Annotated in this window: 98 protein-coding genes (1 of these 98 cut by a window edge); 52 read left to right on the plus strand and 46 right to left on the minus strand. The window is 71.4% G+C overall.

What is annotated here, in order from left to right:
- Nucleotides 1-482: 482 nt before the first annotated feature.
- Genes KNO15_RS21355 through KNO15_RS21375 form a run of 5 tightly spaced genes read left to right on the plus strand, consistent with a single transcriptional unit; the run spans nt 483 to nt 4,026 of the window.
- Complete coding sequence (locus tag KNO15_RS21355) at nt 483-1,016, plus strand: alternate-type signal peptide domain-containing protein (protein WP_241705968.1); 534 nt, start codon at nt 483-485, stop codon at nt 1,014-1,016.
- Between the two features lie 39 nt (nt 1,017-1,055).
- Nucleotides 1,056-1,613: a hypothetical protein gene (locus tag KNO15_RS21360; RefSeq protein WP_241705969.1), complete on the plus strand. Its 558-nt coding sequence runs from the start codon at nt 1,056-1,058 to the stop codon at nt 1,611-1,613.
- Nucleotides 1,610-2,677 (plus strand): RICIN domain-containing protein, encoded by a 1,068-nt coding sequence (locus KNO15_RS21365; RefSeq protein WP_241705970.1) that lies wholly within the window; start codon nt 1,610-1,612, stop codon nt 2,675-2,677. The genes KNO15_RS21360 and KNO15_RS21365 overlap by 4 nt, the downstream gene beginning before the upstream one ends.
- Nucleotides 2,674-3,399: a hypothetical protein gene (locus tag KNO15_RS21370; protein WP_241705971.1), complete on the plus strand. Its 726-nt coding sequence runs from the start codon at nt 2,674-2,676 to the stop codon at nt 3,397-3,399. Before KNO15_RS21365 ends, KNO15_RS21370 begins: the two co-directional genes overlap by 4 nt.
- Before the next feature lie 3 nt (nt 3,400-3,402).
- Entirely contained in the window at nt 3,403-4,026 is a 624-nt protein-coding gene (locus KNO15_RS21375; protein WP_241705972.1) for a signal peptidase I, read from the plus strand.
- Here the strand turns inward: KNO15_RS21375 and KNO15_RS21380 are convergent.
- Nucleotides 4,023-4,451, minus strand: a complete 429-nt coding sequence (locus KNO15_RS21380) for a hypothetical protein (protein ID WP_241705973.1) — start codon at nt 4,449-4,451, stop codon at nt 4,023-4,025. The two genes, KNO15_RS21375 and KNO15_RS21380, sit on opposite strands and share 4 nt — an antisense overlap.
- A gap of 480 nt (nt 4,452-4,931) precedes the next feature.
- Between KNO15_RS21380 and KNO15_RS21385 the strand changes: the two genes are divergently transcribed.
- Together KNO15_RS21385 and KNO15_RS21390 are read left to right on the plus strand one after the other, a co-directional pair.
- Nucleotides 4,932-7,568, plus strand: a complete 2,637-nt coding sequence (locus KNO15_RS21385; RefSeq protein WP_241705974.1) for a LuxR C-terminal-related transcriptional regulator — start codon at nt 4,932-4,934, stop codon at nt 7,566-7,568.
- 23 nt (nt 7,569-7,591) lie between these two features.
- Nucleotides 7,592-7,975, plus strand: a complete 384-nt coding sequence (locus KNO15_RS21390; protein WP_241705975.1) for a twin-arginine translocase TatA/TatE family subunit — start codon at nt 7,592-7,594, stop codon at nt 7,973-7,975.
- Here the strand turns inward: KNO15_RS21390 and KNO15_RS21395 are convergent.
- From KNO15_RS21395 to KNO15_RS21405, 3 genes are read right to left on the minus strand one after another with little or no spacing between them, the layout of a single operon-like run.
- Nucleotides 7,963-8,493 carry a MarR family winged helix-turn-helix transcriptional regulator gene (locus KNO15_RS21395; RefSeq protein WP_241705976.1) on the minus strand — a complete coding sequence of 177 codons (531 nt, stop codon included), beginning with the start codon at nt 8,491-8,493 and terminating at the stop codon, nt 7,963-7,965. The two genes, KNO15_RS21390 and KNO15_RS21395, sit on opposite strands and share 13 nt — an antisense overlap.
- Nucleotides 8,494-8,501: 8 nt before the next feature.
- The gene (argG, locus tag KNO15_RS21400) at nt 8,502-9,938 is read right to left on the minus strand and encodes an argininosuccinate synthase (RefSeq protein WP_241705977.1); all 1,437 of its coding nucleotides are present in this window, start codon (nt 9,936-9,938) and stop codon (nt 8,502-8,504) included.
- A 57-nt stretch (nt 9,939-9,995) separates the two neighbouring features.
- Nucleotides 9,996-10,484, minus strand: a complete 489-nt coding sequence (locus KNO15_RS21405) for a MarR family winged helix-turn-helix transcriptional regulator (RefSeq protein WP_241705978.1) — start codon at nt 10,482-10,484, stop codon at nt 9,996-9,998.
- Between the two features lie 59 nt (nt 10,485-10,543).
- Between KNO15_RS21405 and KNO15_RS21410 the strand changes: the two genes are divergently transcribed.
- Nucleotides 10,544-11,161 (plus strand): NAD(P)-dependent oxidoreductase, encoded by a 618-nt coding sequence (locus tag KNO15_RS21410; protein WP_241705979.1) that lies wholly within the window; start codon nt 10,544-10,546, stop codon nt 11,159-11,161.
- 43 nt (nt 11,162-11,204) lie between these two features.
- Here KNO15_RS21410 and KNO15_RS21415 read toward each other — a convergent pair whose 3' ends face one another.
- Nucleotides 11,205-12,296 (minus strand): FAD-dependent oxidoreductase, encoded by a 1,092-nt coding sequence (locus tag KNO15_RS21415; RefSeq protein ID WP_241705980.1) that lies wholly within the window; start codon nt 12,294-12,296, stop codon nt 11,205-11,207.
- A gap of 70 nt (nt 12,297-12,366) precedes the next feature.
- Between KNO15_RS21415 and KNO15_RS21420 the strand changes: the two genes are divergently transcribed.
- Entirely contained in the window at nt 12,367-12,993 is a 627-nt protein-coding gene (locus KNO15_RS21420) for a TetR family transcriptional regulator (RefSeq protein WP_241705981.1), read from the plus strand.
- Here the strand turns inward: KNO15_RS21420 and KNO15_RS21425 are convergent.
- From KNO15_RS21425 to KNO15_RS21435, 3 genes are all read right to left on the minus strand, one after another.
- Complete coding sequence (locus KNO15_RS21425) at nt 12,990-13,580, minus strand: M15 family metallopeptidase (protein WP_241705982.1); 591 nt, start codon at nt 13,578-13,580, stop codon at nt 12,990-12,992. The genes KNO15_RS21420 and KNO15_RS21425 overlap by 4 nt on opposite strands.
- Before the next feature lie 166 nt (nt 13,581-13,746).
- Nucleotides 13,747-15,462, minus strand: a complete 1,716-nt coding sequence (locus KNO15_RS21430) for an amidase (protein ID WP_241705983.1) — start codon at nt 15,460-15,462, stop codon at nt 13,747-13,749.
- A gap of 136 nt (nt 15,463-15,598) precedes the next feature.
- On the minus strand, nt 15,599-16,630 hold the full coding sequence (locus KNO15_RS21435; protein WP_241705984.1) for an agmatine deiminase family protein: 1,032 nt from the start codon (nt 16,628-16,630) through the stop codon (nt 15,599-15,601).
- A 58-nt stretch (nt 16,631-16,688) separates the two neighbouring features.
- On the opposite strand from KNO15_RS21435, the gene KNO15_RS21440 reads away from it, so the two are divergent.
- Complete coding sequence (locus KNO15_RS21440; RefSeq protein ID WP_241705985.1) at nt 16,689-17,300, plus strand: TetR/AcrR family transcriptional regulator; 612 nt, start codon at nt 16,689-16,691, stop codon at nt 17,298-17,300.
- Nucleotides 17,301-17,328: 28 nt separating this feature from the next.
- Here KNO15_RS21440 and KNO15_RS21445 read toward each other — a convergent pair whose 3' ends face one another.
- The 7 genes from KNO15_RS21445 to KNO15_RS21475 form a co-directional block, all read right to left on the minus strand.
- The gene (locus KNO15_RS21445; protein WP_241705986.1) at nt 17,329-18,384 is read right to left on the minus strand and encodes an alpha/beta fold hydrolase; all 1,056 of its coding nucleotides are present in this window, start codon (nt 18,382-18,384) and stop codon (nt 17,329-17,331) included.
- Nucleotides 18,381-19,268: an alpha/beta fold hydrolase gene (locus KNO15_RS21450; RefSeq protein WP_241705987.1), complete on the minus strand. Its 888-nt coding sequence runs from the start codon at nt 19,266-19,268 to the stop codon at nt 18,381-18,383. The genes KNO15_RS21445 and KNO15_RS21450 overlap by 4 nt, the downstream gene beginning before the upstream one ends.
- Nucleotides 19,265-20,011: a 3-hydroxybutyrate dehydrogenase gene (locus KNO15_RS21455; RefSeq protein WP_241705988.1), complete on the minus strand. Its 747-nt coding sequence runs from the start codon at nt 20,009-20,011 to the stop codon at nt 19,265-19,267. Before KNO15_RS21455 ends, KNO15_RS21450 begins: the two co-directional genes overlap by 4 nt.
- 180 nt (nt 20,012-20,191) lie before the next feature.
- Nucleotides 20,192-22,504: a beta-glucosidase gene (locus tag KNO15_RS21460; protein WP_241705989.1), complete on the minus strand. Its 2,313-nt coding sequence runs from the start codon at nt 22,502-22,504 to the stop codon at nt 20,192-20,194.
- A 44-nt stretch (nt 22,505-22,548) separates the two neighbouring features.
- Nucleotides 22,549-23,430 carry a carbohydrate ABC transporter permease gene (locus KNO15_RS21465; RefSeq protein ID WP_241705990.1) on the minus strand — a complete coding sequence of 294 codons (882 nt, stop codon included), beginning with the start codon at nt 23,428-23,430 and terminating at the stop codon, nt 22,549-22,551.
- Entirely contained in the window at nt 23,430-24,497 is a 1,068-nt protein-coding gene (locus KNO15_RS21470) for a carbohydrate ABC transporter permease (protein WP_374113194.1), read from the minus strand. Before KNO15_RS21470 ends, KNO15_RS21465 begins: the two co-directional genes overlap by 1 nt.
- Before the next feature lie 11 nt (nt 24,498-24,508).
- The gene (locus tag KNO15_RS21475) at nt 24,509-25,795 is read right to left on the minus strand and encodes an ABC transporter substrate-binding protein (protein WP_241705991.1); all 1,287 of its coding nucleotides are present in this window, start codon (nt 25,793-25,795) and stop codon (nt 24,509-24,511) included.
- 235 nt (nt 25,796-26,030) lie between these two features.
- On the opposite strand from KNO15_RS21475, the gene KNO15_RS21480 reads away from it, so the two are divergent.
- Together KNO15_RS21480 and KNO15_RS21485 are read left to right on the plus strand one after the other, a co-directional pair.
- Nucleotides 26,031-27,029, plus strand: a complete 999-nt coding sequence (locus KNO15_RS21480) for a LacI family DNA-binding transcriptional regulator (protein ID WP_241705992.1) — start codon at nt 26,031-26,033, stop codon at nt 27,027-27,029.
- Between the two features lie 136 nt (nt 27,030-27,165).
- Nucleotides 27,166-28,074: a hypothetical protein gene (locus KNO15_RS21485; protein WP_241705993.1), complete on the plus strand. Its 909-nt coding sequence runs from the start codon at nt 27,166-27,168 to the stop codon at nt 28,072-28,074.
- Nucleotides 28,075-28,137: 63 nt separating this feature from the next.
- On the opposite strand, the gene KNO15_RS21490 is transcribed toward KNO15_RS21485, so the two are convergent.
- From KNO15_RS21490 to KNO15_RS21520, 7 genes are all read right to left on the minus strand, one after another.
- The gene (locus KNO15_RS21490) at nt 28,138-28,740 is read right to left on the minus strand and encodes a TetR/AcrR family transcriptional regulator (RefSeq protein ID WP_241705994.1); all 603 of its coding nucleotides are present in this window, start codon (nt 28,738-28,740) and stop codon (nt 28,138-28,140) included.
- Nucleotides 28,741-28,770: 30 nt separating this feature from the next.
- The gene (locus KNO15_RS21495; RefSeq protein WP_241705995.1) at nt 28,771-29,241 is read right to left on the minus strand and encodes a hypothetical protein; all 471 of its coding nucleotides are present in this window, start codon (nt 29,239-29,241) and stop codon (nt 28,771-28,773) included.
- Complete coding sequence (locus KNO15_RS21500) at nt 29,238-30,419, minus strand: hypothetical protein (protein ID WP_241705996.1); 1,182 nt, start codon at nt 30,417-30,419, stop codon at nt 29,238-29,240. The genes KNO15_RS21495 and KNO15_RS21500 overlap by 4 nt, the downstream gene beginning before the upstream one ends.
- Nucleotides 30,416-31,054 (minus strand): hypothetical protein, encoded by a 639-nt coding sequence (locus KNO15_RS21505; protein WP_241705997.1) that lies wholly within the window; start codon nt 31,052-31,054, stop codon nt 30,416-30,418. The genes KNO15_RS21500 and KNO15_RS21505 overlap by 4 nt, the downstream gene beginning before the upstream one ends.
- Nucleotides 31,055-31,059: 5 nt before the next feature.
- Nucleotides 31,060-31,668 (minus strand): SipW-dependent-type signal peptide-containing protein, encoded by a 609-nt coding sequence (locus KNO15_RS21510; protein WP_241705998.1) that lies wholly within the window; start codon nt 31,666-31,668, stop codon nt 31,060-31,062.
- 44 nt (nt 31,669-31,712) lie between these two features.
- On the minus strand, nt 31,713-35,615 hold the full coding sequence (locus KNO15_RS21515) for an IPT/TIG domain-containing protein (RefSeq protein ID WP_241705999.1): 3,903 nt from the start codon (nt 35,613-35,615) through the stop codon (nt 31,713-31,715).
- Nucleotides 35,616-35,759: 144 nt separating this feature from the next.
- Nucleotides 35,760-38,279, minus strand: coding sequence for a LuxR C-terminal-related transcriptional regulator (locus KNO15_RS21520; RefSeq protein WP_241706000.1), 2,520 nt, complete (start codon nt 38,277-38,279; stop codon nt 35,760-35,762).
- A gap of 192 nt (nt 38,280-38,471) precedes the next feature.
- Between KNO15_RS21520 and KNO15_RS21525 the strand changes: the two genes are divergently transcribed.
- Together KNO15_RS21525 and KNO15_RS21530 are read left to right on the plus strand one after the other, a co-directional pair.
- Nucleotides 38,472-40,160, plus strand: coding sequence for an amidohydrolase (locus KNO15_RS21525; protein WP_241706001.1), 1,689 nt, complete (start codon nt 38,472-38,474; stop codon nt 40,158-40,160).
- A gap of 97 nt (nt 40,161-40,257) precedes the next feature.
- Nucleotides 40,258-41,649 (plus strand): APC family permease, encoded by a 1,392-nt coding sequence (locus KNO15_RS21530; protein ID WP_241706002.1) that lies wholly within the window; start codon nt 40,258-40,260, stop codon nt 41,647-41,649.
- Between the two features lie 64 nt (nt 41,650-41,713).
- On the opposite strand, the gene KNO15_RS21535 is transcribed toward KNO15_RS21530, so the two are convergent.
- Complete coding sequence (locus KNO15_RS21535) at nt 41,714-43,195, minus strand: MFS transporter (protein WP_241706003.1); 1,482 nt, start codon at nt 43,193-43,195, stop codon at nt 41,714-41,716.
- 88 nt (nt 43,196-43,283) lie between these two features.
- On the opposite strand from KNO15_RS21535, the gene KNO15_RS21540 reads away from it, so the two are divergent.
- From KNO15_RS21540 to KNO15_RS21570, 7 genes are all read left to right on the plus strand, one after another.
- Complete coding sequence (locus KNO15_RS21540; protein ID WP_241706004.1) at nt 43,284-43,673, plus strand: MarR family winged helix-turn-helix transcriptional regulator; 390 nt, start codon at nt 43,284-43,286, stop codon at nt 43,671-43,673.
- A 10-nt stretch (nt 43,674-43,683) separates the two neighbouring features.
- Nucleotides 43,684-44,661: a zinc-binding dehydrogenase gene (locus KNO15_RS21545; protein WP_241706005.1), complete on the plus strand. Its 978-nt coding sequence runs from the start codon at nt 43,684-43,686 to the stop codon at nt 44,659-44,661.
- A gap of 385 nt (nt 44,662-45,046) precedes the next feature.
- Entirely contained in the window at nt 45,047-45,520 is a 474-nt protein-coding gene (locus tag KNO15_RS21550; protein ID WP_241706006.1) for a hypothetical protein, read from the plus strand.
- Between the two features lie 103 nt (nt 45,521-45,623).
- Nucleotides 45,624-46,100 (plus strand): hypothetical protein, encoded by a 477-nt coding sequence (locus KNO15_RS21555; protein ID WP_241706007.1) that lies wholly within the window; start codon nt 45,624-45,626, stop codon nt 46,098-46,100.
- A 79-nt stretch (nt 46,101-46,179) separates the two neighbouring features.
- Nucleotides 46,180-46,533: a PadR family transcriptional regulator gene (locus KNO15_RS21560; RefSeq protein ID WP_241706008.1), complete on the plus strand. Its 354-nt coding sequence runs from the start codon at nt 46,180-46,182 to the stop codon at nt 46,531-46,533.
- Nucleotides 46,530-47,510 (plus strand): hypothetical protein, encoded by a 981-nt coding sequence (locus KNO15_RS21565; RefSeq protein WP_241706009.1) that lies wholly within the window; start codon nt 46,530-46,532, stop codon nt 47,508-47,510. The genes KNO15_RS21560 and KNO15_RS21565 overlap by 4 nt, the downstream gene beginning before the upstream one ends.
- A gap of 109 nt (nt 47,511-47,619) precedes the next feature.
- On the plus strand, nt 47,620-48,288 hold the full coding sequence (locus tag KNO15_RS21570) for a phosphatase PAP2 family protein (RefSeq protein ID WP_241706010.1): 669 nt from the start codon (nt 47,620-47,622) through the stop codon (nt 48,286-48,288).
- Nucleotides 48,289-48,396: 108 nt separating this feature from the next.
- Here KNO15_RS21570 and KNO15_RS21575 read toward each other — a convergent pair whose 3' ends face one another.
- Nucleotides 48,397-49,278: a PhzF family phenazine biosynthesis protein gene (locus tag KNO15_RS21575; RefSeq protein ID WP_241706011.1), complete on the minus strand. Its 882-nt coding sequence runs from the start codon at nt 49,276-49,278 to the stop codon at nt 48,397-48,399.
- A 134-nt stretch (nt 49,279-49,412) separates the two neighbouring features.
- On the opposite strand from KNO15_RS21575, the gene KNO15_RS21580 reads away from it, so the two are divergent.
- The 4 genes from KNO15_RS21580 to KNO15_RS21595 all read left to right on the plus strand — a co-directional run bounded on the left by KNO15_RS21580 (nt 49,413) and on the right by KNO15_RS21595 (nt 54,459).
- Nucleotides 49,413-50,636 (plus strand): SfnB family sulfur acquisition oxidoreductase, encoded by a 1,224-nt coding sequence (locus tag KNO15_RS21580; protein WP_241706012.1) that lies wholly within the window; start codon nt 49,413-49,415, stop codon nt 50,634-50,636.
- 14 nt (nt 50,637-50,650) lie between these two features.
- A complete protein-coding gene (locus KNO15_RS21585; RefSeq protein WP_241706013.1) occupies nt 50,651-52,039 on the plus strand; it encodes an LLM class flavin-dependent oxidoreductase in 1,389 nt (462 codons plus the stop codon).
- 133 nt (nt 52,040-52,172) lie between these two features.
- Nucleotides 52,173-53,657 carry an APC family permease gene (locus tag KNO15_RS21590; protein ID WP_241706014.1) on the plus strand — a complete coding sequence of 495 codons (1,485 nt, stop codon included), beginning with the start codon at nt 52,173-52,175 and terminating at the stop codon, nt 53,655-53,657.
- A gap of 79 nt (nt 53,658-53,736) precedes the next feature.
- Entirely contained in the window at nt 53,737-54,459 is a 723-nt protein-coding gene (locus KNO15_RS21595) for a glycosyltransferase (protein ID WP_241706015.1), read from the plus strand.
- Between the two features lie 68 nt (nt 54,460-54,527).
- On the opposite strand, the gene KNO15_RS21600 is transcribed toward KNO15_RS21595, so the two are convergent.
- The 4 genes from KNO15_RS21600 to KNO15_RS21615 all read right to left on the minus strand — a co-directional run bounded on the left by KNO15_RS21600 (nt 54,528) and on the right by KNO15_RS21615 (nt 58,005).
- Nucleotides 54,528-54,989 (minus strand): DUF3237 domain-containing protein, encoded by a 462-nt coding sequence (locus tag KNO15_RS21600; protein WP_241706016.1) that lies wholly within the window; start codon nt 54,987-54,989, stop codon nt 54,528-54,530.
- Nucleotides 54,986-55,459, minus strand: a complete 474-nt coding sequence (locus KNO15_RS21605) for a MarR family transcriptional regulator (protein ID WP_241706017.1) — start codon at nt 55,457-55,459, stop codon at nt 54,986-54,988. Before KNO15_RS21605 ends, KNO15_RS21600 begins: the two co-directional genes overlap by 4 nt.
- Complete coding sequence (locus KNO15_RS21610) at nt 55,456-56,715, minus strand: flavin-dependent oxidoreductase (protein WP_241706018.1); 1,260 nt, start codon at nt 56,713-56,715, stop codon at nt 55,456-55,458. Before KNO15_RS21610 ends, KNO15_RS21605 begins: the two co-directional genes overlap by 4 nt.
- 93 nt (nt 56,716-56,808) lie before the next feature.
- Nucleotides 56,809-58,005, minus strand: coding sequence for a Na/Pi symporter (locus tag KNO15_RS21615; protein ID WP_241706019.1), 1,197 nt, complete (start codon nt 58,003-58,005; stop codon nt 56,809-56,811).
- A 104-nt stretch (nt 58,006-58,109) separates the two neighbouring features.
- Between KNO15_RS21615 and KNO15_RS21620 the strand changes: the two genes are divergently transcribed.
- The 3 genes from KNO15_RS21620 to KNO15_RS23225 all read left to right on the plus strand — a co-directional run bounded on the left by KNO15_RS21620 (nt 58,110) and on the right by KNO15_RS23225 (nt 60,099).
- Entirely contained in the window at nt 58,110-59,390 is a 1,281-nt protein-coding gene (locus KNO15_RS21620; RefSeq protein ID WP_241706020.1) for a hypothetical protein, read from the plus strand.
- Nucleotides 59,387-59,857, plus strand: a complete 471-nt coding sequence (locus KNO15_RS21625; protein ID WP_241706021.1) for a hypothetical protein — start codon at nt 59,387-59,389, stop codon at nt 59,855-59,857. Before KNO15_RS21620 ends, KNO15_RS21625 begins: the two co-directional genes overlap by 4 nt.
- A gap of 113 nt (nt 59,858-59,970) precedes the next feature.
- A complete protein-coding gene (locus KNO15_RS23225; RefSeq protein WP_278046630.1) occupies nt 59,971-60,099 on the plus strand; it encodes a hypothetical protein in 129 nt (42 codons plus the stop codon).
- 221 nt (nt 60,100-60,320) lie between these two features.
- On the opposite strand, the gene KNO15_RS21630 is transcribed toward KNO15_RS23225, so the two are convergent.
- Both KNO15_RS21630 and KNO15_RS21635 read right to left on the minus strand, forming a co-directional pair.
- Nucleotides 60,321-60,533 carry a hypothetical protein gene (locus KNO15_RS21630; RefSeq protein WP_241706022.1) on the minus strand — a complete coding sequence of 71 codons (213 nt, stop codon included), beginning with the start codon at nt 60,531-60,533 and terminating at the stop codon, nt 60,321-60,323.
- Nucleotides 60,530-61,243, minus strand: coding sequence for a sigma-70 family RNA polymerase sigma factor (locus tag KNO15_RS21635; RefSeq protein ID WP_241706023.1), 714 nt, complete (start codon nt 61,241-61,243; stop codon nt 60,530-60,532). Before KNO15_RS21635 ends, KNO15_RS21630 begins: the two co-directional genes overlap by 4 nt.
- A 173-nt stretch (nt 61,244-61,416) precedes the next feature.
- On the opposite strand from KNO15_RS21635, the gene KNO15_RS21640 reads away from it, so the two are divergent.
- Complete coding sequence (locus tag KNO15_RS21640; protein ID WP_241706024.1) at nt 61,417-62,562, plus strand: lactonase family protein; 1,146 nt, start codon at nt 61,417-61,419, stop codon at nt 62,560-62,562.
- A gap of 102 nt (nt 62,563-62,664) precedes the next feature.
- On the opposite strand, the gene KNO15_RS21645 is transcribed toward KNO15_RS21640, so the two are convergent.
- On the minus strand, nt 62,665-63,252 hold the full coding sequence (locus KNO15_RS21645) for a hypothetical protein (RefSeq protein WP_241706025.1): 588 nt from the start codon (nt 63,250-63,252) through the stop codon (nt 62,665-62,667).
- A gap of 193 nt (nt 63,253-63,445) precedes the next feature.
- On the opposite strand from KNO15_RS21645, the gene KNO15_RS21650 reads away from it, so the two are divergent.
- Nucleotides 63,446-64,255, plus strand: coding sequence for a COG4705 family protein (locus KNO15_RS21650; protein WP_241706026.1), 810 nt, complete (start codon nt 63,446-63,448; stop codon nt 64,253-64,255).
- Nucleotides 64,256-64,405: 150 nt separating this feature from the next.
- Here the strand turns inward: KNO15_RS21650 and KNO15_RS21655 are convergent, their stop codons facing one another.
- The gene (locus KNO15_RS21655; RefSeq protein WP_241706027.1) at nt 64,406-65,518 is read right to left on the minus strand and encodes a hypothetical protein; all 1,113 of its coding nucleotides are present in this window, start codon (nt 65,516-65,518) and stop codon (nt 64,406-64,408) included.
- Nucleotides 65,519-65,791: 273 nt separating this feature from the next.
- Between KNO15_RS21655 and KNO15_RS21660 the strand changes: the two genes are divergently transcribed.
- Both KNO15_RS21660 and KNO15_RS21665 read left to right on the plus strand, forming a co-directional pair.
- The gene (locus KNO15_RS21660; RefSeq protein WP_241706028.1) at nt 65,792-67,534 is read left to right on the plus strand and encodes an MFS transporter; all 1,743 of its coding nucleotides are present in this window, start codon (nt 65,792-65,794) and stop codon (nt 67,532-67,534) included.
- The gene (locus tag KNO15_RS21665; protein WP_241706029.1) at nt 67,518-67,982 is read left to right on the plus strand and encodes a MarR family winged helix-turn-helix transcriptional regulator; all 465 of its coding nucleotides are present in this window, start codon (nt 67,518-67,520) and stop codon (nt 67,980-67,982) included. Before KNO15_RS21660 ends, KNO15_RS21665 begins: the two co-directional genes overlap by 17 nt.
- Nucleotides 67,983-68,084: 102 nt before the next feature.
- Here KNO15_RS21665 and KNO15_RS21670 read toward each other — a convergent pair whose 3' ends face one another.
- The 3 genes from KNO15_RS21670 to KNO15_RS21680 form a co-directional block, all read right to left on the minus strand.
- Nucleotides 68,085-69,659 (minus strand): amino acid permease, encoded by a 1,575-nt coding sequence (locus tag KNO15_RS21670; protein ID WP_241706030.1) that lies wholly within the window; start codon nt 69,657-69,659, stop codon nt 68,085-68,087.
- A gap of 138 nt (nt 69,660-69,797) precedes the next feature.
- Nucleotides 69,798-70,643 (minus strand): EamA family transporter, encoded by an 846-nt coding sequence (locus tag KNO15_RS21675; protein ID WP_241706031.1) that lies wholly within the window; start codon nt 70,641-70,643, stop codon nt 69,798-69,800.
- Nucleotides 70,643-71,212, minus strand: coding sequence for a dihydrofolate reductase family protein (locus tag KNO15_RS21680; protein WP_241706032.1), 570 nt, complete (start codon nt 71,210-71,212; stop codon nt 70,643-70,645). The genes KNO15_RS21675 and KNO15_RS21680 overlap by 1 nt, the downstream gene beginning before the upstream one ends.
- A 129-nt stretch (nt 71,213-71,341) precedes the next feature.
- On the opposite strand from KNO15_RS21680, the gene recQ reads away from it, so the two are divergent.
- Nucleotides 71,342-73,366 (plus strand): DNA helicase RecQ, encoded by a 2,025-nt coding sequence (recQ, locus tag KNO15_RS21685; RefSeq protein ID WP_241706033.1) that lies wholly within the window; start codon nt 71,342-71,344, stop codon nt 73,364-73,366.
- 101 nt (nt 73,367-73,467) lie between these two features.
- Here the strand turns inward: recQ and KNO15_RS21690 are convergent, their stop codons facing one another.
- Nucleotides 73,468-74,037, minus strand: coding sequence for a dihydrofolate reductase family protein (locus tag KNO15_RS21690; RefSeq protein WP_241706034.1), 570 nt, complete (start codon nt 74,035-74,037; stop codon nt 73,468-73,470).
- A 192-nt stretch (nt 74,038-74,229) separates the two neighbouring features.
- Entirely contained in the window at nt 74,230-75,042 is an 813-nt protein-coding gene (locus KNO15_RS21695) for a DeoR/GlpR family DNA-binding transcription regulator (protein ID WP_241706035.1), read from the minus strand.
- A gap of 122 nt (nt 75,043-75,164) precedes the next feature.
- Between KNO15_RS21695 and melA the strand changes: the two genes are divergently transcribed.
- The 9 genes from melA (at nt 75,165) to KNO15_RS21740 (ending at nt 86,582) form a co-directional block, all read left to right on the plus strand.
- The gene (gene melA, locus KNO15_RS21700) at nt 75,165-76,475 is read left to right on the plus strand and encodes an alpha-galactosidase (RefSeq protein ID WP_241706036.1); all 1,311 of its coding nucleotides are present in this window, start codon (nt 75,165-75,167) and stop codon (nt 76,473-76,475) included.
- Nucleotides 76,476-76,627: 152 nt separating this feature from the next.
- A complete protein-coding gene (locus tag KNO15_RS21705; protein ID WP_241706037.1) occupies nt 76,628-77,509 on the plus strand; it encodes an SIS domain-containing protein in 882 nt (293 codons plus the stop codon).
- A gap of 61 nt (nt 77,510-77,570) precedes the next feature.
- The gene (locus KNO15_RS21710) at nt 77,571-78,905 is read left to right on the plus strand and encodes an ABC transporter substrate-binding protein (protein ID WP_241706038.1); all 1,335 of its coding nucleotides are present in this window, start codon (nt 77,571-77,573) and stop codon (nt 78,903-78,905) included.
- A gap of 19 nt (nt 78,906-78,924) precedes the next feature.
- Nucleotides 78,925-79,905: a carbohydrate ABC transporter permease gene (locus KNO15_RS21715; RefSeq protein ID WP_241706039.1), complete on the plus strand. Its 981-nt coding sequence runs from the start codon at nt 78,925-78,927 to the stop codon at nt 79,903-79,905.
- Complete coding sequence (locus KNO15_RS21720) at nt 79,905-80,795, plus strand: carbohydrate ABC transporter permease (RefSeq protein WP_241706040.1); 891 nt, start codon at nt 79,905-79,907, stop codon at nt 80,793-80,795. Before KNO15_RS21715 ends, KNO15_RS21720 begins: the two co-directional genes overlap by 1 nt.
- Nucleotides 80,792-81,745, plus strand: a complete 954-nt coding sequence (locus KNO15_RS21725; protein WP_241706041.1) for a carbohydrate kinase family protein — start codon at nt 80,792-80,794, stop codon at nt 81,743-81,745. The genes KNO15_RS21720 and KNO15_RS21725 overlap by 4 nt, the downstream gene beginning before the upstream one ends.
- Nucleotides 81,746-81,870: 125 nt before the next feature.
- Nucleotides 81,871-83,664 carry a glycoside hydrolase family 3 protein gene (locus tag KNO15_RS21730; RefSeq protein ID WP_241706042.1) on the plus strand — a complete coding sequence of 598 codons (1,794 nt, stop codon included), beginning with the start codon at nt 81,871-81,873 and terminating at the stop codon, nt 83,662-83,664.
- Nucleotides 83,665-83,844: 180 nt separating this feature from the next.
- Nucleotides 83,845-84,297 (plus strand): DapH/DapD/GlmU-related protein, encoded by a 453-nt coding sequence (locus tag KNO15_RS21735; protein ID WP_241706043.1) that lies wholly within the window; start codon nt 83,845-83,847, stop codon nt 84,295-84,297.
- A 164-nt stretch (nt 84,298-84,461) separates the two neighbouring features.
- Nucleotides 84,462-86,582: an acyl-CoA dehydrogenase family protein gene (locus KNO15_RS21740; protein WP_241706044.1), complete on the plus strand. Its 2,121-nt coding sequence runs from the start codon at nt 84,462-84,464 to the stop codon at nt 86,580-86,582.
- Nucleotides 86,583-87,050: 468 nt separating this feature from the next.
- Here the strand turns inward: KNO15_RS21740 and KNO15_RS21745 are convergent, their stop codons facing one another.
- Entirely contained in the window at nt 87,051-88,028 is a 978-nt protein-coding gene (locus tag KNO15_RS21745; protein WP_241706045.1) for a malate dehydrogenase, read from the minus strand.
- Nucleotides 88,029-88,256: 228 nt separating this feature from the next.
- On the opposite strand from KNO15_RS21745, the gene pip reads away from it, so the two are divergent.
- Nucleotides 88,257-89,216, plus strand: coding sequence for a prolyl aminopeptidase (pip, locus tag KNO15_RS21750; protein ID WP_241706046.1), 960 nt, complete (start codon nt 88,257-88,259; stop codon nt 89,214-89,216).
- Complete coding sequence (locus tag KNO15_RS21755; RefSeq protein WP_241706047.1) at nt 89,213-90,379, plus strand: amidohydrolase; 1,167 nt, start codon at nt 89,213-89,215, stop codon at nt 90,377-90,379. Before pip ends, KNO15_RS21755 begins: the two co-directional genes overlap by 4 nt.
- Nucleotides 90,380-90,476: 97 nt before the next feature.
- On the opposite strand, the gene KNO15_RS21760 is transcribed toward KNO15_RS21755, so the two are convergent.
- Nucleotides 90,477-90,899 (minus strand): adenylyltransferase/cytidyltransferase family protein, encoded by a 423-nt coding sequence (locus tag KNO15_RS21760; RefSeq protein ID WP_241706048.1) that lies wholly within the window; start codon nt 90,897-90,899, stop codon nt 90,477-90,479.
- 89 nt (nt 90,900-90,988) lie between these two features.
- Nucleotides 90,989-91,588, minus strand: a complete 600-nt coding sequence (locus tag KNO15_RS21765; protein ID WP_241706049.1) for an arsenate reductase/protein-tyrosine-phosphatase family protein — start codon at nt 91,586-91,588, stop codon at nt 90,989-90,991.
- A 203-nt stretch (nt 91,589-91,791) separates the two neighbouring features.
- Between KNO15_RS21765 and KNO15_RS21770 the strand changes: the two genes are divergently transcribed.
- Both KNO15_RS21770 and KNO15_RS21775 read left to right on the plus strand, forming a co-directional pair.
- Complete coding sequence (locus KNO15_RS21770; RefSeq protein WP_241706050.1) at nt 91,792-94,491, plus strand: right-handed parallel beta-helix repeat-containing protein; 2,700 nt, start codon at nt 91,792-91,794, stop codon at nt 94,489-94,491.
- A gap of 394 nt (nt 94,492-94,885) precedes the next feature.
- Entirely contained in the window at nt 94,886-97,513 is a 2,628-nt protein-coding gene (locus KNO15_RS21775; protein WP_241706051.1) for a right-handed parallel beta-helix repeat-containing protein, read from the plus strand.
- Nucleotides 97,514-97,523: 10 nt separating this feature from the next.
- Here KNO15_RS21775 and KNO15_RS21780 read toward each other — a convergent pair whose 3' ends face one another.
- Entirely contained in the window at nt 97,524-98,978 is a 1,455-nt protein-coding gene (locus tag KNO15_RS21780) for a lipopolysaccharide biosynthesis protein (protein ID WP_241706052.1), read from the minus strand.
- Nucleotides 98,975-100,126 (minus strand): glycosyltransferase family 4 protein, encoded by a 1,152-nt coding sequence (locus tag KNO15_RS21785; protein ID WP_241706053.1) that lies wholly within the window; start codon nt 100,124-100,126, stop codon nt 98,975-98,977. The genes KNO15_RS21780 and KNO15_RS21785 overlap by 4 nt, the downstream gene beginning before the upstream one ends.
- 139 nt (nt 100,127-100,265) lie before the next feature.
- On the opposite strand from KNO15_RS21785, the gene KNO15_RS21790 reads away from it, so the two are divergent.
- Nucleotides 100,266-101,288 (plus strand): glycosyltransferase, encoded by a 1,023-nt coding sequence (locus KNO15_RS21790; protein WP_241706054.1) that lies wholly within the window; start codon nt 100,266-100,268, stop codon nt 101,286-101,288.
- On the opposite strand, the gene KNO15_RS21795 is transcribed toward KNO15_RS21790, so the two are convergent.
- Nucleotides 101,285-102,292, minus strand: coding sequence for a glycosyltransferase family 2 protein (locus KNO15_RS21795; RefSeq protein ID WP_241706055.1), 1,008 nt, complete (start codon nt 102,290-102,292; stop codon nt 101,285-101,287). The two genes, KNO15_RS21790 and KNO15_RS21795, sit on opposite strands and share 4 nt — an antisense overlap.
- A gap of 84 nt (nt 102,293-102,376) precedes the next feature.
- Between KNO15_RS21795 and KNO15_RS21800 the strand changes: the two genes are divergently transcribed.
- From KNO15_RS21800 to KNO15_RS21820, 5 genes are all read left to right on the plus strand, one after another.
- Nucleotides 102,377-103,336 carry a glycosyltransferase family 2 protein gene (locus KNO15_RS21800; RefSeq protein ID WP_241706056.1) on the plus strand — a complete coding sequence of 320 codons (960 nt, stop codon included), beginning with the start codon at nt 102,377-102,379 and terminating at the stop codon, nt 103,334-103,336.
- A 181-nt stretch (nt 103,337-103,517) separates the two neighbouring features.
- On the plus strand, nt 103,518-104,762 hold the full coding sequence (locus tag KNO15_RS21805) for a DUF1972 domain-containing protein (protein ID WP_241706057.1): 1,245 nt from the start codon (nt 103,518-103,520) through the stop codon (nt 104,760-104,762).
- Nucleotides 104,759-105,529 (plus strand): CDP-alcohol phosphatidyltransferase family protein, encoded by a 771-nt coding sequence (locus KNO15_RS21810; protein WP_241706058.1) that lies wholly within the window; start codon nt 104,759-104,761, stop codon nt 105,527-105,529. The genes KNO15_RS21805 and KNO15_RS21810 overlap by 4 nt, the downstream gene beginning before the upstream one ends.
- A complete protein-coding gene (locus KNO15_RS21815; RefSeq protein ID WP_241706059.1) occupies nt 105,526-106,245 on the plus strand; it encodes a hypothetical protein in 720 nt (239 codons plus the stop codon). The genes KNO15_RS21810 and KNO15_RS21815 overlap by 4 nt, the downstream gene beginning before the upstream one ends.
- A gap of 115 nt (nt 106,246-106,360) precedes the next feature.
- A complete protein-coding gene (locus KNO15_RS21820) occupies nt 106,361-107,893 on the plus strand; it encodes a polysaccharide biosynthesis tyrosine autokinase (protein WP_241706060.1) in 1,533 nt (510 codons plus the stop codon).
- A 288-nt stretch (nt 107,894-108,181) separates the two neighbouring features.
- On the opposite strand, the gene KNO15_RS21825 is transcribed toward KNO15_RS21820, so the two are convergent.
- The 3 genes in view from KNO15_RS21825 to KNO15_RS21835 are tightly spaced (at most 14 nt apart) and all read right to left on the minus strand, a layout consistent with a single transcriptional unit that may run on beyond the window.
- The gene (locus tag KNO15_RS21825; protein ID WP_241706061.1) at nt 108,182-109,516 is read right to left on the minus strand and encodes a hypothetical protein; all 1,335 of its coding nucleotides are present in this window, start codon (nt 109,514-109,516) and stop codon (nt 108,182-108,184) included.
- A gap of 14 nt (nt 109,517-109,530) precedes the next feature.
- Nucleotides 109,531-110,739, minus strand: coding sequence for a glycosyltransferase (locus KNO15_RS21830; RefSeq protein WP_241706062.1), 1,209 nt, complete (start codon nt 110,737-110,739; stop codon nt 109,531-109,533).
- Nucleotides 110,736-113,545, minus strand: the 3' portion of a protein-coding gene (locus KNO15_RS21835; protein WP_241706063.1) for a PKD domain-containing protein. Its footprint extends 1,894 nt past the window's final position; 2,810 of the gene's 4,704 nt are visible here — the last part of the coding sequence; the start codon falls outside the window, past its right edge; the stop codon is at nt 110,736-110,738. Before KNO15_RS21835 ends, KNO15_RS21830 begins: the two co-directional genes overlap by 4 nt.

Consider the following 113,545-nt stretch of genomic DNA (forward strand, 5'->3'; position numbering starts at 1 on the left):
CGACGGAAATTCTCACTGAATCGTTCTCCTCAAATGCCGGTTGTGGTCGTGGGGCCCGTTGTGGTCATGGGGCCCCTTCGTGGTCGTGGGATGGCCCGACGGAACACACGTCGAACGTGGCCGGTGCGGGTGCCGCTCGATGTCAGGGGAGGCACCCGCACCACTCGCCGCCGGAGGGGATGATGGTGGCGGCGGGCCGACCGCGGCGATTCCCGAAATTCGTCGCGATGTGTGAAATTGTGTGCTCCAGTCCGCCTCCATCGCAATGGCCGGAGCGGGAATTCACCCACCTTCCGAGCGAAGATCACCCGATTCCACGCAATGCACGTTTTGCATGCATTTCACCTCGTTCTCGCCCGGGTGCTCACCCGATGCGCAGCTACCGTGAACCGCACGTTCGGGGAACGACGCTCGACCGGGTCCTGCAGATCCGACCTCTCCGATCGACAGAGGAACTCATCAGAGAACGGTTGGAGAGATCGATGAACAGACTCACGAAAGGGTTGATCGCCGGTGGCGCGGGCTTGGCGCTGCTGATCGGATCGGCCGGCACCTTGGCGCTCTGGAACGATGCGGCGACGCTCAACGCGGGCGCCGTCGACTCCGGTGTGCTGACGGTGAGCGCGACGGGAGGCGCGTGGGACAACACGATCACCGCGTGGTCGCCGGGCGACACCGCGACGTACACCGCCGACGTGTCGATCGTCGCGCAGGGCGACAACCTGCACTCCCAGCTCTCCATCGACCCGTCATCCATCACGGGAGACCCGGAGCTGCTCGCCGCTCTGCAGATCACGATGACGGTCGGCACGAGCTCCGGCGGCACACTCACCCCGGTCGCAGGACAGCCGAACACGTTCGACGTCGTCTCGGCGACACCGACGACCACGGCGCCGATCACGGCACCGGTGACGGTCACCGTCACCTTCCCCGCCGACTCGGTCACCGGAACGGTGGCGCAGGCCCAGTCCGTTCAGCTCGGCGGGCTTCAGTTCCTGTTGCAGCAGACACCCTGACGACGGCACGATCGAGCGGATTCGACGGGAGGGGTGGTGATGAGAGAACGACGGGCACGACGATCGCTGTTGTCTCCCGCCCTCCTGACCGCGTCGATCGCGCTCGTCGCAGGCGTCAGCGTCGGGGGGAGCTACGCCCTGTGGAACGGGGGAGCTCCCATATCCGAGACGGAGGTCCGTTCCGGAACCCTGACGGCGACGGTCGCGGTCGGCGATACAGGCTCGCCGACCGCGACCTCGGCCGCGTTCGACCCGGCCGCGTTCGACGGGATGCTCCCGGGCGAGACGCGAACGCAGACGCTCACGGTGGGGAACACCGGGACGACGGCTTTCCTGGTCGCCGCCTCCCTGGACGCGGCGTCGTCGGCGAGTGCCGACGTGTCCTGGACGCTCGCCCCCGGCAGCTGCGCCGCACCGGGTGGGGTGGGAGTCCCGCTCGGCGCGACCGCGGCGAACGTCGGCGGCCCGCTGGCCGGGAGCACGTTCTCGTCCTACTGCCTGAGCGTCACGCTCGGGCCCGACGTCCCAGCGGACGTCGCGGGGACGACCGTGGCCGACTTCACCCTCCTCCTCGACGCGAATCAGGACCGGCCATGACCCGGGAACCTCGCCCGCGCCGACGCTTCCGGGCCGCCCTCATCGCTTCGGCGGTCGGTGGCCTGCTGGCCGGCATCCTCGCCGGCCCCGCCGCAGTGGCGCTGTGGAGCGCGCAGGTGACCGTCTCCGGGCACGTCACGGCCGGGCAGGTCGCCGCCTCCGCCGACGTCGCACCGCAGGCCGTGACCTTCGCCAATGGGGCGCGCACGCGCGCGGCACTGGTGACGATCAGCAACACGACGTCCGGTCCGACGACGGTGCCGGCCGGGGTGCGGGCGGAGCTCTCGGTCCCCTCCGCACTCGATGCGGGGATCCTCGCCACGGCGTGGCCGGTTCCCGCACCCGCCGACTGCACCGACGACGCCGTGGCTCCTCCGGACGCGGTGACAGGCGCCTGGACGGATGGGCTCACCGTCGCGGGCGATCCCGTCGCACCAGGAGCCCAGACCTACCTCTGCGTGCAGACCACCGGCTCGGCCCGGGCTTTCGGAGTCACCGGTGGAACTCAGACGTTCGATCCCGCCGTCGCCGTGACCCTGTCGGTGCACGGTCTCTCCGCGACGGCGACGGCGACGGCGACCTTCACGACGCAGCTGATCTTTCCCGTCAGCCTCTGGAACGACGGGCGCGTCCAGCAGATCCGGCCCGACCGCGACAGGACCCTGTGCCTGGACGTCGGGGCCACGATGGGCGGGCCGGTCTCGCTGGCGGCCTGCCAGGGCTCCCCCTCCGCCCCGGGCCCGAACCAGTTCTTCGTCTGGAACACGGTGGCCCCCGACTTCTCGACGCTGACGGCGGGCAGAGCGGCGGGCGGACGTGTGACGATCGACCCCGATGGCACGCTGAGCACGCGCGATGCCGGAGCTGCGGGCGTCCAGACCTGGCAACTGCAGGTCCAGGGCACCAGCATCGTCCAGCTCGTGTCGGAGAGTGGTCTGTGCTGGACGGCTCCGGCTGCAGCGGGCCCGGTGACGGCGGCGGTCTGCGACGGGTCGGCGGCGCAGCAGTGGGCCTTCTATCTCGTCTCGACGGGAACGACCGACACGCCGGGCGGTACCGGATGAACGCTCTCGCCGCCGCTCTCGCGCTCGCCCTCGCCGGTGTGACCGGTGCCTCTGGGCTGGGTGCACAGGCCACCTCGCCGTCCGTCGCTTCGCCGGTCTACGTCCTCACGGCCCAGGCGAACAGCATCGTGCGGACCCCGCAGGCGCTCTTCGACGGCTCGATCCTGGTGCCGCGCACGAGCGCGCACGATCGCTTCGCCGTGCAGAACGGCTCGGGCGGCGTCGCCTACCTCCGCGTCGCGCTGACGTCGGTCGACGTTCCTCACGACGATCTGCGTCGGTCGCTCTCGCTCGACGTCTCGACGGCGACGGGCTCCGGTCCGGCGGTGTCCCTCGACTCGCCCGGCTCGTGCGTCACCCTGCTCGCGCCGCTGCCCGTGGCGCCCGGCGCGACCGTGAACGTCTTCGCCGCTCTTGCGCTGGGCGACCTGGCAGGGACCGTCGCCCAGTCCGAGCCGATCGACTTCTCGCTCCTGGTGGTGCTGGACGCCGACCCGGCCGGTTCGGGCTGTGACACCGGAGGCTCGGGTGGGGGCGGCGTGGCCCCTCCCGGTTCCGCTGACCGTCCTGGCAGGGATCCGCTCGCGGCGACCGGGTCCGACATCCTGGCCGCAAGCTGGCTCGTCGCGGCTCTCGGAGCGGCCGGCGCGGCTGCCCTGGCCGCTCGTGCGCACGGGGCCGCGCGCCGGACGACAGGTCGCGGCCCGCGAGGAAGGGGATGAGGCATGGACATCGCCGAAACGAAGCACGGACGCCGGTCCTCCCGGTCGCACCGCCGGATCGCGGTGCCGCGGATCGCACGCGCGGCCGGAAAGGCCGTCGCCGCCGGATTGCTGATCCTGGTCTGCGGACTGCTCGTGGCGGCGGTCGGCGTCCCCATCGCGACGGGATCCGACACCTACACGGTGCTCACACGGTCGATGGAACCCGGCCTGCCGCCCGGCACGCTCCTCGTCGTGCGTCCCGCGGCCCGGAACAGCCTCCACGTCGGCGACGTGGTGACCTATCAGCTCCATTCCGGCAAACCCGATGTCGTCACCCACCGCATCGTCCGCGTGGAGGCGAGCTCCGACGGGACCAAGCGATACATCACCCGGGGCGATGCCAACGCCGTCGCCGACGCGGCGCCGGTGCGCGCCGAGCAAGTGCGGGGTCGGGTCTGGTACGCGATTCCGGCCATCGGTTGGCTGGCGGTCGTGAAGAACAGCGCATCACTGCAACCGTGGCTGATCGGGGTCGGCGCGCTCCTGGTCCTCTACTCCCTCGTCTCGATCGCCGCGTGGCTGCGGAACAAGAGGCGCAGGGACTCCTCGCCCGTCGTCCATCGGGAGACGTACATCCCGCTCTAGGGGTGCAGGCGCGCCAGCGGCTCGAGTGCCGCGACCACGTCGGCGAGCACGTTGGGCGCGAGGTCGAGCAGATGCCGATCCGCGACCTCCCGCACACGGCGGGCACGCAGTGTGAGGATCGCCCCGGCCATCGACGCCAGTGCCGGCGGGAGCGCGCCTCCCTCGAGCAGGAACGACGTGGGAACACCGAAGACGCGCGCGAGTCCGGCGATCACATCGTCCGGGGGGAGGACGCCGCAGCCGCCGCCGACCAGCCGCGACCACTCGGACGGGCGCAATGACAGGTTCTGGGGACGGAGCGAGCCCACCAGTTCCGCGTAGGAGAACGGGGAGCCTCTGACCACCTCGGCGAAGTCCTGCAGCAGCTGGATCCGTCGGGCCAGGCCGGCTCTGGAGGGGTCGCCGGGAACGGTGTGCTCTGTCATCGAGCCTCCTCGCTGCCGGTGCGCCGGACGCGTCCACGGTTGCACGGGAAGCGTGCGGCAACGGGTTCCCCCGGGCGTTCGGCGTCGACTTTCACCCGGCGATTCGTCCCGGTGTGGAGGATCCACCCAGTGGGCCAGCGGGTGAACGTACAGGTGATGCTAAGGAACACGGCGTATGATCTTTGCAATGTTACCCACACACCTTGGGTGATTCGTCGGATGAAGACCCCCAGATGTGGGGGCGCAGACCACCGTGATGGTCTTCCGCTGAGCGGTATCGCTTGTAATCGGCCTGCGATCATCGCACATGCGCTCTTGGCGGCGCCCGACCGAATGGGGGCCGGGAGTTGAAGACCGGGGCGGATCACGAGGGGGGCGACAAGGGATGAGTAAGAGAAGGGTCGCGTCGCGACATGTGCGCGTTACGTTCCGCGCGGTAGCCGGATCGTACGCAGTGACACCCAGCCGAAGGAGTCCAGCATGACCACCACGCACCCGCACGAGACACGAGTGCAGGAAACCGCCGCAGAGTCGTCGCGGCTTCCGCGCCTGTCGCGCTACACGATCGAGCGGCCGGCGCTCTTCGATCGCCTCGACCGCGCGCTCCGCGAACAGGCGACCATCGTCCGGGCCCCCGCGGGCTACGGCAAGACATCGCTCGTCCGCAAATGGCTCGACCGGGCGCACGACGCGAATCGCCCGTCGGCGACCTGGGTCGACCTCGACCTCGTCAGCGGAGGCATGGACGGGTTCTGGGGCGCCATGCGCACGGCGTTCGACCCGCGAGACGAATCGGCACTCTGGGACGCCGACCCGCTCGCAGCGACGCACGACGGCATCGGCCGGCACATCGGGACGGTCGTCCTGGTCCTCGACGGCTACACACGCAGGTGGGACGGCCTGCTCTCGGGCGAGCTCGTCCAGCTGCTCCGCCGCACGCCCAACCTCCACGTCATGGTCCTCACCCGGGCCCTGACCTCCTTCGAGGCCCCTGCTCTCGCGGCGGTGCTCGACCTGGTCGTCGTGCAGAACGACGATCTGGCGTTCGAGCGTCGGGAGCTCGACGAGGTCGTTCAGCTCCTGGGCACCGAGGTCGAGGCGCGCCTGCTCGACCACGTGTGGAAACGCAGCCACGGCTGGCCGCTGGCGGCGCGGGCGATGATCCGCGTCTTCGACGACCCGCGGGCCGTCCTGCCCGAGCCCGTCGTGGCACGGGCCCTGGAAGAGATCTCCGAGACGGTGGTCTCCGAACTGCTCGCACAGGCTCCGCTCGGCGCCACAGCGCGGACCAGCCTCCAGCGCGCTGCCGTCGCGCCGTACCTCGCGCCGCACATCGTCGCTCGGATCGGGCCCGACGGCGCCGACGACGGTGCGCTCTCCCTGGCGGAGTCGGCAGGACTCGGCATCTGGACGTACGCGCGAGGGCAAGGGCGTCTGGTCTACGAGTTCCTCGACCCGGTGCGCGCCGTCCTCCGTTCGCAGCTCGAGGCCGAGTCGCCCGGCGAAGGCGATCGGCTGGCGGGTGAACTCCTCGACGTGCTCGAAGCGAACGGCGATCCGATCACGGCGCTGCGCCAGGCGCTGCGGAGCAACGAGATCGTGGCGGCGGAGACCATCCTGGCTCGCAACTGGACGTCGGCCTTCACCGAGGAGGCGGACGACTACCTGCAGGAGCTCAGCGCCCTCGAGCTCGGTGCACTGCGCTCGTCGGTCATCCTGCTGACGGTGACGGGCCTGCTCCGCGAGAACGCCGGCGGCGACCCGCTGGGCGCCCTCGACTACTACCACGCCGCCGCGGAACCGCAGGCACTGCGTGGTCGGCGGCTGGAGCCGGTGCGGCAGTACTGGACCGACCTGACCAGCATGATCGCGCTGCGCAAGGTGGGCAGGCTCTCACAGGCCGACGACTTCCTCGCCGCGCTGTCCGCCCCCGACATCTCCGTGGCCGAACCGCCGCTGGCCTGGCTCGAGATCGGGCTCACCCAGCTGCGCCTGGGTCGCGACCAGGAGGCCGCCACCGCGTTCGAGCGCGCGGCCATCGGAGCCGCGGACGATCCGAACCTCTACACCTACTCGACCGGAGCCGCGTCCCTCGCGTACGCCCTGCACGGCGAGATCGACAGGGCACAGGCCGTGGCGACCCGCATCGAGGCCTTCGTCGTCGGCGACCACACCCTGCGACCGAGCGCCTTCATCCCCGTGGCTGTCGCGTCGCGCCTGATCGGCACGGAGGCGCACCCGGACGGCGCGGTGGAGCCGCTCTCCCCGTGGGCGAACTTCGAGGCCGACCTCGGCGAGCTGCACAGCTACTCCGCCTACGCCGCAGCGCTCGGCGCGCTGGCGTCGGGCGAACTGGAGCAGGCGCAGCAGGTCATCGACGCCGAGCTGCTCAGCAAGTCCGCCCACTCTCCGAGCAACAGCGAACGGGCGCGCTTCGTGGCGTTGGAGGCAGACCTCCTGATGTCGCAGGGCAACCTCGTGGCCGCGCAGAAGCTCATCAAGTCGTTTCCGGACGGCACGAACGCCCTGCGTCCCGTGTCGGCCCGCCTCTTGCTCATGTTCCGCGAGTACCGGAGCGCCCAGCTGCTGGCAGAGGCGGTGCTCGGGGAGGGCGCCGGGCCGCGGACGCGGGTCGAGATGCTCCTCGTGCAGGCCGAGGCGCTGCAGCGGCTGAAGAGCGCCCGGGCGACGACGATCCGCCTCAACGCCCGTCAGGTCGCCGAGGCCAACAACCTCCTCACCCCGTTCGTGCTGACGATCGCGGGCCACCCCGCACCCCCACTCGCGATGTCGGTCGATGGCGACGGCGACGCGTCGTCCGAGACCGCGCTGGCCAAGGTCAAGCCGCTCTTCTCGGAGGCCGCGATGGCGGCGCAACTGACCCAGCGCGAACGCATCGTGCTCGACCGCCTGCAGTCGACGGCGAGCCTGGAGTACATCGCACGGTCGCTGGTGGTCTCCATCAACACGGTGAAGACCCAGACGCGGAGCATCTACCGCAAGCTCGGGGCGAACTCCCGCGACGAGGCCGTCCGCATCGCCTACGACCTCGGGCTGCTGAGGCCGCGGCTTCCTCTCGGACGCAACCGCTACGAGGGTGACGACCGGATCGCCTGATCCGGTCGGGGAGGAGTGGTCGAATGTTCGGGAACCTCTTCAGCGGATGGCACCTCGTCATCCTCGTCGCACTGGTGCTGCTGCTGTTCGGTGCCACCAAGCTCCCCGCCCTGGCGAAAGGTCTAGGCGAGTCGATCCGCATTCTGCGCAAGGAGACGAAGCCATCGGGGTCCGAGCCCGGTGACGGCGGCGCCGGGGCGGCCACGGAGGCGGGCCCGAGCACGGTGGCGGCCGGCGCGGCGGAGGCCGGCGCGACCGAACCGGGCGCGACCGAACCGGGCGCGAGCACAGCCGTGCCGAGCCCGACGGATGAGGCGACGCCCGAGAGTTCAGCGCCGGTACGGCCCTCAGCCGCGGGCGACCGCGTGGCGGACGATCCGGCGGAGCGTCCGCCTCAGCGCGACTGACGCGGCGGGGACGCGCTGACGATCTGGATCAACGCGGCGCGCAGCGCTTCGGGGTCGTCGACTCGCGGGAACACCTCGTCCTCCAGCCCGCGTACCGCCTCGAATGCCGACCGGCCCTGCGGTGTCATCGTCACGATGTGGCGTCGGCGGTCGGCCGGATCGGGCTCGCGGGTGACGAGCCCTTCGCGTTCCAGCCGGTCGACGGTGCGCGACATGGTCTGCGCCTCCACCTGGGCGACCCGGGCGAGGTCGCTCTGGGAGCGGATCCCGAGCTCGACGAAGTGCAGCACGATGAGGCCGGCGTGGGTGAGCCCGCGCGCCTCGAGGGCCTCGTACCAAGCGCGCTCCACGGCGCGGGAGGCGGCGCCGAGCAGGCGTCCCAGAGGCCAGTCGCCCGGGCCGTGCGCCTCGGGCTTCAGCTCCTCGAGCTTCAGCTCCTCGGCCTCCAGCGCCTCGGGGTTCGGCGCCGTCGGCTCCTGCACCTCCGGTTCGCCGTCCGCCCTCGGCGCGCGCGCCACTGTCGTTCCTAGTCGGTCCCGGCGTCGAAGGCGGCGCCCTCGGAGGACGCGTCGATCTCGCGGGAGAGCGCGTCGTCGGTGTCGCTGACGTCGAGCTCGAGGATGGAGCGGGCGCTGCCCTCCTGCAGCTCGCCGACAAGCTCGCCGGTCGGGCCGCCGATCAACCCGGCGGCCGCGTACTGCTCGAGGCGCGAGCGCGAGTCCGCGATGTCGAGGTTGCGCATCGTCAGCTGGCCGATCCGGTCGGAGGGGCCGAAGGCTGCGTTGCCGACGCGCTCCATCGAGAGCTTGTCGGGGTGGTAGCTGAGCGCCGGCCCCGTCGTGTCGAGGATCGTGTAGTCGTCGCCACGGCGCAGGCGCAGCGTGACCTCGCCGGTGATCGCGGAACCGACCCAGCGCTGCAGCGATTCGCGCAGCATGAGCGACTGCGGGTCGAGCCAGCGGCCCTCGTACATGAGACGGCCGAGGCGGCGGCCCTCGTTGTGGTAGTTGGCGACGGTGTCCTCGTTGTGGATCGCGTTCAGGAGCCGCTCGTAGGCGATGTGCAGGAGCGCCATGCCCGGGGCCTCGTAGATGCCGCGGCTCTTGGCCTCGATGATGCGGTTCTCGATCTGGTCGGACGCGCCGAGGCCGTGCCGGCCGCCGATCGCGTTCGCCTCGAGCACGAGTGCGACGGGGTCGGCGAACTCCACGCCGTTGAGGGCGACCGGGCGCCCCGCCTCGAACCGCACGGACACGGTCTCGGGGACGACCTCCACGTCTTCGCGCCAGGCGGCGATGCCCATGATCGGGTCGACGATGTCGAGGCCGGCGTCGAGCTCCTCGAGGCGTTTGGCCTCGTGGGTGGCGCCCCAGATGTTCGCGTCGGTGGAGTAGGCCTTCTCGGTGGCGTCGCGGTAGGGGAAGCCGCGCGCGACGAGCCACTCGCTCATCTCTTTGCGGCCGCCCAGCTCTTCGACGAACGCCGCGTCGAGCCACGGCTTGTAGATGCGCAGTCGCGGGTTGGCGACGAGGCCGTAACGGTAGAACCGCTCGATGTCGTTGCCCTTGTAGGTGGAGCCGTCGCCCCAGATCTCGACGTCGTCGTCCATCATGGCGCGCACCAGCAGGACGCCGGTCACCGCGCGGCCGAGCGGGGTGGTGTTGAAGTAGGTCTTGCCGCCGGAGCGGATGTGGAAGGCGCCGCACTGCAGGGCGATGAGGCCCTCCTCGACCAGCGCGCGCTTGGCGTCGACCAGACGCGCGATCTCGGCGCCGTACTCGGTGGCGCGGCCGGGGACCTCGTCGATGTTGGGCTCGTCGTACTGGCCGATGTCGGCGGTGTACGTGCAGGGCACTGCGCCCTTCTCGCGCATCCAGGCGACCGCGCAGGAGGTGTCGAGACCCCCCGAGAACGCGATGCCGACTCGCTCACCGACCGGAAGACTGCTCAAGACTTTGGACACGGCTTCCAGCTTAGTGCGGGCGTGCGGCGGGTGCCTTCGCGCGGCGTGCCCGGTCGCTCAGTGCGCGGACCCGAGCCCCGGATGAACCCCGGCCCGATATCCGGCGGACGCGACCAGCCGGGTCAGGGTCGCGATCAGCGCCGCGCGTTCTTCGGCGCTGAGCTCGCCGAGCATGGCCTCCTCCTGCTCGTCGGCGAGCCGGTCGCCGGCGGCGAGGACCTCCCGTGCCGAGGGGGTGAGGTGGATGGCGTACGCGCGGCGGTCGTCCGGGTGGCGGCGGCGCTCGACGAGGCCCCTCGCCTCGAGGTCGTCGATCAGGCCGACCATGGAGTTGCGGTGCAGGCCGAGTGCGGTGGCCAGCTCCTGCTGCGTCCGGCCTTCCTGCCTCGCGAGGTGGGCGAGCACCCCGAACCGGTTGGGTGTGATTCCGAGTGGGGCGAGCGCGGCGGTGAAGCGCTGCGCGCTCTGGAGCCCGAGCTGGGAGAGAAGGAAGCTGGCGCGCGTCTCGAGGGCGGGCACGTCGTGCTGGTCATCCGGGGCGGGCATCCCGATATCGTACCAATCCGTGATTGCACAGCACTGTGATTATCACTTACCATGGCGATATGAAGCTCACCATCTTCGGCGCCAGCGGCCGCACCGGCGCACAGCTCGTCCGTCAGGCGCTCGAACGCGGCGACGAGGTCACCGCGGTGATCCGGAGGCCCGGCGACCTCGACCCGCGGGTCGAGGTGCGGGTCGTCCCCGACTTCTCCGACACGGCCGCACTGAGCGCGGCGATCGCCGACGCCGACGCCGTGCTCTCGGCCATCGGCCCGCGCTCGCGCAAGGACGCTCCGGTCGCGGCGCCCGCCACCCGCAGGATCCTGGCCGCGGCGCCGCGCCGGTTCGTCGTCATCAGCGCGGCGCCGGTCGGGCCGCCCGCCGCCGACGACAGCCTCATCAGCCGCAGGGTCGCCCTCCCGATCGTGAGCAGGGTGCTGCGCCCGGTCTACGACGACCTGCGCGAGATGGAGGCGGCGCTCGCCGCGTCCGACGCCGTCTGGACGGCCTTCCGGCCGCCCATGCTCACCAACGGCACGGCGACGGGCCGCTATCAGACGCGGGTGGGTGGCAGCGTGCCGCGCAGCTTCACCGTGTCGCGGGCGGACCTCGCCGCCGCGATGCTCGCCAGCCTGGGGCGTCCGGAGACGGAGCGGCAGGCGGTCGGCGTCGCGGGGTGAGGTGACCGGGGTCGCCGGTGGAGGGGGTGGCTTGGCCCGGCTCTCAGCTCGGCGCGAGCCGCGCCGCGCCGTTCCGCACCGCGAGCCCGGGCCGGGTCGCCGGCACCAGCAGCGCGGCGCCGAGCCGTGCGCCGCGCTGATGGCGCTCCACCACCGGCCGGTGCGCGCGCTCGTAGGTGGCAAGAGCCGTGGGGAGGTCGGTGCCGGCCTCCAGCGCAGCGCTCAGGGTGCGGGCGCCGGCGACCGCCATGCTCGACCCTTCGCCGAGGATCGTGATGCTCGAGGCGGCGTCGCCGAGGAGGGTGACCGTCGCGCGTGACCAGCGCGTCGTGCGGACACGCGACACGGTGTCGTAATAGACGTCGTCGGAGTCGCGGACGCGGGCGAGCAGCTCCGGCGCGCGCCAGCCCATGTCGGCGTAACGCCGGGTCAGCAGCTCCGCGCGGAGTTCGGCGGTCGCCGGGGCGGGCTGCCGCCCGGTGCGCAGGATGAACGCCGCCACGGCGGAGCCGCCCGCGGGATGCACCGACAGAGACACGCCAGGGCGGTTGTGCATCAGCAGCGTCGCGGGGTCGTCGACCGCTCCGGCCCGGACGGTGGCGATGGTCAGCCCGACCGGCCGCTCCGTGGCCTCCTCTGGCCGCCAGAGCAGACGCCGCACGGTCGAGTGCTGCCCGTCCGCGCCGATCAGCAGGTCTGCGGCGAGCATCCGGCCGTCGGCGAGCCCGACCTCCACGCCCGTGCGGTCGGCGGTGATGGAGGTCGGGCCCGACCCGAGCCGCAGTTCGGCCAGCTCCGCGGCGCGGTCGGCGAGGATGCGTCCGAGCGCCGTCCGGGAGAGCTCGATGTCGGGGCTGTCGGGCCGCCGGAGCCGCACGTCGGCGATGCCCCGGCCTCCCGCGTCGACCAGTCGCATCCGGCGCACGCCGGTGTCGGCCTCCCGGAGCTCGGGCTCGAGCCCCAGCGAACGCACCGCGTCGAGGGCGTCGCCGCGGAGATCGACGGGGCTGCCGCTCGTGCGCAGGACGGAGGCGCGCTCGAGCAGGGTCACGCGGTGCCCGGCCCTGGCGAGGAAGAGCGCGGCCGTGCTGCCGGCGATCCCGGCGCCGACGACGATGACAGAATATTTTCGCATACATTGCAAAATAGCAGTGACTGCTGAAAAGCAGCAAGTGCGAAAATGCATCGGTTGCTATCCTGCTGTCATGACGACCCTGCGAGAGCGCAAACGCGACCGCACCAGGGAGGCCCTGGTCGCCTCCGCCAATCGGCTGTTCGCCGAGCGCGGGTTCGACGGCGTGACGGTGGCGGAGATCGCCGAGGAAGCGGATGTCGGCGCCCGGACCTTCTTCGCGTACTTCCCGACGAAGGAGGACCTGCTGTTCCCGGACGCGGGCGGGCGGGTGGACGCCGCCGTCGCGGCGCTGCGCGAGCATGCACCCGACGACGATCCGCTCCCCGCACTCATGCGTGCGCTCGACAGCGTGGGCGTCACCGGTGGCGACCTCACCTCCGAGCGCGCGCGCCTCCGGCTGCGTCTGATCGCGGAGCATCCCGCGGTGCAGAGCCGTGCCCTCCGCTTCCAGGCGGACGCGGAGACGGCCATCGCCGCCGCACTGCGGGAGAGCTATCCCGACCGGTACGACGCGGTCGAGGCGGCGGCGCTGGTCGGTGCGTTCATGGGCGCGGTCACCGCTGCGCTGCGTGCGGCCTTCGCCGAGGTCGCCGGCGAGGTGGACGAGGAGCGGATCCGGGCCCGCGTGCGTGCGGCCGCCGAGCTCGCGCTCGCGCCCTGGCTGGGCGCGGCCGGGCCCACCCCCGAGGCGCGCTAGCCGCGGCCGTCGGCCCGCATCGCCGGGCACTCGCCGCCGGGCGTCGTCGCCAGCTCGAAGTGCCAGGCCTCGTTCGCGTAGATCTGGCAGATCCCCCACTCGGAGCCGAAGCGGCTCAGGAAGTCCATCGCGTCCGCGGTGCCGATGTCCACGGCGTGGCCGGAGACATGGGCGGAGTCCGCGCCGCGCTTGACCCAGCGCTCGGCCTCGTGCTCGCTTCCGTACTTCTGCACGGCCTGTTCGAAGAGGAACTCCTGGTAGCGCAGCGAGCGCCAGCCGTCCACGATCGTGATCGTCGTCCCCCGCTCGTCGACGGCGGCCCGGTCGGCTTCGCGCAACGCCTCCAGCAGGTTCGGGTCGAGCCGCTGGATCGCGGGCAGCCGACTGTCGAGCGTGAGCGACGTGCCGTCGGCGATGTACCCGTCGTCATCGGTCAACTGCGAGACATCGGTCGGGACCGGAGCGACGCCGACGGCGGACGTCGCCGCGGTGCAGCCGGTGAGGGCGAAGAGGGCGGACAGCGTGAGAGCGACGGGGAGGAGGCCGCGACGCGCGGAGGCGACGGAGGCACGACGGGGGAGACGCATGCTCCCACCGTCTCAAGGCCGCCGCACGGGCGTCGTCGCCCCTGCGAGGTACTCGCATCCACCGTCAGGGGTATCACGTCCCCGCAGGCACGAAGATTCGTCACGAATCCCGACCTTCGTGCCACGAGACTCGGGATTCGTGACGAATGTGCGCTCGCGGAGGGCGCTACGTGAGCCGCGGGGTGCGCGGCGGTTCGGTGCGGCGCCGTCCCGTCGCCTCGAACGCCGCCGCCAGAGCGAGGAGCGCCGTGTCGTCGTACGCCCTGCCCGCGAAGGTGAGCCCGACCGGCATCCCGATGTCGGCCATGGTGCCCATCGGCACGGTGACGGTCGGGATGCCCAGGTGCCGGGGCACCAGGTTGCCGTTGGCCACCCACACGCCGTTGCGCCAGCCCAGGTCGGCGGAGGCCGGGTTCACATCCATGTCGGCAGGTCCCACGTCGGCGGAGGCGGGGAAGACGACGGCATCGAGGCCGAGTGCATCCATCCACTCCTCCAGGTCGACGCGCCGGGTCTCCTCGAGTCCGCGCAGGCCGTCGGCGAGACCGGGGATGGAGGTCGGCGTCGTGCCGGGGTGCGCGCGCACCCAGCCCGGGTATTCGGCGATGTCGTCGTCGAACCCGTCGTAGCGGTCGGGAAGCGCGCCCTCCGGTGCCGGGAAGATGCGGGCGCCGTCGACGTCGGCCAGCGTGTCGAGTGCGGGATCGCCGTTCGCGGCGAGGAAGTCGTCCCAGGCCCACGCCGAGAGGTCGATGATCTCCCGCCGCAGGTACTCCGGCGAGACGAGCCCGCGGGTGGCGATCGTCGGGGCGCCCGGCCGGTCGCCCTCGTAGTTCGAGACCACGGGGAAGTCGGTCTCCACGACCTCGGCACCGGCCGCCTCGAGGTCGCGGCGCGCGGCCTCCCACAGGGCGATGATGCTCGCCCGCGTCTCGATGCGGCGACCGGTCGGGCCGCCGATGCCGCCGTGCTCGGCCGTGCCCGCCTCGTCGTCGCGGTTGATGTACATGCGCGGGATGGCGATGCGCTTGCCGGCCAGGGCAGTGCCGGCCACGGCCGCGGTGCCCAGCGCGGGGTACGACGCCGGGCGCAGCCGCGACGCGGGCGGGATCGGGACCCACGGCTGGGCGCGCCAGAAGTCGCCGCGCGTCTCGGTGTCGTCGGCCACGATGACATCGAGGACCTCCAGGAGGTCGGCCATGGTGCGGGTGTGCGGAACGACGACGTCCATCGTCGGCACGAGCGGCCAGTTGCCGCGCACCGAGATCACGCCGCGCGACGGTGTGTAGGCGCAGAGGGCGTTGTTGGAGGCCGGGGCCCGCCCCGACGACCAGGTCTCCTCGCCGAGCCCGAACGCGGCGAAGCTCGCCGCGGTCGCGGTGCCGGAGCCGTTGGACGACCCCGAGCCGAACGCAGCCGTCAGGTAGTCGCCGTTGTACGGGCTCTCGGCACGGCCGTAGACACCGCGCTGCATTCCGCCGTTCGCCATTGGCGGCATGTTCGTGAGCCCGAGCAGGATCGCGCCGCCCGCGCGGAGCCGCTCGATCGTGAAGGCGTCGCGCTGCGCGACGAGATGCTCGAAAGCGGGGGAACCGGCGGCGGCGGTGAGGCCGCGTGCCAGGTAACTGTCTTTGGCGGTGTAGGGGATGCCGTCGAGCGGGCCCCGAGTCTCGCCGCGTGCACGGCGCTCGTCGGAGGCCGCGGCCTCGGCGCGCGCGTCCGGGTTGCGGACGATCACGGCATTGAGGGTGGGCCCGGCGATGTCATAGGCGTCGATGCGGGCGAGGTAGGCGTCGACCAGCTCGACGCTGGTGGTCTCACCGGCCTCCAGTGCCCTCCGCAGGTCGGCGATGCCGGCCTCGACGACGTCGAATCGTGTCATGCGTCGACCTCCGTCGCCCTGTGCGAGCTCCGGGCGCCCGCTGCGACACACCGGCGAGCCGACCGTCCGTACGGCGTTGCGGGCCGGGTGGCGCCGCGAACCCCGGAACCGGTGACGCGTTCGGCGGGCGCGCACATCAGGCGACCGCCGGCTGCTGCTGCGTGATGCAGTGGATGCCGCCGCCACGGGCGAAGATCGGCCGCGAGTCCACCATGCTCACCCGGCGGCCGGGGTAGGCGGCCTCCAGGATCTCGGTCGCCTCGGCGTCGGCGCGCTCCTCGCCGAAGCCGCACGCGATCACGCCGTCGTTGACGACGAGGTGGTTCACGTAGCTCCAGTCGACGAAGCCCTCCTCGTCACGGACGGTCGCGGGAGCGGGAAGGTCGACGATGTCCCACGGGCGGCCCGCGGCATCGGTCGTGCCGGAGAGGAACGCCCGCAGCTCGCGCGAGACCTCGTAGTCGGGGTGCTCGGGGTTGCGCTGCGTGTGCAGCAGCAGCCGCCCGGGCGAGGGGATCGTGGCCACGATGTCGACGTGCCCGTTGGTGCCGAAGTCGTCGTAGTCGCGTGTCAGCCCGCGGGGGAGCCAGACCGCGTGGGTGGCTCCGATGGTGCGGGCGAGCTCGGCCTCCACCCGCGCCCGGTCGGCGTACGGGTTGCGGCGCGGGTCGAGCTGGACCGTCTCGGTGAGCAGCACGGTGCCGTCGCCGTCGACGTGGATGCCGCCGCCCTCGTTCACGAGCACGGAGCTGATCAGCTCCGCGCCGGTGCGCTCGGCGACGAAGCGGGCGATCTCCGCCGACTTGCGCCATTCCGACCAGGCGGGGTCGCCCCAGCCGTTGAACGTCCAGTCGACCGCGCCGAGCACGCCCGGGCGCTCGTCGTCGACCACGAACGTGGGACCGAAGTCGCGCATCCAGAACTCGTCGAGCGGTGCCTCCACCTGCTCGACGTGCGAGCCCAGCATGCGTGCGGCGCGCTCGCGTTCCGACGGGTCGACCACCATCGTCACGGGCTCGAACTCCGCGACCGCGTGCGCGACGGCGGTCCAGGCGGCGTAGGCCTCCTCGGCCGAGGCCGCGTCGTCGCCGAGGGTGATCCCGGCGCGCGGGAAGGCCATCCAGGTGCGCTCGTGCTGTGCGGTCTCGGCAGGCATTCGCCAGGTCATCGTGAACCTCCGGGCTCTATTGATCGGATGATCAATAAATACCTATACTGGACCCACGATGTCAAGAGCAGCCCGCAAACCGCCCGCCGAACGCCGCGCCGAACTGGCTGCGGCCGCGCGCGCTGTCGCCCTCGACGAGGGGCTCGCGGCGGTGACGCTGCGCGCGGTCGCGGCGCGCGCCGGGGTGACGCCGGCCCTCGTCGCGCACTACCACGAGTCGATGGACGGGCTGGTGGCCGAGACGTTCGTCAGCGTGGTGGCTGCGGAGCTCGACGAGTTGCGAGCGCTCCTCGCCGCGGAGCCGGACCCCGTCTCCCGGCTCGCGGGTCTGGTGGGCACCCTCCTCGACGGGTCGCGCGACGACGTGACGGTGATCTGGGTGGAGGCCTACGCGCTGGGCCGCCGCAACCCTGAGCTGGGCTCGGCCGTGCGTGACCAGATGGACGCCTGGAGCGACGTCATCGAAGGCGTCATCGAGAGCGGGGTCGCGTCGGGCGACTTCCGCACGGACGACCCGCGTGCGGCGGCCTGGCAGCTGCTCGGCATGATCGACGGCCTCAACGCCCAGGCCCTGGTGCGCTGGGGAGGCGCCGCCGAGCGCGGATCGCTGCTCGCCCACGCCCTCGAAGGGATGCTGGGGCTCGGCCGCGGGGTGCTCCTGGCGGGGTGATCGACTTGCGCGTGCCCCTCGGCGAGCCTCACCCCACCCACGCCGTGAGCTCGGCCAGGAACTCCTCGGGGCGCTCGATGTGCGGGGAGTGGCCGCAGTCCTCGAAGACGACCTCCCTGGTGGCGCCGCCGGCCGCGGCGTAGCGCTCGAGCACCGAGCGGATCTGCGCGAGCATCGGCTGCGGGGGCGCGACCTCCTCGCCGGGCCAGCCGGGGATGATGCCGGCCGCGCCGAGCTGGTTGAGGTCGAAGAAGGACGCGTCGTTGACGATGGCGTCGACCGCCCCGTGGATCCACAGGATGGGTGGCTTGGCGGCCGCGTCCACGATCCCGGTGGTGTCGAAATAGGTCGGCGCCATCGTGTTGAGCACACCGCGCGTCCCCGGCGCGAAGCCCGGCCATTCGGCCGTCGCGGTCGCGTCGCCGGGGTAGTTGTCCTCGCCCGTCGCGGTGGACAGCATCGACTCCACCCAGATGTCTTCGTACTCGGTCGTGAAACCGGGTGCGACGTACGCCGAACGGTAGACGGCGCGGGGGGAGGTCGGGGAGTCCTCACCGGTGTCGCCGGCCGCGAGACGCGCCACGAAGTCCGGGTTCGCGCCGCCGCCACCGGTGCCGGACGCGTCGGCGTTGAGCAGGCCGCCGTCGGACGCCGTGCCGCCGAAACCGTACGGCGAGACCGTGGACACCAGGGTGAGGCTGCGCACCAGGTCGGGGCGGTCGAGCAGCAGCTGCATGACCACGCCGCCGCCCATGCTCCAGCCGACCAGGTGCACCGCACCGGTCCCGAGCTCGTCGAGAACGGCGGCCACGTCGTCGGAGAAGTCGGCGACCCCGCGCGTCGCGTCGACCGGCAGGGTCTCGCTGTCGCCGAAACCGCGGAGGTCGACGGCGAGCGCCCTGATGCCTTCCGGGAGCGACAGCATCAGCGGCTGCCAGAACAGCGACGACGACACGTTGCCGTGCACGAACACGATGGTCGTTCCCGCGTCGTCGGGGTCGGCGGCGCGCTTCAGCACGTTCGCGGTGTAGCGGGAGGTCGGGATGCGGCGGGCGACGATGCCCGGCAGCAGGGTTCCGGTCACTGCGGTCTCCTTCGGGTGGTGGTGGAGCGGGGAGGGTGCGGCGGGTACGCGCCGGGGAGGTGCGGCGAGAGCTGGCGGACCCCGGCCTGCGTCATCACGATCGTGTAGTGGTTCACGTCGTCGGCCTCGTACGCCTCGAACCACGGCAGGCGCGCCCGCCACTCGGCGACCTCGTCCGGCAGGTACAGCGGGTCGGTGTCGAGAAGCCCGCGGGGCACCCGCACGAACGCGATCGGGAGGGTCAGCCCGGCGAGCGCTTCCGCGTAGCCGCCGCCGCCGTCCATCTCGAGCGCATTGACCGACATCGCCTCCTCGGACACGCTCGACCGCAGCTCGGGTGCGGAGCCGACCAGGTCGTAGAGCGCGTACCGCTCGACGTCGTCGTTCCACCAGGGCCCGAGGGCGGGATGCCGGCGCCAGAACGCGAGGTAGTCCTGCGCGCTCGCGAAGGTCATCCGCAGCCGGTCGCGCGCCGGGCCGAGGTCGGCGGTGCGCGAAATCGGGAGGCCGCCATCGATGAGCACGAGACGCTCCACCCTGTCGGGGTGCCGTGCGGCGAGCCAGACGGCGACGAACCCGCCCATCGAGTGGCCTGCGACCACGGCGCGCTCGATCCCGAGAGCGTCCATCATGCGCGCGACGTCGTCGGCGTGACCGGCCATCCCGTACGGCCCCGGCAGGTCACCGCTGCGGCCGCGGCCGCGCAGGTCGGGGGCGACGAGCCGCACGCCGGGCAGCGCCTCGGCGACGACGGCCCAGGAGAGGTGGTTGGCGGTGATGCCGTGGATGCCGACCAGCGGCATCCCTGCCGCTTCGGCATGCCACTGGCCGCCGGCGAGCTCGCCGCCGTCGACCGCGACACGGAACGGAGTGGGGGCGGTCACCGTGCGCTCCAGCCGCCGTCGATCGTGTAGCTCGCACCGGTGACCATGCGCGCGCCCTCCCCGGCCAGCCAGAGGGCGAGTCCGGCGACCTCCTCCGGTTCGACCAGGCTCTTGATCGCCGGCTCGGTGAGCATGATCTTCTCGACCACCTCGTCTTCGGGAATGCCGTGCAGCCGCGCCTGGTCGGCGATCTGCTTCTCGACCAGCGGTGTGCGCACATAGCTCGGCTCGATGCAGTTGGAGGTGACGCCGTGCACGGCGCCCTCCAGCGCCGTCACCTTCGACAGGCCCTCGAGCCCGTGCTTGGCGGCGACGTACGCCGACTTGAACTCGGACGCACGCAGACCGTGCACGCTCGACACGTTGATGATGCGCCCGAAGCCGCGATCGTACATCCCGGGCAGGGCCGCGCGGATGAGGAGGAACGGCGCCTCCAGCATGATCCGCAGGAGGAGCGCGAAGCTCTCCGGCTCGAACTCGGGGATCGGGCGCACGTGCTGGAGGCCGGCGTTGTTGACGAGGATGTCGGTGTCGAGCCGCAGGTCGCCGAGCGTCGCGGTCTGCGAGAGGTCGACCTCCCACGCCTCGCCGCCCAGCCGGTCGGCGACCGCGCGCGCCGCCTCGCCGTTCAGGTCGGCGATCGTGACGCGCGCACCCGCGGCGGCGAACGCCTCTGCGCAGGCGAGACCGATCCCGCTGGCTCCGCCGGTGATGAGCGCTCTGCGCCCCGAGAGGTCCGCCATCGCGTGCTTCCTTCCCGAGCGGTCCCGCCCACACCCGCACCCTACCCGCGGCCTCCCGCGCAGCGGAAGGAGCAGCCGCCGAGGGGCACGCAAACGCCCCCAAAAGCGCGTTTTGGGGGCGTCTACGTGCCCTTCGGCGAAAGGGCGGAAGGGCGGAAGGGCGGCGGAAGGGGCGGGAGGTCAGGCCAGGGGTGCGGGGGCGGGGGCGGAGACCTGCACGGCGACGAGGCGGCCGTCGGCCGGCGTGACGGCGTGCACGGGGCCGGTGATCTCGATCGACGTCGCCGTCTCGCGCACGTCGCACGACGGGCCGACCCACAACTCCACGTCGCCGGGCTCGACGATGCGGTCGCCGTCGCGGCCGGTGAACGCCAGCCGCGCGGTCGGCACCCGGAGGGCGACGACCGCCTCCTCGCCGGGCTCCAGGCTCACGCGCGCGTAGCCGAGCAGCTGGGCGACCGGACGCGTGACGCTCGCGAACACGTCGCGTGCGTACAGCTGCACCAGGTCGGTTCCTGCCCGCTCGCCGGTGTTGCGCACGGTCACGCGCGCCTCGAACACGCCGCCGGCGCTGACGGTCGTGTCGGCCTCCAGCGCGCTGCGCTCGAACGTCGTGTAGCTCAGTCCGTGCCCGAACGGGAGCACCGGAGTGCTGTCGGCGCTCGTGACGTCAGACGGGCCGCCGAGCAGCGGGTGCAGGTACGAGAACGGCTGCGCCCCGGCCGAACGCGGCAGCGACACCGGGAGGTGACCTGAGGGTGCGACGCGTCCGGAGAGCACGGCGGCGATCGCGCGGCCGCCCTCCTCGCCGGGGAAGAACGCCTGGAGCACGGCGGCGGGGGCGTCCGGCCCCTCCACGGCCCAGTCGATCGCGTACGGGCGACCCGACAGCACGATCACGACCGTCGGTGTGCCGGTGCGGACGACGGCCTCCACCAGCTCGCGCTGCACGCCGGGCAGCTCCAGGCTCTCGACGTCGTTGCCCTCGCCGACCGTGCCGCGGCCGAAGAGGCCGGCGCGGTCGCCCACCACGACGAGGGCGACGTCGGCGTCGGCCGCCGCGCTCACCGCGGTGACGATGCCGGAGCGGTCGTCGCCCTCCACATCGCAGCCGCGGGCGTGCACCAGCTCGGCGGCGGGGAACTCCTCGTGCAACGCCTCCAGCACCGAGGGCAGCTCGAACCCGAGCGGCACCTCCGGGTGGTGCGCGAGCACATGGTTGGCGAACGAGTAGCAGCCCATCAGCGCCTCGGCGGCGTCGGCGTTGGGCCCGACGACGGCGATCCGCGCGGCGGCGCGGTCGCCCTCGAGCGGCAGCGTGCCGTCGTTCGTCAGCAGCACGAGGGATTCCTCGGCCAGCCGCAGCGCCAGCTCCCGATGTGCGGGGGAGTCCAGTTCGACCAACGTGGGGGGCGTGTCGAAGGTCTCGTCGAGCAGGCCGAGCTCCTCCTTCTGGGCGAGCAGCCGCAGAACGGCCCGGTCGACCAGTGCCTCGTCGGTGAGACCCTCGCGGATCCGCGCCGCCAGCGGGGCCAGGTAGGCGTCGCCGGTGGGGAGCTCGACGTCGATCCCGGCCGACAGGGCCAGCTCGGCCGCCTCGCCGCGATCGGCCGCGATGCGATGCATCGTGTGCAGGAACGCGACGGAGAAGTAGTCGGCCACGACCGTCCCGTCGAAGCCCCACTCGTCGCGCAGCACACCGGTCAGGTATTCGGCGTTGGCGCCGACCGGCACGCCGTCGATCTCGGCGTAGGAGTTCATCACCGAGCGCACGCCGCCGTCGCGGATCGCCATCTCGAACGGAGGCAGCAGCACGTCGCGCACCTCCCGGGTGCCGGCGTGCACCGGGGCGTGGTTGCGGCCCGCCTGCGACGCCGAGTAGCCGACGAAGTGCTTGAGCGTCGCGTGCACCCCGGACGACTGCAGGCCGCGGACGTACGCGGTGCCGATCGTCCCGACGACGTACGGATCCTCGGCGATGCACTCGTCAACGCGGCCCCAGCGCGGGTCGCGGATCACGTCGAGCACCGGCGCGAGACCCTGGTGGATGCCGAGCTCGCGCATCGAAGCGCCGATCGCGGCGCCCACCTCCTGCACCAGCTCCGGGTCGAACGCGGCGCCCCACGCGAGCGGCGTCGGGAACGTCGCCGCCTTCCACGCCGCCAGCCCGGTCAGGCACTCCTCGTGCACGAGCGCCGGGATGCCGAGCCTGGTCTGCTCGCGCAGCCTCCGCTGCTCCGACCACAGCCAGCCGGCACGCTCCACGGGGTCGACGGGACGGGTGCCGTAGACGCGGGTGAGGTGCCCGATCCCCTGAGCGGTCGCGTCCTCGTAGCTCTGGCCGGTGGTCATCTCGCCGTCGAGCGGCGCGACGTTGTCGTCGCCCTTGTCGACCCAGTAGCCGACGATCTGCGCGAGCTTCTCGTCGAGCGTCATCCTGGCGTGCAGTGCGCGCACGCGCTCGGAGACGGTGGGGAGGTTGTCAGTAGTCATGCTTCTTTCCTGCGTACGGGGTTGTGCGTGGAGCCGGAGCCGGCTCAGCCCTTGACCGCGCCGGTCAGACCGCCGACGATGCGGCGCTCGAACAGGCTGAAGAAGATCAGGGCGGGAATCATCGAGAGCGACGTGAAGGCGAGCACCTTCGAGGTGTCCGTCGCGTACTGCGACGAGAACGCCTGCACGCCCAGCGGGAGGGTGAAGCTGGCCTGGTCGTTCAGGATGAAGAGCGGGAGCAGGTAGCTGTTCCAGCTCGCGATGAACGCCAGGATGCCGACCGTGATCACGCCGGGGAGCGACAGCCGCAGCACCATGCGGAAGAAGAAGCCCAGGCGGCTGCAGCCGTCGATGAAGGCGGCCTCCTGGATCTCATCGGGGATCGCGCGCAGGAACGGCACCAGGATGATGATGGTCGTCGGCAGCGCGAACGCGATCTGCGGGATGATCACGCCCGCGAGCGAGTTCATCAGGCCGAGGTTGCGCACCACGATGTAGAGCGGCGTGATGGCGACCGTGATCGGGAACATCAGGCCGGCGGCGAACAGCGCGTAGAGGAAGCCGCTGCCCCGGAAGGTGTACCGGGCGAGCACATAGCTGGCCATCAGCCCGAGCGCGACGGCGCCGACCGTGGTCACGAGCGCGGTGATCGTCGAGTTGAGCACCTGGCCCCAGAACACACCGCCCGTGAGCACGTCGAGGTAGTTCGCCGGGTTCCACGGGTTCGGGAAGCCGGCGGGGTCGACGGTGATCTGCGAGTTGGTGCGGAAGCCGCCGATGATGATGTACGCGATCGGCACGATCATCAGGGCGATGACGATCAGCGCGATGAAGTAGACCAGCGGTGAGCCCCAGGGCAGGCTCTTCCGCTCGGCACGGCGCGCTGCGCGCGAGGAACGGGTGGAGGGAGCGGTGAGGGTGGTCATCACGCCGTCCTTTCTTTCGCGGCAGCGTTGCGGCGGCGCTTGCGGTCGGCGTTCTTCGCGGTGGTCACAGCGCCTGCGGTGTCGCGGCGGAGGACGAAACGCTGGTAGATGAGCGCGACGACCAGGGAGATGAGGAAGATCACGACCGCGACGGCGTTGCCGTAGCCGTAGTTGCCGGCGTTGCGGCCGTTGGCGACCATGTAGGTCGCCATCGTCGAAGTGCCGGCGGTGGAGGCCACGTACTGACCCCAGATGATGTAGACCAGGTCGAACAGCTGGAGCGCGCCGATGATCGAGAGGAACGCCCAGATCCGCAGCGTCGGTGCGAGCAGCGGGAGGGTGATCCTGCGCTGGATCTGCCAGTACGACGCGCCGTCGAGGGCGGCGGCCTCGTAGAGTTCCTCGGGGATGCCCTGCAGGCCGGCGAGGAAGAGGATGACGGCGAAGCCGACGTACTTCCAGGTCAGGATGGCCATCAGGGTCCAGATGGCGATGTTCGGGTCGGACAGCCAGTCGTGCGCCAGCCCGCCGAGGCCGACGTTGTGCAGGAAGCCGTTGAGCGCGCCGTTGGTGGCGAGCATCAGGCTCCAGCCCGTGCCGACGACGACCTCCGAGATGACGTAGGGCACGAAGATCAGCACGCGGATGATCGACTGGCCCTTCATCCTCCTGTTGAGGAGGAGCGCCAGGAGGATGGCGATCGGCCCCTGGATGACGATGGACATCACGACGATGAACGCGTTGTGTCCGAGCGCCGCCTGGAAGGCCGGGTCGGTGAGGATGACGAAGTAGTTCTGGAGTCCGACGAAGTCGGTGGGCGTTCCGTATCCGGCCCAGCGGAAGAAGCCGTAGTACGCGGCCATCACGACGGGGAAGATGACGAACGCCAGGAAGACGATGACGGCGGGGCCGGCCAGGAGGAGGATCTCGGCGCGGAGGCCCCAGCCCGCGCCGCGGCGGCGGCGCTGCGGCGACGGGAGCGACGCGGCTGCGCCGCTCCCGTCGTGCTGCGCGAGATCCGCCGTCGACAGGTGCTCGGTCGAGGTTGACTCGCGGGTGTTGCTCACAGTGCGGCCTCTCAGCCCTTCTTCGCGGCGTCGTTCGCGGCCTGGATCATGCCCTTGGCGTCGGTCTTGCCGGCGAGCATGTCGACCACGGCGACGTTCAGCGCGTTGCCGATGTTCTGGCCGAGCACCGTGTCGAGCCACTGCGAGACGTACGGAGCCTTGTTGTAGGCGGCGAGGACGTCCTTCAGGTAGGGCTCGGTGACCTCCTTCTGCGCGTCGGTGTTGACCGGCGGCGAGTTGAAGGCCTTGTAGTAGTTGATCTGCTGCGGCGTGGTGGCGATGAAGTTGAGGAAGTCGGCGCACTCCTTCGGAGCCTTCACCGAGCACGAGTAGCCGTCGACGCCACCCATGATCGAGCCGGGCTCGCCCTTGCCGCCGGACAGCTCAGGGAACGGGTAGAAGCCGAGGTCGGGCAGGGGCTTCTGGTCGGGGGTCAGGGAGGCGATCACGCCCGGGTCCCACGCTCCCATGAGCTCCATCGCGGCCTTGTGGTTGGCCACCAGGCCGGCGGAGGAGCCGGCGCCCTGCTGGGCGGAGGTGGTCAGGAAGCCGTCGTTGAACGGCTTCTGAGCGGCGAAGTCCTGGAGGTCCTGAGCGGCCTTCGTCCAGCAGGGGTCGCTGAAGCTCTTCGAGTCGGCGGTCTTCTGCATCGTGGCGCCGGAGCACTCGCGGAGGGCGAACCAGTAGAACCAGTGCGCGGCCGGCCAGGCGTCCTTCGCGCCGAGGGCGATCGGGGCGACGCCCGTGCCCTTCAGCTTCTGGACGTCGGCGCTGAGGTCGTCGATGGTCTTGGGAGCCTCGGTGATCCCGGCCGCGTTGAAGAGGTCCTTGCTGTAGAAGAGGCCGCCGGGAAGGACCGCGAGCGGCATGGCCCAGACCTTGTCCTGATAGGTCTCCGCCTTGAACGAGCCGGACGAGATGACCTTCTTGGTGTCGGAGGATACCTTGTCGGTGAGGTCCATCAGCTGGCCCGCCTGCACCATCGCTGCCATCTTGCCGCCGCCGCGCTGCAGGAAGATGTCGGGGGCGTCACCCGAGTTGAGCGCCGTCTGGAGCTTGCCGTCGAGGTCCTCGTTCTGGATCGACTGCATCTTGATGGTGACGTTCGGGTTGGCCTTCTCGAAGGCCGCGATCGCGTCCTTCCAGTACTGCTGACCGGGGCCGGTCGTCGAGTTCTGCCAGAGCGTCATGCTGACTTTGCCGTTGCTGGAGCTGTCGGAGGTGCCGCTGCAGGCGGTGAGCGCGAGCGAGCCGGCGGCCAGGACAGCTGCTCCGATGAGGAGCTTCTTGGCTTTCATGTGATTCCAACCTGTTCTCTTCGTTGAGCGGCATCCACGTGATCGTCGATGCCCGGTGACGTGTCCGTGCGGGGGGTTTCGGTCGGGCGAAGCCTCTCGCCTGGGCCGATCCACGGTCTCGTCGGGGTCCGGGAGGCTGACCGGACCGTGTCAGTGTCGCAAGGCCACCTGGGAGTGTCAAACGTTTTCGAAATCCTTTTCGAAATCCTTTTCCATCTTGCTATGCTGCACGGTCATGGGACGACGACCAACCATCAACGACGTAGCGGAAGCGGCGGGCGTTTCCGCCGCGACCGTGTCGAAAGCGGTCAACGGCCGCTACGGCGTCGCCTCCCACACGGCCGAGCGCGTGCTGCAGGTCGTGGAGGAGCTCGGCTACGAGTCCAGCCTGGTCGCGAGCAGCATGCGGTCACGCCAGACCGGCGTGATCGGAGTGCTGGTCGCCGACTTCGAACCGTTCAGCGCAGAGGTCTTGAAGGGCGTCGGGGCGGCGCTCGCCGACTCCCGCTACGACCTCCTCGCCTACAGCGGCTCGCGCCAGCTCTCCCCCGAGGGGTGGGAGCGGCGCTCGCTCAGCCGGCTGAGCGGCACACTGATCGACGGCGTCATCATGGTGACCCCCACGGTCGTCAACGCGAACGCCGACGTCCCGATCGTCGCCGTCGACCCGCACACCGGCCGCGCCGACCTGCCCACCGTGGAGTCGGACAGCTTCGGAGGGGCGCGCAGCGCTGCCGACTTCCTGATCGGGCTGGGGCACCGCCGCATCGGCTTCGTCGCCGGCCGCCCCGACCTGCGGTCGTCGGCGGCGCGCGACGCCGGCTACCGGCGCGCGCTCAGCGAGGCCGGGATCGCGTACGACCCCGCGATCGTCGGCGTCGGCAACTACGAGCAGGAGAGCGCCAGGGAGGCCGCCCGCCGGCTCCTCGCCGCCCCGGAACGTCCCAGCGCGATCTTCGCCGCCAACGACCTGTCGGCCATCGTCGTCATCGAGGTGGCGCACGAGCTGGGCCTGGAGGTGCCGCGCGACCTCTCCGTGGTCGGCTTCGACGACATCCCCGAGGCCTCGCGATACTCGACGCCGCTGACCACCATCCGGCAGCCGATGGGACGCCTCGGCGCGGCCGCGGCCGAGATGGTCGTCGCGCTGATGTCGGGCGAGACCCCCGACCCGACCCACGTGCGTCTCCCGACGCGCCTCATCCGCCGGGCGAGCACCGCCCCGCCCGCCTAGCCGCCCCCTTCCTGCGACATCGAAGGGCACCCAAACGCCCCAAAAACCGTGTTTTAGGGGCGTTTGGGTGCCCCTCGGCGGGTGGGGTTGTGGATAACTCGGGAGGGCGGGCGGCTCTTGTGCGAGGGTGGCGGGCATGCCACGACAGCGCAGCGCCCTTCCTGCCGGACTCCGGGACTCCTCGTTCACGACTGCCGAGGCGACCGCGCTCGGCGTCGGCAGCAAGCGTCTGCGCGGCGGCGACCTCGTGACGCCGATCCGGGGCACCCGGCTCACCCGGGAGGCCGACGGGCTGATCGCACGGTGCCGCGCCTACGCGCTGCACCGTCGCGTCGACTTCGCCTTCAGCCACGCGACCGCCGCGAGCCTGTACGGCGTCCCGTTGCCGCGCACGGACGACCGCATCCACGTGAGCGTGCGTGCGCCGGGCCGGGCGCCGGACATCCGGGGTCACGTCGGGCACAAGCTCTCGCGCTGGGAGACGCGCACCGTCCACGGTCTGCCGGTCACGACGCCGGAACAGACCTGGCTCGACCTGGCCCAGCTGTTCCCGCGCGATGCGCTCGTGGTCGCGGGCGACTTCTTCGTCGGCGGCGATGCACCGCTCACCGATCGGATTGCGTTGGCCCGCGCGATCGCTGCGTCGCCGGGGCGTCGAGGCATCGGCCGGGCGCGGGAGGCGATCCACTCGATCCGCCACGGAGCGGAGTCGCCGGGAGAGTCACGGCTGCGTCTGCTCCTGGCTGATGCCGGCCTGCCGGTTCCGCTGCTCAACCATGAGCTGCGGGATGCGTCGGGAGGATTCGTCGCACGTATCGACCTCGCCTATGAGCACGCACGGGTCGCGCTCGAGTACGAGGGCGACATCCACCGCGTCGACCGCCGGGTCTGGCAGAAGGACATCCGCCGCCGCGAGCGCGTCGAGGATCTCGGTTGGCGCATGGTCCGCGTCACCGCGGACGACCTCCACACTCCGGCAGTGCTCGTCCACCGCGTCCGAAAGCTCATCGAGGGGCACGCAAACGCCCCTACACGCGGGTTTTAGGGGCGCTTGCGTGCCCCTCGGTGGACGGAGGGGAGGGGAGGGGAGGGGAGGGCGCGGCGCCCGTCAGAGCGTGGTGGGGGCGCCGAGGCCGTCGGCGGCGGCCCGCATCGCGGCCTCGGCGCTCGCGACCGTGATCAGCGAGTTGCCCGCGACGATGTGCAGCCCGTAGGCGTCTTCGAGCGCGACCAGGTTCATCGCCAGGGTCTCCAGGGGCAGCGCGGGAGCGAACACCCCCGCCGCGATGCCGCGCTCCAGGATGCCCGCGTAGGTCGCGAGCTGGCGCCGGTACATCCGTTCGACCAGTTCGTCGTGGAGGGTGGAGGTGCCCGCCAGCACGTCGAACTCGTAGAGCAGGCGCATCAGCGCGTCGTCCGGCCCGCTCGGGAGGCCCTCCCGGATGGCGGCGGCGAGCTGCAGCTGCGGCTCGGCGATGCCGGCGACGACTGCGTCGCGGTGGTCGCAGAAGCGTTCCAGACCGGCGCGGTGGGCCTCCACCAGCAGTTGGTCGAGGTCCTCGTAGTAGTACAGGATCGCGCCGCGGGTCAGCCCGGCCTTCGCCGCCACATCGGCGAGCGAGAGCGAGCGGAGGCCGCGCTCGCCGACGGCGCTCAGCGCCGCCTCGATGAGGTCGGCGCGCCGCTCGTCCTGCTTGCGGGGTCGGGCCATGCCTCGACACTACCGGCGCCCGCGCCGCGGTCAGGCGCACGTCCACAGCAGCACGACGCCGCCCACGCCGAGCACTGTGGTGATCGTGCGGGTCTGCAGGGAGGGCGGCGATGTCCAGCCCGCGGCGTTCGCCGTCACGGTGACCGTCGAGGTGCCGAGCAGCGACAGTGTCGCGCCGGTGACGCTCCCGCTCGTCCCCGACACGGTCGCGGAGCCGCTCCCCGCCGTCCCCGTCCAGGTGAGCGTGTAGCTCTGCGGTGTCAGCGCGCTCCCACCGGAGGCCGGGGCCGTCCACGTGAACGGGACGCCGCCGGAGAGGAGGCCGCTCGCCGACCCGCAGCTGAGCGTCGGCACCGGGTTGATGGTCGCCGATGAGACTAACGCCGTCGTGAAGCTGCTGCGCGACCATCCGGCGTCCGCGCGCGGAAGAGACGCCGTCGCCGACGGCAGGAGTAGCCCGGCGGCGAGGCCGACGACGAGGAGGACGACGCGGCGCTTCACGACGGCCGCCTCCTGGACCGGGCGAACGCGGCCGCGGTGGTGCCCGCCGCTATGGCGCCGCCGGCGAGCAGGAGCGGAAGCTCGGGGACGCCCGCCCCGGTGTCCGCCAGCTCGTTCGGCCGGGTGGAGGCGCTGACGGAGTCGCCGGCTCCCCACGCCCAGACCGCCAGTTCTGCGGAACCGCGCGACGTGGAGCCGGGGGCGACGACCACGTCCACCGCCAGCCAGCGCTGAGCGGTGGAGGGCATGGAGCCGATGGGGCGCGGAGCGGAGCCGGGGAGCGCCGCGGCCGGCGTGGCTTGGAGCAGTGTCTCCGGCGCGCCGGGGCAGGTGGTGCCCGCCCACGGCGCGGGGCAGGCGATGACAGAGACGATGAGTGACGGGGTGAGTGCGCCGGTCGCGGTCAACCCGAGCCGGATCGTCGCGGGGGTCGGCGGGTGCGCGGAGATTCCGACCGTCCATCGGACCGGGGCGCCGGGACGGAGCGCAGCGAAGCGCTCGGGATCGGCGACGGAGGTGAGCGTGAGGTAGCGGCTCGACGTGGTGGTGACGACGGTCGCGGCGTGCGCTCCCGGGGCCGGCCCGGCGACCAGGGCGCAGACCGCGATGCCGGTCCCGGCCAGGATGACGGCGACGGCCGCCGCGCCGGAACCGGGCGTGCGGTGCCGGCCGCGGGCCGCCCGCCGCGCGCGGTCCTCCCTCGGCCAGAACGCCCATCCCACCAGGGCGGCCGCTCCCAGCGTCGCGGCCCCGAGGAAGACCGGGCTCGACGCGAACGCCACCGCCTGCGCGCCTCCTGGCACGCTCGCCACGACGATCCGCACCTGGGTCACCCGGTAGGGGGCCGGATCGTCTGCCGCGTTCGCATCTCCGCGCAGCACGAGTTCGGTGATGCCGTTGCCCGCCGGGATCGCGCTGACGACGCGATGGGTGATCGGGAGCTCGCCAGGCCGGTCGACGGTCACGACGTCGCCCGGCCGCACCTCCGACGCGGGGATCGCCCGGACGAGGGCGACGGCGCCGGCAGGGATGGTCGGGCTCATCGAGCCGGTGCTGAACAGGATCAGACCGACGTGGAAGACGACGGCGAGGATCGCGCCCACGATGCACAGCGCGCCCGCGGCCGCCGCGAGCGTCAGCAGCGCGTCGGCAGTTCTGGGGACCAGTCGTGTCGTCATCCCGACACCGCCGTGAACTGCCAGGTCGCGGAGGCCGACCTGCCCTGGAGGCTGTTCGCCGCGCCGGTCGGGAGGGTGACCTCGAAGCAGAATCCGGTGGGGCTGCCGGGCGCGCCGGCGGTGGCGGCGGCCAAGGGGTTGACCACTCCCGCCTCCTGACCGGCGGTGAGCGGTCGCGTCGTACCTGCTGACCCGACGACGAAGGCCGGCGTGCCGGAGAACGCCGACGCGGCGCACGTCCCCGTCGTGCGCACGACCCGGTACACGAGCGCCCCGCCCAGCGTGGCCGCGTCCGTGCCGCCGAGCGTCGCCCCGTTCAGTGTCACCGTGCCGGCGACCGACGCGGCCGTCGTGCGGATGAGCACGGGCAGATACGCGGAGACTCCGGGGGCGAACGCACCGGAGATGGTCGCGCTCGCGCCGGGGGCCGTGGCGTTGGCGGCGTAGGGGGAGCCGCCGACGCTCGACTCGGTGGCGAACACCGAGCCGGTGAACGACGCGGTGCCGTACTCGACATCCGTCCAGCTGGCGAGCGTCATCCCGGCTCCCGATCCGAGTACGACGCCCGCAGCCAGCACCGCCCGCAGCCGGAGCGCCCGAACACTCCGGCTGCGCGGCGGCGGCTCGAGGGGCATCGGCGCTACTGGCTCGCCGCCTGGAACTGCCAGGTCGCGCTGCCGCTCTGGCCCTGGGCGAGCCCCGGGCCCGCCGTCACCTTGAAGCACAAGTAGACCGGCGCCCCTGCCGAGCCGCCCGTGCCCGCCGCCAGAGAGAACGTCGTCGAGGCCGGGACCGTGCTCAGCGCCGTTCCCGCGGGGACGAGCGTGGTGCCGGTCGTCGCCGCGGTGCAGCCGAAGGTGGTCGTCTGCAGCAGCTGGTAGGTCAGGTTGGTCACGGTGCCGGCGGTGCCGGCACTGGTGACGGTCACCGTGGCGTTGTTCGTCGTGTTCGCCGCGAGCTCCACCGCGAACGGCGCGGCTGCGACGTCGGTCGGTGACAGGGATGCGGCGTTCACGGTGAAGGGCAGAGTCGCCGCCGTGCCGGCGGTGGCGTGATCGGTGAAGGTGGTCCCGTCGGTGCTGCCGACCAGGTTGAACGTCCCGGCGGTGAACGTGCCGGTCGCGAACTCCGAGTCGTTCCAGGCGGCGAGTGTCACGGCGGCGCCGGCGCCGAGCACGAGCCCGGCGGCCAGCACGGCCCTCACTTTGCGGCGGCGTCCGGAGGCGCGCACCGCTGGGGTGTCGGTCATGGTCTCTCTTCCTTCTGCTTGGTGCGTTTCTGGCAGGCGCGTTTCTACTGAGCGCGCCGGGTTCGACGCAGGACGATCACGGCGCCGCCCAGAGTGAGCAGCAGGCCGAGGCCGGCGAGCAGCATGGCGCCGCCGGTGTCGGACCCGGTGTCGGCGAGGCCGCTCGGGTCGGAGCCTGTCGCTGCGGAGCCGGTCGATCCGCCTCCCGCCGGGGGATCGACGTAGCGGAACCCGCCGGAGAGCGTCCCGGTGCCGCAGGCCGCCGTGCCCACCACGGTGACATCCACCGTGCCGGCGCCGGCCGGGCTGACCGCCGTGAGCGTGGCGTCGTCGATCACGGCGAACGAGGTCGCCGGTGTCGTCCCGAACAGCACGGCGGTCGCGCCGGTGAAGCAGCCGCCCGTCACCGTGACGGTGGTGCCTCCGCCGTTCGGTCCGGAGCCCGGCGTCACCCCGTCGACGGTCGTCCCGGGGTCGTAGGTGAAGGTCGCGGGGGGCGTCGAACCGACCGGTGTCGTCGCCACGATCGGGACGGCGCCGGCGGCGTGCGCCGGTGTCGTGATCGTGATGGTACCGTCACCGACGACCGTGAACGGGACGGACTGACCGTCGACGGTGACGCCCGTGGTTCCCGTGAACCCGCTTCCCGAGATTGTCACGGTCGTGCCGCCGCGCGCCGGTCCGTGATCGGGTGCGAGTCCGGAGATCGCGGGTGCGCCCGGGACGACGTCGAAGGTGAACGTCCCGGGGGAGGACGCTCCGTTCGGGTGCTGCACGATCACTCCCACCGCTCCCGGCGCATGGGCCGGTGTCGTGACGGTGATCGTGGTGTCGTTCACGACGGTGAAGGCGGTGCCGGGAGCGCCTCCGAAGGTCACGCCGGTGGCTCCCGTGAACCCGGTACCCGTGAGGGTGACGGTCGTGCCTCCGGTCTGCGGCCCGTGCGTCGGGGTGAGGCTCGTGATCGCCGGCACGGCGAGGTAGGTGAAGGTGCCGGGAGCGGAGTCTGCGACGGGGGAGAGTACGACCACGTCCACCGGGCCCGGGGTCCCCGCAGGCGTGGTGGCCGTGATCGTGGTGTCGTTCACCACGGTGACCCCGGTCGCCGGCGCGCCGCCGACCGTCACGCCGGTGGCCCCGGTGAACCCGGCACCCGTGATGGTGATCGCCGTGCCTCCGGTCTGCGGTCCGCTGTTCGGCGTGATGCCGGTGATGGCCGGGACGGCGAGGTAGGTGAAGGTGCCGGGCGCGGAGTTCGCGACCGGGTGCTGCACCACGACGTTCACCGCCCCAGGAGCGTGAGCCGGTGTCGCGACGGTGATCGTGGTGTCGTTCACCACCGTGAACCCCACCCCGGGGATGCCGTCGAACGTGACCCCGGTGGCACCCGTGAATCCGCTGCCGGTGATGGTCACGGCGGTGCCGCCGGTCTGCGGGCCCTGGGCGGGGGCGATGCCGGTGATGGCCGGGACCGGGAGATAGGTGAAGGTGCCAGGCGCGGAGTCGGCCGCCGGGTTCTGCACCACGACGTCCACGGCGCCCGGCGCTCCGGGCGGCGTCGTGGCCGTGATGGTGGTGTCGTTCACGACGGTGACCCCCGTGGCCGGGACGCCGTCGAACGTGACGCCCGTCGAGCCGGTGAAGCCGGATCCCGTGATCGTGACGGTGGTGCCTCCGGTCTGCGGTCCGCTGTTCGGCGTGATCGAGGTGATGGCCGGGACGGCGAGGTAGGTGAAGGCGCCAGGGGCCGAGTCCGCGACCGGGGACTGCACGACCACGTCGACCGCCCCGGGCGCGCCGGGCGGTGTCGTCGCGGTGATGGTGGTGTCGTTCACGACAGTGAACGCGGTACCGGGGTTCCCGCCGAAGGTGACGCCGGTCGCGCCCGTGAAACCGGAACCGGTGATGGTGACGGCCGTCCCTCCCGTGGCCGGTCCGCTGGCGGGGGCGATCGAGGTGATCGCGGGGACGGGCAGGAACGTGAAGTCCCCGGGGACGGACTGGCCGCCGGGAGCAGTCACCACCACGCCGACCGGGCCGACGGCGTGCGCCGGCGTGGTCGCGGTGATCGTGCCGTCATTCACCACGGTGACGCCCGCGGCCGGGGTGCCGCCGAAAGTGACGGTCGTCGCGCCGGTGAAACCGGAGCCCGTGATGGTGACCGGCGTCCCTCCCGTCTGCGGGCCGCTGGCTGGGGCCACCGCGGTGATGGCCGGAGCGGCGAGGAAGGTGTAGGTCAGCGGAGCCGTCGCGCCCAGCGGATGCTGCACCACGACGTTCACCGCCCCGGGTGCGTGCGCCGGGGTGGTCACCGTGATCGTGGTGTCGTTCACGACGGTGAACGTGCCGCCGGCGATCCCGTCGAAGGTGACGCCGGTCGCGCCGGTGAAGCCCGTGCCGGTGATCGTCACGGTCGTGCCTCCCGCCTGCGGCCCCTGCGCCGGTGTGATGCCGGTCGCGGTCGGCGGAGCGGCGAGCGTGTCGGGGCCGACGCTCGCGTTCGCGACGTCGAGCACCAGAGCTGATGCCGCTGGCAGGACGGTCGCGCGCAGGGCGGTCTCGGTGAACACCCCACCCGTGGTCGACTGGTTGTTGGCGGTCAGCGTCACCACCTGGCTCAACACGGGGTCGAGCGCGGGGACGAGCGTGTTCGCGACCGGCGCGATCACCGCGGGGCCGAGCGCCGTGACGAGGGAACCCACCGCGCTCAGCGGACCGGTCAGCGCGCTCAGGACCGTTCCCAGCGGGAGTCCGAGCCCGATGCCGGCGAGAGCGATCCCGGAGGTGTCGCCGCCGAGGAGCGCCCCGACGGTGGAGTTCACGGTGACGACCGGCACGCCGAGCACACTCACGCCGGCGGTCACGCCGAGCCCGTCGATGGCGGTGGTGAGGGTGTTCTGCACGCGCGTCAGGAGCGACCCGACGACGCCGGTGATGCGGTTGCCGATCTCGGCGATGACCGGGCCGCTGAGGAGGTTCGTGTCGGGGGCGAGACCTTCGAGGGCCGTGATCGCGCCGAGATCGACGGTGACCGTCCCTGTCCCGAGGTCGATGGCGATACCGGGATAAGCGGGGTCGGTGATCGTGCCGGTGAGGAGCGGCGCGACGGACGCCTGCAGGTTCGCGGCGCCGACGGTGGCCGAGGTGGTGAGCACACCGGCGAGCGGGAGACCGGCGAGGGAGGTCGCGAGCGTGCCGCCCGGCCCAGAGAGACCGTCGACGGCCGTCTGCACGGTCGCCACCTGGCTGGTGATGGCGCTGGTCAGTGCGGCGAGGGTGGGGCTCTGGAAGCTGACCCCGGCGTCGGCGATCGAGTACGAGCCTGTCGCTGCACCCGGCGCGGTCTGGGCCGCCCGCGCGGCTGTGATGCCGACACTGAGGTCGAGCTGTGCCACTTCGTTCAGGGTGGCGGTCGGGAGACCGAGCGAGGAGACCGCTTGCGCGAGGTTCAGGTGCAGTGGACCCGGCGCGACACCCGGGGCGGGGGTGATCCCCGTTCCGATGTCGCCGGTGGCGGAGGTGAGACCGGACGCGCCGACCGACGACCCGTTCTGCAGCGCGGAGGCGTACTGCCCGACCACTCCTGCGCTGCCGAGGTCGAGCGGCAGCTGGATGCCGCCGGGAGCGGTGAGTGTCACCGCGCCGAGCACGCCGACGTTGAGATTGTTCGCGTTCGTCTGATCGGCTGTGCCGTCGCTGACGGCCGTCTCTCCGCCGAGCGAGGCGACGAGGGCGGCATCGAGCCCGAGCAGCGAGCCGCTCAGGTAGTGCCCGGTCGCCGCGGAACTGTCGCCGGCCGCCGCCTGTGCCGGAAGTGCCCAGATGCCCGCGCCCGTGAGCAGCAGGGCGAGCGAGGTGCCGATCGCGGCCGGCCGCAACCCTCGGTGCCCTCCCTTGCCCTCGGTGATCGGTGCGTGTGCGCGGAGACTGCTGAGACCGGAACTCACGATGTTTCCCCCAACGGTTGAGACGTTGAGTGGATCCTGTACACCGGCGGGTCGGTCTCGGCTCACCTGAATCGGGTGATTTCTCCGGTCGGGCGCTGATCACCGCATCGATCGGCCCGTCACGTGCGGTCGGGTGCCCGCGGATCAGAGCAGGCCGAGCTCGCGAGCGCGGCGCACGGCATCCGTCCGGCCGCTCGCCCCGACCTTCGCGTAGATCGACCGCAGGTGCGTCTTGACGGTGTTGATGCTCACGCTGTGCTTGGCCGCGATCTCCAGGACGGTCTGGTGCAGCGGGAGCTCCCGCAGGAGGTCGCGCTCGCGCGTCGTCAGGCTCTTGTGCGGGACGCTGCCGGTGTCGGAGGAGATTCCGGCGTCGGACGCCGCCGTCAGGATGGAGGCCGCGAATGCCTCCGACGCGCCGAACGTCCCGTGTCGTTCCGCCACCAGCCGCACGAACGCCGGGCGCGCGAGGAACGGCCGCCTGGCGCGCATCCGCTCGGCGATGGTCACAGCCTTCGACAGCCGGAGACGCGCGCGGGCGTCGTCCCCGCTCTCGGCCGACCAGTGGGCGAGCAGGAGCCAGCCGGCAACCACGTTCGTGCCTTCGAGCACGCGCGCACCGCTGGAGAGGGCGTGTTCGAGGGCGGCGGCCCCGGCGTCCTGGGCGACGGTGCCCTCGCGGAGGAGCGCCGCGCCGAGGATGGAGCCGAGGGTGTCCGGCCCGAGTGCTGTCGTCAGCTGCTCCACGTAGTCTCGGGCGACGCTCCTCCCGCGATACAGAAGCGCGAGGTCGAGGAACCGGAAGGCGCCGAGGGCGATGGTCTCCGGCCGGCGGCGCAGGCTCACCGTGAACAGCTGCTCCATCTCCTCGAAGACGGCGCGCGGGTCGGCGCCCTCGTCGAGCCGGAAGAGCAGGCGCAGAGCGCGCGGAGCGAGGACCCCCACCGCGTCGAGCGCCCGCCACTGCACGCTGATGATGTCGTCGAGCTGCGAGAGGCGGAACGGCTCGCACGATCGGTAGGCGGACGCGGCGGTGCGCAGGAGGGCGCTCGCGTCGACGAGGCTCTCCGGTTCGGCGGATCGGCTGCCCAGCAGGGCGATGCGCCGCTCCAGGATACCGACGAGAGGCCAGTTGCCGCGGGCGTTCGCGGCGCTCGCCGCGGTGTCGAGCGCGAGCAGCTCCAGCCAGGGGAGGTGAGATTCGTCGGCGGCGTCGCTCGCGGCGATCGCGCGCGTCAGTGCGCGCTCGAAGTGACCGGTCGAGAGCTCGACCCGGGCTCTGGCGCCCTCGGCGAACACGCGCGCGGCGAGGACGGCGAGCGGGCCGCCCTCGCCCACCGGATGCGCTGCCGTCACCGCTTCTGCGTCGTCCAGCCGTGCCAGCGCACGGGCGGTCTCGGGTCCGGTGCGCGCGTGGAGCGCGTGAAGTGCGGCCACGACGAGGTCGCGCTCCGGAGCGCGGGGAGCGCCCTCGTCCTCCGCGAGCGCCAGGAAGTGGTCGACCCGGACGGACTCCGCCAGCTGCGGCGAGGAGACGAGGGCGCCGAGGAGCCCGGTCGTCGGGGTGAGGACGCCGCGGTCCTCCTGGTCCGCGAGGGCGGTCCGGACGCTCAGCGTGGATCCCCCGAAGACCAGGGCGAGGCCGAACCGTCGCAGCAGATCCTCGACCAGCTCCGACGAGTCCGATTGGCGCGCCTGATCGAGCGCCGCCTCGATGTCGCCGTGGGCGACGTGCCACTCGGCGGCGATGCCGTGGAGCCGGAGGAGCCCGATCGCGTCCCTGCTGAAGAACTCGGTCAGGATCCCGTCGCGGAACGTCGGCTCGAGCCGGTATCGCGGGCGCCGTTCGGACGGGGCGGCGCCGTCCGCCCGGCAGACGAGGCCCGGCCCGAGGCCGATCCGCTCGAGGGCGGCGATGGCGTCAGGGTGCCCGCTGAGCACCGCGGCGAGTTCGGCGTCGAACTCCGGAACAGTCGACAACGCCAGGAGCAACCGGGACTGCGCCGGCGTGAGCTCGTCGAGCAGGAGCCGGGCCAGCACTGCGGTGAAACTCCCCGGAGACCCGTTGACGGCGGAGAGCGTCGCGGTGCGGTCGCGGGAGCGGGCGATCGTGTCGGCGGCGAGGGTCAGCGTCGCGGCGCGGCCCGCTGCGCGGTCGACGAGGGTGAGGAGGGTGGGATGGGGAAGCACGATGCCGCGGGAGCGCATCAGCTCGTCGGCTTCGCCCGCACCGAACGCCAGCTCGCCAGGGCCGACCGCGACGAACGGACGACTCCCGGTCGTGGCGAGGTGCGCGAAGGGGACGTCGCGTCCGCTGAGGACGACGGCGCCGGATCCGGCCACGAACTCCTGGAGGCGCTCCCTGCTCGCCCTCGCGCGAACGGCCTCGACCGAGTCGATCACCACGGTGCGGCCATCCCCGGTGGCGGAGTGCCCACCGAGACGATCGAGCCAGTCCGTCTCGGCGGCGGAGTCGACGTACATCCGTCGACCGGGTTGCTCGTCGCACCAGGAGCGCAGAAGTGTCGACTTGCCCGTGCCGGCCGAGGCGGTGACGCCGATCAGGGCGGAGGCGCGCTCGCCACTGTCGAGGAGGTCGAACAGGCTCCTCCGCACGACCATCCGTCCACGCGCTTCCCACGCGTCTCCTGCGACACGGACCATGCGACCTCCAGCGAAGGGCTTCCCGTTGCACGGTGCCCGCCGGGATCGCGGGCCGTACGTAGACCGGATGGTTCACTATCACCCCTTCCGGGTGAAATCGCTCCTCTTGACATTGGGAGCGAAGGCGTGGAACACTGCTGGAATTCTTTGACACATGTGTCAAAGAATTCCTTCACCGTCGATGGGACCACCGTGACCGCACTGCAGAACACCGATCTCCTCCTCACCGGAGCCCGCGTCCGCACGTTCGACGACGCCCGGCCCTGGGCCGAGGCGGTGGGCGTCACCGACGGGCGGATCAGCTACGTCGGCCCGGCGGCCGATGCCCCCGCGGCCCGCGAGACACGTGACCTCGGCGGCGCACTGGTGACCCCCGGCGTCATCGACAGCCACAACCACCTCCTGCTCGGCTTCGACCCCGACGCGGTCAGCCTGGAGGGCGCGGAGACGCTCGAGGAGGTGCGGCGACGCATCCGCGACCTCGCCGACCGCCGCCCCGACCTCGACTGGGTCTGCGCCGAGAACGCGGTCTACTCGGTGGTGACCGGGCGCCGGCCGAACGCGGCCGACCTCGCCGGCCTCACCGACCGCCCGGTGTTCGTCACCACCTACGACCAGCACTCGGTCTGGCTCAACGACGCCGCGCTCCGCGCGCTCGGCATCGCGTCTGGAGGCGACATCCCGTGGGGTCGGCCCGAGCGCGACGAGCACGGGGAGCCGACCGGCTGGGTCACCGATTTCTACACCAGCGCGATGACGACCGCGGGACTCGCGGGGCTCCAGCGCGACATCCCGATGTACTCGCCGGAGCGCCGCTACCGCAAGCTGCTCGGCAGCCTCGCGCTCGCCACCGCGAGCGGTATCACCACCGTCGTCGAGCCGCAGGTGCCGCTCGCCGAGCTGGGCCTCTTCGACCGGGCACGCGACGCCGGGCTGCTCTCGTCGCGTGTCATCGCCGCGCTGTTCCACCCGATCGACGCCGAGGCCTCCTTCCGGAGCGAGCTGCGGGAGGCCGTCGACGGCGCGACCGCGAGCGACCTGCTGCGGTTCGGGCCCGTGAAGCTCTACGCCGACGATGTGATCGAGCCGCACACCGCCTGGATGCTCGACGACTACGCCGACCGGCCGGGCCACAGAGGCCACCCCTCCGCACCCATCGGCGAGCTGACCCGCATCGTCACGGAGCTCGACAGGCTCGGCTTCCAGACCCACACGCATGCCACGGGCGACGGCGGCATACGCCTCGCCCTCGACGCGATCGAGGCGGCAGCGCGCACGAACGGGACGCGCGACCGCCGGCACGGGATCGTGCACGTCGAGTGCCTCCACCCCGACGACCTCCCGCGCTTCGCCGCCCTGGGCGTCACCGCTGCGATGCAGCCGCGGCACTGCTCGCCCGACCTCGTCGCCGGCACGTGGATGGAGAACGTCGGCGAGCAGCGCTGGGACCGCGCCTGGCGTTTCCGGTCGCTGATGGCCTCCGGCGCCCACGTGGCCCTGTCGAGCGACTGGCAGGTCGGCGAGATGGACCCGCTCGTCGGCCTCTACTCCGCGCTGACCCGCGCGGGCCTCGACGGCCGCGACGCGTGGACGCCCGCCGAGCGCCTCGGACTCGACGACGCCCTCCGCGGCTACACCCGCGAGGGGGCCTGGGCCTGGCACGCCGAGGACGACCTCGGCGTGCTCCGGGTCGGCGCACGTGCCGACATCGTCGCCTGGTCGGCCGACCTGTACGAGCACGAGGCCGACCCGGCCGCGCTGCTCGACCAGCGCGCCGCGCTCACCGTCGTGGGCGGAGCGATCGTGCACGACGCCGACCGCGACGCTCCCCTCCCCGAGCAGCACGGCGCCCTCGCCCACTGCTCGGCCGCCGCTCACTGACCCGGCCCTCGGCCCCCGGCTCCGGCCCGCGGCTCCGCAGCCTCCACCCGGACCAGCCGCCCCGTCCTCTCCCGCCGCCGCGAAAGGATCCACCCGAATGTCCCAGCTCGACCCCTCCATCGCTCCCGCCCGCTCCGCCGAGACGCCGAGCGATCTGGAGGCCGCCGGTCTCCGCCGCAGCCTCACCCTGCGTCACATCGTGTTCCTCGGGCTCGCGTACATGGCCCCGCTCGCGGTCTTCGACACGTTCGGGATCGTCGCCGACATCACGCACGGGCACGTGCCGCTGTCGTACCTGCTCGTGCTCGTCGCCGTGCTGATCACCGCGCTCAGCTACGCGAAGATGGTGCGCTTCTACCCGCGCGCCGGCTCCGCCTACACGTACACGCGCGAGGCGATCAACCCGCACCTCGGGTTCCTCGTGGGCTGGGCGGCCACGCTCGACTACCTGCTGCTCCCGATGATCAACGCGCTCCTGTCGGCGATCTACATGACGGCGGCGTTCCCGGAGGTGCCGTCGTGGGTGTGGATCCTGTCCACGATCGTCGTCTGCACGGTGCTCAACCTCATCGGCGTGCGGATCGCGGCCAAGGTCAACGTCATCCTGGTCGTCATCCAGGTGGTCGTCGCCGTCGCGTTCGTCGCGTTCACGATCAAGAACATCGCGGAGGGCGCGAACGGCTCGTCGTTCTCGCTGACGCCGTTCTTCTCGTCGGGGATCGACGCCGGTGCGATCGCATCCGGCGCGGCCATCCTCGCCCTGTCGTTCCTCGGCTTCGACGCGGTGAGCACCCTGGCCGAGGAGGCCGAGCACCCGCGCAGGGACATCCCGCGCGCGATCCTCATCATCGTCGGCGTCGCCGGGCTGTTCTTCGTGAGCGTCACCTACGTCATGCAGGTGCTGTTCCCCGACGTGTCCGCCGTCGGCAACATCGTGGGCGCGTCCCCGGAGATCGCGAAGTACATCGGCGGGGCCGCCTTCCAGGCCGTGTTCATCGGCGGCTACATGGTGGCGGTGCTGGGCTGCGGGATCACCCAGCAGATGAGCGCGGCGCGCCTCCTCTACGCGATGGGCCGCGACGGCGCGCTGCCCCGGCGGTTCTTCGGACGGCTGAACCGGGCGGGCGTTCCGGCCGGCAACGTGCTGCTGATCGCGGCGCTGGCGTGCTCCGCGGTGTTCCTCGACCTGAGCCGCGCGGCCTCCCTCATCAACTTTGGCGCGTTCGTGGCGTTCATCTTCGTGAACCTGTCGGTGATCTTCACCTACGTGCGCTTCGTGAAGGAACGCGGCTGGAGGGCGGCGATCGGCTTCGTGGTGCTGCCGGCGCTCGGAGTCGCGATCAACATCGCGCTCTGGTTCAGCCTGGAGCCGAGCGCGATGGTCGTCGGCGCGGTGTGGGTCGCGCTCGGTCTCGGCTACCTCCTGTGGCGGACGCGGTTCTTCCGGGTCGCGCCGCCGGCGCTCGCCGGCCCCGTCGAGCAGCGCTGACACCCGCCGAGCGCTCCTATCCAGCCTCTCGGGGGCAGGGCGCGCGGGGCAGGGCGCGCGGGTATTACGGCTCGGTGACGAAGGCGCGGCGACGGCGGGCCCGCCGGGGGAGCGCGGCGATCACGAGGCCGGCGACGGCGAGCCCCGCGCTCAGGTACAGGCCGGGGCGGTAGTGCGCGAGCTGCTCGGCGAGGGCGGCGGAACCTCCCGCGCCCGAGCCGGCCGGCCCTCCCGCAATCAACGCGGTGGTCACCGCCAGCGCGAGCGCGCCGCCGACCTGCGAGCTGGTCTGCACGAGTCCGGCCGCCAGGCCCTGCTCGTCGTCGTGGACGCCGGTCGTCGCCTGCACCTGGATGGCGGGGAAGCCGATCCCGAAACCGACGCCGAGCAGCACGACGGGGGGCAGCACGTCCGACCAGTACACGGGCGCGGTGCCGAGCCGGAGGAACAGCAGGTAGCCGGCCGAGAGCGAGCCCAGCCCGATGACGATCAGCACGGTCGACCCGAAGCGGTCGATCAGCCGGTCGGTGAAGGGCGCGCTCAGCACCACGACCAGTCCCGTCGGCAGCAGCGCGAGCGCCATGGCGAGCGGCGACCAGCCGAGCACGTCCTGCAGGTAGAGGGTGAGCACGAACTGGAACGAGACGTACGAGCCGAACAGCGTGATCGCCGTGAGGTTGGCCCGCAGCACGGACGCGACCCGGAAGATCCCGAACCGGATCAGCGGATGCCGCACCCGCAGCTCCAGCACGACGAACGCGGCGAGGAGCGCGGCCGCGACGACGAAACCGAGGATCGTCTGCAGCGAGCCCCAGCCGGCGCCGGGAGCCGACACGACCGTGTAGACCAGCAGCAGCATCCCGGCGGCCAGGAGGACCGCGCCGGGGATGTCGTGTCCAGCGCCGCGCTCGCGGCGGTCCTTCGGAACGAAGAAGAAGCCGAGCACGAGCGCGAGCACCGCGAGCGGCACGGAGAAGAGGAACGTCCAGCGCCAGCTGAGGGACGTCATCAGGCCGCTCATGATCAGGCCGAGCGAGAACCCGCTCGCGGCGAACGTCGTGAAGATCGAGATGGCCTTGTTGCGCTCCGGCCCCTCCTCGAAGTTGGTGGTGATCAGCGAGAAGGCGGCCGGAGCGGTGAAGGCGGCCGCCACTCCCTTGACGAACCGGCTGGCGATGAGCAGTCCGGCGTCGGCGGACAGGCCTCCGGCGAGGGAGGCGATGGTGAAGACGCTCAGCGCGACCAGGAGGACGGTGCGGCGACCGAGCAGGTCGGCCATCCGGCCGCCGAGCAGCAGGAGGCTGCCGTAGCCCAGCACGTAGCCGGAGACGATCCACTGCAGAGCGCCGGGCTCGAGCCCCAGCTCCTTGCCGATGGAGGGGAGGGCGACGCCGACCATGGAGACGTCGAGGCCGTCGAGGGCGATCACGATGCAGGTGGCGAAGAGGAGGAGCCAGCGGGCGCGGCTCCAGGTGACGCGGGTGGATCCGGCGGGCGTCGCCGGCGGCCGGACGGCGGGGCGGGAGGCGGTATCGGAGTTCAGCACCCGGCAAGTCTATGACACGGAATAGATTGTGTCAGCAAAGTATGCACATTCATCTAATTCGCATGAAAACGCGCGTATCATTGCAGCCGTGAACGAACCGGTCGATGTCTCGGCCCGCTGGCGAGAGCTGCAGGGCCTCTACCTCAGCACGGCCGCTGAGCTCGAGCGCACTCTTCAGCAGGCGCACCAGCTCGGCCTGAGCGAGTACGAAGTGCTCGACCTCGTCGCCGGCTACGCGAACGAGTCGTGCACCATGCGCAACCTCGTCGACCTCACGCCGATGACGCAGAGCGCGCTCTCCCGGATCGTCGAGCGACTGGTGAAGGCGGGCCTCGTCGAGCGGAACACGTGCGACTACGACCGCCGCGCGCTCTTCGTGGGCATCACGGCCGAAGGCGCGCGCGTGCACGACGACGCCAAGCGGGCCTACGAGGGGATGCTCGAGAAGGCCCTCGCCGGTGCGGGCTCGCCCGCCTAGGCTGGGGGCTATGCGCGCGATCGTCCAGGACGAGTTCGGCGACCCGGCCCGGGTCCTGAAGGTGGAGGAGCGGCCGCTCCCCGAACCGGGAGTGAAACAGGTGCGTGTGCGCACCGTGCTCTCGCCCATCCACAACCACGACCTGTGGACCATCCGCGGCACTTACGGGTTCAAGCCGGCACTGCCCGCTGCGACCGGAACCGAGGCCGTCGGCATCGTCGACGCGGTCGGCGAGGGCGTGGAGGGGCTCGCCGTCGGCCAGCGCGTGGTCACCGGCGGCACGTTCGGCGTGTGGGCGGAGGCGTTCATCGCCCCGGCCGGCGCCCTGATCCCCGTGCCGGACGGGCTGAGCGACGAGGTCGCCTCCCAGCTGGTCGCGATGCCGTTCAGCGCCCTCAGCCTGCTCGACTTCCTCGAGGTGAAGCCGGGGGAGGTCGTGCTGCAGAACGCGGCGAACGGCGCGGTCGGCCGGTTGCTCGCCCAGTTCGCGCTCGAACGCGGCGAGAAGGTCATCGGCCTGGTGCGCCGCCGGCGCGACGCGGACGCGCTGGCCGCGCAGGGCATCCCGAACCTGGTGGCGACGAGCGACGACGACTGGCGCGACCGCGTGCGCGCCCTCGCCGACGGAGCGCCCATCGCGGTCGCTGTCGACTCGGTCGGCGGGGAATCGAGCGGCGACCTCCTGTCGCTGCTGGCGGAGAACGGCACCCTCGTCTCCTTCGGCGCGATGGGCAGCGACGGGATGCAGATGTCGTCGGGTGACCTGATCTTCAAGCAGGCGACGGTCAAGGGGTTCTGGGGCAGCAAGGTGAGCGCTGCGATGGCGCCGGCGAAGCGCGGCGAGCTGTTCGGCGAGCTGATCCGCGCCGCGTCGACCGGGGCGATCACCCTCCCGGTGGAGGCCGTGTTCGGCTTCGACCGGGTGCGCGAGGCGGTGGAGGTGGCGGCCCGGTCGGGCCGCACCGGCAAGGTGCTGTTGCGGCCGTAGGTCGGGGCGGGGGCCGGTTGGCAACTCCGGAGGTCGCGGGCGACACGCCGCCGCGTTGTCCGTTCCTCCGGAGATCTCGCGCGCCAGCGGCCGATTCTCCGGAGTTCCGGAACGGCGTGAGTGTCGCGTGTGCGTTCCGTGGGTCCGGAGATGTGGCTGGTCAGGGTCGAAATCTCCGGAGTTGCGGAGCGGCGGGCGGCGTGTCGCCCGCGACCTCCGGAGTTGCGCCCGGCGAGGCCGCGCGTGTCGCCCGATTTGGGGGACAAATTCCTGTCCTCCAAACAACCTACAGACCGTTCTTTCTAGCTATGCTCCTCACTGACGCATCGCAGCGTCACCAGCTACAGCCTTTTGCACCGACCCGACGCAAGCGGAAGGACGTACCATGAACCAGCCCTACGGCGCCGTCGACCCCGAGACGGCAGCGGAGCGCGCACACGTGCTCCTCGAATCCGAGATCACCGCGCGACTCGACGCCGTGCGTGAGCTCGCCAAGCGACTCAACGGCCTGGATGCCGCCATCGCCGACTACCTGTCGGCCTGGCAGAGCGCCACTCGAGCCGGCTGGACGGACGGCACGCTCGCCGACATCGGCCTGCGCTCGCCCGAATCCCTGCCGACCCCGAGCGGACGCCGCGCAGCGGACGTGGGCGTTCCGGCCGCGTCCGTCCCGTCTGCGACGGCCGCACCCGTGCTCGCTCCGGTCGTGGCGCTCACCCCGCCTCCCGCGCCGGCGTCGACCGCGACCGCGCCCGCGTTCGGGCCCGCTCCGACGCTCGCCTCGGTGGCGCCGCTCTCCGCGCCGACGGCGCCGGGTGCGCCGGCCTCCCCCTCGGTGGTCTCGACCCCAGCCCGCTGACGCCGCGCCCGGCCGCGACGGGCGCCCTCCGCAGCACCACGCGCATCCGCGCACCCCGCACCACCCACCCGATGACAGTCACGTCTACCCGAAGGACACGTCTGTGAACACTCTGCCTGCCTACGATCGCGCCCACGACGACGCGCAACGGCTCGCCCGCCGCCACGAGCGTGACCTCCACTGGGCCAAGGAGCGCCGCCGCCAGCAGGAGCGCGAGATCGCCGAGGCCGCGGCGCTGCTCGCGATCCCGGCGCTCACGCTGGCGCGGCGCACCCTCGTCGCCTCCGCCGTGCTGCTGGCATCGACCGGTGTCGCCCTGGATCTCGCCCTCGGCGCAGGGCTCACTCCCGGCTGGCTGCTGATGGCCGGCGCGGCGGCGGGAGCAGCGGTGCTGACCGTCGTCATCTGCGCCGCCGTCTCGTTGTTCGGAATCCGGTCCCGCAGGGCCGCCGCCCGCGCTGTGCTGCACTCGCGCGACGCGCGGCTGTCGCACACGCAGTACCACATCCACGAGAGCGTGCACTCGTTCATCGACTCGCACGTGGAGGTCGTCAACACCCGACCCGCCAACGTGGCCTGAGGGCTCCGCCTGGGCGCTCCAGCTGGGCGCTCCACGTCCGGTGCTGGCGATAGTCATGCAACATGAGTATCATGCCAGCATGACCATCGAACTCCGCGAGCCCTCGTTCCTCGTCCTGGCCGCCCTCGCCGATGGCCCGAAGCACGGCTACGCGCTCCTCTCCGAAGTGGCCGACCTCTCGGACGGGCGTATCTCGCTGAAGGTCGGCTCGCTCTACGCGATCGTCGAGCGGGTCGAGAGCGCGGGGCTGGTCGAGCATGTGCGCGACGAGATCGTCAACGGGCGGCTGCGGCGCTACTTCGCCCTGACGGACTCCGGCCGCGAGCGGGTGGCCGAGGAGGCGACCCGGCTCGAAGAGAACGCCAGACGGGCGCGCGAGCGGTTGCGCCGACGGGCGGGCGCCACGATCGCGGCGGCGGTGGTGGCCGAGTGACGCGGGAGCTCGAGGCTCGGTACCGGACGGCACTGCGGTGGTATCCGGAGTCGTGGCGGCAGCGCAATGCCGACGCGGTGCTGGGGATGCTACTCGACGGGGCGGACCACGACGGCCGCACGGAGCCCGCACCCGGCGAGCGGGCAGACCTGGCGTTCCGCGGCTTGGCGGAGCGCGCCGCCGTCGTCCTCCCGGCCGGCGTGCGCTCCGGGGCGGCGACGCTCGCGTTCGGTTACGGGCTCGCGTTCTCGCTCATCGCGTTCTGGAGCAGCTGGTGGGCGCCGCTCTCCCGCTATCGGTCGTGGCTGCGGGGGACCACGCCCGACGTGAGCACGTTCGGGCCGTTCCTCAGCCCGGGCGTGGTGCTGACCGTGCTCTGGTCGGCTGCGCTGGTGCTGTTCCTCCTCGGCTCGGGTCGTGCGTCGCGGGTGATCCTCGTGGTGAGCGGCGTCGTCGCGATTCTGCTGCCGTCGGTGAACGCGATCGTCCCGGGATGGGACGGTCCGAGCGCGACGAACCTGGTGTTCTTCGCACTCGCCGCCTTCGTCGCCGCCTCGGCCGCGCCGGCCCGCCGCGCTCTCGCGATCGGCGTGCCGCTCTGGATCCTGCTCTTCGTCGGCGTCTACGCGTGGAACGCGATGCTGATGCCGGACGTCCCCTCCGATCGCCAGTTCTGGTACGTCTTCGCTGCGCGCGTGCCGCCGTCGGTCCTGGTCGCGCTGCTGATCCTCGCCGCCATCGTCCTTCTCCTGCTGCGCCGGCCCGGCGCGGTCGGGATGTTCGCCCTGGCGGCCGTACCGTGGACGGCCGGCTGGTATCTGGCGACGATCCGCGACAACCCGGCAGGCGCGGCCGGCTGGGCTCTGGCGGCGGGGCTCGCCTGCGCCGTGGGCGCGGTGCTCCTGGTGGCGCTGCGCCGGTCGGGTGTCCGGATCGTGCTCGAGCGCCCGGACCGCGCGGCGCGCAAGACGCGCTAGCCCGGCCGCGCGGCGACTGCGGAAACGCTCAGGTCCGCCTCCCCCTCTTAGAAGTTACTGAGCCGTACAGTGATTGACTGGCAGTTCCGCTCGAGAGGAGTCTCCGCCCGTGAAGCCAGCCCAGCTCCGCATCCCCCGTCACTGGATCGTCTGGACCGTGGTCCTGTTCGCCCTGACCTTCGCGCTCGGCTTCGCGGCCAAGTGGATCGCCGCGCTTCGGATGGAGTCGCTCGGCGCCTCCATCAACCGGGTGAACTCACCGCTGCTCGACAAGCTCGCTCTGGTGCTCGACAAGCTCGACCAGGTGACCGTCGTGGGCGTCATCCTGGTCATCGTCTTCATCATCCTGCTGTTCGTGAAGGGCTGGAGGCTCGCCCTCGGCACCGTGGTCGTCACCGGTCTCGGCTGGATCACCACGCTGGTCGTGAAGACCGTCGTCGCCGAGCCGCGCCCGAGCACCGCCGGGTTGACCCATCTGCTGCACGTGAATCCCGCGACCCTCAGCTACCCGAGCGGTCACGTGGTCTTCGCGACGGCGCTGGTCACGGCGCTCGCGATGGTCTGTCGGGGAACCCTCGCGCGCACGATCGTCCTGGTGATCGGCGCGGTCTTCGTCCTGCTCGTGATGTGGTCGCGGCTCTACGTCGGCGTGCACTACGGCTCGGACGTCGTCGGCGGTGTGCTCAACGGTGTCGCCGGCGTCCTCCTGTTCGCCGGGCTCTGGAACCTGGTGGCGTCCCGCGTCTTCGCCGGCCGGGGCCGCCGCGTCGCGGCGTAGTGCCCCGCGGCGTCACGAATCTCGAGATTCGTGACGAATGTGCCGATTCGTGCCACGAATCTCGAGATTCGTGACGAATGTCAGTGACCCTCCGAGGTACGGCACCGCTCAGAGGTGCAGCGTGCCGGTTGCGGTGACGATGCCGGAGCCGGTCAGCGTCACGCGCGGGCCGTCGACGGCGACCGTCAGCAGGCTCGGCCTCCCGAGTGCACGCCCCTGCTCGATGCGGACCGGCGACCCGACCGCCGCGACGCCGTCGCGCACCAGCAGGGCGGCGAGCGGCCCCGCAGCCGTGCCGGTCGCCGGGTCCTCCGCGATGCCGACCGTCGGGTTGAAGAAGCGCGCGTACGCGTGGAGGCCGGCGCCCGCGTCGAGGGTGTAGACGTAGCAGCCTTCGCCGCCCGCGTCCGCCAGCAGCGTCGCCAGCGCCGCGCTGTCGGGGCGGGCCGCATCCACCGCGGCGATCCCCGCCACCCGCACGAGGAGGTGCGCGGCGCCGGTCGAGCCGACCTCCGGCGCCGATGACGCGACGACGTCGTCGACCGGAAGACCCAGCGCCGCCGCGAGCAGCGCGACATCGACCGGAGGCGTCGGCGGAAACACCGGAGGCGACTGTCGCATCGACACCACCGGCCGGCCGTCCTCGGCCCGTGAGACCGTGACCTCCAGCAGGTCGTCGCCGATCTGCTGCACGAACCGATCCTCCCCGGGGGCGAGCCGCCCGGACCCGGCCAGCCAGATCCACGCACCCATCGCGTTGTGGCCGGCACCGCCGACCTCCACGCCCGCCGGGGTGAACGAGCGGAGGCGCACCGCTGCACCGGCCGCTGTCGGAGCGCACAGGAACGTCGTCTCCGACTGGTTGAACTCGCGCGCGATGGCGCGCAGCCGCGGCTCGGCCAGCGCGTCCGCATCGGGGACGAGTGCGAGCGGGTTGCCCTCCAGGGGGCGCTCGGCGAACACATCGATCCAGAAGAACGGGACGTCCATGCGCCCATAGTGCCGCACCTCGCCCGTGCGCCTCTCACGTTACGGCGCATTGCGGCCGAACCGCGGGAGGCCGACCCCGGGCGATAGCGTTCTGCGCAACGGAACCCGTCCCGAGACCCTCCCGAGGTAGCAGCATGCCCAGCGACACCGCCGTCAGCCCCGCGATCGCGCGCCAGAGCGCGCCGGCCCACGTCATCTCCTCCGACGCGGAGGCGCGCACCGCCGCCCGCGACTTCGCCGAGACCGTGCGCCCCTACGCGGCGCAGATCGACGCAGAGCGGCGCATCCCGATCGAGGTGGTCGACGCGTTCAGTGCGACGGGGCTCTGGGCCATCACCATCCCGCGCGAGTTCGGCGGCGCCGAGGTCTCGCACGCGACCCTCGCCGACGTCATCGCGACCGTGTCGGCGGTGGAGCCGTCGCTCGGGCAGATCCCGCAGAACCACTTCTGCCTGGTGGAGGACATCCGCCTCTCCGGAACACCGGAGCAGAAGGCGTTCTTCTTCGGGCTGGTGCTGTCGGGCGCCCGCTTCGCGAACGCGTTCTCAGAGGCCGGCGGCAAGAACGTCGCCGAGATCCAGACCCGGCTCGTCCACGAGGGTGACGAGGTCGTGGTCACCGGGCGCAAGTTCTACTCGACCGGCTCCGCGTACGCGCACTGGATCCCGGTGCTGGCCGTCGACGAGGAGGGCCTCGAGCAGCTGGTCTTCACCGAGCGCGACTCCGAGGGCCTCACCGTCGTCGACGACTGGTCGGCGTTCGGGCAGCGGGCGACCTCCAGCGGCTCGGTCGTGCTGGACGGTCTCCGCGTGCCGGCCGAGCGCGTCTTCCCGATGCACACCGAGTACGAGAACCCGACCATCGCCGGTCCGTTCGCGCAGCTCACCACCGCTGCGGTCGACCTCGGGATCGCGCGAGGCGCCATCCGCGAGACGCACGAGGCCGTGCGGGCGGCGCGGCCCTGGATCGACAGCGGCGTCGACTCCGCCGCGAAGGACCCGCTGACCCTGGAGCGCCTGGGCCGACTCGACATCGACCTGGCCGCCGCCGAGGCTCTCACCGAGAAGGCCGGAGAGGCCATCGATGCCGCCAAGCCGGCCGCAGACGAGGCCAACGTCGCCTCGGCCTCCATCGCCGTCGCCCGCGCCAAGGTGCTCACCACCGAACTGTCACTGGAGGCCTCCACGCGACTGCTGGAGCTCGGCGGCACCCGCTCGGCGCTCGGCGCGAAGGCGCTCGACCGCTACTGGCGCAACGCGCGCGTGCACACGCTGCACGACCCCGTCCGCTGGAAGCCGGTCATCATCGGCGACTACGCGCTCAACGGCACGCTGCCCGCGCGGCACTCCTGGATCTGAGCGGCGGCGACGGCATGGCCCAGCAGATCCGGCTCAACGCGTTCACGATGAACACGGTCGGGCACCTCTCGCCCGGCCTCTGGCGGCACCCGCGCGACGAGTCCCGCCGCTATCTCGACCTCGACTACTGGATCGAGCTCGCACAGACCCTGGAACGCGGTCTCATCGACGCCGTGTTCCTCGCGGACGTGCTCGGCGTCTACGACGTCTACGGCGGCAGCCGGGATGCGGCCCTGCGCGGCGGCGTGCAGGTGCCGGTCAACGACCCGCTGCAGCTCATCCCGGCGATGGCCGCGGCGACCGAGCACCTCGGGTTCGGTGTGACCGCCAGTGTCTCCTTCGAGCACCCGTACCCGTTCGCCCGCCGGATGTCGACGCTCGACCACCTGACGAACGGCCGCATCGGCTGGAACATCGTCACCTCCTACCTCAACAGCGGCGCCCTGAACCTCGGCGTGAGCGGCCAGGAGGCACACGACCGGAGGTACGAGATCGCCGAGGAGTACCTCGAGGTGGTCTACAAGCTCTGGCAGGCCAGCTGGGACGACGATGCCGTGATCGCCGACCCCGTCACGGGCGTCTACGCCGACCCGTCCCGGGTGCGGCCGATCGCGCACGAGGGCGAGTTCTTCCGCGTGCCGGGGATCCACCTCAGCGAGCCGAGCCCGCAGCGCACGCCGTTCCTGTTCCAGGCCGGCGCCTCGGCGCGCGGCCTCGCGTTCGCGGCCAAGCACGCCGAGAACGTGTTCGTCGCAGCGCCCAGCCGCGCGGTGCTGACCAGGCAGGTCGCCGGGCTCCGGGAGGCCGTCGCGGCCGCCGGCCGTGACGCCGCCTCCGTGGCCGTCATCAACCAGCAGACGGTGATCGTCGCCGAGACCGACGCCGAAGCGCAGCGGCGGCTCGAGGAGTACCTGGAGGTCGCCTCCTCCGTCGGCGCGCTCACCCTGATGTCGGGCTGGACCGGCATCGACTTCAGCACGCTCGACGCCGACGCGGTGCTGCGCGACCAGGACTCCAACGCCATCCAGTCCGTGGTCACGGCGTTCAGCGCAGCCGACCCCGATCGCGAGTGGACCGTGCGCGAGATCGCCGAGTACGCGCGCATCGGCGGCGACGGCCCGGTGATCGCCGGCTCGGCCTCCACCGTGGCGGATGCCCTCGAGGAGTGGGTGGACGAGACCGGCGTCGACGGCTTCAACCTCGCCGCCGCTGCCGTACCGGAGACCTTCGAGGGCGTGGTCGACCTGCTCGTGCCCGAGCTGCAGAAGCGCGGGCGTTACCAGACCGCGTACCGTCCGGGCACGCTGCGCGAGAAGCTCGGCGGGGCCAGCGCCCGGCCGTCCGAACCGCACCCGGCCGCGCGCGTCACGCTGGGCGATCCCGTGGGGACGCCGGTCGGTTGACGCCGCGTCGCCGGCCTGTCCGCTGACCGCGGACACATTCGGTAATCCATCGCGACACGGGACTCCCGGCGTCGCTAGTCTCTGCTCCACCCGCCCCGCCCCGCTTGCTTCCTCCTCCCCGAAAGAGCCCCTCATGGCCATCGAAGACCAGACCAGCTCCGCCCCGGCATCCTCCACGGCTCCCGGCGCATCCGCCGCCGCGACCCGCACGCGCCTGCGCGGCAACCTCGGCGTCGCCTCGATCGTGTTCATGGTGGTCGCCGCCGCGTCGCCGCTCGGCGTGATCGGCGGACCCGTGCCGCTCGGCATCGCCATCGGCAACGGCACCGGCTTCCCCTTCACCTTCGTGATCGCGACCGTCGTGCTGCTGCTGTTCGCCGTCGGGTTCACGACCATGACCCCGTACGTGAAGTCGGCCGGCGCGTTCTACTCGTACGTCGACCGGAGCCTGGGTCGCGCCGCCGGCCTCGGCACCGGGTTCGCCGCCCTGCTGTCGTACATCACGCTGGAGGCCGCGGTCTTCGGGCTCATCGGTCCCGGCGTGAACTCCCTGCTCGGGTCGTACGGCGTCCCCAGCCTCCCGTGGTGGATCTACGCGGCCGTCGCGTTCGGCGTCGTCGTGTTCCTCGGCTACCGCAACATCGAGCTCTCCGGCCGCGTGCTCGCGGTGCTGCTCGTCGCCGAGGTGCTCATCGTGCTCGTGCTCGACGCCGTCATCGTGTTCGGCGGCAACACGCCCGAGGGCCTGTCGACCGGCATCGTCACGCCGTCGGCGATCCTGTCGGGTGCGCCGGGCATCGGCATCCTGTTCGCCATCCTGAGCTTCATCGGCTTCGAGGCGACCGCGGTGTTCCGCGACGAGGCGCGCGACCCCGACCGCACCATCCCGCGCGCCACCTACCTGTCGCTCGTGCTCATCGGCGTGTTCTACGCGCTCTCCAGCTGGGCGCTGATCAGCGCCGTGGGCGATTCGAAGGCGGTCAAGACGGCGACCGACCACGGCGGCACGCTGCTCGCGGACGTCACGCAGAAGTACCTCGGCACCGTCGGCGAGCACATCATCCAGGTGCTGTTCGTCACCAGTCTGTTCGCGTGCATCCTGTCGTTCCACAACATCGTGTCCCGCTACGTGTTCACTCTGTCGGGCCGCTCCGCACTGCCGCAGCGTCTCGGCCACGCGCACGCCCGCCTCGGCTCGCCGCACCGCGCCTCGGTCGCGACCGGAGTCGTCGTCGGGGTGCTGCTGCTGGTCGGCGTGGTCACCGGTCTCGACCCGATCAACCAGTTCTACACGTGGCTGGCGGGCTTCTCGTCGGTGGGAATCGTGCTGCTGCTCGGCATCACGAGCGTGGCGGTGCTGGTGTTCTTCGCCCGCAACCGCGGCACGGGCGTCTCGCTGTGGCGACGCGCGATCGCGCCGGCGCTCGGCCTCGCCGGGCTGCTCCTCTTCCTCGTGCTCATCCTCCAGAACCTGCCCACCCTGGTCGGCGGCAGCCTCCCCCTCGCGATCGGGATCGTCGTGCTGCTCCTGGCCGCCTTCGCGCTCGGCCCCGTGGTGGCCCGGCTGCGGGCGCACGCGGGCGTGGCGGCGGACGAGGACGCTCCTCCCCACCCCTGACCCGCCGCGGCGCGCGGCGACCGCGTGACGATTCCGGCCTCCCGCGGTCTACCCGGGTATGGATGTTGGCAGCGCGGCCGTGGCCCCACCTCTCACCGGCGTGTCGGTGGTGGTCCCGACCTTCAACGAGGCGGGGTCCATCGCGGAGCTCCTCCACCGGCTCTCGGTGCTGCTCGACCCGGAGTACAGCGAGGTGCTGGTCGTCGACGACTCGACGGACGACACGGTGCGGGAGGCCACGGCCGAGGCCGAGCGTCTGCCGCACGTCATCCGGATCATCCACCGTTCGCATCCCGACGGCGGCCTGTCCGGTGCGGTGATCACCGGGATGCGGTTGGCGGCGCGGCGCTGGGTGGTGGTCATGGACGGTGACCTCCAGCACCCTCCGGAGGCCGTGCCGCGGCTCGTCATCACGGGTCGGGAGCGCGACGCCGGGATCGTCCTGGGCTCCCGCTACTGCGCCGGAGGCCGGGCGTCGGGGCTCGACGGGCGCTTCCGCCACGTCGTGTCGTCGGCGAGCACCGTCGCCGCCCGCGTGCTCTTCCCGCGTCGGCTGCACGGGTGCAGCGACCCGATGTCGGGGTTCTTCGCGGTGCGGCTCGACGCACTCGATCTGGACGCGCTGCAGCCGCGGGGCTTCAAGATCCTGCTGGAGGTGCTGGTGCGGCACCGCCTCGCTCTCGTAGAGGTGCCGTACGACTTCGGCGCGCGCCACGGCGGCGTCTCCAAGGCGTCGCTGGCGAACGGCGGCGCCTACCTCCGCCAGCTCGTGTCGCTGCGCTTCCACCTCGCCCGCCGCTAGCCCCGCGACATTCGTCACGAATCGCGACATTCGTGCCACGAATCGCGACATTCGTCACGAATCTGCCCCTACGAGACGCGATAGGCGGTGTAGACGACCTCGGCGCGGTGGCGGGCGCACGCCGCCACGAAGAGGCGGTTCGCCAGGTCTGGACGGGAGGACGACTCCAGCCAGACCGTCGTGCGGAAGTAGTAGCTGCGCGGATCGACCTGCTCGCCGCTGCCGAGCGCGGCCAGCACCTCGGCGGGACCGGTGCGCAGCCCGATCGCGCGGATGTAGAGCAGGGAGCCGTCGTCGCCGCGCGCCGAGTAGCGCGAGTCGATCTCGATCGTGCCGTCGTCGCGCACGACCTGCCAGTCCGCTCCGCCCGGGAGGATCACGCCGGTGAAGTCGCCGCTGATGCTGCCCCCGATGATCGGGACCACCCGGCGGTGACCGGCGGCGGTCCGGCCGTGGTCCTCCGGCTCTGCCAATTCGACGCGAACCTGCAGCGACGGGACGAGCCCGGGGACCGGAAGTGTCTCGGTCATCGGTCGTCCCCGTCGATCGTGCGCCGGCGCCGGTCGGCGAGGGCGTCGCCCAGGCGCTCGAGTGCGGGCACCGCAGCGGCCAGGGCGGAGAGGTCGTCCGCGCGGAGGGTCGCAGCGGCCTGCGCGAGTAGCTGCGCGCTGGTCGCGTCGAAGCGGTCGAAGATGCTGAGCGCGTGGGGGCTGGCCAGCACCTCCACGCGCCGCCGGTCGTCCGGGCTCGGGCGTCGCACCACCAGCCCTGCAGCCTCCATCGCCGTCAGCAGGTTGCTCATCGTCGACTTGCGGAGGCCGAGCCGGCGGGCGAGCGCGCCCGGCGTGCTCACGGTGCCGCGGGGGAGGGCGCGCAGCACCTCCACCTGCGAGTCGGGAACGTCCGGAAGCCCCGCCGTCTCGCGGCTGAGGGCGAGGAGGTTGCGGCGCAGCGGCGAGATCAGGGCGGCGAGCCGGCGGGTGTCGACGGAGTCGCTCATGAGCCCTGCCCCAGCCGCGCGTCGAGTGACGCCCGGGTGTTGAGCGCCTCGGGATGGAATCCCGCGGCACGCTTGTACCCGTCGGCGATCTCCTGCAGTTCGGCGGCGGGGATGACGTCGGTGATGTCGGCGAAGCCCTCCGGTGCCCGCTCGTGCGCCAGCACCATGACGCGCTCCGGACCCTGCTGCCGGGTGAGCGCGAGGAGGTCGGCCGTCGCCGGTCGCCTGGCCTCCTCGTAGCGGTGGAGTCCCTCGGCGAAATCGCCCGCCGTGGCGAGCGCGTGCGCGAGCGTCCGGGCGTCCAGGATCGCCTGCGAGGCGCCGTTCGACCCGTTCGGGTACATGGCGTGCGCCGCGTCGCCGAGCAGGGTCGAGCATCCGAACGTCCATCGCGGCAGTGGGTCGCGGTCGACCATCGGGTACTCGAGCAGCTCGCGCGCGCTCGCGATGACGGCGGGCACGTCGAGCCAGTCGAACCGCCACGCGCCGAACAGTTCGGCGATCGGGGCGATCTGCACCTGGCGGTTCCAGTCGACGGTCTCGGCGCGCGACCCGTCGGAGCGCTGCTCTGCGATGAAGTTCACGGTCAGCGACCCGTCGGCCTCCCGCCGCAGCGGGTACGCGACGAACTTGAGCTGGTCGTCGCCGGCCATGATCATCGTCGTTCCGTCGAGGAAGGCCGGGACGACCGCCGTGCCGCGCCAGAGCGTGAGGCCGTTCCAGCGCGGCGCGCCCTCGTCGGGGTAGCGCAGCGCCCGCACCGCCGAGTGGATGCCGTCGGCGCCGATCACGAGATCGGCGTCGGCCGACACCGAGCCGTCGGAGGTCTCGAAGACCGCGCGAGCGCGCTCGTCCGTCGTGTCGAGCCCGGTCAGCCGGTGGCCGAGGCGGATCGTCTCGGCTCCGAGCCGCTCGCGCACGGCCTCCACCAGCGCCAGCTGGAGCTCGCCGCGGTGCACCGAGAGCTGCGGCCAGCGGTAACCGGCCGCGGTGCCGCGGGGTTCGCTCCAGATCGGCTGGCCGTGGCGGTTGTAGTAGCTCAGTCGGTGCGGAGCGGCGGCGATGGCCTCGACGTCGTCGCGCAGCCCGAGCTCGGTCAGCTCGCGCACGGCGTGCGGCAGGAGGTTGATGCCGACGCCCAGCGGTCGCAGCTCCCGCACCCGCTCGTAGACCCGGACGTCGTCGAAGCCCGCTCTGTGCAGGCTGAGCGCCGTCACGAGCCCGCCGATGCCGGCCCCGATGATCGCAATGGTCATGGACGACTCCTCTGTCGTGGATCCCGCTGCCGGGGAAGACTATCCACATGGTACGGGGACAAAACCATTAACGCCAGAGGTGCGGCCGATCGGTCAGAGCACGCCGACGAACACGATCACCGCCAGCGGCACGGCGACGAACACCGTGCCCAGGTAGACGGCGACGACCCACTTGTGTCGGGAGGCGATCCGGGCAAAGGTCTGCGCGAGGAACAGCGGCACCGGCCGCAGGATCGGGATGACGTAGATCGCGACGATCGCGAACACGTTGTAGAGGAGGTGCACGAACGCCGCCTGGAGGCCGATCCGCGCGTCCTGACCGACGACGGCGAAGGCGGCGAACACCACCGTGAACGTCGTCCCGAGGTTGGCGCCGACCGTGACCGGATAGATCTGGGCCGGGGTGAGGATGCCCGCCCCGGCGAACGGCACCAGCACCGACGTGGTGATCGTCGACGACTGCGTCACGACGGTCACGGCCATCCCGGAGCCCATCGCCAGGTAGGGGTTGCGGCCGACCGCCCTGATGAGGATGTCGCGCGCACGGCCGACCATCAGCAGCTTCAGGAGCTTGCCGAGGTACCGCACCGCCACGAAGATCAGGGCGGCGCCGATCACGATGGTGAAGACCGGCCCGACCGCGCCGGGAAGGTGAGAGGTGGCGCCGGTCACGACGTCGACGACCGGCGTGGTCATCGCGCGGATGAGATTGAACCGGGACGGGTCGGGCAGCCACCCGGTTCCGTACAGCTCATACGTGATCGCGCCGCTGAGCCGCTCCAGTGGATGCCAGATCAGCTCGATCGGGAAGAAGATGAGCAGCGCGAGCCAGTTGTAGAAGTCGTGGATGGACGACGCCGCCAGTGCACGGCGGAACTCCTCCCGGTTGCCGATGAAGGTGAGCGCGACGAGGGTCGTCGTGACCGTGGTCCCCACGTTCGCGCCGAGGATGATCGGCACGGTGCCCTGGATGGCCAGCGCACCGGAGCCGACAGCGGTGACCGCGATCGCGGTCGTGGTGGTCGACGACTGGATCAGCACGGTGCCGAGCACCCCGACGAACAGCCCGACCCACGGGTTCGCGGCGAACGCGAACATGCTGTGCGCGGCGTCCCCGCCGAGACCGGCGAAGCCGCGGCTGATGATGCTGACCGCGCAGATCAGCAGGTAGATCAGCCCGGCGACACCGCACCAGCCGAGCACCCGGGTCCAGCTGCCGAGCCCGGCGCCCTCCCGGCCCGACGGGGCGCGGACGTCCCCGGCGTCGTGCTCGGTCGCTGCGTCCTCCATGCCTGCACCACCGGGACGGAGCTCCGCCGCCCGGCCTTCCCCGGCATCCATGGAAGCACCGGGGGGTCTTGCCCGGCGCGGTGCTCCTGGAGGATGCTGTGCGCATGGTGCCCAGCCTGCTCGGTGGTGCCGGCTCCCGTCTTCCCGTCGAACAGCAGCTCGCCCCGAGGGAGTTCAGTTCCGACGCGGCCGCTCGCGAGCTCGCCGGCTGGTCGACGGATCAGCTGGTGCGAACCGTCGCGTGGGGTGTCCGGTTCCTGTTGTGGTCGGCGTTCGAGGTCGAGGAGCTGGTGCGATTCCAGGCGGACTACCGCGCGGGGATCAGCCGTCTGTTCCCGGGAGAGCAGCTCGTCTGGTCCGCTGACGGCCACTACCTGTGGGAGGACGACAGGGGCCGAGGGGTGACGCGAACCAGCCCGCCGGAGGGCATCCCCGCCGAGCGTGTCTTCGCGCTGCCCGACCTCGGCGACCCGGCGTTCGAACCGCGCATCTGGAACCGCGTATCGGACGCCCTCGCCGAGCTGGTGCGTCGATGGGGGACGGACCCCTCCGATGAAGCGGAACGACAGCTGCTGCTGACCGCCGACTACGGATTGAACGCGGGACGAACGCCGCAGCGGCGGGTGATCATGCGCCGGCTGATGCAGAGTCTCGCTCGGCTGCCCGATCGCGAGGCGACCGCGGACCGCGTCGTGGAGGAGGTGGATGCCTGGGCGGACTGGCTGACGAGCGAGCACGCGCTGCTACGGGTCGACGGTGAGACCACGGCCGCCGGGCTCCTCGCGCAGATCGTGGCGCGGTTCGCGTTCGACGAGCCCGCCGTCCTCCACGAGTTCCGTACCAGGGTGCGTGCCGCGCACAGACGCGCGGATGGCTCGCTGCCCCTCCTCGAGCCCTTCGTCGGTGCCTTCACACGGTGGGTCATCGCGGAGGGGCACGGCACCGGGCTGGTCTACGCCGGGGTCGCGATGTGCGACGCCGTCGACGGCCTGGTGTCGGATGCGCGCCGCAGGGAGGCGGTGGATCCGTACCTCCGGAGGCTCTACGCCATCTGGCCGTGCGCCTACGCCACGGAGTCCCTCGGGATCCTCCTCGATTCGGAAGGCGCGAGCCTCACCGAGACCGAGCGGCGCCGCTTTCACCACGTCGAGGAGGTGAGGGTCCGGCTCCAGGATGTCCAGCGCTTCCACCTCGACCCCCTGCTCACGTCGGCGGCCCAGCAACGGACGGTGTCCCGCCTCGTCGAAGCCGGTCGGGCGACAGGGGAGCGCGGACTGAAGCGCGCGCTGACGGAGCTGCTCGACGTGCGACTCCTGTGGCCAGCGCCGATGCGTGGCGAGCTGCTTCGGCTCGCCGTCACCGCCCAGGAAGGGAGCAGCCCGTGAGCGACCAGGATGACGGGGTCATCGACGCCGTCGACGAGATCGCAGCAGCGATCGGTCCGGACATCACCTACGTGGCGCCCTTGGACGAGAAGCACTTCGACCCGCTGAGCGCGCTGTTCGTCTTCGGGGGCATACTGCTGTACCGGTTCCTGACCGGTGCAGGCAAAGAGATCGAGGAGCGGAGCGAGAAACTCGGGCAGCGTGCAGCTGCACGCCTCCTCGACAGCGTCACGACACTCTTCCGGCGCCACGAGGACGACTCGGAAGAGCGGGTCGCGGGGCTCATCACGGGCACCCTCGAACGCGAAGACCTGTCGGTGGCATCGGTGCTGGAGGTCGCGGACGTCGTCTCCGCCGAGCTCGTGGCGGCGCTCGCCGAGACCGGCATGCCGATGCTCCGAGCGGAGGGGTTGACCTCCCGGGTCCGGGCAGCCGCCCTGGAGGTGCTCGCCGAACGCGAGGGCTGATCCTCCCTCGGGGTCTGTGATGGAGGTGGGCGCAGGCTTCGCAGCACAGGATCATTCATGCGGGTGTTTCTCAATCCCCTGTCCAGGTTTTCTCGCGAGGGGATCGTGGGGGCATGCGCAAGAACCTCCTCATCCTCGTCATCGTCGCGATCGAGGCCTACACCGTCGGAGTCGAATCCGCGAAGGCACGGGGACGGCACTACGAAGACCTCCGCCGGTCCATCGACAAGAAGCTCTCGTGACCTCGGCGGCAAGCGCGCGAAGGGGCACCGCCGACGAGGTCTGCCCGGTGTGCGGCTCGCCCCGGAAGGCGGAGCGGAGGCTGATGCCGTCGCTGGGCGGCGCCTGGGTGGTCGCGACCCTGCCGGTCCGCTGTGCCGACCCGCGGTGCGTACGCGGACCCGGTCCGGACTCGGTGCCGCTCGACCGCGCCCGATGCGCGCCTGACTCAGTGGCGGCCTGACTACGCTCGGAGCGCCGCCAGCAATCCGGCGTAGTCGTCGCCGCAGGCGGCGCAGCGCGACAGGTGGAGGGCGACACCGGGATAGCGGGCGGCCGCGTCCGCTCCGGCCAAGACGAGCTCGGCGAAGATGTGCATGACCGACATCGTCTCGGCGCAGCCGGCGTCGGGCTCGCCGGATCCCAGGAAGTCCCGTATCCGCGTTCGCGCGCTCATCTCGCCTCCTCGGTGTGCTGGTCGGGTCCGTCGTGGTCCGGACTCTCGTCGTCCAGACCCTTCTCGTCCAGATAATGATGAGTGACAAGGTAGTCCCGCAACTTCCGTCGCGCGTCGAAGACCACTTTGTAGAGCGCTCCGCGGGTGGTCCTGCGCGTGACGGCCAGTGCCTCCAGCGGGACCCCCTCGACGATCACCGCGAGGAGGACCTCCCGCTGCCGCCGTGACAGAACCGAGTCGATGGCGTGCCGCAGGGCGCCCAGCAGCTCGCTCGCCGCGCCGGCCTCCTCCGGTGAGATGCCGAGCCGGTCGGGCAGGCGGTCCCAGCCGGCGGCGTCGAGCGAGAGGGTGCGGTGCTGCCAGAAGTGACGGCCGGTCTTCGTCGACACCTCGAAGATCGCGAAGGTGTACGCCCACGTCGTGAAGCGGCTCTCGCCGCGGAACTCGTGCAGGCGCCGCAGCACACCCAGCGTCGCGTCGGCGGCCGCCTGGTGGGCGACGTCGTCGAGTTCGGGCCCGGCGAAGGGCAGGGAGGCCGCCCGGCGGTGCACCTCGCCCCGCGCGACGCGCAGAAGCAGCTCGTACAGCTGGCCCTCCGCGTCGCGCTGCACCGGACCTCCGGCGGTCAGCCTCCGCCTCCAGTCGTCGGTCTCCGCCTGCTCGGCGTCGGAGGGGCGCCATCGCTCCGGCAGCGCGTCACCGACCTCCATGGGTCGATCGTAGGGCCTCGCGTCCGATCGACACCGCTGCCCCGACGCAGAAAGTCCCGGGCTCGGGGTAAGCATCCGGCGCGGACCGACACTCACCCCTCGAACGCGTCGTCTGCGTCGCGCTCGGTGGCCGGGACCTCCGGCATCTGGAACGGATCGATCGAAGGAGAATCATGAGAACACCAGTTCGGCTCGCTCTCGCGTCGGCGGCCGCCGTCGCCGCGACGGCGCTCTTCGCCGCCCCCGTGCTCGCCGCACCCGCCGGATCCGGCGGCATCACCGACGACGGAGGCGCCACCTCCGCGGTCTTCGTCCAGACCGACGGCGTGGGCGGAAACGCCGTCGTCGCCTACGACCGGGCACGTGACGGCTCCCTCCACCAGGCCGGAACCTATCCGACGGGCGGCCTCGGGGGAGCGCTCACCGGCTCGGTCGTGGATCACCTCGCGTCCCAGGGGTCGCTCGTGCTCGATCGCGGGCTCCTCTACGCGGTCAATGCCGGAAGCGACACGGTGACCGTCTTCGCCGTGCACGGCGACCACCTCGTCCGCCGCGAGGTGGTCGGGTCGGGCGGATCGTTCCCGGTCAGCATCGCGACGCACGGCGCGCTCGTCTACGTCCTCGACGCGCGGTCGGGAGGCGCCGTGCAGGGGTTCGTGCGCATCGCCGACTATCTGGTCCGCATCCCGGTCTGGAACCGGCCGCTCGGGCTCGACCCGACGCTGACGCCCGAGTTCACGCACACCCCCGGCCAGGTCGCCTTCACCCCGGACGGCTCGAAGCTCGTCGTCACCACGAAGGGCAACGGCAGCGCGGTCGACATCTTCGGCGTCGACCGGTTCGGCGGGCTCTCCGCACACCCGGTGACGACCGTGGAGCCGGGGGCCGTGCCGTTCGCGGTCAGCTTCGACGCGGGCGGCCACCTGGTGGTCGCCGAGGCGGGGACCAACTCCGTCGCGACCTTCTCGATCGCTCCGAGCGGCGCGCTCGTGCCGATCGCGACCTCCGCGACAGGCCAGGCGGCGACCTGCTGGATCGTCCGCGACGGTTCAGGGTTCTACGTGTCCAACGCGGGCAGCGGCAGCCTCTCGGGCTACGCCGACGCGGGGGCAGGCGGGCTGAGCGCGCTCGGCACGACGCCGGCGGGGGCCGGAACCGTGGATGCCGCCGTCACCGCCGACGGTCGGTATCTGTACGTGCAGACCGGTGCGGCCGGAGGGGTCGCCGCGTTCCGTGTGAACGTCGACGGCAGCCTGACGGGTCTCGGATCGGTGGTCGTGCCCGGTGCTGCGGGTGGCGAGGGGATCGCGGCGCAGTAGCACGGTCAGAATCGGCGGCCGGCGATCCGGCCGGCACGCGCATCATCGCGCGGGCCGGCCGGATGGCCGCGCCCGGGGAATCGCCGTGCCTCACGCTGAGCGCTACCCGCCGAGCGCACCGACGATGGTCTGCGCCGCATCCCAGTACTGCCTGTAGTAGTCGGGGTCGGCGTTGACCTGCACCGCGTGTGCGAGGGCGGAGGGTGCCATCGTCTGCCAGCCCTGGACGGTGATGAGCTTGTCGAAGAAGTGGGTGGCCGCGGTGTACGGGTCCATCCGGTCGGCCAGGGTTCCCCACGCTCCGTTGTCGCGCTGCTGGAAGAGCCCGCGGCTGTCCGGGCCGGCCGCGTCACCATAGTCGAGGTTGCGGAGCCCGGTCTCCCCGATCGCGGTCATGACGCCGACGGCTTGGGTGTGCGCGCCGATGCCCTGGTCGCGCGCGGCGTTCATGATGTGGGCGGCCATGACGAGTTCGGGCTGGCAGAATCCGGCGACCGGCCCCGCGGGCACGACGATCGTGCCGATCGTGACCGGTGCTGCCGCCGGGCAGGTCTGGGTGGAGGCCGTGCGCGCACTCGAACCCGATTCCGACGCGCCGGCGATCAGCGCGGGGGCGACGTACGCAGCGGCGAACCAACCGCCCACGAGGACGAGCGCGGTCGCGATCATCCCGACGAGCAGCTTTCGCATCGCCCCCTCCTTCCTCCCGGCGTGGGCCGGTGCCGCGACCGTAGGCGCGCAAGCTGCATGCGGATTGTGCGCCGGCTGAGTGCGCGCCGACTCGTGCGGTGACGTCTTTCTTAGCGGCCCCTTGGGGTGCGGACCCTAGCGTTCGAAGGGTTCCGACCCGATCAGTCGATCCGATCCTTCGAAGGGGAGCCCCATGACCGAGCCGAACCGTCCCGCTCTGCGCGAGAACAAGGTGCCGGAGCCCACCGTATCGTTCTGGGCGATCAAGATCCTCGCCACCACGGTCGGCGAGACCGCCGCCGACCTGCTGTCCTCCAGCCTCCACCTCGGCACCCAGCTGACCAGCCTGATGATGGCGGTCGTGTTCCTGATCGTGTTTGTGGTGCAGTTCCGGAGCGCGCGGTACATCCCCGGCGTCTACTGGCTGACGGTCGTGCTGATCAGCGTCGTCGGCACGCTCATCACGGACAACCTGACCGACGGGCTGGGCGTCCCGCTCGTCGTGTCCACGGCGGTGTTCGCGATCGCGCTGATCGCGACGTTCGCGATCTGGTACGGGTTCGAGCGCACGCTCTCGATCCACGACATCGTGACCCGCCGCCGGGAGGCGTTCTACTGGCTGGCCGTGCTGTTCACCTTCGCCCTGGGCACCGCAGCCGGCGATCTCGTCGCCGAGCAGCTGAACCTGGGCTACCTGGTCTCGGTGGTCGTCTTCGCGGTCGCCATCGGCGCGGTGGCGCTGGCCCACTTCGGATTCAAGCTGAACGCGATCGTGGCGTTCTGGATCGCGTACGTGCTCACCCGCCCGCTGGGCGCGTCGCTCGGCGACTACCTCTCGCAGCCGACCGCCGACGGCGGCCTGGGCCTCGGCACGATCGTCACGAGTCTGATCTTCCTGGTGGCGATCCTCGTGCTGGTCGTCTACCTGAGCGTGACCGGTCGTGGGCGCACGCCGCGCGCGGTCGTCGCGGCCGAGGGGGCGGAGGAGCGGGTCGACGCCTGAGCGGGTGCGTCAGACATCGGGTCTCCTCCGTCACCGGCTGACGATGATCTCGACGCCGGGCTTGGCAGCCTGCGATGCTGCTACGGCGGCGTCCGCCGTGTCGTACTGTCGGCCCTGTCTGACGTTCCTGCAGTTGCGGCTCTGAACGCGTCAGCTGTTGTCGAGCACCCAGCCGAGGATGTGCGGGAAGGCGAGCATCGCCGCGACGACGACGGCGAGGATCACGGCGACCCAGACTCCTGAGCGTCGGCGGAGCCGGAGCCCCGCTGCGGCGATCTGGGTACGCGGGTCGCGCGCCCGCTGATCGGTGTACGTGGTCGCCTGGTAGCCGAGCTCGGCACCGAGCAGTTCGGCGAACCGCAGCAGCGCCGGGATCTCGGCGCGGTCGGAGCGTCGGCGTGAGGCGGCGGATGCGACGACGACGCGGTCGTCCACCACCTCGATGTCCCACCGGCGGCCGTGGTCGATGAGGCAGACGAGGACATCCGGAGTGAGCAGCTGCAGCGCGTCGCGCTCGTACCCTTTCGGCACGTAGACGGCGAAGTACCGGTCGACGTCGCCCTCCAGTGAGAGCCGCTGCGACCCGGGGAGTACGGTGCGGAGCCGGCCGTTGCTCAGCGAGTCGATCATCAGGTGCGGCAGCCGCCGCGGCATGCGGGTCGAGAGGTACCGGAAGGTGCCGCGGGGCGCCGACGGATCGTTCCTCCGGCCGGTGTACGTGGCCATGGCGATCTGCAGCGCTGGATCGTCGAGAGCGCCGCGGGAGAGTGCGAACTCCGCGCGGAACCGCGACGCGGGCGCAGGATGCTGGGTGCGCGGCGGCCTCGGCGCGGCGTCCGCTCCCTCGGCGAAGAGGATGCCGAGCGGCGGCGGCGCGCTCGCCAGGCGCTGGAAGACCAGGCCGTACGGTTCGCCGAAGCGCTGGATCGCGATCGCCCTGCGGACGTCGGACGGCACGGAGAGCAGCCCCCACGGTAAGACCCAGAGCAGGATCGCGGCGAAGAGGAGCGCGACGACGAGCAGCCCGCGCACCGCCTCCAGCCAGCCGGGTAGCGCCACGGCGACCGGGACCTCGAAGGTCAGGCAGCTCCAGGCGACGGTCGCGATCAGCGCAGGGGGGAGGAGGAGCGCGCCGCGGACGGCGGTGCGGGACGCCCGCGGGTCGGACGCGCGCACCTCGCCCCGGCTCACGTGTGCCGGGAAGTGGGAGCGGTACTCCTCGAGTCGGGCGTCGGGGCGGTCCGGCTTCGTCCAGGGCTCCATGAGGTCACGATAGCGGGGCCGCGGAGCGCTCTCGGCGCGCCGGAGCCGACCCCGCTCGCGTGGGACGACCTCGTCGCCGAATCGTTCCTGGCGCACCGTCTCAACGAGTTCGCGAACTGTCAGCGGGGCGCGCCCCCTTCCCCTCCCCTCCACGCGGATATATAGTTAACGCACATAAATCATCTGCGCGCCGAAGCGCTCTCGGCTCCGGCGCGCACCTCCGCCTGGGGCCGGCGACTCACGACACCGATACGAAACGCACGAAGGACTCCCTTGCCCCGCACCGGCATCTTCACCAAAGACCACCCCCACTACCGCTGGGTGGCACTCTCCAACACCACCCTCGGCATGCTTATGGCGACGATCAACTCGTCGATCGTCATCATCTCGCTGCCCGCCATCTTCACCGGCGTCAAGCTGAACCCTCTCGAGCCGGGCAACGTCTCCTACCTGCTCTGGATGCTGATGGGCTACATGCTCGTCACCGCCGTGCTCGTCGTCATGTTCGGCCGCATGGGCGACCAGTTCGGGCGGGTGCGCATCTACAATCTCGGCTTCGTGATCTTCACCGTCGCCGCGATCGCGCTCTGCCTCGACCCCTTCAGCGGCGGCCCCGGCGCCATGTGGCTGATCGCGTGGAGGTTCGTGCAGGGCATCGGTGGCGCGATGCTGTTCGCCAACTCGACCGCGATCCTCACCGATGCGTTCCCGGCGAACAAGCGCGGTTTCGCGCTGGGTCTCAACCAGGTCGCCGCGATCGCCGGATCGTTCATCGGCCTCATCCTCGGTGGCGTGCTCGCCGAGATCGACTGGCGTGCGGTGTTCTTCGTCTCGGTGCCGTTCGGTGTCATCGGCACCATCTGGTCCTTCAAGTCGCTGCACGAGGTCGGCCAGAAGAACCCGGGGCGGATCGACTGGCTCGGCAACGTCACCTTCGCGATCGGCCTGATCGCCCTCCTCACCGGCATCACCTACGGCATCCAGCCGTACGGCGACAGCTCGCAGGGCTGGGGCAACCCGTGGGTGCTCGGCTCGATCATCGGCGGGATCCTGCTGCTGGTCGCGTTCGTGCTCATCGAACTGAAGGTCCCGTCTCCGATGTTCGACATGCGGCTGTTCAAGATCCGCGCGTTCTCGTCGGGCATCTTCTCCGGGTTCCTCGCCGCGATCGGGCGAGGCGGCCTCCAGTTCATGCTGATCATCTGGCTGCAAGGGATCTGGCTGCCGTTGCACGGCTACAGCTACGAGTCCACACCGCTCTGGGCGGGCATCTACATGCTGCCCATCACCATCGGCTTCCTCATCGCCGGACCGGTCTCAGGCGCGCTCTCCGACCGGTTCGGGTCGCGGGCGTTCGCGACCGTCGGCCTCGTGCTGGTGGCCGTCACGTTCATCGGCCTGCTGCTGATCCCCGTGAACTTCGAGTACTGGCAGTTCGCGCTGCTCACCGGCCTGAACGGCATCGGCTCCGGCCTGTTCTCGTCGCCCAACCGCACGGCGATCATGAACAGCGTGCCGCCGAACGAACGCGGTGCGGCCTCCGGGATGGCGGGCGTCGCCCTCAACGCCGGAAGCTCGCTCTCCATCGGCATCTTCTTCTCGCTGATGATCGCCGGGCTCTCCGTGGCGCTGCCGACCGCGCTCAGCACCGGGTTGACCTCGCACGGCGTTCCGCAGAACGTGGCGACGCAGATCGGCGCGACGCCTCCCGTCGGCAGCCTGTTCGCGGCGTTCCTGGGCTACAACCCGATCGCGAGCCTGCTGGGCCCGACCGGCCTCCTGCAGTCGCCGCACGTCGACGCGGCCACGCTCACGGGCAAGGAGTTCTTCCCCCAGCTGATCTCCGGACCGTTCCACGACGGCCTCGTCGTCGTGTTCATCGCCGCAGCCGTCATGAGCATCATCGGCGCGATCGCCTCCTTCCTCGGCGGATCCAAGTATGTTCATGAGGAGGCCGTCGCAGCCGCGCGGCCGGCCACGGTGGAAGGCGAGGAAGTCGGTGCAGGTCGAGCGTGAGCGTCCGGAGCGGCCGGCGACCGGTGACGATGATGTCCCCGGCCGCCTGGCCCTGGCCGTCGGGCGGCTGAACCGCCGCATCCGTTCCGCCACGGGCGGTCTCAGCCACGGTCAGCTGTCGGCGCTGTCGACGATCGTGCGCAACGGCCCGCTGCGCCCGAGCGAGATCGCGGCGATCGAGGTCGTCGCGGCCCCGACGATCACCCGGGTCGTCTCCGACCTGGAGGCGCGCGGGCTCGTCGAGCGCACCCCCGACCCCGACGACGGGCGCTCGTTCTTCGTCTCGGGAACGCAGGCCGGCGTCGACCTGCTGCTGGCGGCGCGCTCCGACCGAGCCCGGGCGGTCGCCGCGATCCTCGCGGAGCTCACTCCCGAGGAGGTCGACGCCCTCCGCCGCGCCCTCCCCGCGCTCGAGCAGGCCGCGCACATCGCCCGCCCGGCCCCCTAGCCACCCTCTCCTCTCTCGCCCATCCGCCGAAGGGCACGTCGTTGTCACTTTCGCGCCCCGAAAGCGACGACAACATGCCCTTCGGCGATCTGACGAGGGAGGTCAGGGACGCGGGCGGCGGGGGCGGCGCGGGGGGCGCGCTGCGACGACGGGGTGGGCGCCGGTGTAGCCCTCGCGGGCTTGGGCGATGGCGAGGATGCGCGAGCGCTGCGCGTACCAGCCCACGATCAGCAGCGGGATGATGACGACGAGCGACGCGACCGTGAAGGTCCCCGTCGGATAGTCGAACGCCATCAGCACGAGCACCGACGCCAGGAACGCCAGCGTCAGGTAGGCCGTGAACGGCGCCCCGAACAGCCGGAACGTCGGCCGCGCGAGCCGGCCCTCCAGCGACCAGCGGCGCAGCTGCATCTGGCAGAGGATGATCATGGCCCAGCTGGTGATGATGCCCAGCGAGGCCACGTTCAGGACGATGTTGAACGCCTCGGCAGGAACGATCAGGTTGAGGAAGACGCCCAGCACGCCGATGCACGCGGTCAACAGGATGCCGCCGTACGGCACGCCGCGCGCGTTCATCCGCGCGGTGAACGCCGGCGCCGCACCGGTCTGCGCCATCGAGTGGAGGATGCGTCCGGTCGAGTACATCCCGGCGTTCAGGCTCGACAGGGCCGCGGTGAGCACGACGAAGTTCATGACCGAGCCCACGATCGCGCTCAGCTCAGGACCCCCGAGGTGGCTGAAGAACGTGACGAACGGGCTCTCGCTGCCGCTGTAGACGCTCGCGGGCAGGAGCAGGGCGAGCAGGAGGATCGAGCCGCAGTAGAAGACCGCGATGCGGAAGACGACGCTGTTGATCGCGCGCGGCATGATCTTCTCGGGGTTCTCGGTCTCGCCGGCCGCGATGCCGACGAGCTCGACGCCCGCGTAGGCGAAGACGACGCCCTGCACGAGCACGATCGCCATCCCGATGGTCGCCACCCCGTGCGGCAGCAGCCAGCCGTTGGCGGCGAGCATGGGCAGTCCGGTCGGCCCTTCGTCGGTGGGCCAGCCGGCCGAGAGCACGATGATTCCGACGACCAGGAACGCGACCAGGGCGCTGACCTTGATGATGGCGAACCAGAACTCCATCTCGCCGAACACCTTGACCGAGATCAGGTTGAGGCTCACGACGACGACCAGGGCGATGAGGGCGAGCAGCCACTGCGGCACGGCGGTGAAGAGCTGCCAGTACTTCACGTAGAGCGCGACCGCCGTGGAGTCGACGATCGCGGTCATGGCCCAGTTGAGGAAGTACATCCACCCGGCGACGTAGGCCATCTTCTCGCCGTAGAACTCGCGTGCGTACGACACGAACGACCCCGACGACGGCCGGTGCAGCACCAGCTCGCCGAGCGCGCGCAGCACGAGGAAGGCGAAGAAGCCGCAGACCGCGTACACCAGCACGAGCAGCGGGCCGCCCTGTTCGAGCCTCCCCCCGGCGCCGAGGAAGAGGCCGGTGCCGATGGCGCCGCCGATCGCGATCATCTGCAGCTGCCGCGACGACAGCGACTTGTGGTACCCCTCCTGCTCGCTCGAGAAGTCCTGCACCGCCTGGGACACGTCGCCGAGGTGCTCGCGGCGGTTCTCCAGGTCGTCGGCCGGGTCGTGCGCCGGTTCCGGCGGTGTGTTCTGCGTCATCGGCGTCTCCCCATCTTCCGGACGCCAACAGTACTCGTTGTCCTCCGCCCCTCCGCAAGTCGTCGAGGGGCACCCAAGCGCCCTCAAGAGCGCGATTGAGGGGCGCCTACGTGCCCCTCGATGACCTGAGCGGGAGGGTCAGGCGACCGCGAGCATGCCGGCTGCAGTGATCGCGAGCACGAGGCCGACCCACTGCACGGGCGCGATGCGCTCGCGCAGCACCACCGCGGCGAGCACGATGGTGCCGGCCGGGTAGAGCGCCACCAGCACCGACATCGTGGCCAGGTCGCCGGCGCGCAGCCCGACCAGGATGAGCACGTTCGCCGAGGCGTCCAGGAGGCCGGAGCCCGCCGCGAGCAGGACGCCTCGCCGGGTGAACCTCCTGGTCGCGCCGCGGATCGCGAGGAGGCCGATGACCGTCCACATGATCACGGCGTTGACCGTGCGGTTGGCCACGAGCGGCACCAGCCCCGAGTCGGCCGGAGTCTGGTCGAGGATGATGAGGAAGACGCCGATGAGCGCGCCGGCCGCGACCGCCATCGCGAGCGCACGGGCGCTGGGGCGCACCGCTCCGCGCTCCGGCACGAAGCCGACCAGCACCACCGCCACCAGCGCGAGCCCGAGCGCAAGGTAGCCGATCGGCGCGAACCGGTCGCCGCCCACCAGCCCCCAGATCAGCGGGACGAGAGCGGACACCAGGGCGGTGAGCGGCGACAGGATGCTCATCGGGCCGATCGCCAGGCAGGCGTAGAGCAGGGCGACGGCGGCGGAGCCGACCGCTCCGGAGACGGCGCCCCAGCCGAGCGCCGCCGCCGACCAGGTGCCTCCGACGAAGGGCAGGGCCACGAGCAGCAGCGCCAGGCCGCCGACCGCGCCGATGGCCGTGGTGCGCAGCGGCCCGATCACGCGCGAGGCGACCCCTCCGACGAAGTCGGCGGAACCGTAGACGAGCGCGCTGATCAGGCCGAGGATCGCGGCCGGCATCAGCTCCGGGCCAGCCGGTAGACGTGCAGCACCGCATCGCTGGAGAAGCGTTGCAGGCCGGCGAGCTCGTACGCCCACTTGGTGCGGTCGTCCGGGAAGATCCGCGCGCCGCCGCCGACCAGGACAGGGTAGACGAGGAGGCGCAGCTCGTCCACGAGGCCCCACACGAGCAGCGACCGGGCGAGGGTGGCGCTGCCGGCGACCAGGATCGGGCCGCCGTCGCCCTCCTTGAGCGCGGCGACGCCTGCGCGGACACCGTTCGTCACGTCGAGGCGGGTGGCGTTCCAGCCGAGGTCGTCCGTGCGAGCCGTCACCACGGTCTTCGGCATCGCGTTCATCTTCTCGGCGAACTCGCCCTCGCGGGGAGGCCAGGCCTCGGCGAACTGCTCGAAGGTGCGCCGTCCGAGCAGCAGCGAGTCGGCGTCGCGGGTCTCCTGCAGCTTGAAGGCGAAGAGGTCGTCGGCCGCGTACGGCACCGTCCAGCCGGCGTGCCGATGGCTCGTCTCGCCGCCGGGCGCCTCGACGACGCCGTCGAGCGTCAGGAACTCGGAAACGATGAGCTGCCGCATGGGCCCGATCGTAGCGGAGCGGCAGGAGCGGCCACAGCCGCAGCTCCTCCACAGTCGAGAGAGGCAGGGAGCGTTCCACAGATTCGGCGCCCGGGCACCGCGGTCAGCGGCGCTCGTTACGATCGAGGAATGAGCAGGAACACCTGGGAGCCCGACGGCCGGGAGGCACCGCCCTTCGACGAGGCGCCGTTCGACGTCGAGCCGCCGTTGCCCGACTTCGGGGACGACCCGTACGCCGATGTTCCGTTCGTGGACGACCCTCCTGTCGACGACGCACGGGCGGCAGGGGGTCGCGCCGGCGCCGGTCGTCCGGGCGGCGCCGGCGTTGCCGCGAGGCCTGCGCCCCCTCGGTTCGCGACGGCCGCCGAGGCTCTGCGCACGGTGTTCGGCTACGACGCGTTCCGCGGTCAGCAGGCCGCGATCATCGACCGCGTGATCGCCGGCGGAGACGCCGTCGTGCTGATGCCCACCGGTGGGGGCAAGTCGCTGTGCTACCAGATCCCTTCGCTGGTCCGCGAGGGCACGGGCGTGGTGGTGTCGCCGCTGATCGCGCTCATGCAAGACCAGGTGGATGCGCTCACGGCGGTCGGGGTGCGTGCCGCCTTCCTCAACTCGACGCAGGACGCGGGGCAGCGTGCAGCGGTCGAGCGAGACTACCTCGCGGGCGAGCTCGACATCCTCTACGTCGCTCCGGAGCGCCTCTCGAGCGAGGCCACGAAGCGCTTCCTCGAACGCGGTCGCGTCGCCCTGTTCGCCATCGACGAGGCGCACTGCGTGTCGCAGTGGGGCCACGATTTCCGGCCCGACTACCTCGCCCTGTCCGAGCTGGCGGAGCGCTGGCCCGACGTGCCGCGCATCGCACTGACGGCGACCGCTACCGAGGCGACGCACCGCGAGCTCACCGAGCGCCTGCGCCTCGAGCGCGCGGAGCACTTCGTCTCCGACTTCGACCGCCCCAACATCCAGTACCGCATCGTGCCCAAGGCGGAGGTGCGCAAGCAGCTGCTCGACTTCATCACCGTCGAGCACCCGGGTGATGCGGGCATCGTCTACGCGCTCTCCCGCAACTCGGTGGAGCGCACGGCGGAGTTCCTCGCCGGACGCGGGCTCACGGCGCTGCCGTACCACGCCGGGCTCGACCCGCAGACGCGGGCGCGCACCCAGGCGCGCTTCCTGCGCGAAGACGGCGTCATCGTCGTGGCCACCATCGCGTTCGGCATGGGCATCGACAAGCCCGACGTCCGCTTCGTGGCGCACATCGACCTCCCCAAGTCGGTCGAGGGGTACTACCAGGAGACCGGCCGTGCCGGCCGCGACGGCCTCCCGTCGACCGCGTGGCTCGCCTACGGGCTGCAAGACGTCGTGCAGCAGCGGCGCATGATCGACGAGTCACCCGGCGACCTCGCGCACCGGCGCCGCCTCACGCAGCACCTCGACGCCATGCTCGCCCTGTGCGAGACGGTGCACTGCCGCCGGGTGAACCTGCTGAACTACTTCGGCCAGCGCTCGACGCCGTGCGGCAACTGCGATACCTGCCTCAACCCGCCCGAGACGTGGGACGGCACGGTCCCCGCCCAGAAGCTGCTCTCGACCGTGGTGCGGTTGCAGCGCGAACGCGGGCAGCGGTTCGGCGCGGGTCACCTCATCGACATCCTCCGCGCCAAGCGCACCCCGCGCGTCGACCAGTACGGTCACGACGGGCTCGCCACCTGGGGCATCGGGGACGACCTCGGCGAGAGCCAGTGGCGCGGAGTGGTCCGTCAGCTGATCGCGCAAGAGCTGCTGAAGCCCGAGGGGGAGTACGGCGTTCTCGCGCTCACCCCGGCCGGCGGCGAGGTGCTCTCCGGGTCACGCGAGGTGGTGCTGCGCCGCGAGCCCGAGCGTGTGGCCCGGTCCTCCCGGAGTGCGCGCCCGGCGGCGGCCGACCTGACTCCGGCCGACGCCGGCCTCTTCGAGGCGCTGCGGGCGTGGCGGGCGGGGGAGGCCAAGACGCAGGGCGTCCCCGCGTACATCGTGTTCGGCGATGCGACGCTGCGTGCGGTCGCCGCGGCCCGGCCGTCCAGCCTCGACGAACTCGACGGCATCAGCGGGATCGGCGCCAAGAAGCGCGAGGCCTACGGCGAGGCGCTGCTGCAGGTGGTCGCCGGCGCCTAGCCTCCGCCAGCGGAGGAACGACGCGGCGAAACGCCGCGCCCTAGCCGCTGACGGAGGAGATCCGCCGCGATTCTGGCCCGATCTCCTCCGTTGCCGACGCGCTAGTCCCCCACCTCGTACTCGAGGGCGACCTGGCCGCCCGGGTGGATGTTCGAGGCGACGAGGCGCAGCGGTGTGACCGGCAGGGCGGTGGGGACGACGCCGCGGCCGCCGCCCACCAGGCTCGGGAGGATGCGGAGCCGCAGCAGGTCGACCTCGTTCGCGAGGAACGCCGCATCCGTGAGCGTGAGGCTCCCCCACAGGATGATCTCGCCGCGATACTCGCCCTTGAGCCGCCGCAGCGACTCGATCACGTCGCCGCGCTCGACGACCGCCGGAGCGTGATCACCCCACGGCGCGGCGTCCAGGCTGTTGCTCAGCACGTGCTTCGGGAGGCGGTTGATCAGCCCGGCGATCGGATCGTCGGCCTCCGACGCGGTCGGCCAGTACGACGCGAACATCCGATACGTGTTCGCGCCGAGCACGATGGCCTGCAGGTCGGCCAGCCGCCGCAACTGCTCCCGGTCGACCTCGCCGCCGGTCGACTCGGGTGTCAGGAAGCTCATCCCGCCCTCGGCGTCCGCGGCCGTGCCGTCGGCCGACACGATCTGCTCCACGATGAGCCGCGCCATGGTGTCCCCCTTCGACTTCGGCAGCTGCCGACGCCGCCACCCTAGGCAGCCGACCTCCGCACGTCAACCGTTGCACCAGGTCGGCAACGGAGGAGTCGCGCGGCGGCGCGCCCTGGGATGGCGGGCAACGGAGGAGCTCAGCGGCAGGAATCGGCGGATGTCCTCCGTCGCCGACAACCGCCGACGAGCGCCTCACGCGTCCGCGACCACGACCTCCACGCCCGCCGCGCGCAGCCGGTCGAGTTCGCCGGGGTCTGCAGAGCTGTCGGTGATGATCATGGCCACCTGGTGGAGGTCGGCGATGGGGGCCAGCGCCACGTTGCCGATCTTGGAGCCGTCGGCGACGACGACCGTGCGTTGCGCCTTGGCCACCATGGCCCGGTTGGTGCGCGCCTCGGTCTCGTCGTGCGTGGTGACGCCCGAGCTGACGCTGATGCCGTCCGCGCCGAGGATCGCCGTGCCGACGTTGACGGCGTTGAAGGTGTTCTCGGCGATCGCGCCGACGAGTTCGAGCGATTGCGGGCGCAGGAACCCGCCCGTCATCACCACGCGGACGCCCGCGAACCCCGAGAGGAGGTTGGCGATCGTCAGCGAGTTGGTGACCACCGTGATCTCGCGGTGGTTGGCCAGGGCACGGGCGACGCTCGCCGTGGTGGTCCCGCCGCTGAGTGCGACGACGTGCCGCTCGGCGGGGAGGCGCGCGACCATGGCCTTGGCGATGGCGCGCTTGGCCTCCTGGAACCGTGTGTCGCGCAGCGCGACGGGCAGCTCCTGCCCGCGTTCGAGCGCGGCGGCCCCGCCGTGCGTGCGCAGCAGCAGTTGCTGGTCGGCGAGGTCGGAGAGGTCCCTCCGCGCGGTCGGCGCCGAGATGTCGAGCGTGTCGGAGAGCTCGGCCAGGCTGATCGTGCCGCGTTCCGAGACCAGTTCGAGGATCTCGAGCATGCGTCGGGCGCGCCGGCCCGAGCTGACGCGGGCGATCGCCGATTCGGCGGACGGAGCGACCATTGCAGTGTCCTTTCGAGCGGCTCATCCAGCAAAGCGATCAACCGATCAATCCATGTGATCATTTCAGGCGCTATTCGATCATAATGTTGCGCGGAGTGAACACCATACCGCAGGATCGCCCCATGCCTCAGATTGTGTTCCTCGGTGCCGGCAGTGTCGTCTTCACCCGTCAGCTGCTCGCCGATCTGTTCCGTTTCGACGACCTCCCCACCCTGCGGATCGTGTTGCACGACATCGACGCCGAACGCCTCGCCGTGGCCACCGCGACCGCCGAACAACTGGTCGAGCGGTTCGGGAGGACGGCCGAGCTCGTCGCCACCCTCGACCGTCGCGAGGCCCTCGCCGGCGCCGACTTCGTCATCAACATGATCCAGGTGGGCGGCATCGACGCCACCCGCATCGACCTGGAGGTTCCCGCAGCGGCCGGCCTGCTGCAGACCATCGGCGACACCACGGGCGTGGGCGGCGTGTTCCGCGGCCTGCGCACGTTCCCCGTGCTGTCGGGGATCGCCGCCGACATGCTCGACCTGTGCCCCGAGGCCTGGTTCCTCAACTACACCAACCCGATGGCGATGAACGTCTGGTGGATGTCGGTGGTCGCCCCGTCGATCAAGACCGTCGGCCTGTGCCACAGCGTCTACTGGACCGTCCACGACCTGTGCGAGCTCATCGGCGTTCCGATGGAGGGCACCCACTACCGAGCCGCCGGCGTCAACCACCAGGCGTGGCTGGTCGAGTGGTCACGCGACGGCCAGGACCTCTACCCGTCGCTCCGGGAGGCCATCGAGCGCGACCCCGAGCTGCGCCGCCGCGTGCGCGTCGAGATCTTCGAGCGCATCGGCTTCTACCCGACGGAGACCAGCGAGCACTCGTCGGAGTACCTGTCCTGGTTCCTGCGCTCGCCCGAGCAGATCGAGCGGTTCCGGCTGCGGCCGCTGGAGTACCTCGGCATCTCGGAAGAGAACGTCGCCGAGTTCGAGCACGCGAAGGCCGCGCTCGCCGCGGGGGAGGCTCTGGAGCTCGAGGAGGGCGCCGCCGAGTACGCACCCCAGGTCATCCACTCGATCCTCACCGGAACCGAGCGCGTCATCCACGCCAACGTCGTCAACCGTGGTCTGATCGGCAACCTGCCGGAGGGCGCGGTGGTCGAGGTGCCGAGCCGCGTGGACGCCGATGGTGTGCACCCGCTGCCGTTCGGCGACATCCCGCCGCAGGGCGCCGCGCTCAACCGCACCTATCTATCCGTGGCAGAGCTCGCCGTGGAGGCCGCGCGCACCGGCGACCCGGCTCTGGTGCGCCGTGCGGTGCTGACCGATCCGAACGCCAGCTCCTCGCTGACGCCCGAGCAGATCTGGGCGCTGTGCGACGAGCTGACCGCGCGGCACGCGTCGCGCCTCCCCGTCGCGCTCGGCGGCACGCTCGCAGCCCACTGAGAGCGATTCGAAACCTGTTTGTTACAAACGATCACTCTAAGTGAGCGAACTGAGCGGTTTCGTTGTCAAACGCTCAAAACCCAGCCAATGATGAAGAAGGCGCGATGCCGCGACACCCGCGCACCGCGCAGCACTGCACGAAGGAGCACCCCGTGACACTGACCTCCCGCGAGATCGACAGCCAGCCCGCCGTCTGGCGCGAAGCCCTCGACCGCCACGCCGACCGCGCCCGCGACCTGCTCACCCTGCCGGGGGCTCGGGTGCTGGTGCTCGGCTGCGGCACCTCGGCGTTCGTCGCCGAGTCGTTCGCTGCGCTGCGCGAAGGGGCCGGCTTCGGGATGACCGACGCCGCCTACGCGTCGGAGCCGTGGCCGTGGCGCGACTACGACGCGGTGGTCGTCCTCAGCCGCTCCGGCACCACGACAGAGGCGATCGAGGCGATCGACGGCCTCCCCGAGGGAGTCCGCGTGATCGCGGTCACCGGAGTCGCCGACTCGCCCGTCGCGGAGCGCGCCGACGATGTGCTGCTGCTCGACTTCGCCGACGAGGAGTCGGTCGTCCAGACCCGTTTCCCCACCACCTTCCTGGTGCTCGCCCGCTCGGCGGTCGGCGAGGACGTCAGCGGGCTCCCGGCCGAGGCCGAGGCGGCGCTCGCCCGGCCGCTCGGCCTCGACACCGCGTCACTCGAGCACTTCGTCTACCTCGGCAGCGGCTGGACCTACGGCCTCGCGCAGGAAGCAGCCCTCAAGATCCGGGAGGCCGCGCAGGCCTGGGCGGAGTCGTATCCGCTGCTCGACTACCGGCACGGCCCGCTCGCGGTGGCCGGCGAGAACTCGCTGGTCTGGATCATCGGACGCAGCGAGCCCAGCCTCGTGGAGGACATCGAGCGTGTCGGCGCGACCGTCCGCACCAGCCGCCACGACCCGCTCATCGAGCTGGCGAACGCTCAGCGGCTCGCGGTCGAGCTCGCCGGGCACCGGGGCCTCGACCCCGACAACCCCCGCCACCTGACCCGCTCGATCGTGCTCGGCTGAGCGCGAGCGCGAACCGCGCAGCACCCCTCTGTCGATGCAGACCACCCGAGAGGAACCGAAGATGCTACCTCGCCTCCAGAAGACGACCCGACCCGCCCGCCGCCACGCCGTCCGTGCCGCAGCAGCCCTCACCGCGACCGCCGCCCTCGTGGCGCTCGCCGGCTGCAGCGGCACGCAGGGCGCCACCACCCTCGACACCTCCGCGAAGGTCACCATCCAGGTGTGGTCGGGGCAGGCCGACGCCGCAGAGAAGACGATCGAGGGGCTCGCCAAGGAGTTCGAGAAGGCGCACCCCAACGTCACCATCGACCTCTCGCCGGGCGCCTCCTCGACCGACGGCCTGCTGCAGAAGCTCTCGGCAGGTTTCGCGGGCAACCAGTACCCCGACATGTCGTACGCGTTCGGGTCGTGGGCCGGCCAGCTGGAGTCGACGGGCCGCACGCTGGACATCTCCGCCGACGTGAAGAAGCCCGGCGTCAACTGGGACGAGTTCACGCCGGCCGCACGCGGCACCGCGCAGCCCTCCGGGTCGAAGGTCATCGGCTTCCCCGCTGTGGTGGACAACATCGGCCTCCTCTACAACAAGACGCTGTTCGACAAGGCCGGCGTGGCCTACCCGACCGCCGACTGGACATGGGAGGACTTCCGCGCCGCCGCCAAGAAGCTGACCGACCCGGCGAACCACGTCTACGGCTACGGCTACTCGGTCTCGGGCAGCGAGGAGACCACCTGGCAGTTCTGGCCGCACCTCTGGCAGAACGGCGGGTCCATCCTCGACAGCAGCGGCAAGGCCGCCTTCAACTCGACCGCCGGTGACGACGCCCTGACCTTCCTGCGCTCGATGGCGGTCGACGACAAGAGCGTGTACCTCGACCAGACCGACGAGAAGTTCGGGCAGCTGTTCGTCAGCAACCGCATCGGGATGATCACCTCCGGCCCGTGGGAGCTCTCGGACCTCAAGACCGGAGGCACGAGCTATGGCGTCGTGCAACTCCCGGGAACGAAGGGCGACCACCAGACGGTGTCCGGACCCGACATCTGGGCGCTGTTCGACCACCACGACAAGAACCGCGCCTACTGGGTGACGCAGTTCGCCCAGTGGCTGACCTCGGCCCAGCAGGACGAGCGCTTCAACGTGGCCCTCGGCAACCTCCCGCTGCGCAGCTCCGAGGCCTCCTCGGACGCCGTCGCGAAGCAGACCGCCGAGTACCCCGGCTACGACGTCTTCGTCGCCAACTCCAAGAACGTCAAGGAGACGCGCCCGACCAGCAAGAGCTACGCGTCGCTGTCGGTCGCGGTCGGCAAGGCGATCTCGCAGGTGCTGCAGGGCCAGGGCGAGCCGGGATCGTCGCTCGACCAGGCCGCGAAGACGGCCGATGCCCAGGCGAAGAAGTAGGAAGCCGGAGCGAGCAGCCATGGCCGACCTGACCGTGTCGAGACCGACGCCGCCGGCGCAGAAGGCGACGCCGCCGTCGCAGCCGGCGGCGGCCCGGGGCGAGCGCAGCCGGCGCTACCGCCGCAAGCAGGGCGTGACCGCCGCGCTCACCGGCTGGGGCTTCGTCGCCCCGGCGACCGTGATCATCCTGGGGCTGTCGATCTTCCCCGCGCTGTGGGCGTTCGTGCTGTCGTTCCAGAGCTGGGACGGCTTCAGCCAGGCGACCTGGGTGGGCGGCCAGAACTACGCCGACCTGATGAGCGACGCCGACTTCGGCAACGCGGTGCTCAACACCGTGGGCTTCACACTGCTGTTCGTGCCGGCCTCCGTGCTGCTCGGGCTGTTCCTGGCCGTCGCGCTGAACCGCCGGATCCGCTGGATGGGCTTCTACCGCACGGCGATCTTCGTGCCGTTCGTCGCCTCCGCGGCCTCCACCGGCATCCTGTCGACCTACCTGTTCAGCCCGCAGTTCGGACTCGTCAACAATGTGCTCCGCGTGCTCGGTCTCCCGCAGCAGGGCTGGCTCGACGACCCGCACCAGGCCATGATCGTCATCGCCATCATGTCACTCTGGGGCGCCGCGGCGTTCACCACCGTGATCTACCTGGCCGCGCTGCAGGATGTGCCGGCCGACCTGATCGAGGCCGCCCGCATCGACGGAGCGAACCGCTGGCAGACGTTCTGGCGCATCGTCTGGCCGCAGCTCGCCCCGGTGACGGTTTTCGTCACGATCTGGCAGACGATCGAGGCCATCCAGCTCTTCGACCTCGTCTACACCACCACCAAGGGAGGCCCGCTCAACTCCACGGAGACGATCGTGTACTTCCTCTACGACAAGGCGTTCCACGCTCTGCAGTTCGGGTACGGCTCCGCGGCCGCGTACGTGCTGTTCGCGGTCACGCTGCTCACCACGATCGGCGTCGTGCTCTACTCGCGGCGCCGGGGATCGGAGGCGATCTGATGGTCAGCGTCCTCGACCAGGTCTCGTCGGCGACCGAGCGCGTCGCCGCGCAGACCGGCAACGGCCGCAGCAGGCGAAGGGTCCGCCTCAGCGGCTGGCACTTCGTGCTGTTCCCGATCGCGATCCTGTTCCTGGTGCCCTTCCTGCAGATGACGCTCGCGTCGTTCTCTCCCGCCAAGGAGCTGGTGGCTTTCCCGCCGCCGTTCATCCCGTCGCACTTCACGCTCGACGGCTACGCCAAGCTGTTCGGCACGACGGACATCATGCTCTGGCTCGGCAACACCGTCATCGTGTCGGGCACCGCGATCGTGTCCAACCTGATCCTCTGCTCGCTGGCCGGCTACGGCTTCGCCCGGCTGAAGTTCGCGGGGCGCAACTTCGGCTTCCTGATGATCCTCGCCACGATCATGATCCCGACCCAGCTGCTGATGATCCCGACGTACATCCTGTTCGCCAATCTCGGCCTCCTGAACGGCCTGGGCGCGGCGATCGTGCCGTGGCTGGCGACGGCGTTCGGCATCTTCCTGATGCGGCAGTTCTTCCTCTCGCTGCCGGCCGAGCTGGAGGAGGCCGGCGCGATCGACGGCTGCAACCGCTGGCAGATCTTCTTCCGGATCGTCCTGCCACTGGCCCGGCCGGCGCTCGCGACGCTCGCGATCTTCACGCTGCTCGGCGCCTGGAACGACCTCGTCTGGCCGCTCATCGCGATCAACAATCAGCAGGCGTTCACCCTGCAGCTGGGCATCGCCAACTTCCAGGGCATGCACCAGACCGACTGGAGCCTCATCATGGCGGGCAACGTCGTGGCGACCCTGCCGCTCATCCTGTTCTTCCTGTTCGCGCAGCGGCACTTCATCGCGACGATGACCTTCTCTGGGCTCAAGGGATGAGCGCGGCCGGTGGCGTCGACGTGCTCGTGGTCGGCGACGCCAATCCCGACCTCCTGCTCACCGGTGACACGGTGCCGCGGTTCGGCCAGGCCGAGCAGCTGCTCGACACGGCCGACCTGCTGCTGGGCGGCAGCGCGTCGATCGTCGCGTGCGGGCTCGCCCGGCTCGGTGCGCGCACGGCACTCGCCGCGGTCGTCGGCGACGACCGTTTCGGGTCGTTCGTGCTCGACGAGCTGCGCACGGCCGGCGTCGACGTCTCTGCGGTGTCCGTCGACGACGCCGTGCCGACCGGTCTCTCCGTCGTGCTCTCCGAGCCGCACGACCGCGCCATCCTCACCCTGCCCGGCACCATCCCGAGCCTGACGGCCGCGGCGGTGCGGGAGGCCGTCGAGCGACTGCGGCCCGGTCACGTGCACGTCGCGTCGTACTTCCTGCAGCCGGAGCTCGCGGCAGCCCTGCCCGAGCTTCTCGAGTGGTTGGCGTCGCGGGGGATCACGGCCAGCCTCGACACGAACTGGGACCCGTCCGAGCGCTGGAGCGGCCTGGAGGCGGTGCTGCGGCGCGTCGCGGTGTTCCTCCCCAACCGGGAGGAGGCGTTGGCGATCGCCGCCGCCGTCACCGGTGCGGTTCCGCACGGGCTGGAGGAGGCCGCGAGCGTGCTCTCGACGCTCGGCTGCCGCGTCGTCGTGAAGGCGGGCGCCGAGGGCGGCATCGCCTTCGACGGCGGAGCGCGTGTCGCCGCGGCCGGCGGGCTGAAAGTGGAGGTCGTCGACACCACCGGCGCGGGCGACAGCTTCGACGCCGGCTACCTCGCGGCGCTCTCGGCCGGCATCGCCGACGAGCAGGAGCGCCTGCGCTGGGCCGCGACCGCCGGCTCGCTCTCGGTGCGCGGCCGCGGCGGAACCGCCGCCCAGGCCACCCGCCTCGACCTGCTCGCGCCCGTCTCGTAGCGCTCTCCCGTCGCTCCATCCTCCCTTCGGGGTCTTCGGCGTGCCCGGTGGGGGACTCACGGCGAAAACCAAGTAACGGTCGGTTTAGGATGTGGGGGTTACCCGTGACGCCCATTGGAGTGCGAATGACCGACACCGACCAGACCACCAGCCCCGAGCCGACCGCGGAGGTCGACTTCCGCTTCCGCGACCCCGGCCTCCCCATCGAGGAGCGCGTCGAGAACCTGCTCGCGCAGATGACGCTCGAGGAGAAGGCCGGCCTCTTCTTCCAGACGATGATGACGATCGGAGAAGGCGGAACAGTCGCCGGCCCTGACCCCGCCTTCGGCATCGCCGACAGCACCGAGATGATCCGCGACCGGCACCTGACGCACTTCAACGTGTTCGGCGCCGCGAGCACGGCCGCCGAGATGGCGGAGTGGCACAACCGGGTGCAGGAGGTCGCGGCCGGCACGCGACTCGGCATCCCGGTGACCTTCTCCACCGACCCGCGGCACTCCTTCAGCGACAACCCGCTCGCCGCGATGATGGCCGGCCCGTTCTCGCAGTGGCCGGAGACCATGGGGCTCGCGGCGATCGGCGACGAGGAGCTCGTGGAGCGCTTCGCCGACATCGCACGCCAGGAGTACACGGCCGTCGGCATCCGCGTCGCCCTGCACCCGCAGATCGACCTCGCCACGGAGCCGCGCTGGGCGCGGCAGGCCGCCACCTTCGGTGAAGACCCCGACCTGACCTCCCGGCTCGGAGCGGCGTACATCCGCGGCTTCCAGGGCCCGGAGCTCGGACCGGACTCCGTCGCCACCATGACCAAGCACTTCCCGGGCGGAGGGCCGCAGAAGGACGGCGAGGACCCACACTTCCCGTACGGCCGCGAGCAGGTCTACCCCGGCGGCCGGTTCGAGACGCACCTCAAGCCGTTCGAGGCCGCCTTCGACGCGGGCACCAGCCAGATCATGCCGTACTACGGCATGCCGGTCGGCACCGAGTACGAGGAGGTCGGCTTCGGTTTCAACAAGTCGGTCATCACCGGTCTGCTGCGCGAGCGCTACGGCTTCGAAGGCATCGTCTGCACCGACTGGGGGCTGATCAGCGACGGCGAGATCGGCGGGCAGCCGTTCCCCGCCCGCGCCTGGGGCGTCGAGCACCTGTCTCCGCGGGAGCGGATGCGCAAGATCCTCGACGCCGGGGCCGACCAGTTCGGCGGCGAATCCATCCCCGACCTGCTCATCGACCTGGTGCGCAGCGGTGAGGTCTCGGAGTCGCGACTCGACGTGTCTGCGCGTCGCCTGCTGCGCGAGAAGTTCCGTCTCGGCCTGTTCGACGCGCCGACGGTCGACCCGGCCCGTGCAGCCGCGATCGTCGGCAACGCCGAGTTCGTGGCGGCGGGCGAGGCCGCCCAGCGCGCCTCCGTCACGCTGCTGAAGAACGACGCCGTCCTGCCGCTCGCCCGCGGCGCCAAGGTGCTCGTGCGCGGCTTCGACCCCGAGCTCGTCGCGGGCTACGCGACCGTCGTCGACACCGCCGAGGAGGCCGACGTCGCGCTGGTGCGCCTCCACGCCCCGTACGAGCAGCGCGCGACGATGTTCGAGAACTTCTTCCACGCCGGCTCGCTCGACTTCTCGCAGGAGACGGTGGACGAGGTGCTCGCCATCGCGCGCGCCGTGCCGACGGTCGTGCAGGTGTTCCTCGACCGTCCGGCCATCCTGACGCCGATCGCGGGGGAGGTGGCCGCGATCTCCGCCGACTACGGCGCGAACCCCGTCGCGCTGCTCGACGTGCTGTTCGGCGAGGCCGCGCCGCAGGGCAGACTGCCGATGGACCTCCCGTCGTCGATGGAGGCCGTGCGCGCGAACCGCCCGGACGTGCCGTTCGACACCGCCGACCCGCTGTACCGGTTCGGCCACGGGCTGAGCTACTAGCCGGCACGGGCGCGCGCCTGCGCGCGCCGGCGTTCAGCAGGTTCCGAGCCTTCACCCTGGTCGCCCCGCGGTTGCGGGCGTACAGTGCCCGTTCCGTGGGGCGACCAGGGAATCTTTCCCCGGCCTCCACGGTTATGTCAGGTGACATAATTTCGCGACGATCTCGAAGGAGGGGATGAAATGGCACGGAGGATCGAGGAACTCGAGGACGAGACCGGCGCAGTCATCAAGTACAGAAGGCACGCGAACGGCCGAGGCCTCGTCTCGCCGTCGGCGCGCGTCGCCGAGTCGGCCCACATCGAGCCCAGCGCCTACGTGGAGGCCGACGCCCGGATCGGGCTCGACGCCTACATCGGTGCGGGCAGCTGGATCGACAGCGGCGCGACGGTCGGCGACCGCACGTTCGTGGGCGCCAACGTCCACATCGGCAAGAACTGCATCGTCGGCAGCGGAGTGCGCATCGGCAGCAACGTCAAGATCGGCGAGAACGCGATGATCGGCAACGGCGCGCGCGTCGACCGTGACGAGCAGGTGCCGGCCGGCGCCGTCATCGAGCTGCGCGGTACCGCGGCGGCGCGTGCGGCGCTCGCCGCCCCGCCGCGCAGTGCCCGACTGACCCGTCGAGCAGCCTGACCGTTGTCGACATCCGCTGATCAGGTGGATGCCGATTTGGAGCTTCCCACAAACGGCCCGCGGACCCCGCGGGCCGTTTTTGTAGCCGCGGCACCGACGGTTTCCGCTCGCGGCCCCGCAGTCGTAGCGTGGCGGGCATCGTAGAGAGATCGAAGAGGAAACTCATGGTTGACACTGCCGAGCGCGCCACCGCCCAGCCCCGCACCTCCTCCGTCGCGGACTCCGCCGCCTCCGAAGCGGCCGCCGCCGCCGCGGCCACCGCACCTGCTGGAGCCGCACCCCACGTCGATGTGGAGGCGCTGGGCCGTCAGCTGCTGGGCCGCTGGGCCGAGGCGCGGCTCGCCTCCCGCGAGCTGTCGGCGCGTCCCGAGCTGCAGAAGGTGGAGGGGCTGTCGGTCGCCGACCACCGCTCGCGCGTGTTCGAGCAGCTGAAACTGCTGGTCGAGAACGGCCAGGTGCACCGCGCCTTCCCGAAGTCGGTCGGCGGCGCCGACGACCACGGCGGCAACATCGCGGCGTTCGAAGAGCTCGTCGCGGCCGACCCGTCCCTCCAGATCAAGTCGGGCGTGCAGTGGGGGCTCTTCGGCGCCGCCGTGCTGCACCTCGGCACCCAGCACCACCACGAGACCTACCTGCCGGCGATCATGTCGCTCGACGTTCCCGGCGCGTTCGCCATGACCGAGACCGGGCACGGCTCGGACGTCGCCGCCGTCGCGACCACCGCGACCTACGACCCCGAGACGCAGGAGTTCGTCATCGACACCCCGTTCCGGGGAGCGTGGAAGGACTACCTCGGCAACGCCGCCGTCGATGCGACCGCCGCCGTCGTGTTCGCCCAGCTCGTCACGCAGGGCGTCAACCACGGTGTGCACGCGTTCTACGTGCCGATCCGCGACGCGAACGGCGACTTCCTCCCCGGTATCGGCGGAGAGGACGACGGCCAGAAGGGCGGACTCAACGGCATCGACAACGGGAGGCTGCACTTCACGGGCGTGCGCATCCCGCGCACCGACCTCCTGAACCGCTACGGCGATGTCGCGGAGGACGGCACGTACACCTCGCCGATCGCCAGCCCGGGCCGCCGCTTCTTCACCATGCTCGGCACGCTCGTGCAGGGCCGCGTCTCGCTCGACGGGTCCGCGACCATCGCGTCGAAGATCGGTCTGAAGATCGCGATCACCTACGCCGACCAGCGCCGCCAGTTCACCGCCGGCAGCGACACCGATGAGGAGGTCATCCTCGACTACCAGCGCCACCAGCGCCGGCTGCTGCCGCTGCTCGCCACCACCTATGCGGCCGGGTTCGCGCACGAGGTGTTCCTGAGCAAGTTCGACGACGTGTTCAGCGGCAAAGCCGACACCGACGCCGACCGGCAAGACCTGGAGACCATCGCGGCCGCACTCAAGCCGCTGAGCACCTGGCACGCGCTCGACACGCTGCAGGAGGCCCGCGAGGCCTGTGGAGGCTCCGGCTTCCTCACGGAGAACCGGATCACCTCCCTGCGGCAGGACCTCGACATCTGGGTCACCTTCGAGGGCGACAACAACGTCCTCCTGCAGCTGGTCGCCAAGCGCCTGCTGACCGACTTCAGCCGCAAGTTCGCCAAGGCGGACGCCGGCGCCTTGGCCCGGTACGTCGTCGTGCAGGCGGCGGGCAAGGCCTACCACGGCACCGGGCTGCGCAGCGTCGGCCAGACCGTCCGCGACTTCGGTTCGACGGCGCGATCGGTCAACTGGCTGCAGGAGTCCGCGACGCAGCGCGAGCTGCTCACGGACCGGGTGGAGACGATGATCTCGGAGATCGGCGGACGGCTCCGCCCGGCCTCCAAGCTCGGCAAGAAGGCCGCGGCCGACCTGTTCAACTCGCAGCAGAACGAGTTGATCGAGGCGGCGCGCGCGCACGGCGAGTTGCTGCAGTGGGAGGCGTTCACCGAGGCGCTGGAGCAGGCTCCCGACGCGGGCACCAAGCAGGTTCTGACCTGGCTGCGCGACCTGTTCGGCTTCGGCCTGATCGAGAAGCACCTGGCCTGGTACCTGATCCACGGCCGGCTGTCGCCGCAGCGCGCCCAGGCGGTCTCGGCGTACATCGACCGGCTGCTGACGCGCCTGCGCCCGCACGCCGTCGACCTCGTCGACGCGTTCGGCTACGGTCCGGAGCTCGTGCGCGCGAAGATCGCGAGCGGCGCGGAGGCCGAGCGTCAGGCCGAGGCTCGCGCCTACTACGCCGAGCGCCGCGCCGACGGCACCCTGCCGACCCCCGAGAAGTCGCCTTCGAAGCACCGCTGACGCGGTCGCGGTCGCTGGCGCGGTCGGGGCCGTTGTCGCGGTGGCGGTCGCTGTCGACATTCGTCACGAATCCCGCCACCTCCACCGACGCACCGCGACATTCGTGACGAATGTCGTGATTCGTGCCACGAATCTCGCGATTCGTGACGAATCTCGGCGCCTGCGTGCCAGGTGCGGTGCCTGCAAGGGCGGTGCGCGTGAAGACATTCGTGACGAATGTCGTGATTCGTGCCACGAATGTCGCGATTCGTGACGAATCTCGGCGCCCCGCGCGCGAGGTGCGGTGCCTGCGTCGGCGGTGGACGGCGAGAGATTCGTGACGAATGCCGTGATTCGTGCCACGAATGTCGCGATTCGTGACGAATGTCGATGCCCCACCCGCGAGGTGCGGTGCCCGTTTGGGCGCGCACGTCGGCACATTCGTGACGAATCGCACCCGGGGGCGGGTTGCCGCGTTGGGTGGCGGCGCTACAGGAGGCCGAGGGCGCGGACGGCCTCGCGCTCGGCGACCAGCTCGGCGACGGACGCGTCGATGCGCTCGCGCGAGAAGGTGTCGATGTCGAGGCCCGGCACGATCTCCCAGCGGCCGTCGACGGAGCGCACCGGGAACGACGAGATGAGCCCGGTCGGCACGCCGTAGGAGCCGTCGGAGACCACGGCCGCGGAGGTCCAGTGCCCGCCGGTGCCGTGCACCCAGTCGTGCAGGTGGTCGATGGCGGCGCTCGCGGCGGAGGCCGCCGAAGACGAGCCGCGCACCGCGATGATCTCGGCGCCCCGGTTCGCCACGCGCGGGATGTACTCGTCGGCCAGCCAGCCCTCGTCGACGAGCTCGGTCGCCGGACGGCCGTTCACTGTGGCGTGGCTGAGGTCGGGGTACTGGCTCGCCGAGTGGTTGCCCCACACGATCACGCCGTCGATCGCCGAGACGGGCACCCCGAGTTTCGCGGCGAGCTGCGCGACCGCGCGGTTGTGGTCGAGCCGCGTCATCGCGGTGAACCGCTCGGCCGGGATGTCGGGGGCGTGCGCGCTCGCGATCAGCGCGTTGGTGTTGGCCGGGTTGCCGACGACGAGCACGCGGACATCGTCCGCCGCGCCCGCGTTCAGCGCGGCGCCCTGCGGCCCGAAGATGCCGCCGTTCGCCTCGAGGAGGTCGGCGCGCTCCATCCCTGCGCTGCGCGGGCGGGCGCCGACGAGCAGCGCGGCACTCACGCCGTCGAAGGCGGAGCGGGCGTCCTCCGTGACGTCGACGGAGTGCAGGAGCGGGAAGGCGCCGTCCTGCAGTTCGAGGGCGGTGCCCTCGGCGGCGGCGCGCCCTGCCGCGATCTCCAGCAGCCGGAGCCGCACGGGCACCTCTCCGAACAGCTGCCCGGAGGCGATGCGGAAGAGGAGGGCGTAGCCGATCTGTCCACCGGCGCCGGTGACGGCGACGGTCACGGGGGTGGTCATGCTGTGAGCCTAGCGCGTCGGCAACGGAGGAGTCCCGGCGTCGGGGGCGGCGGAATGGCGGGGAACGGAGGAGATGCGGCGGCTGCCGGCAGGGATCTCCTCCGTTCCCGACCGTGCCCGCCGGGCCGCGGGCGGTGAGCGGGGACCGATATCCTCCGCGACCGGCGATTTCGGTGCGGCCCGGCCCGGATCTCCTCCGTTGCCCGTGTGCACCGCTACAGTCGCACCATGCGCAGCCTCTACCCCGAGATCGAGCCGTACGACAGCGGGATGCTGGACGTCGGCGACGGCCAGCAGGTGTACTGGGAGGCCAGCGGCGACCCCGACGGCAAGCCGGTCGTGTTCCTGCACGGCGGCCCCGGAGGAGGCACGACGCCCTCCCACCGCCGGCTGTTCGACCCGGAGCGGTACCGGATCGTCCTGTTCGACCAGCGCAACTGCGGCAAGAGCCTCCCGCATGCCAGCGACCCCGACGCCGACCTCTCCGCCAACACCACCTGGAACCTCGTCGCCGACATGGAGAAGCTGCGCGAGCACCTCGACATCGAGCGCTGGCAGGTGTTCGGCGGGTCCTGGGGGAGCGCCCTGGCGCTCGCGTACGCCGAGACGCACCCGGAGCGGGTGTCGGAGCTGATCGTGCGCGGCATCTTCACCCTTCGACCGGCGGAACTCGACTGGTTCTACGAAGGCGGTGCTGCCGCCCTGTTCCCCGATCTGTGGGAGGGCTTCCTCGAGCCGGTCGCCGAGGAGGACCGCGGCCACCTGATCCGCGCGTACAGCCGGCTGCTCGCCGACGAGGACCCGGCCGTCCACGGACCGGCCGCCGTGGCCTGGTCGCGCTGGGAGTCGTCCACGATCACGCTGCTGCCGCGACCGGAGGTCGTCGAGACCTTCACCGAGGAGAAGTACGCCGTCGCCTTCGCGCGCATCGAGAACCACTACTTCATGAACGGAGGCTGGTTCGAGGAGGACCAGCTGATCCGTGACGCGCACCGGCTGGAGGACATCCCCGGCGTCATCGTGCAGGGCCGCTACGACGTCTGCACGCCGGCGATGACCGCGTGGGACCTGCACAGGGCGTGGCCGCAGGCCGACCTGAAGATCATCGCGGACGCCGGCCACGCTTACGACGAGCCCGGCATCCTCGACGCCCTCATCGAGGCGACGGACCGGTTCGCCGACCGATGACGCTGCTCCGCGACGTCCGGCCGTGGGGCGGCGACCGCTCCGACCTCCTGATCGAGGACGGCGTCATCGCCGCGGTCGAGCCGCACCGGCCCGACCGGGCGGCGACCGCGGACGACGTCATCGACGGGCGCGGCCTGCTCGCGCTGCCGGGGCTCGTCAACGCGCACGCCCACCTCGACAAGAGCTGGTGGGGGATGCCGTGGGTGTCCTATGGCGGCACGGCGACGACACAGGGGCGCATCGAGCACGAGCGCGCCCACCGCGACGGGCTCGGCCTCCCGAGCCTGACCAGCACCGTCGCCCTGCTGCGCGCACTGGTCGCGCAGGGCACGACCGCGTTCCGCACGCACATCGACGTCGACCTCGGTGTCGGGCTGCGCGGGATCTCCGTGGTCAGGGAGGCCGTCGCCGCCGTCGGGCTGCCGGTGGGGCTGGAGGTCGTGGCGTTCCCGCAAGACGGCGTGCTGCGCCGGCCCGGGGTGCTGGAGCTGCTGGATGCCGCGGCGGCGGAGGGCGCGGACCACGTCGGCGGACTCGATCCGGCCTCCATCGACCGCGACCCGGTCGGGCAGCTCGACGCCCTGTTCGAGATCGCCGACCGGCGCGGCGTCGGCATCGACATCCACCTGCACGACGGCGGAGAACTCGGCGCGTTCGAGTACGAGCTGATCATCGAGCGCACCAGGGCCCTCGGGCTGTCCGGGCGGGTGAACGTCGCGCACGGCTTCGCGCTCGGCGAGCTGCCCGAGGCCAGGCAGGCGGCGCTGGTCGACGCGCTGCGGGAGGCCGGGGTGTCGATCACGACGGTCGCCCCGATCAATGCGCCCCGGCTGCCGCTGGCGCTGCTGCGCGCGGCAGGCGTTCCTGTCGGGCTCGGTACGGACGGCATCCGCGACCTGTGGGGACCGTACGGCGACGGTGACCTGCTGCGGCTGGCCACCCGGCTCGCTCAGCTCGCGGGCGCGCGACGCGACGAGGAACTGATCGACGCCGTGCGCGTGGCCACGAGCGACGCCGCAGGCTTCGTGGGCAGGCCGGTGCACGACCTCGTGGTCGGCGCCCCCGCCGACGTGGTGCTCGTGGACGCGCAGAACGTCCCCGAGGCGCTGGTCGCCGCGCCCCCGCGCGAGCTCGTGCTCGTCGGAGGTGTGCGCGCCCTCTGACCGCGCCGCGACATTCGTGACGAATGTCGACATTCGTGTCACGAATCACGACATTCGTGACGAATGTGCGCGAGCAGTGGCGCGAGAGCGCGGCGGATCAGCCGGCGAGGGCGGCGAGGGCCTGGCGGAGCTGGGTGGAGCTCGTCGTCATCGTGTACGGGAAGTAGACCACCTCGACGCCGACCGCGGCGAACTCGCGCTCCAGGCGCATCCCCTTCTCGGTGCCACGCCAGTCGTCGCCCTTGAAGAACACGTCGAACTGCAGCTTCCGCCACATCTGGAGCTTGTCGGGCACGGTCTCGGCGACCGCCTCGTCCACGTAGCCGATGCTCCGGACGATCTCGATACGCTCCGCGAGCGGGATGACGGGGTCGATGCCTTTGGTGAGTCGGAGCATCTCGTCGGAGACGACGCCCGCGATCAGGTAGTCGCACTCGTTCTTGGCGTGCTTGAGGATGTTGAGGTGTCCGATGTGGAACAGGTCGAACGCCCCTGCGGCGTAGCCGACGCGCACGGTCACAGGCGGCCTCCTTCGGGTGAGGTATTCTCACCTATTCTGTCGAATTAGTGAGGATTTGTCATCCACCAATTCGACGGGAGGCCCCGTCGTCAGTCGACCGTGGCGCGAAGTGCGGTCGCGATCACCTCTGTCGCCGCCGCGATCTGCGCGAATGCCGCCTCGTACGCGGCGTCGCCCTCGCCGTAGGGATCGAGCACATCGCCCTCCGCATAACCGCGGCGTGTGGCGCGGTCGCGGCTGACGACGGCGGGCGACGGGCGGTGGGCCGCTGCCCACGCGACGAGCTCGGCGGGCGAGGACGCTGCGGCGTCCGCGCGAGCGACCGCGTCCGCGAACTCGGTGAGGGTGAAGGCGCGCCGCACGGTCGCCGGCGCGTGCTCGACGACCCACTCCCGGTGCTCCCGGGTGGCGGTGAGGATGAGGCCAGCTGCCCCGAGGAGAGCCACCGTCGCCTGCCGCGCTGCGAACCCGGACACGTCGACGCCGCGCGCCTCGAGCAGGCGATCCATCGGCGGGTTGACCGGCCAGCCCGTCATCGCGTGCGTCCCGGCCGACGAGACGGCGAACCGAGGCCGGTCGCCTTCGCCCTGGACCGCGAGCTCGTGCGCGAGCAGGAGGTCCATGGCCGGGGAGCGGCAGATGTTGCCCGTGCAGATCGTCACGATGGCGAAGGGGGTCGGAGGCCGCATGCTGCCATTCTCGCGGATGGTCGCTACCACCCGAATTGGGGGGTGGGAACGGTCTGGCTGGGATTGTTGCCAACACGTAAAATGAACTGACGTGTGTGCGCTCTCAGCCACGGTCTGATAAGTTTTCCAACAAATCTCACGCGCAGAAGGCTTGGTCTCACCTTCATGCTTTCCTGATCGCGACGAGCATTGGAAGACGCTTCATGGCAGCTGCCAGACACCGCCTTACCGGCACCCCCTCCCTCAAGAAAACCACCCCCACCCCCCACCCCCACACCGCTGGCACCCACACCGCCGGCACCCGCCGAACCGGCACCCGCCGAACCGGCACCCGCAAGACCATGATCACCGCGGTGACGGGAGCCGCACTCGCGGCCCTCGCCGCGGCCGGCCTCCCCGCTCTCACCGCCAACGCGGCCACCACGTACACCGTGGCCTCGCAACTGGTCTCCGACGACTTCTCGCGCACCACCGCAGGCGGCTGGGGCATCGCCCCCGTCGGCGGCGCGTACAAGGTCAACAGCGCCGCATCGTTCTCGACGGCCGCCGGCGTGGGAAAGATGGCCCTGCCGAAGCCCGGCTCGTCGCTGACCGCGAACCTGTCCACGGTCTCCGCGGCCGACGTGACGTCGGCGGCGACGATCGACATCCCGACCATCCCCACCAGCGGCAACGGCGTCTTCGCCGGCGTGCAACTGCGATCGACGGGAGGCTCGTACTACCAGGCCAACATCCGCGTGGCCAAGGGCGGTACCGTGACGCTCACGATCGTGCGTGTCAACGGCTCCACCGCCAAGCAGACCACGGTCGGCAAGGAGATCCGCATCGCGACCGGTCTGAAGGCCGGCGCCGCGGTGCAGCTGCAGTTCCAGGCCACGGGCTCCAACCCGGTTCACCTCCAGGCCCGTGCCTGGGCCGTGGGCGCTGCACAGCCCGACTGGCAGCTGACCGCCGACGACTCGGCCTCGGCCCGGCTCGGCAACGCGGGCAGCGTCGCGGCCTGGTCGTATCTCTCCGGCGCGACTGCGGTACAGCCCATCGCGTTCGACACCCTCACCGCCTCGAGCCTGAAGGCGACCACCGGGACCCCGACCGGCACCCCCACTCCGACGTCGACCCCGACGGCGACGGCGACACCGACTCCGACTCCGACGTCCACCCCGACCCAGACACCGACGCCGCCGACCACCCCGACGGGGCCGTCGTCGTCCGGCGACCCGTCGATCGACACGACCGGCACCCGCTTCGCCACCGGAGCGGCTGCGATCGGGAGCACGTCGTACGCGGTGCCGTCCGGTGCGATCGTGGTCTCGCCGTCGGGTTCGGACAGCGCGGCGGGCACTCTGGCCGCTCCGTATGCGACGGTGCAGAAGGCGCTCACCGCGGCTCCGAGCGGCGCGACCATCGTGCTCCGTGCCGGCAGTTACCACGAGTCACTGACGGTCCCGTCGGGTAAGAAGCTCACGGTGCAGTCGTATCCGAAGGAGGCCGTCTACCTCGACGGCAGCACCCCGGTCTCCGGCTGGGCCAAGAGCGGCTCCGTGTGGAAGGCCACCGGCTGGAACCACGTGTTCGACTCCAGCCCCACCTTCACGCGCGGCGCCCCCGACGGCACGGCCGCCGGCTGGCAGTTCGTCAACCCGGCCTACCCGATGGCATCGCACCCCGATCAGCTCTGGGTCGGCGGCACCGCCATGCGGCAGGTGGCCAGCGCATCCCAGGTCACCGCTGGAACCTTCTTCTACGACACCGCGGCCAAGACCCTCGTGCTCGGCACCGACCCGTCCGGCGCCGAGGTGCGCGCGAGCGACCTCCAGAAGGCGATCACCGTCGGCTCCGCCGGCTTCACGCTGAAGGGCGTGGGCGTGCGCCGCTACGCACCCTCGGTTCCCGACATGGGGGCGGTGACCGACTACCAGGGCACCGGCACGTTCGAGAACGTCTCGTTCACCGACAACGCCACCACCGGCATCGCGCTGGGCGGTTCCGGCCATGTGCTGCGCGACATCACCGTCGCCCGCAACGGCCTCCTCGGAGTCCAGACGAACAACTCGGACAACCTGACGCTCGACGGAGTACTGGCTTCGGGCAACGACGCGGAGCACTTCAACACCTCGCCGGTCTCCGGCGGCGTGAAGATCACCCGCTCACGGAACATCACGGTCGAGAACAGCGCGTTCATCGACAACCTGTCCCACGGCCTGTGGTTCGACGAGTCGGTCTACAACATGACGATCGTCCACAACGACTCGCTGCGGAATGTCGGCAACGGCATCGTGGTCGAGATCTCCGCCAAGGCGAGCGTCGTCGACAACGTGTCGTCGAACAACGGCAAGGACGGGCTGAAGCTGAACAACATCGGCGGCGGCGTGCAGGTCTGGAACAACACGTTCACCGACAACACGGGACGCAACCTCGAGATCACGCAGGACGCGCGGCGCGGCAACAACGCGAGCGACGCGGGCCACGACCCGAGGCAGTCGTTCCCCGACCCGACGATGACGTGGATCACCGGTCCGGACACGATCCGCAACAACATCATCTCGGGAGGCTCCGGCAACTGCCTGCTGTGCGTCGAGGACTACTCGCACACGTACTCCGCCGCGCAGCTGGGGATCGACGCCGACTACAACCTGTACCGGCGCGCCTCGACCAGCGCCCCGGGCTGGTTCGCCATCTGGTCGACGGGTGCGGGCAACCCCGCCGTGTACAGCACGCTGTCGGCCTTCACCGCCGCCACCGGCACAGGCGCGAACAACACGCTCGTCGAGAACGCGCCGTCCCAGACGGCCGCGCAGCTCGCGGCGCCGTCCGCCTCGGCGGGCAGGGCGGCCGGGCTGACCCCGACGATCGCGGCGCTGGCGGGAAAGCCCGCCGGAACCGCCCACCTGGGCGCGTGGTGATCCGCACCGACTGATCCGCTCTCACGAGCACGCGACGCCGCCGGGCCTTCCACCCGGCGGCGTCGCCGCGTCTGCGGGAGGGCGCCGTGGCCCTCGGACGGGCGTGACTCGGACGGGCGTGACTCGGTTGGGAGGGAGAGGCGGAGGCCGGGGTACGGATACGTTGTCTCCGCATCCGACCACACCGAGGAGCGAGCGGAGGGATGACATGACTCGGCGGCACAGCCTCGGTTCGGGGTGAATCAGCGGGTAGCTTCCAACGGAAATCACGCCTCCGGCGCCGGTCCGGCGCCGAGGCAGGGTGTCTCGCGCTGCTATGTTGCCCGGACCCCGCGCCGAAGGGCCGGTCTCACCTTCGTGCTTCATCGATCGCGACGAGCATTGGAACTCCTCGATGGCACACGGCATCACACGCGTCTCTCGTACCGCTCCCCGTCACCGCTCCACCCGCACAGCCCTCCGAGCCCGCACGGCGATCGCCGTCTCCGTGGCGGGCGCGGCGATCTCCGCCCTCGCCGCCGGCGGGCTGCCCGCGTTCGCCGCACCGCCGCCGGCTGCGGCATACGCCGTCGGCTCCCAACTGGTTTCCGACGCGTTCTCGCGCACGACGGCGAGCGGCTGGGGGACAGCGCCGGTCGGCGGCACCTACACGGTCAGCAGGGCGTCGTCGTTCTCCACCGGCGGCGGCGTCGGCACGATGAAGCTGCCGGCCCCCGGCGCTGCGATGACCGCCGCGCTCCCGACCGTCAGGGCGGCCGATCTGACCGCGACGGCGGCGATCGTCATCCCGACCGTCCCCGCCGGCGGCAACGGCGTCTACGCCGGCATGCAGCTGCGATCGACAGGAGGCTCGTACTATCAGGCCAACATCCGGGTCGGTAAGGGCGGCATCCTCGCGCTGACCATCCTGCGCGTCAACGGTTCCACCGCGACGCAGACCGCCGTCGCTCCGGAACGGGGCATCGGGACCGGCCTCAAGGCCGGCTCCGCCGTGCAGTTGCAGTTCCAGGTCACGGGTTCGAATCCGGTGCATCTCCAGGCGCGCGCCTGGGCCGCCGGTGCGGCGCAACCCGACTGGCAGCTGATCGCCGACGACTCCGCGCCGACCCGGCTGAGCGGCGCGGGCGGGATCGCGGCCTGGTCGTACCTGTCCGCGTCGTCGGCCGCGCAGTCCGTGCAGTTCGACTCCCTCGCGGCCTCGGCTCTGGTCGCGCCGACGCCGACGTCGACCCCGACGGCCACGCCGACACCGACACCGACGCCGACGCCGACACCGACACCGACACCGACGGTCCCCCCGACACCGACTCCGACGGTCCCCCCGACACCGACGCCGCCTGCCGACCCGTCGATCGACACGACCGGCACCCGCTTCGCGACCGGAGCGGCTGCGATCGGGAGCACGTCGTACGCGGTGCCGTCCGGTGCGATCGTGGTCTCGCCGTCGGGTTCGGACAGCGCGGCGGGCACTCTGGCCGCTCCGTATGCGACGGTGCAGAAGGCGCTCACCGCGGCTCCGAGCGGCGCGACCATCGTGCTCCGTGCCGGCAGTTACCATGAGTCACTGACGGTCCCGTCGGGTAAGAAGCTCACGGTGCAGTCGTATCCGAAGGAGGCCGTCTACCTCGACGGCAGCTCAGCCGTGTCGAACTGGGTCCAGAGCGGCTCGACCTGGAAGGCCACCGGCTGGAACCACGTGTTCGACGCGAGCCCCACCTTCACGCGCGGCGCCCCGGACGGCACCACCAGCGGCTGGCAGTGGATCGACCCGGCCCATCCGATGGCGTCGCACCCCGATCAGCTCTGGGTCGGCGGCACCGCCATGCGGCAGGTCGCCAGCGCCGCGCAGGTGGCGGCCGGAACGTTCTTCTACGACACCGCCGCGCAGACCCTGGTGCTCGGGACGAACCCGACAGGCCAGGAGGTGCGCGCGAGCGATCTGCAGAAGGCGATCACCGTCGGTTCGGCCGGCTTCACGCTGAAGGGCGTCGGCGTGCGCCGCTACGCACCGTCGGTTCCCGATATGGGTGCGGTGACGGACTACCAGGGCGGATCGACGTTCGAGAACGTCTCGTTCACCGACAACGCCACGACCGGGGTCTCGCTCGGTGGCGCGGGAAACACCCTGCGCGGGGTGACCGTCGCCCGCAACGGCCTCCTCGGCGTGCAGGCGAACTACTCGGACGGCCTGACGCTCGACGGAGTACTGGCCTCGGGCAACGACGCGGAGCACTTCAACACCTCGCCGGTCTCCGGCGGCGCGAAGATCACCCGCTCACGCGGGGTCACCGTGAGGAACAGCGCCTTCGTGGACAACCTGTCGCACGGCCTGTGGTTCGACGAGTCGGTCTACGACATGACGATCGTCCACAACGACTCGCTGGGCAACGCCGGCAACGGCATCGTGCTCGAGATCTCGTCGACCGCGATCATCGCGGACAACGTGGTGGCGCGCAACGCGATGGACGGGCTCAAGCTCGACGACGTCAGCAACGCGCAGGTGTGGAACAACACCTTCGCCGATAACGTGAAGCGCAACCTGGACATCACGCAGGACGCGCGCCGGGGCGCCAACGCCTCCGACGCGGGCCACGACCCGAGGCAGTCGTTCCCCGACCCGACGATGACGTGGATCACCGGTCCGGACACGATCCGCAACAACATCATCTCGGGAGGCTCGGGCAACTGCCTGCTGTGCGTCGAGGACTACTCGCACACGTACTCCGCCGCACAGCTGGGGATCGACGCCGACTACAACCTGTACCGGCGCGCCTCGACCAGCACCCCAGGCTGGTTCGCCGTCTGGTCGCGCGGCGCAGGCGACCCGGCGGTCTACACCACCCTCGCGTCGTTCACCTCGGCTGCCGGGCGGGACGCGCACAGCACTCTCGCCGACAACGCCTCCGCGCAGTCCACGGCCCAGCTGAACGTTTCGGCGCCCGGTGCGGCGGCCGCTCTGCCTACCGCGATCGCCTCGGTCGTCGGGCGCTCGACGGGCACCGTGCATCTGGGAGCCTGGTGAGCGGACGCGCTCAGCCGACCTCGGCGCCGTCGGGCTTCTCCGCCCGGCGGCGCCCGAGGTCGCGGGTCACGTACCAGAGGTTCGGGATCACCTGGCAGAGCAGCACGCTGATGGCCGAGCCGACGATCGGGCCGCCCGCGCCGATGACGCCGACCAGCCACCACGACAGTCCCAGGTTGAGCGGGACGCTGACGAGGATGGGCCAGACCTGGAAGGTCAGGCCGCGCTTGTCGGTCATGTACATGCCGGCCGGGTACTTGGCGGCCTGAAGGGCGACGAAGACGACGAAACCGCCGACCAGCCACGGGTCGAGCGTGAACCGTCCGCCCGCGATGAAGTGCGTCAGCAGCGGCGAGAGCGCGGCGAGCACCAGCCCGATGCCCAGGCCGCCCGCGAGGAACCAGAGCGTCGGCTTCATCGGCGACTCGATCCGCGCCTCCGACCGCGCCTTGGCGTAGATCGGCCAGAGCGCGACGCCCGCCGCCGCGATCGTCTGCAGCACCAGCCCGAACAGCTGGGAGGCCAGGTTGTACTGCGCGAGCTCGTCGCCGTGCGTGAGGTGGCTGAGCAGCAGCCGGTCGGTCTGCATCGCGATCGGCAGCGCGACCATCTGCACCAGCATGGGCCAGGCGACCCCGATGGCGGGGACACCGGGATAGCGCCGGGGGAACGGCACCTCCCTGATCGCCCTGCCCACCTGCGGCTTGATGATCCGGGCGGCCATGATCAGGCAGATCAGCGAGGCCAGGGCGTTGGCGATGTAGGAGAGCACGGCCAGGAAGCTCCCGGCGGGCGCCGAGACCGCGACGAGCGTCGTCAGGCCGAGGAACATGGCGGGCGCGACCACCGCTTGGCTGGCCACCTGGGTGCTGGTGCGGCCGAGGCCGACCAGGATGCGCGAGCCGACGGTGAGCGGCAGGACGATCGCGAACGTGAACAGGCACAGGAAGGCGGCGAGGCTCCCTCCGTCGGGCATCAGGCCGCCGCCGAGGATCGCCGGCCACCAGCCGAGCAGGCTGATCACGACACCGACGGCGATGATGACCGCGGCCGACAGCAGCAGGATCCGGAACGCCGTAACGATGGTGCGCCGCACCGTGCGGTCGGAAGCGGGGGAGGAGGAACCGGCGACGGCGTTGATCACGACGGCGGCGATGCCCAGGTCGGCGAACGGCAGCAGCGCGGGGAGGGCGGCGAGCAGCCCGTACTGGGCGTAGGCCTGCGTGCCGAAGTGCTCGATGATGACGCGGCTGTTGACGATGCCGATGACGCCGGACAGGCCCATCACGATGACCTTCATGACCGCCGTGGACCCGACGGCGCGCACCATGCCGCCGCGGCCGCCGCCACCGCTGCGGCCTGCTGCGCGCCCTGCTGCCCTCGCGCCGGCGCGGGTGGCGCCGGGCCCGTTCGGGTCGGGCCCGGCGCGCCGCCCCCGCGCCGGTCGCACGCGGACGTGCGTCATGCGCGGGCCCCGGCTTCGCCGAAGAGCGCGCGGCCGGCCGCGATCCGGCCGTCCACGCCGGGGAGGTCGGCGAGGATGTCGTCGGAGGTGCGCGGGTTCACGAGGGCGTCCACGACGCCGTCGGCGAGCCCGGCCGAGAGGACCTCGGCGGGCAGCACCACGTGACCGGCGTCGATCAGCCATTCGGCGATCCCGGTCTCGGACGTCGTGACGATCTCGCAGCCGTGCGCGAGGCCCTCGACGATGGGGAGGCCGACCTGCTCGCGCCAGGTCCCCACCCGGCGGGAGGGCAGCACGAGCACGTGCGCGCGGCGCAGCTCGTCGTGCACCACCGATCGGGCGGGATCGACGATCAGCCGGATGCTCGGGTCGGCGGCGGCCGCCGCCTGGGCCTGCGGGAGCAGTTCGCCGGAACCGACGATGGTGAGCCGGGCGCCGGGGTGGCGCGACAGGATGGCCGGCCACGCCTCGAGCACGTCGGCGAAGCCCTTGCGCGGCGAGAGCGAGCCGAGGAAGAGCACGCCGTCCGGGTCGCGCCGGACGGGACCGGCGGGTGCGTCGGCGTCATCGGCCGGGCCGGACCCGGCGGGGGCGTCCAGGCAGGCGCAGGGGCTGGGCAGCGCCTCCACGGTGAGCTGGCGGCGCGGCGTGTGCCGGAAGGTCGAGCCGTAGAGGGCGCCGGCCTCCGACGTGCCGTAGACGACGGTGTCGAGCCGGTGCCAGATGTAGCCGGCGAGCACGCGTTCGAGCGAGCGCCGGACGCGGCTGCGTACCCGCGGCGGCCGGGTCGCGAAGGGGTCGAGGTCTTCGATGGCGTAGGTGGCGATCTCGGCGCGCGGCGCTCCGCCGAGGCGTTTCATGCCGAGCACCGCGAGCACCGCGGCGGTGCGCGGGAGCGAGTCGAGGTACAACGGCTCGTCGACCTCCACCCGGGTGATGCGGCTGCGCATGGCCAGGCGGGCGGCGGCCAGCGTGCCGGCCTGGGCCAGCTCGACGCCGTCGGTCAGGGTGGGGTCGAAGTCGTAGCGCTTGACGCGGTAGACGATGGCGGCGGGGGCGAGGTCGCGGGCGCGCTCGAGGTGAGCGCTGCGCACCTGCTCGTACAGTCGCACGTGCTGGTGGTGCAGGGTGGGTGCTTCGCCGGCCACTGTCCTCGCTCCACATCTCGTCGTCGCCGCGCGGGTCGGGCGCGGCCTCTGGTCTGCGATTCTAGGGAGTTGTGACACGAATAACGAGGGATTCTCAAAAATCACCCGACAACGGGGGTAGCGCTAGGGTGGTCGCACGATGAGCGGACGCGAACGCATCGTGGTGCAGCAATCGTTCCCTGCACCGCGGCCGACGACCAACCCGTACATCGTCATGCTCCTCGACAGCCTGCGCTCGACGCCGGGGCTCGAGGTGCGCACGTTCGGCTGGCGGTCGGCGCTGCTCGGCAGGTACGACGTCTTCCACGCGCACTGGCCGGAGATCCTCGTCTCCGGGCACAGCCCGCTCAAGTCGCTGGTGCGGCAGGGCCTCACCGCTCTGCTGCTGCTGCGGCTGGCGATCACCCGCACGCCGATCGTCCGGACGATGCACAACCTCCAGCTCCCGCAGGGCATCTCGCGGCGGGAGCGTGCCCTGCTGCGCTGGTTCGACCGCCGGACCGCGCTGCGCATCGGGCTCAACCCGACGACGCCCTTCCCGCCGGGCTCGGCGCACGCGACGATCCTGCACGGCGACTACCGGAAATGGTTCGCGCCCTACCCGCACCCCGAGCGCGAGCCCGGCCGGGTCGGCTACTTCGGGCTCATCCGCCGGTACAAGGGCGTGGAGGAGCTGTTGGAGGTCTTCGCCGACCTCCCGGGCGACGGTCTGAGGCTGACCGTGGCCGGCCGGCCGTCCAGCGACGAGCTGGCGGAGTCGGTGCGCGATCTCGCGGCGCGCGACTCCCGCATCACCGCGCGGCTGGTCTTCCTGGAGGATGCGGACATCGCCGACCTCGTCGGGCGCTCGCAGCTCATCGTTCTGCCGTACCGCGACATGCACAACTCGGGCGGCGTGCTCGCCGCGCTCTCGCTCGACCGGCCGGTGCTGGTGCCGGACAATGCCACGACGGAGGCGCTGGCCCGGGAGGTCGGCGAGCAGTGGGTGCTGCGGTACGACGCGTTGACGCCGCAGGTGCTGGGCGCGGCGATCACGCGGGCCGCGACGATCCCCGCGGACGCGCGCCCCGACCTCAGCGCCCGCAGCTGGTCCGCAACCGGCACCCTCCACCGCGATGCCTACGCCCAAGCCGTGGCCCGAAGGGCACGCAAGCGCCCCTAAAGCGCACTTTTGGGGGCGCTTGCGAGCCCCTCGGCGGTCGCGGGTCGGGCGTACTCCTGCACGACCCCGCCGACGGCGGCGACGATCATGCCGACGCCGCGGTAGGCGGCGCGGGAGCCGCGCGCCTGGTGCACCTCCGACCGCGTGACGACACCGAGCGTGCAGCGCGCGACGCCACCGGCGACCCGCACCGCGCCTCCGACAGCGGCTTCCGCCCGCGCGGCCGCGGCCTGCAGCGGACCGCCCGCGAGCCGGATGCGGACCACAGCGGCGGAGTTGCCGTGGCTCAGCGCCCGCCGCAGCACCCATCGGCGGGTGATCCGGGAGGCCGGCACCAGATCGGTGACGACCGACTCGGCGCACCAGACCAGCCGGTAGCCGCGCGCCGCGAGCTGGCTGGTGAACAGGGTGTCCTCGCCGCCGCTCAGGCCGAGGTCGAGCGCGAATCGGAGCCCGCTCTCGCGCACCTGCTCGACGTCGAGCAGCACGTTGTTCGACGCCGACACCCCGAGCGCGGTCCCGGTTGGCCAGGTGCGGCGCACGAAGAACCGCCCGGCCAGGATCCACGAGGACGGCGGCACCTCGTACTCGGGGTCGACCCAGCCCTGGACGAGAGCGGCGCCGGTGTCGCGCTGCACCCGCACGAGCTCGCGCAGCCAGCCCGGGCGGGGTCTCTCGTCGTCGTCGATGAACGCGAGGAGCCGGGCGTCGGCCGCCTCGTCGAGTGCGCGGTTGCGAGCTGCCGCGATTCCGGGCTGCGTCTCGTGCGTGTAGCGGATCGTGACGGGCTCCGACGCGGCGGCGGCCACGGCTGCCGCGGCCTCCACCTCGTCGCGGGCGCTGCCGTCGGGGTCGTTGTCCACCACCACGATCGCGGTCCGCGTGGCACCTGCGGCGTCGAGCTCCCGCGCCTGCTCTACGAGCAGGGGGAGGAGCGCAGCCAGCTTCTGCGGACGGCGGAAGGTCGGCACGGCGATGATGACGGGGGCGCGGTGCTCGGCCATGCAGGGTCCTCACGGGCTTCGGTGGGTCTCCATGCTCACACAGGTATAGGCTTCACGCCAGCGTGGCGAGCGGGAGGGGATTCGATGGCGGGGGCCGGTGGCGGGGAGGGGCTCGAGCCGTTCGCGGGTCTCGCTGTCGTCGTCGTCGGCTACGGATCGTCCCGCCTCCTGAGCGCCAACCTCGCGCCCCTGACCCGTACGCTCCCCGGTGCGATCGCCGTGGTCGTCGACAACCGCACGACCGACGACGAGCGCGGGCGGATGCGGGCGCTGGCCGCCGACGAGGGCTGGCTGCTGGTCGAGCCGGACGGCAATCTCGGCTTCGGTCCCGGCATGAACGCGGGCGTGGCGGTGGCGCGGGAGGCCGGGGCCGACGCGCTCCTGCTCCTGAACCCGGACGCGACCATCGAGCCGGACGCGGTGGCGACCCTGCTCGGCGTGGTCCGCGCCGATCCGGACGCGCTGGTCGCCCCGCGCATCCTGCGCCCGGACGGCAGCGTCTGGTTCGACGGCTCCGACCTGCACCTCGGCGACGGCCGGATCTCGGCCACCCGCAAGCGCGAGCAGCTCGGGGTGCGCGACGCCGAGCTCTGGCTGAGCGGCGCCTGCCTCGTGCTGTCGGCCGCGCTGTGGGAGCGCGTCGGCGGCTTCGGCGACGGCTACTTCCTCTACTGGGAGGACGTGGAGCTGTCGTACCGGGCACGCCGGGCGGGCGCGCGGGTGCTCGTCGTGCCGGAGGCCTCGGCCGTGCACGCGGAGGGCGGCACCCAGGGCGAGGGCCACGAGCGCAGCGGCGAGGCGAAGTCGGAGACCTACTACTACTTCAACATCCGCAACCGGCTGGTGTTCGCCGCGCGCAACCTCGACGCCTCGAGCGTGCGACGGTGGCGGCGCGCGAGTCTCCCGATCGCGTACGAGGTGCTGTTGCAGGGCGGCAGGCGGCAGTTCCTGCGTCCCGTCGTGCCGCTGCGCGCCGCGTTCCGCGGGGTGCGCGACGGTCTGCGCGCGTCGCGTGCGCCGGCCCCAGACCGCGTCGGCAGGTGAACGCCCCCCTAACGGGGGAGCAACAATTGAGGATTTCTCGTCATAGACTGGGCGCGCAACAGAGACCCGACCCTGATGCACCCGACAGCCGCCGACGGAGAACTCGCCTTCGTTCGCCGCCGCTGTCCTCCTCGTCACGTCGGGCCACCCGAGAACGACCGACGAGAACGAGAGAAGTCCGATGCACAGTGGGGGAACTGAGCTCAGCATCGCGCTGGTGGGGACGCGCGGCGTCCCGGCACGCTACGGCGGTTTCGAGACCTGCGTCGACGAGGTCGGCACGCGTCTCGCCGAACGCGGCCACCGCGTCCGGGTCTACTGCCGGTCGCAGGAATCGGACCGTCCGGCCGAGTACCACGGGATGGAGCTCGTCCACCGCGGGGCGGTGCGCCGGCGCTCCCTCGAGACGCTCAGCCACAGCGGCCTCTCCGTCGCCCACCTGATGACGCACCGCACCGACGTCGCCATCGTCTTCAACGCGGCCAACTCGCCCTACCTCCCGCTGATCCGCGCCGCCCGCATCCCGGTCGCCACGCATGTCGACGGCCTCGAGTGGCGCCGCGACAAATGGAAGGGCGCCGGCCGGCGGTACTACCGGATGGCCGAATCGGCCGCCGTGCGCTGGTCCGACGCCCTCATCGCCGACGCGCAGGGCATCGCCGACTACTACCGCGACGAGTTCCGCGCAGACACCAGGCTCATCGCCTACGGGGCCCCGCGCATCGCCGGAGGCGACGACCTCCTCGCCACCGTGGACCTGGCTCCGCGCGGCTACCACCTCGTGGTCGCCCGCTTCGAGCCCGAGAACCACGTGCACACCATCGTGGACGGTTACCGGCGCAGTGGTGCGACGCTCCCACTCGTGGTGGTCGGGTCGGCGCCGTACGCCGACGAGTACACCAAGCGCGTGCACGCGCTCGCCGACGGGCGCGTGCGGTTCCTCGGCGGCGTCTGGGACCAGCAGCTCCTCGATCAGCTCTACGCCAACGCCCGCACCTACCTGCACGGTCACTCGGTGGGCGGCACCAACCCTTCGCTGCTGCGGGCGATCGGCGCGGGCACCCCCACGATCGCGTACGACGTCGTCTTCAACCGCGAGGTGCTCGGCCCGGCCGGCGCCTACTTCGACGCCGAGGACGACCTCGCGCGGCGGCTGGAGGACGCGGAAGCCGTCGTCGACGACAGCCCATTGCGCGACCGCACCCGCGCACGCGCCCTCGACTACGACTGGGACGACGTCGCCGACCGATACGAGTCGCTGTGCCACGACCTGGCCGACCACGTCCAGGTGCGCAGCCACCGCCCGTTCGCCTCGCAGCGCGTCGGCGGCCAGCGATCCCGGACCCGCACGGCGCAGGCGGCGGCGAGCCGGGCGGAGCAGGAGCACACCCCGAGTCAGCACACCGCAGAGACGGCCCGGCCATGAGCGGCTCGGCGATCGAGAGTCCCGCGCCGGCGCCCCGGGAGTCGTACGGCTCCGTGCTCCGGAGGCTGTCGGCGGCGCAGAAGCCGGCCGCCCGCAGTGCGCCGGCCTACTCCCGCTTCGTCAACCGGCGCCTCGGCCGGTACATCACGGCCTGGGCGTACCTGGCCCACCTCACACCGAACGCGGTCACCGCGATCAGTGCGGTGTGGACCTTCGCCGCGATCGTCCTCCTGATCGTGCTTCCGGCGTCGTGGGGGCTCGGTATCGCGGTCGCCGTCCTCCTGCTGGTCGGCTACGCCTTCGACAGCGCAGACGGTCAGCTCTCCCGGCTCACCGGTCGCAGCAGCCCGGCGGGCGAGTGGCTCGACCACATGGTCGATGCCACCAAGGTCGTCAGCATGCCGCTGGCGCTGCTCGTCGGCTTCTACCTCCACCGCACGGTCGCGGTCGGCTGGCTCGTCGTCCCGCTGGTCTCGGCGGTGGTGGCGTCCGTGCTGTTCTTCGGGATGATCCTGACCGAGCAGCTGCGTCGCCGCACGGGGGCCGTGCCGTTGGCCGAGGACCTCCCCGGCCGTCCGTCGTGGCTGCGCGCCGTGCTGGTGCTGCCGATGGACTACGGGGTGCTCTGCGTCTCGTTCGTGCTGCTGGGCTGGCTGCCCGGCTTCCTCGTGGTGTACACGCTCATCGTGATCGCCACCGCACTCTTCCTCCTGGCCGCCGCGGCCAGGTGGTTCCACGAACTCCGCGGTGAAGGGAGTCCATCATGACTCAGGGAAACGAGCCGGGCGACGAGCCCGGCCAGGCCCCGGAGGCCCGCCCGACCGCCCCGTCGAAGCGGCGGCGCACCCTGCTGATCATCGGCGGCGCCGTTGCCGCGGCGGTCATCGTCGCCGGCATCGCGGTCGCGGCGATCCACGGGGCGACACCGCAGCCGGGCAAGGGCGTCGCGAACGCGCTCGACCCGGTCGCGACCCAACTGCCCCGGCCCTCGGACACACCGGTCGGGACGCCTTCGGCCGGAGCGACCGAGGTGCCCCCGACCGCCGCCCCCGCGAAGCCGGGCACCGGCACGCTCGACGCGCGGTACGGCGGCGTCGTCGCGAGCACGGCCGCGGTCTCCCAGAACGTGAAGACGCCCGGCGGTCTCACCGCCAAGGTGACCTCGGTGCAGGCCTACACCGCCACCGCGACCCGGCCGGGGGAGGTCAGCGGGCCGGCCGTCAAGGTCACGCTGACGCTCGTCAACGACACCGGATCGGTCTTCCCGGTCTCCACGGCGACGGTCAACGCCTACTACGGGTCGGCCTCCACCCCCGCCTCGTCGGTGGACGGCGACAGCGCCTCCAAGCCGTTCACCGGCACGCTGAAGGCCGGAGCGACGGCGACCGCCGTCTACGTCTTCACCGTGCCCGCCGCCGATTCCGGTGACGTGACCCTCACGCTCAGCGACCAGGCGGGCGCGCAACTCGTGGTCTTCAAATGATGGCAGCGCGGACGAAGGCACTGGCAGAGGTGGAGTCGATCATGCCTAGGATGGCCTCGACAGCGCGCGCCGAGCGCGGGACACCGTCACACGGGATCGGACGGGAGGGGCTCCGATGAACTCCAAGAAGTACGGACAGGCGTTCCGGAGGTTCTGGTACGTCGTGGTGATCGCCACGATCGTCGGCGCCATCGCGGGTTACGGACTCTCCCAGCTGGCGACCCCGGTCTACACGGCGACCTCCTCCCTGTACTTCTCGCTGAGCTTCGCCGGCACCGCGACCGATCTGAGCCAGGGGGCGACCTACACGCAGAACCAGATGCTCTCGTTCGCGCAGCTCGCCGAGTCGCCCGCCGTGCTGCAGCCGGTGATCGACGACCTGAACCTCGCGGAGACGCCCGCCCAGCTCGCGAGCGCGATCACGGTGAGCACGCCGCAGAACACGGTCATCCTCCAGATCGCGGTCGCCGACACCAGCCCGAAGCAGGCCGCCGCCATCGCGAACGCCGTCGCCGCGAACCTCAGCAGCACGGTCGAGCAGATCGCGCCCAAGTCGGCCACCGACAGGGCGACGGTCACGGTGCGCGTCATCGCCCACGCGGCCGTCCCGGATGCGGCGTCGTCCCCCAACATCCGCCTCAACGTGCTCTCCGGCCTCCTGCTCGGCCTCATCGTCGGAGCGCTCATCGTCGTGCTGCGCGAGACCTTCGACACGCGTGTGCACAACGCCGAGACGGCTGTGGAGGTCGCCAAGGCGCCGCTCGTCGGCTCGATCCCGCGCGAACGCGGCAGCCATCCCGGGCTGGTGCTCGTGGAGTCTCCGCTCTCGGTGGGCTCAGAGGCCTACCGACAACTGCGTTCGAACCTCGAGTTCGTCACGCTCGGCTCCCCGAACCGGGCGATCGTCGTGACGTCGTCGGTCCCAGGAGAGGGCAAGTCGATCATCTCTGCCAACGTCGCGATGGCGCTGGCCGAGACCGGGCAGCGCGTCCTGCTGATCGACGCCGACCTCCGTCGCCCGATGATCGCCACCTACAGCGGGCTCGCGGGCGCCGCGGGCCTGACCTCGGTGCTGGCCGGGCGGGCGGAGTTCGAGGAGGTCGTGCAGCGCTGGGGCGAGGGCGAGCTCTACGTGCTCGCCTCCGGGCCGATCCCGCCGAACCCGAGCGAGCTGCTTTCGTCGCGCAGGATGGCGGACCTGCTGGCGCGGCTGCGCACGGAGTACGACACCGTGGTCATCGACACGGCGCCGCTCGGCTCGGTCGCCGATGCGTCGATCCTCGCGCGCCAGGTGGATGGGGCGCTGGTCGTCGTCGACCGCACCCAGGTGCGTCGGCAGCAGCTCGCGCAGACCATCGACTCGCTCGAGAAGTCGGGTGCGGCGGTCCTGGGCATCGTGCTCAACCGCATCCACACCCGCGGGCAGCGCGGTGCCTACTACACGCCGGAGCAGCCGCAGCGGCGGCTCGGGCTCCCGACCCGCAAGACCGGGGAGCACGAGGCGGCGAACGCCAAGCCGGGCGCGGAGCGCGCGAAGGGATCGCGCGCCAAGCCCGCACAGGCGGACTCCGGCCCGCTCGCCGAGCCGGAGGCGGCCGAGCCGGACATCGTCGAGCCGGCCCCCGACACCGCCCGCACGTCCTCGTAGCGGCGCCGGCACTCGGCGCCGACATTCGTGACGAATCGCCACATTCGTGGCACGAATCGTGACATTCGTGACGAATCGCCACATTCGTGGCACGAATCATGACATTCGTGACGAATCGCAACATTCGTGGAACGAATCATGACATTCGTGACGAATCGCGACTTTCGTGGCACGAATCACGACATTCGTGACGAATCGCAACTTTCGTGGCACGAATCATGGCATTCGTGACGAATCAGCGACGGGCTGACGGGCGCGGCCGACGTGCGCGGCGACGTGCCCTCGGTCCTACCGGAGCGGCGTGAGCGACTTCTCGCGTTCGGGCGCGCGCTGCGGGATCCCCATGACGCCGATCTTCATCGCCTCCGGCATCAGCTGGGTGGTCGCGGCGAGGCCGGCGACGAACCAGACGAAGATCGAGTACTGCGTGATGAGCGCCACCGTGGCGAAAGCTGGGATCTGCGCCACCAGGGCGACCGTCGCCGCGGTCGCCTTGCCGCGCAGCACCAGCAGAAGACCGAACACCAGGGCGACCACCACCGCGGCGAGCACGATCACGCCGTTGGTCAGGCCGGTGAGGATGAGCTGGCTGTCGATCGATTTGAAGTTGCCGAAGTACAGCACGCCGGCCGAGTTCTTCTCCGCCGAGCTCGCCACCCCGATCGGGTTCATCGTGCCGAAGAGCTGCGTGAGGTCGCCGCGGTAGTTTGCGCTGTCCGTGGCCTCCGCGCCGGCGTCGTCGAACACCGTGATGACGAACGGGAACAGCGTAGCGGCCGCGATGATCACGATCGTGACGAGCGCGATCCGCGCGCGGCGGGTGATGGCGTCGCGCATGAACAGGATGGAGAGCAGGACGCCGAGCAACGCGCACACCATGCCGATGCGGCTGAAGGTGAACACCGTCGCCACCAGCATCGTCAGCGCCATCGCGACGCGCATCCAGAACCGGAACGGCGACGCCAGCGTCATCGGGATCGCCAGGGCGAGGCTCGCGCCCAGGGCGATCGAGTGCCCGAACGCGCCCTCGGCCCGGGGGACGCCTCCCCGCGACTGGATCGACCCCCAGGCCTGGAAGAGCGAGTTGTTCGCCTTGATCAGCACGAACGGGTTGAAGTGCGCGAGGCCCTCGACGATCGCGAGCAGCGCGACGATTGTGAAGCAGACCGCGATCGCGCCGTGGATCCAGAGCGGGTCGACGCGCAGCGGCGCGATCCGGCCGACGACGTAGCCGGCGAGGAAGTACGTGACGACGAGGATCACGGCGCCGAGCGCGACGCCGGCGTTGCCGGTGAACAGGGAGCAGATCGCGCACACCACGACGAGCGTCATCAGGCCGTCCACCCAGCTCAGCCGGAACCGGGGCGTCGGGAGCAGGGCCGCGACCACCAGGAAGGCCGCGGCTGTCGCGGGCGGGATGTAGTAGTTGCCGTTGAACCCGATGCCGAACCCCAGCCAGATGGGCACGAAGCAGATCGAGACGATCCAGGAGGCCACGGCGAGTTTGGGATAGCGGCGCAGCACCACGAAGCCCAGGATCGCGACGGCGACGGCGACGGCGATCAGCAGCGTCTTGTCGACGGTCGGAGCGTTGAGCGGGCCGGCAGCGAGTTCGACCACCACGCACCCCCTCCCGGTCAGTGATCCCGCGGGCTCAGCCTCAGCGGGCTCAGCGCGCGTTGGCTCAGTTTAGGCGCGCTCGCCGCCGTCGCGCGTACGAGTTCCGCGATGCGCCTCTGGTACGACTGCGGGCTGTGCCGTTCCTCGGCGGCGCGCACATCGTCGTCCAGCTGGGCGGAGGCGTCGGCCCAGTGCTCGACCGTCTGCTGCAGGGCGTCCGCGATCGACCCGGCGTCGCCCGGTCGCACGGTGACGGCCGTGCGGTAGCCGTCGGTGGCCTCCAGCAGGCCGCTGGTCGCGCTGGCGATCACCGGACGGCCGCTCAGTATGCCCTCCACCGCGGTGTTGCCGAACGGCTCGTCGGCGACCGACGGCACCAGCACGACATCGCCGGCGCTCAGGAAGTCCCACACCGACGGCTGGAAGCCGAGGAACGCGACCCGCGACTGCAGGCGCTCCTCTGCGACCTTGCGGCGCAGGTCGCGCTCGTACCACTCGTAGCCGGGGAAGACCGCGCCGATCAGGTCGAGCCTGGCAGGCACGCCGCGTCGCTCGAGCTCGGCGATCGCGTCGATCGCGACGTCGACGCCCTTGCGCGGCGAGAGCCGGCCGATGTAGGTGACCCGCAGGTCCCCGTCGATGGCGGCGCGTGCGGGCCGCCGGTGCTCGGGTCCGGGCACCGCGTTGTACACGACGGTCGTGCGGCGGGCGAGCGACGGGAAGGCGCTGCGCAGCACGTCCAGGCTGAACGCGCTGTTGGCGATCACCGCCTGCGCGAGCAGCAGCGGCGCCGACAGCACCTTCTTGACGAGAGGGGAGGCCGTGCCCTCGCCCTCGTGCACGTGCACGACGACGGGGATGCGGGCGAGCCGGGCCAGCGCGATCCAGAGCGGGATGGTGACGGTGTTCACGAACACCGCAGCCGGCCGCTCCCGGCGGAGGAGTGCCCCGCCGCGCCGAAGCCCGCGGAGGGTCGTGGCGGCGAAGCGCACGAACCCCCGCGGGCGGAGGACGCTCTTGCGGACGACCGGGGCGGGGCACAGCTCCACCCTGGCCCCCCGGCGCCGCAGCTCGGCGACCAGGGGGCCGTCGGCCGGGACGGTGACCAGCACGTCCCAGCCGTCGGAGAGGAGTCCGCTGACCGACTCGAGGAGCACCCGGTCGGAGCCGTACAGCTCCGAACCGGGGTGCGCCACGAGGATGGCCGCGCGAGGGGACCGGGTCACTGCGCCGGGACCACCGCGAAGTTGGCCCAGCGCGTGACCACCGGGGTGGTGGTCGCGCTCGCCGACAGGTACGAGCGGAGGCCGACGGTGCCGGCGACCTGGAGGGCCGCAGTCGAGTCGGTCGTGCTCAGCATCCAGGCGGTGGGCTCTGTTCCGGTGGCGGACCAGACCTTCGCGCGGATGGTGGTCGGCGAGGTGCCGAACACCTGGACCCGCAGCTTCAGCTGGTCGGTGGCGTTGACCACGGTCAGGCCGGTGATGTTCGCCGCGGCGAGCGTCGTCGAGCCCTGGAGCAACTGCAGCTGCACCGCGCCTCCGGCCTTCACCCAGACCCTGGCCTCGTAGTCGGTGCTGCCGACCAGGCGGCCGATGCCCGAGTAGTAGAGGCCGCCGCCGCTCACCGCCGAGTCACCGGAGAGGGTGACCGTCAGGTCGCTGGAGGTCGAGGTGACCGACGGCAGGGTCGCCGTCTTGGTCGTGCCGGCCGAGACCGTCTGCTGGCCCCATCCGGTCACGGTGCTGAAGCTGGTCGCGCCGCCCGAGAGCGTCCATGCGCCGCCGGTGTCGGCGTTGCCCCAGCCGTTGGTGGTCGCCCGGTTGAACGCGTCCTGCGCGAGGGCGGACGTCACGGTGACCGACTTGGTCGTCGTGTTGGTCGCTCCCTGGTTGTCCGTCACGGTCAGGCTGACCGTGTAGGTGCCGGACGCCGCGTAGGTGTAGTTCGCCGTGGCCCCCGTCGCGGTTCCCGTGCCGTCACCGAAGTTCCAGGCGTAGGAGGCGACGGTGCCGTCGGGGTCGGACGAGGCCGAGCCGTTGACCGCGACCGCGAGGCCCGTCGGGGTCGCCGTGAACGAGGCGACCGGCGGCTGGTTCGGCGGCAGGGCCGTGGTGACCTGGTGCTGGACCTGGTTGGTCGCGCCGGCGTTGTCCGTCACGGTGAGCGTCACGGTGAAGGTTCCCGCCGTGGCGTACGTGTGGCTCGCCGTCGCTCCCGTGCCCGTCGCTCCGTCTCCGAAGTCCCAGGCGTAGGAGGCCACGGTGCCGTCCGGGTCGGACGACGTCGAGCCGTCGAACGACGCGGCCAGGTTGGTCACCGACGAGGTGAACGCGGCCACCGGGGGCTGGTTCGCCACCACCGTGATCGGGTTGGTCACGCTGGTCTGGGCGCCCTTGTCATCCGTCACCGTGAGCTTGACCTGGTACGTTCCGGCCGAAGCGTAGGTGTGGGTGGCCGTGGAGCCCGTGCCCGTGGAGCCGTCTCCGAAGTCCCAGGCCCACGAGGCGACCGTGCCGTCGGGATCGGACGACGTGGTCCCGTCGAACGAGGCGGCGAGGTACGTCGCGCTCGAGGTGAACGCGGCCACCGGGGGCTGGTTGGGCGGCGGTGCGACGACGCTCACGCCCTGGCTGGTCGTGTTGGTCGCGCCCTGGTTGTCGGTCACCGTGAGAGAGACGTTGTAGCTGCCGCCCTGCAGGTAGGTGTGGCTGGCCGTCGGGCCGGTCGCGAGCGAGCCGTCACCGAAGTTCCACGCGTAGGAGGCGATGGTGCCGTCGGGGTCGGTCGATGCCGATCCGTCGACGTTCACCGTCAGCTGCGACGTGGTCTTGGTGAAGGAGGCCACCGGCGGCTGGTTGGGCAGCGTGCCGGTCGTCCCCAGGCCGTACTGGTTGGTGACCTCCTGGGCGGAGAGCTCGCGGGAGTACACCGCCGCCTCGTCCAGGGTGCCGTTGAAGTACGGTCCGGTGGACCCCCAGGTGTTGTCGCCGCCGATCCGCCAGTAGCCGGTGTACGACTGCGCCTGCGTCTGCGGGTTGGTGCCGACGAGCTGGCCGTCGATGTACAGGCTCATGCCGTCCGGACCCTGGGTCGCCACCGCCTGATGCCACTGGTTGTTGTTCAGCGGGTTCGGGGAGGTGATGGTGTTCGTCTGTCCGGTCCAGACGCCGAACACGAGGCGGCCGTCGTCCTGCATGTAGACGTGGCGGTCGTAGTTGCTCGACAGCCCGGTCTGCTGGTCGCCGAAGCCGATCAGCTTCCCGCCGTGCGTGGTGTTGGTCTTGAACCAGATCGACTCCGTGTAGACCGTCGGGTTCGTGGCCGGCACCGTGCTCGCCACCACTCCGCCGGACGACCCGTTGGAGTTGGTGTTGAACCGCACCGCGTTGTCCGCGCCGCCGTTCAGCGCGCCCGCGACCCCCTTCGTGGTCGCCGTGCCGGAGTACGTCCCGGTCGTGCCGTACGGGTCGGAGGCGAGGGCCGTGCTGCCGGAGGTCTCGTCGAGCCGCCAGTAGATGTCAGGGCCGGCGTTGTAGACGGCCTTCCCGTAGGCGTCGGCCGGAGCCGGGTTCAGCGGGGAGGGGCGTCCGGAGGCGACGTACTGGTTGGTCACCGTCGTCTTGTCGAGCACGGTCGGGTACATCGACACCTGGCCGATGTCACCGGAGAAGAAGTTGCTCGACGGCTGGTTGGGCCAGCCGTTGATGTTGTCTCCGCCGATCCGCCAGTAGCCGGTGTAGGACTGTCCGCTGGTGACGTCGGTACGCGAGCCCGCGGGCTTGCCGTCGAGGTAGAGACGCATGCCGTTCGCGCCGAGCGACGCGGTCACCTGGTGCCAGTTGCCGTCGTTGTAGCCCGGCCCGGTGTTCAGCGTGGCGGCCCCTCCGGGGTAGACCCCGAAGAAGATGCGTCCGGAGTTGTCCATGTAGATGTGCCGGTCGTAGCTTCCGGAGGTCCCGGTGTTGGTGTTGCCGAAGCCGAGGATCTTGCCTCCGCTGGTCGACGTCGTGCGGAACCAGGCGGACACCG

Source organism: Leifsonia shinshuensis (genome assembly GCF_022606355.1).
Classification (GTDB): Bacteria; Actinomycetota; Actinomycetes; order Actinomycetales; family Microbacteriaceae; genus Leifsonia; species Leifsonia shinshuensis_B.

What these genes read in the sequence shown, in the direction of transcription:
- KNO15_RS21355 (WP_241705968.1), top strand. Translation starts at nt 483, where the DNA reads ATGAACAGACTCACGAAAGGGTTGATCGCCGGTGGCGCGGGCTTGGCG.
- KNO15_RS21360 (WP_241705969.1), top strand. Translation starts at nt 1,056, where the DNA reads ATGAGAGAACGACGGGCACGACGATCGCTGTTGTCTCCCGCCCTCCTG.
- KNO15_RS21365 (WP_241705970.1), top strand. Translation starts at nt 1,610, where the DNA reads ATGACCCGGGAACCTCGCCCGCGCCGACGCTTCCGGGCCGCCCTCATC.
- KNO15_RS21370 (WP_241705971.1), top strand. Translation starts at nt 2,674, where the DNA reads ATGAACGCTCTCGCCGCCGCTCTCGCGCTCGCCCTCGCCGGTGTGACC.
- KNO15_RS21375 (WP_241705972.1), top strand. Translation starts at nt 3,403, where the DNA reads ATGGACATCGCCGAAACGAAGCACGGACGCCGGTCCTCCCGGTCGCAC.
- KNO15_RS21380 (WP_241705973.1), bottom strand. Translation starts at nt 4,451, where the DNA reads ATGACAGAGCACACCGTTCCCGGCGACCCCTCCAGAGCCGGCCTGGCC.
- KNO15_RS21385 (WP_241705974.1), top strand. Translation starts at nt 4,932, where the DNA reads ATGACCACCACGCACCCGCACGAGACACGAGTGCAGGAAACCGCCGCA.
- KNO15_RS21390 (WP_241705975.1), top strand. Translation starts at nt 7,592, where the DNA reads ATGTTCGGGAACCTCTTCAGCGGATGGCACCTCGTCATCCTCGTCGCA.
- KNO15_RS21405 (WP_241705978.1), bottom strand. Translation starts at nt 10,484, where the DNA reads ATGCCCGCCCCGGATGACCAGCACGACGTGCCCGCCCTCGAGACGCGC.
- KNO15_RS21410 (WP_241705979.1), top strand. Translation starts at nt 10,544, where the DNA reads ATGAAGCTCACCATCTTCGGCGCCAGCGGCCGCACCGGCGCACAGCTC.
- KNO15_RS21415 (WP_241705980.1), bottom strand. Translation starts at nt 12,296, where the DNA reads ATGCGAAAATATTCTGTCATCGTCGTCGGCGCCGGGATCGCCGGCAGC.
- KNO15_RS21420 (WP_241705981.1), top strand. Translation starts at nt 12,367, where the DNA reads ATGACGACCCTGCGAGAGCGCAAACGCGACCGCACCAGGGAGGCCCTG.
- KNO15_RS21425 (WP_241705982.1), bottom strand. Translation starts at nt 13,580, where the DNA reads ATGCGTCTCCCCCGTCGTGCCTCCGTCGCCTCCGCGCGTCGCGGCCTC.
- KNO15_RS21430 (WP_241705983.1), bottom strand. Translation starts at nt 15,462, where the DNA reads ATGACACGATTCGACGTCGTCGAGGCCGGCATCGCCGACCTGCGGAGG.
- KNO15_RS21435 (WP_241705984.1), bottom strand. Translation starts at nt 16,630, where the DNA reads ATGACCTGGCGAATGCCTGCCGAGACCGCACAGCACGAGCGCACCTGG.
- KNO15_RS21440 (WP_241705985.1), top strand. Translation starts at nt 16,689, where the DNA reads ATGTCAAGAGCAGCCCGCAAACCGCCCGCCGAACGCCGCGCCGAACTG.
- KNO15_RS21455 (WP_241705988.1), bottom strand. Translation starts at nt 20,011, where the DNA reads ATGGCGGACCTCTCGGGGCGCAGAGCGCTCATCACCGGCGGAGCCAGC.
- KNO15_RS21460 (WP_241705989.1), bottom strand. Translation starts at nt 22,504, where the DNA reads ATGACTACTGACAACCTCCCCACCGTCTCCGAGCGCGTGCGCGCACTG.
- KNO15_RS21465 (WP_241705990.1), bottom strand. Translation starts at nt 23,430, where the DNA reads ATGACCACCCTCACCGCTCCCTCCACCCGTTCCTCGCGCGCAGCGCGC.
- KNO15_RS21475 (WP_241705991.1), bottom strand. Translation starts at nt 25,795, where the DNA reads ATGAAAGCCAAGAAGCTCCTCATCGGAGCAGCTGTCCTGGCCGCCGGC.
- KNO15_RS21480 (WP_241705992.1), top strand. Translation starts at nt 26,031, where the DNA reads ATGGGACGACGACCAACCATCAACGACGTAGCGGAAGCGGCGGGCGTT.
- KNO15_RS21485 (WP_241705993.1), top strand. Translation starts at nt 27,166, where the DNA reads ATGCCACGACAGCGCAGCGCCCTTCCTGCCGGACTCCGGGACTCCTCG.
- KNO15_RS21490 (WP_241705994.1), bottom strand. Translation starts at nt 28,740, where the DNA reads ATGGCCCGACCCCGCAAGCAGGACGAGCGGCGCGCCGACCTCATCGAG.
- KNO15_RS21500 (WP_241705996.1), bottom strand. Translation starts at nt 30,419, where the DNA reads ATGACGACACGACTGGTCCCCAGAACTGCCGACGCGCTGCTGACGCTC.
- KNO15_RS21505 (WP_241705997.1), bottom strand. Translation starts at nt 31,054, where the DNA reads ATGCCCCTCGAGCCGCCGCCGCGCAGCCGGAGTGTTCGGGCGCTCCGG.
- KNO15_RS21510 (WP_241705998.1), bottom strand. Translation starts at nt 31,668, where the DNA reads ATGACCGACACCCCAGCGGTGCGCGCCTCCGGACGCCGCCGCAAAGTG.
- KNO15_RS21520 (WP_241706000.1), bottom strand. Translation starts at nt 38,279, where the DNA reads ATGGTCCGTGTCGCAGGAGACGCGTGGGAAGCGCGTGGACGGATGGTC.
- KNO15_RS21530 (WP_241706002.1), top strand. Translation starts at nt 40,258, where the DNA reads ATGTCCCAGCTCGACCCCTCCATCGCTCCCGCCCGCTCCGCCGAGACG.
- KNO15_RS21545 (WP_241706005.1), top strand. Translation starts at nt 43,684, where the DNA reads ATGCGCGCGATCGTCCAGGACGAGTTCGGCGACCCGGCCCGGGTCCTG.
- KNO15_RS21550 (WP_241706006.1), top strand. Translation starts at nt 45,047, where the DNA reads ATGAACCAGCCCTACGGCGCCGTCGACCCCGAGACGGCAGCGGAGCGC.
- KNO15_RS21560 (WP_241706008.1), top strand. Translation starts at nt 46,180, where the DNA reads ATGACCATCGAACTCCGCGAGCCCTCGTTCCTCGTCCTGGCCGCCCTC.
- KNO15_RS21575 (WP_241706011.1), bottom strand. Translation starts at nt 49,278, where the DNA reads ATGGACGTCCCGTTCTTCTGGATCGATGTGTTCGCCGAGCGCCCCCTG.
- KNO15_RS21580 (WP_241706012.1), top strand. Translation starts at nt 49,413, where the DNA reads ATGCCCAGCGACACCGCCGTCAGCCCCGCGATCGCGCGCCAGAGCGCG.
- KNO15_RS21585 (WP_241706013.1), top strand. Translation starts at nt 50,651, where the DNA reads ATGGCCCAGCAGATCCGGCTCAACGCGTTCACGATGAACACGGTCGGG.
- KNO15_RS21590 (WP_241706014.1), top strand. Translation starts at nt 52,173, where the DNA reads ATGGCCATCGAAGACCAGACCAGCTCCGCCCCGGCATCCTCCACGGCT.
- KNO15_RS21600 (WP_241706016.1), bottom strand. Translation starts at nt 54,989, where the DNA reads ATGACCGAGACACTTCCGGTCCCCGGGCTCGTCCCGTCGCTGCAGGTT.
- KNO15_RS21605 (WP_241706017.1), bottom strand. Translation starts at nt 55,459, where the DNA reads ATGAGCGACTCCGTCGACACCCGCCGGCTCGCCGCCCTGATCTCGCCG.
- KNO15_RS21610 (WP_241706018.1), bottom strand. Translation starts at nt 56,715, where the DNA reads ATGACCATTGCGATCATCGGGGCCGGCATCGGCGGGCTCGTGACGGCG.
- KNO15_RS21615 (WP_241706019.1), bottom strand. Translation starts at nt 58,005, where the DNA reads ATGGAGGACGCAGCGACCGAGCACGACGCCGGGGACGTCCGCGCCCCG.
- KNO15_RS21620 (WP_241706020.1), top strand. Translation starts at nt 58,110, where the DNA reads ATGGTGCCCAGCCTGCTCGGTGGTGCCGGCTCCCGTCTTCCCGTCGAA.
- KNO15_RS23225 (WP_278046630.1), top strand. Translation starts at nt 59,971, where the DNA reads ATGCGCAAGAACCTCCTCATCCTCGTCATCGTCGCGATCGAGGCCTAC.
- KNO15_RS21630 (WP_241706022.1), bottom strand. Translation starts at nt 60,533, where the DNA reads ATGAGCGCGCGAACGCGGATACGGGACTTCCTGGGATCCGGCGAGCCC.
- KNO15_RS21635 (WP_241706023.1), bottom strand. Translation starts at nt 61,243, where the DNA reads ATGGAGGTCGGTGACGCGCTGCCGGAGCGATGGCGCCCCTCCGACGCC.
- KNO15_RS21640 (WP_241706024.1), top strand. Translation starts at nt 61,417, where the DNA reads ATGAGAACACCAGTTCGGCTCGCTCTCGCGTCGGCGGCCGCCGTCGCC.
- KNO15_RS21645 (WP_241706025.1), bottom strand. Translation starts at nt 63,252, where the DNA reads ATGCGAAAGCTGCTCGTCGGGATGATCGCGACCGCGCTCGTCCTCGTG.
- KNO15_RS21650 (WP_241706026.1), top strand. Translation starts at nt 63,446, where the DNA reads ATGACCGAGCCGAACCGTCCCGCTCTGCGCGAGAACAAGGTGCCGGAG.
- KNO15_RS21655 (WP_241706027.1), bottom strand. Translation starts at nt 65,518, where the DNA reads ATGGAGCCCTGGACGAAGCCGGACCGCCCCGACGCCCGACTCGAGGAG.
- KNO15_RS21670 (WP_241706030.1), bottom strand. Translation starts at nt 69,659, where the DNA reads ATGACGCAGAACACACCGCCGGAACCGGCGCACGACCCGGCCGACGAC.
- KNO15_RS21675 (WP_241706031.1), bottom strand. Translation starts at nt 70,643, where the DNA reads ATGCCGGCCGCGATCCTCGGCCTGATCAGCGCGCTCGTCTACGGTTCC.
- KNO15_RS21680 (WP_241706032.1), bottom strand. Translation starts at nt 71,212, where the DNA reads ATGCGGCAGCTCATCGTTTCCGAGTTCCTGACGCTCGACGGCGTCGTC.
- recQ (WP_241706033.1), top strand. Translation starts at nt 71,342, where the DNA reads ATGAGCAGGAACACCTGGGAGCCCGACGGCCGGGAGGCACCGCCCTTC.
- KNO15_RS21690 (WP_241706034.1), bottom strand. Translation starts at nt 74,037, where the DNA reads ATGGCGCGGCTCATCGTGGAGCAGATCGTGTCGGCCGACGGCACGGCC.
- KNO15_RS21695 (WP_241706035.1), bottom strand. Translation starts at nt 75,042, where the DNA reads ATGGTCGCTCCGTCCGCCGAATCGGCGATCGCCCGCGTCAGCTCGGGC.
- melA (WP_241706036.1), top strand. Translation starts at nt 75,165, where the DNA reads ATGCCTCAGATTGTGTTCCTCGGTGCCGGCAGTGTCGTCTTCACCCGT.
- KNO15_RS21710 (WP_241706038.1), top strand. Translation starts at nt 77,571, where the DNA reads ATGCTACCTCGCCTCCAGAAGACGACCCGACCCGCCCGCCGCCACGCC.
- KNO15_RS21715 (WP_241706039.1), top strand. Translation starts at nt 78,925, where the DNA reads ATGGCCGACCTGACCGTGTCGAGACCGACGCCGCCGGCGCAGAAGGCG.
- KNO15_RS21720 (WP_241706040.1), top strand. Translation starts at nt 79,905, where the DNA reads ATGGTCAGCGTCCTCGACCAGGTCTCGTCGGCGACCGAGCGCGTCGCC.
- KNO15_RS21725 (WP_241706041.1), top strand. Translation starts at nt 80,792, where the DNA reads ATGAGCGCGGCCGGTGGCGTCGACGTGCTCGTGGTCGGCGACGCCAAT.
- KNO15_RS21730 (WP_241706042.1), top strand. Translation starts at nt 81,871, where the DNA reads ATGACCGACACCGACCAGACCACCAGCCCCGAGCCGACCGCGGAGGTC.
- KNO15_RS21735 (WP_241706043.1), top strand. Translation starts at nt 83,845, where the DNA reads ATGGCACGGAGGATCGAGGAACTCGAGGACGAGACCGGCGCAGTCATC.
- KNO15_RS21740 (WP_241706044.1), top strand. Translation starts at nt 84,462, where the DNA reads ATGGTTGACACTGCCGAGCGCGCCACCGCCCAGCCCCGCACCTCCTCC.
- KNO15_RS21745 (WP_241706045.1), bottom strand. Translation starts at nt 88,028, where the DNA reads ATGACCACCCCCGTGACCGTCGCCGTCACCGGCGCCGGTGGACAGATC.
- pip (WP_241706046.1), top strand. Translation starts at nt 88,257, where the DNA reads ATGCGCAGCCTCTACCCCGAGATCGAGCCGTACGACAGCGGGATGCTG.
- KNO15_RS21755 (WP_241706047.1), top strand. Translation starts at nt 89,213, where the DNA reads ATGACGCTGCTCCGCGACGTCCGGCCGTGGGGCGGCGACCGCTCCGAC.
- KNO15_RS21765 (WP_241706049.1), bottom strand. Translation starts at nt 91,588, where the DNA reads ATGCGGCCTCCGACCCCCTTCGCCATCGTGACGATCTGCACGGGCAAC.
- KNO15_RS21770 (WP_241706050.1), top strand. Translation starts at nt 91,792, where the DNA reads ATGGCAGCTGCCAGACACCGCCTTACCGGCACCCCCTCCCTCAAGAAA.
- KNO15_RS21775 (WP_241706051.1), top strand. Translation starts at nt 94,886, where the DNA reads ATGGCACACGGCATCACACGCGTCTCTCGTACCGCTCCCCGTCACCGC.
- KNO15_RS21780 (WP_241706052.1), bottom strand. Translation starts at nt 98,978, where the DNA reads ATGACGCACGTCCGCGTGCGACCGGCGCGGGGGCGGCGCGCCGGGCCC.
- KNO15_RS21790 (WP_241706054.1), top strand. Translation starts at nt 100,266, where the DNA reads ATGAGCGGACGCGAACGCATCGTGGTGCAGCAATCGTTCCCTGCACCG.
- KNO15_RS21795 (WP_241706055.1), bottom strand. Translation starts at nt 102,292, where the DNA reads ATGGCCGAGCACCGCGCCCCCGTCATCATCGCCGTGCCGACCTTCCGC.
- KNO15_RS21800 (WP_241706056.1), top strand. Translation starts at nt 102,377, where the DNA reads ATGGCGGGGGCCGGTGGCGGGGAGGGGCTCGAGCCGTTCGCGGGTCTC.
- KNO15_RS21805 (WP_241706057.1), top strand. Translation starts at nt 103,518, where the DNA reads ATGCACAGTGGGGGAACTGAGCTCAGCATCGCGCTGGTGGGGACGCGC.
- KNO15_RS21810 (WP_241706058.1), top strand. Translation starts at nt 104,759, where the DNA reads ATGAGCGGCTCGGCGATCGAGAGTCCCGCGCCGGCGCCCCGGGAGTCG.
- KNO15_RS21815 (WP_241706059.1), top strand. Translation starts at nt 105,526, where the DNA reads ATGACTCAGGGAAACGAGCCGGGCGACGAGCCCGGCCAGGCCCCGGAG.
- KNO15_RS21820 (WP_241706060.1), top strand. Translation starts at nt 106,361, where the DNA reads ATGAACTCCAAGAAGTACGGACAGGCGTTCCGGAGGTTCTGGTACGTC.